We start from the raw sequence: 115,343 nt of genomic DNA, 5'->3' as shown, positions 1-115,343 counted from the left end.
TCGTTCGATTTTCAACGTATCAAGAAATTCTTCTCTTAAAGTTAAATCAGCGGCCAAACCTAAATAATCATTGGATGCGAGATTCAACATGGCTCGATCTTGAATCGTGATCCATCGTCCAGATTGCTCATTTGCAGTGAATTTACGGAAATTACCCTGTTGCTTAAGTAAGTCAAGCTGCTCGGCATAATGATCAAGCAAGGACATTGGCATTTACTCCTTGCATATTTTTTACCACTTCACTCATCTGTGCTAATAAATAATGGAGTTCATCATCGCTAATCACATACGGCGGCATCACGTAGACCAATTTTCCAAATGGTCGTACCCAAATCCCCCGTTCAACAAACTGTTGCTGTAAGGTTTTCATGTCGACATTGGTGGTTAACTCAACCACGCCAATCGCCCCTAAAACCCGTACATCAGCAACATGATCGAGCTGTGCTAAATCCGTTAACTGTTCAGCCAGAATCTGTTCAATTCGTTGAATATTGGCTTGCCAATCCTGTTCCACCAGCAGTTGTGTACTTCTTAATGCAACCGCACAGGCCAGTGGATTCGCCATAAAGGTTGGGCCATGCATAAACACGCCTGCTTCACCACGACTAATGCTTTCAGCCACTTGCTTGGTGGTTAAGGTCGCAGACAATGTCATATAACCACCTGTTAAGCCCTTACCAATACACATGATATCGGGTTCGACCTGCGCGTGTTCCCATGCAAACATTTTGCCTGTACGTCCAAAACCCGTGGCAATCTCATCAAAGATCAGCAATAAATTGTATTCCTCACACAATGCTTTGGCTTGACGTAAATATTCAGGATGATAAAAACGCATCCCACCTGCACCCTGAACAATTGGCTCGATAATCAATGCAGCAATACTGTGATGATGCTGTTCAATCTGCTGTTTGAGTTGCTGAATATCTTGCGGATTCCATTCGCCATCAAAACGGCTTTGTGGCGCGGGTACAAAAATTCGATTCGGTAAACTTGTACCAAAAATTTGATGCATCCCCGTGACTGGGTCACAGACAGACATCGCATTCCAGGTATCGCCATGATAGCCAGAACGGGTGGTAATAAAATTGGTTTTTTCTGGTTTGTTTAATGCAGCCCAATATTGAACTGCCATTTTTAACGCTACTTCTACGGCAACCGAACCTGAGTCTGCGTAGAAAATCTTATCTAAATTCGGCGGCGTGATTTTTAATAATAATTTGCCTAATTCAATTGCAGGTTCATGGGTCAGACCGCCAAACATGATATGCGCCATGTTCTGCAATTGATCTGTAACCGCTTGGTTGAGTTCAGGATGGTTATAGCCATGAATCGCACACCACCATGACGACATGCCATCAACCAAAGCTCGACCATCTTCCAGTTCGATGGTTGCGCCATAAGCACGTTTGACTTTAAAGGTTGGCAGTGGATTTAACATCGAAGTATAGGGATGCCATATATGTTCTAAATCAAATGGGTCTGTCATCCTTTACCTCTGTAAATTCAATATTTAATGATGTGCTGTACAGTGTCATTCCGAGTACTCATCCAATTTCAGGATAAGCCTTCAGCTGGACCTACTTTTCTTTCGGGAAAAGTAGGCAAAACCATTCGTCATCCACAAAACCTGTTCACTTCTTGATCCCATCCAAGTATATCTACTCATCCATATTCATCACTTTTACGATAACCACGCAGGTTGTGGATGACCTTACCGAGTATCAATTTTTTGGAAAATTCATACAGAAGAACTTGTGAACATCTTAAACGTGTCAAAATCTAAAATATATTGCGAGAACTTTCAATTCAAGCAAGATTAAACCGTCTGTTGAATAAAATCTTCAATTATTTGCACAGTCTGCTCAACCATAAAACATGGAAAACCATGTGAAGCTCCATCGATCGAAACAACAGATAGATTCTTTGCAGCTAAATCTTCAGTTTTTTGCACAATTTGGTAAGGAACTAAAGCATCATACTCAGCAAAGACATGCAACTGCCTACCCTGATAATTTTTATACAACTCAACCAAGTTTAATTGCTCCAGCAACTGTAACCCATCTCTAAGCAATGCAATCGGTTGTGGACGAATCAATTTCTGCATAGCTACGAAATCTTTCTTTGCCGAACTTGCACCCTGACACACCAATAAACCAAACCGTTTTAGCGTGGTAATTGCATCCTGTTCAAATGATTGTTTAAACTGGATAAAGGTTTCAACAGGCATCGCAGTTGTCCAATCTGCTTTAACCACAAAACATGGATTCGACGCTAAAGTGATTAAAACTTTCGGTTCAGCATATTGTTGTTGAATTTGATCGACCAGTAAGGTTGCCAGTTGTCCACCAAGCGACCATCCAATAATCACATCAAACTTCACTGCAAGTTCGACATGCTGTTGCAATATCTCATCATCCAGCGCATTAAAGATATTAAGCCGCTCAACGCTATGTCCCTTTTGTTCTAAAGCCTCATGTAAAGGTTTTAATAATTCGGCACCACCGCCCCATCCTGTGATAAGTAGAATCTTATAGGTCACGTGCTTGCTCATTTCCAAAAACATCAACGCAGTATACCCTGATTAACACTCCTCATTATTTTCCAAATCTACCAAAAGATGCGCTGGAATCACTTGCTCCCAATGTTGCTTGAACTGTCGATGAACTTGATCAATATCCAAGCAACTATTTCTCGCCACCTGCTGAGCATGAGCAATATCTTTGGCACGCATATAGGCGAGCAAATAATGATCGCCATTCAATTCAAGTTGAAACCAAGATTCAACGGTTACCCCTTCTGCTTGAAGTGTTTGAATGGCTTCTACTTTGCGTTGTTGAATTTCTCGCTGCCAAGCCTCGACCTCAGCCTGCCTATTTGCTTTTAATTTAATCAGAACTGCACCAACATCCATTGATTTTCCTTTTCTTTTTCTAAATCGCTATTCAATTGAAATATATAAAGCAGAGCAAAACCCTGTAAAGAATTTTCTACCCCATCCAATCTCTAAATTTGCTAAAGTAGCTGCTATTACACTTTGAGATCAACATGATGAATACGATAAAGTCCAAAGTTCTCGTTTTATGTAGTTCACTTTTTTTACTCAGCTCACCAACACTTAGTAGCGCACAAAGTACCTTATTTTCAAAGCAAGATACCGCTCAAAAAGAATGGGTTGGGCAATCTGCACCAGACTTTAAACTGCAAGATCAAACTGGCAAATGGCATACCTTAAATCAATATAAAGGCAAATGGGTGGTACTTTATTTCTATCCTAAAGACAACACTGCAGGCTGTACCCAAGAAGCTAATCAATTTAAATCACTGTATCCACAATTTACCAAATCAAATGCTGTGGTACTGGGTGTCAGTCTGGATGATGTTGCATCACATCAAAAATTCTCAGAAAAACTTGGCCTACCGTTCCCAATTCTTGCAGATGATCAGGGTGAACTAGCCACTAAATTTGGCATCGTACGAAACTTGGGTATTACTAAAATTGCCAAACGTGAGAGTTTTTTGATTAATCCTCAAGGCGCGGTGATGTATCACTACACCAGCGTGAATACTCAAACTCATGCCGATCAAGTGTTGAAAGATTTAAAAACCTTACAAAGCAAATAATCGCTTTGAAGATTCTGAGTCAAGTTATCGAGTGATCATCTGCCTAGCTGTTTGAAGTCTAGGCATTTTTATACATGTTTAATAATCAATGCCATTGGAATCATCAATCGGGTTCTGATCCAGTGTAAACACGGTACGTTGATACGGAATACCTTCCAGATCATAGACCTGATAAACACAATCAAATAACAGCTGTAGGTCTTCACTGCGATCCATTGCCCGTGCAGTCAGAAAAATTGGGCTGACGGCGCCATTGTCTAAAATCGGAATATAGTTCAAATGAGGAAAGCGAATGGTATCGGCACTGGCAGGAATCACACACAAGCCTTCACCTGCGGCTACCAACCCTAAGGCCAGTTGAATTTCCCGTACTTCATGCATATTTTTTGGCACGAGGCTATGCTCGGCAAAGATATTCAAAAGCTGCGTCGAAAAATTAGGCTTCGGCGAAGTGGGATACATAAACATCTTTTCATCAATTAGATCTGCCAGATAAACCCCTTCCGTCCGCTGTGCAATGGGATGACTGGTATGCGCCGCCACAACCAATCGCTCCTTCCGCAATAAAATCCGTCTGACCGCAGGATCACTAATCCTCAAGCGTCCAAAGCCCACATCAATGCGTCCTTCCTTTAAAGCTTGCAGTTGTTCTGTGGTGCTCATTTCAACCAGTTGAATATTGAGATGTGGCTGCTGTTGTCTGAATAAATAGATGATCCGTGGCAAAAGACCATAAAGCAGCGACCCGACAAAACCGATGGTGACACTGCGTTCAATCAGCCCAATCCGTTTTGCCATACTTTTAATTTCTTCAGCATTAGACAAAAGTTTAATCGCGTGCTGATAAAAGAAATGTCCCGCAGGTGTGGTTTGTAGAGGTCGACTACCCCGCTCAAACAGTTGAATACCCAACTCACTTTCCAAGTTTTGAATCTGTCGACTCAAAGGGGGTTGAGCAATAAATAGTTTTTCTGCGGCCTTGGTGAAGCTCTGTTCTTCAACAACTGCAACAAAATACCGTAAATGACGTAATTCCATGAGGTTTCCATACCTTTAAGATATATAAAAATATAAATTCGGTCTTAGACAGAGTTTACTCATTCTTTTAAGGTATAGACAAGAGATAAACCGATGAAGTTATGAATCGCTTCCGCTAGATTCCAGCTGCCCACATTCATCCTTATCGGTTCAAGCCACAACACTCGCCACATTCAACTTATTAGGATATCGAGACGCTTTTAGCGCAACTCGATGACTTCCACAGTTTTGGAAAGTCGGAGAACGGACATGCCACGTATTCCTGTAATCAATACCAGCCATCTTGACCGCATTGATGAATTACTGGTCGATAATATCGACACGGGTGAATTTAAACTGCATCGCTCAGTATTTACCGATCAAGCCCTATTTGATCTCGAAATGAAATACATTTTCGAAGGCAATTGGGTGTATCTTGCGCACGAAAGCCAAATCCCCAATAACAACGATTTCTACACCACACATATTGGTCGTCAACCAGTCATCATCGCGCGCAACCGTAACGGCGAGCTGAATGCCATGATCAATGCTTGTTCACATCGTGGTGCCCAACTTTGTCGTCATAAACGCGGTAACAAAGCCACTTACACTTGCCCTTTCCATGGTTGGACCTTTAACAACTCAGGCAAACTCCTCAAAGTTAAAGACCCAAGTGAAGCAGGTTATTCAGATTGCTTTAACCAAGACGGTTCGCATGATCTGAAAAAAGTCGCACGGTTTGAGAACTACAAAGGTTTCTTGTTTGGCAGCCTCAATCCAGATGTACCGTCGCTTGAAGAATTTTTGGGTGAAACCAGCAAAATTATCGACATGATTGTTGATCAATCCGAGCATGGTTTAGAAGTTCTGCGCGGCACCTCCTCTTATACCTATGAAGGGAACTGGAAACTCACGGCTGAAAATGGGGCTGATGGTTATCACGTTTCAGCGGTGCACTGGAACTATGCCGCAACCACACAACATCGCAAAGAAACACAAGCTGCCGATAATATTCGTGCCATGAGCGCTGGGTCTTGGGGCAAGCAAGGTGGTGGTTCTTATGGTTTTGAAAATGGTCATATGTTGCTATGGACACAATGGGCCAATCCAGAAGATCGTCCAAACTTCCCGAAAGCAGATGAATATACCGAGAAATATGGTGCAGCCATGTCGAAATGGATGATCGAACGTTCGCGCAATCTCTGTCTCTATCCAAACGTCTATTTAATGGATCAGTTCGGTTCACAAATTCGGGTGTTACGTCCTATCTCAGTCGATCGCACTGAAGTCACGATTTACTGTATTGCACCGAAAGGGGAAGCCCCAGAGGCACGTGCGCGTCGTATTCGTCAATACGAAGACTTCTTCAATGCCTCTGGTATGGCGACACCCGATGACCTAGAAGAATTCCGTGCTTGTCAGGCTGGTTATGCAGGTATCGCGCTGGAATGGAATGACATGTGCCGTGGTTCAAAACACTGGATTTATGGCCCTGATGATGCAGCCAATGAAATTGGGCTTAAACCGATGTTAAGCGGAATTAAAACCGAAGATGAAGGCCTCTATCTGGCACAACATCAGTACTGGTTGCATACCATGAAACACGCCATTGTCGCTGAGAAGCAAATTGCTGCTCAAGGAGAAAACGCATGAGTATTCAAGATAAAAGCAGCTTGGAAAATATTGCCCAATTCCTCTATCGCGAAGCACGCTTTTTAGATGATGAACAATGGGATGATTGGCTGAGTTGCTATGCGCCTGAAGCCAGTTTTTGGATGCCAGCGTGGGATGACAATGATCAGCTCACCGAAGATCCACAGTCTGAAATTTCCCTGATTTATTATCCAGATCGCCAAGGTTTAGAAGATCGTGTGTTCCGAATCAAAACCGAACGCTCTTCTGCCACCATGCCTGATACCCGTACTTGCCACAATATTGCCAATATTGAAGTGATTGAACGCGACGGCGATAAACTCACGGTTCGCTTCAACTGGAATACCTTGAGCTTCCGCTACAAAACCACCTATAGCTACTTTGGCATGTCACGTTATGTGATTGATTGTTCGGGTGATGAACCGAAAATCCTGAGCAAATATGTGGTGCTTAAAAATGACTATATTAATCAAGTGATTGATATCTACCACCTGTAAAAAATAGGTCACCTCAGCCAAATGGACTGTTGGTTGGGGCCCCAAATTTAAATTATTTTGTAGGATACGTCTCATGTCAAACCACAATGTAGCACTTCAATTTGAAGATGGTGTGACACGTTTTATCAGTGTTACTCAAGGCGAAACCCTGTCTGATGCAGCTTATCGTCAAAAAATTAATATCCCGTTGGACTGTCGTGATGGTGCCTGTGGTACTTGCCGTGCATTCTGCGAATCTGGCAGTTATGACATGCCAGAAGAAAGCTATATCGAAGATGCCCTTACCCCAGAAGAAGCAGAGCAAGGTTATATTTTGGCGTGCCAATGTCGTCCAAGCTCAGATGCTGTATTCCAAATTCAGGCGTCATCAGATGTCTGTAAAACCGAAATTCATTCTTTCCAAGGCACATTGGCTCGGGTCGAAAATCTTTCTGACTCAACCATCACTTTTGATATTCAACTGGATGAAGGTCAACCCGATATTCATTTCCTTGCAGGGCAGTATGTCAATGTCGCTATTCCTGAAACAGGCGAAACCCGTTCATATTCATTTAGCTCAAAGCCGGGCAACCGCCTCACTGGCTTTGTTGTGCGTAATGTTCCAAATGGCAAAATGAGCGATTTCTTAAGCAAGGCTGCGCAGGCAGGCGACAAGATGAGCTTTACCGGACCATTCGGCAGTTTCTATCTGCGTAATGTCACTCGTCCTGTGCTGATGCTGGCAGGTGGAACAGGCATTGCTCCTTTTATGTCCATGCTGCAGGTACTGGAAGAAAAAGGTTCAACCCAACCTGTACGTTTAGTGTTTGGCGTGACCAACGATTTTGATCTGGTGGCTTTGGAAAAATTAGCCGAATTACAGGCGAAATTCCCTTGGTTTGAATATCGAACAGTCGTTGCACATCCTGACAGTCAGCATGCACGTAAAGGCTATGTCACAGGACATATCGAATCTGAATGGCTAAACAGTGGCGATGTTGATGTTTATCTGTGTGGCCCCGTACCGATGGTCGAAGCCGTTCGTGGCTGGTTAGATGCTGAACAGATCAAACCAGCCAATTTCCTGTTCGAAAAGTTCTCTGCGAATTAATAGCTACAGGAAAACCAAGCCATGTCTCAAACTCAAAGATTTAAGCATAAAGTGGTAATTGTCACAGGCAGTGCTCAGGGCATTGGTCGTGGTGTTGCACTACGACTGGCGGCAGAAGGTGCGCAACTGGTTCTGGCTGATCTTTCCGATTATGTGCAAGAGGTACTAGCCGAAGTCAAAGCCTTAGGGGCTGATGCCATGACCATTCAAGCCGATCTGGAAAGCTTTGCAGGTGCGCAAAGTATGGTTGCCAAAACCATTGAACAGTTTGGCCGAGTTGATGTGCTGATCAACAATGTCGGTGGTGCAATCTGGATGAAACCTTTTCAGGAATTTTCTGAACAGGAAATTATCAAGGAAGTGAATCGCTCTTTGTTTCCAACTTTATGGTGCTGTCGAGCCGTCTTGCCTGCAATGATTCAACAACAGGCAGGCGTGATCGTCAATGTTTCATCGATTGCGACTCGCGGAATTAACCGTATTCCCTACTCTGCAGCCAAAGGTGGCGTTAATGCACTGACGGCATCGCTGGCCTTTGAACATGCCAAAGATGGAATTCGCGTCAATGCCATTGCCACAGGCGGAACCGAAGCCCCACCACGTAAAGTGCCGCGTAATAGCAACCCACTCAGTCAAAATGAAAAAGACTGGATGCAACAAGTGGTGGATCAAACCATAGATCGCACCTTCATGGGACGTTATGGCAGTATTGAGGAACAGGTCAAAGCGATTGTCTTTATTGCATCCGATGATGCCTCCTATATCACAGGCAGCGTCATCCCAGTTGGAGGTGGAGATCAGGGTTAGCCCTGATCTTTTGCATTTCAGATAAAGTACAGGATGTGCATGGAGGCCATCACCCAATGACAACTTTATTCAAAACATTAAAACAAGATTGGTCAATTTCGGCCACGATTGCGGGTTTTCTTGCGGTGCTGATTTCCTATTCAGGGCCACTGATTATTTTCTTTCAGGCGGCACAACGTGCCCATGTCTCAACAGAGATGATGGTGTCATGGATTTGGGGCATTTCAATAGGTGCGGCAGTTGCAGGGATTTATCTCTCCATTAAATATAAAACCCCCGTCATTACCGCGTGGTCTGCCCCAGGAACGGCGTTATTGGTCACGCTATTTCCTGATATTTCGCTAAATGAAGCAGTCGCCGCTTATATCACTTCTGCGATTGTGATTTTTCTGATCGGGATTACAGGCTGTTTTGACAAACTACTGAAATGGATTCCTCAAGATGTTGCCGCAGGTATGATGGCAGGCATCTTGTTCCAATTTGGCATTAATCTGTTTACAGCCACAGATAGCATGCCACTGATTGTGTTTAGCATGTTGATTGTGTTTCTGATCGCTAAACGGCTGATGCCTCGCTACACCATGATTTGGGTATTGGCTGCTGGAATTTTTTTGAGCTTGGTTCTGGGTAAAATGAATCCTGTTGAAATCAGTTTTAACCTTGCCATTCCACAATGGATCAGCCCTGAATGGACATGGGGTTCGACCTTGAATCTGGCACTGCCCTTGATTTTGGTGAGTCTAACAGGTCAATTTTTACCGGGTATGGCGATTATGAAACTGAGTGGCTATGACACGCCTGCCAAACCAATTATTGCTGCAACCAGTATTGCCTCTTTAGCCGTGGCTTGTGTTGGCGGTATTACCATTGTACTCGCTTCCATTACAGCAGCATTATGTATGGGTAAAGATGCGCATGAACTGAAAGAAAAACGCTATATCGCAGGGATTGCCAATGGAATTTTCTATATTCTCGGTGGGCTGTTTGCGGGCAGTATTGTGATGCTGTTTAGCTTACTGCCGAAAGAATTGGTTGCTGCGTTAGCAGGCTTGGCTTTGTTGGGTGCAATTTCCACCAATATTGCCGTTGCTATGAAAAATGACCAACAGCGCGATGCCGCACTGATTACCTTTCTTGCCACAGCTTCAGGGATGCATTTTTTAGGATTAAGCTCAGTGTTTTGGGGCATTTGTATTGGGGTGATTGCTCATTTCATTCTCACCCAGCGTAAGCCAACACAATCTGCATAAGAAAAAAGAGAACAACTCCCTCGACTCTCCGCCTTACTCTCGAATAACAGACTGCTTTGCCCACTAAAGCTAAGCAATCAAAATTCAGTAAGGCAATTTTAAAAATCTCACTTTAAAGTCTCCCCCTCATTCAACTTAATTAAATGCTCATCATTATTTTTATTATTTTAACCAATAGGTAAAATAAAATAATCTGACTTATTTTAATCACGCTATAAGTTTATTTAGTGATTTTTCAATTGCAAAAATGAGATTTAAACATCATAAAATAGTTAAAATTCTCACCATTTAATATTTCACCCATATTTAAAAATAAATTAAAACAAAAACAATAAATTCATAAATTTCAATATATTAATCAAATAAAGTCACAATACCTTAAAGACATAAAGATATATCAATTAGGTTTTTGACTCTCACCCAATAACAAAATAGCTTAATAAAAAATAACTCGGTACTTCACAAATTGGAGGTGAAGCAATGGATACACATAAGGTCAATATTAATGACATTATTGATAAAGCCCGTTTTACGGCATTCCACTGGAAAGTATTAATCTGGTGTCTCATCATTATTATTTTTGACGGTTATGATCTGGTGATTTACGGGGTAGCTCTACCCTTGTTGATGCAGCAATGGTCACTGACTGCAGTGCAAGCGGGATTGCTTGCCAGCGCAGCTTTGTTCGGGATGATGTTTGGTGCCATGATTTTTGGCACGCTTTCAGACAAACTGGGGCGTAAAAAAACCATTATGATCTGTGTCACTTTATTTAGTGGCTTTACCTTCTTGGGTGCTTTTGCGAAAAGCCCCACTGAATTTGCCATTTTACGATTTATCGCAGGGCTTGGCATTGGTGGTGTAATGCCGAATGTCGTGGCTCTGATGACTGAATATGCGCCGAAAAAAATCCGCAGTACCTTAGTCGCACTGATGTTTAGTGGCTATGCCATAGGCGGGATGAGTTCTGCCTTACTGGGTGCATGGTTAGTCAAAGATATGGGTTGGCAGATCATGTTTTTAATTGCGGGCATTCCGCTGTTACTGTTGCCTGTGATCTGGAAATTTCTGCCTGAATCACTGGCTTTCTTAGTGAAATCGAATCATCACGATCAAGCCAAAATGATTGTCAGTAAAATCGCACCCGAAACTGAATTAAGCAATCATTCTGAACTGGTTCTAAATGAAACTACCACGACTGATGCGCCCGTTCGCGCCCTATTCCAACAAGGTCGTAGTTTCAGCACCTTTATGTTTTGGGTAGCCTTCTTTATGTGTCTGTTGATGGTCTATGCATTAGGTAGTTGGTTACCAAAACTGATGTTACAGGCGGGTTATTCTTTAGGTGCCAGTATGCTGTTCCTGTTTGCACTGAATATTGGAGGTATGGTTGGCGCGATTGGCGGTGGTGCATTAGCGGATAAATTCCACTTAAAACCCGTGATTACCAGCATGTTTGTGATCGGCGCGGCTGCCCTGATCTTACTTGGTTTTAATAGCCCACAATTTATTTTATACAGCCTGATTGCAATCGCAGGCGCAGCTACGATTGGCTCACAGATTCTGCTCTATACCTTTGTGGCGCAATTCTACCCAACCGCAGTACGTTCAACTGGGATGGGATGGGCTTCGGGTATTGGCCGAATCGGTGCCATCATCGGCCCTGTCCTAACTGGTGCTCTGCTGACCTTTGAATTGCCTCATCAAATGAATTTTCTCGCCATCGCGATTCCCGGCATTATTGCGGCTCTCGCCATCTTCTTGGTGAATTTAAAAGTCTCGGTAGCGGCTCAACCTGCGACGAGCTTTAACCCACAATCTTCACTGACTCAGCAATAAAACCATGTGCGCCGAGGACTGGCGCACTGACTTCGGATATGGACTATGAAATTATTACAGCGCTTTTCCCCTACGCGTTTAACGGTTGCAACCCTATTGGCAATGGGTAGCTGGTCTAGCTCGGTTGCTTTGGCTGCGGAGACAGCTCAGCCAACTCAAGATCAATGGAAATTCACACTTAAAAATGCCTATATTAATCGTGACTATGACAATCCAAGCCTGAAAGATACCGGTAGCTGGTCACAGGCAGCGTCTTTATTCTACAAATCAAATATGCAGGATACTCCCCTACAAATCGCAGACAAAGCAATCACCATCGGGGCGGATGCTTCGGTGCAATATGCAGTACGTTTAAGCAAAGACAAGCATGTGGCGGATACGGTGTTGCCCTTTGATCCCCAAACCCAATCACAAGCATCTGACTATTTAAAATATGGCGCGACCCTCAAACTGGGTTACGACAAAACACTGCTCAGTGTCGGTGAACTCTGGCTGGATCTTCCTGTGACGGCGGTGGATGCCAGTCGCCAGTTGTTGGCATCATATTGGGGGACTAATTTAAAGTCACAGCTTTCTGATCAGCTCTATGCCGAAATAGGCCGAGTGACCAAAGTGTCACCGCGTAATGAAGAAGATTTTAAGAAATTTTCTTTTACTGCCAATGGCAAAACTGAATATTCTGATGGTTTGAATTATCTGGATCTGCGTTATCAACTCACGCCATCGCTGAAGGCCGAATACTACTTTGGTAATTTAGAAGACCTCTACAATAAACACTACCTTGGGCTAGACCATACATGGAAACAAGCCAACTTCACGCTGAATTCTAAGTTTAAATATTTCAATGCCAAAAATGACGGTAGCAACTTTGATATTGATGCGCAAAATATTGGAATCTTGGAAATGCTGAAAGTGAATAATCAGTCTTTTGGTTTGGGCTATCAACAGATTATCGGAGAGTCTGCCTATCCGTTACCTGATGGTTTCCTGCCTGAAACCTATTTTATCAACTGGAATGCCACAGGCTTCTTCAAAAAAAATGAAAAGTCTTATCACCTGATCTATGGCTATGATTTTAAGGACTATGTGCCTGGGCTAAATGCGATGGTGAAATATGTCTATGGTCATGATTTTAAGGCAGCCAATGGTGACAAAAATCATGAAACCGAGTCCAATATTATTGTGAACTATACTTTTCAGCAGCCTTATCTCAAAGGTTTTGCACTACAGTACATTCGCATTGACTATGATGTGAAACATGGCAATGACTTTGGCGAAGATCGTTTATTCGTGAACTATAGTAAAAAATTCTAAGTCTTAGTCTGACAGTAGAGTAAACAATTTATCCCCCCTAAAATAAAAAGAGAACTCCATTTGAAGTTCTCTTTTTATGCATCACAATTTCAATCTAATCGATTAAATTTGTGATTGAATATAGTTCTGCAAACCAATCAATTCAATTAAACGTAATTGCTTTTCTAACCAATAGGTATGATCTTCTTCTGTGTCAGAAAGTTGCTGACGCAACATATCACGGCTGATAAAGTCGCCTTTTTCTTCACACAGTTTGATACCTGTCGCAAGTTTTTCACGTACATGATATTCAAGTGCCAAATCCGCTTTTAAGCAACTAACAACATCGTTGCCGACATTAATATCTTCACGATTCATGTTCGGTTGAGCACCTAAGAACAACACACGACGAATGATTGAATCCGCATGAGATGCTTCTTCTTGCATTTCATGGTCAATACGCTCGTAGATTTTGCTCAGGCCCCAATCTTCGTACATTCTTGAATGAATTAAATATTGATCACGAGCAGCCAATTCACCGCCAATGAGCATATTTAAATAGTCGATGACTTCGGGATTGCCACGCATAATACTTACTCCTATCGAATGACAATATTATGGCCAAGTTACAATAGAATTGCAAAAATAAAAGTGTGTAAGTTTATGATTTTTATAAAATTAAAATGAGAAACATACGCATTTACAGTTCTAATTAGCCCAATTTATCTAAATAAAATAAGCCCTTGCATATCATTTATCACTTTAAAAAGAGATAATTCCATTGAAAATCATTTGTTTGATTTTTTGTAACGATTAGCAATGCTTCTTATTTCGCCGATGTTTTGATCAAAAAAGCATAAAAAATGACTGCTCAGCTGTTGTTTGTTTAAGCAAAATTCGGTAAATAACAGCAATCACAAAAACATAATGTGGAAACCACAATGGATAAAAGCAAACCAATTTTGGTCACTGGCGCGACGGGTTATATTGCAGGCTGGATTATTGAACGTCTGTTGAATCAAGGCTATACGGTTCATGCTACAGTGCGTGACCCATCAAAGAAAAATAAGATTCAGCATTTATATAATCTGGCAGATCAATCTTCTGGGAAGATTGAATTTTTTAAAGCAGATTTGCTTGAACCGCGTTCATTTGATGATGCAATGCAAGATTGTGAAATCGTGATTCATACCGCATCTCCATTTGTGGTGACCAATTATAAAGATGCAGTCAAAGACATTATTGAGCCTGCGGTGAAAGGCACAGAAAACGTATTAGACAGTGTCAATCGCACTGAATCGGTCAAACGTGTGGTGCTGACATCAAGCATTGCTTCAACCTATGGCGATGCAGTTGAGATTCAAAATACCGCCAATAATGAATTTGATGAGAGCCATTGGAACAATACCAGTAGTGAAACCCATCAGCCCTACCCTTATTCAAAAGTTGCTGCTGAGCGCAAAGCATGGGAAATGGCTGAACAACAAAGTCGTTGGGATTTAGTCTGTATTAATCCCGCCTTAGTGATGGGGCCTTCCCTCACCGATGCGAGCCAGTCAGGTAGTATTGAAGTATTACAACAGTTTGGTAATGGCACCACCTTATTTGGTGTACCGCCGATGTGGAATGGTATTGTCGATGTACGTGATGTTGCGGATGCACATGTGGCGGCAGCACTGAATCCAAAAGCACAAGGCCGTTATATTATTTGTGGTGGCACACTCAGCTTATTGGATATGGGCAAAGCACTCACACAAAAGTTTGGTTATAAATTCCCATTGCCACACTTTACTGTGCCAAAGACCGCTTTTGCTTTTGTGGCGCCAATCCTCGGTCATTCACGTGAGTTTGTAAAATTAAATATGGGTTATCCAATCTATTTTAATGCGCAACGTAGCGTCAAAGAACTCGGCATTGAATATCGCGATGTGCGTGAGAGTGTCTGTGAGCATTTCCAGCAATTGCTGGATGATGGCATTGTGAAAAAATATATTTAATATCAGAAAAAGGCGGCATAAATGCCGCCTTTTTTATCAGTTCGTGTTGACTCAAAATTTAGATAGAGAATCAGACTTCATACTGCTGCAAAAACTCTAAAAACTCTTGCTCATTCAACACTCGAATTTCAAGTTTTTGCGCTTTATCCAGCTTACTACCTGCTTTCTCACCAGCAACCACACATTTGGTTTTACTAGACACACTACCACTGACACGCGCACCCAAGGCTTGAAGTTTCTGCGTTGCTTCGTCACGCCCCATACTTTCCAATGTACCTGTGACCACCCAACTCTCACCATTCAAAGGCTGACGCGTTGGTGCAGTCGGTGCATCCCAATGAATGCCTGCTGCCATCAAACGATCCAACACTTCGATGTTATGCGGTGCTTGGAAAAAGTCGGCAATCCATTCTGCAGTAATATCACCGACATCAGGGGTTTTCTTGAGGGCTTCAATATCCGCAGCTTTCAACGCTTCAAGCGTCTGGAAGGTATTGGCCAACATACGTGCTGTGGTTTCACCAACACCACGAATCCCCAAGGCATAGATAAAACGCGCCAAAGTGGTTTTCTTGCTCGCTTCAATCGCATCAATCAAGTTCTGAACTGATTTCTCACCCATTTTTTCGATGGTCAATAAGGTGTCACGATGCTCGTGTAAATGATAAATATCAGCCACATCTTTGAGCAAGTCGAGATGCAAAAGTGACTCGACCCAACGATCACCCAAGCCCTCAATATCCAGCGCTTTACGTGAAACAAAGTGACGAATGGCTTCGATCCGTTGTGCTGCACAATACAGGCCACCTGAACAACGTGCTAAGGCCTCACCTTCTGGCATCACCACGGGTGAATCACAAACTGGACAATTGGTCGGAAGATGAACCATCTCCGCATCGGCAGGTCGGAACTCAGCCCAAACTTTCTCAACTTTTGGAATCACATCACCGGTACGGTAGACACTCACAGTATCGCCAACACGCACATCTAAACGATGGATTTCACCAATATTATGCAAGGTCACATTTGATACGGTTACCCCACCAACAAAGACGGGTGCTAAACGCGCGACAGGTGTTAGTGTGCCTGTACGCCCCACTTGCCAATCAATATTTTCAACTTTGGTGAGTGCAGCCTGAGCTGGGAATTTATAGGCCGTTGCCCAACGCGGTTCACGACTCAGAAAGCCGAGCTGTTGTTGCTGTTTAAGGCTGTCCACCTTAATCACCATACCGTCAATTTCAACCTTGAGGTCTGGGCGTTCTTGCTGAATCTGTTCATAACGTTGTTGTACTTCTTCAATCGAAGCACACAGAAATTGACGTTCTGCAATTTCAAAACCAAATCGGGTTAACCAGTGCAAACTGTCATGCATGGTTTCAAGACCATGATTCGGTACACACTGCGCAATTCCATAAGCATAGAACGCCAATGGACGTGAAGCTGCAATATTTGGATCAAGCTGACGCAAGCTTCCTGCTGCAGCGTTACGCGGATTGGCAAAGGTCTTGTCACCTTTGGCTTCCTGATCAGCATTGAGCTTTTCAAAGCCTTGCTTTGGCATCAATACTTCACCACGAACCTCCAGAAACTCTGGAATCGCTTGATGTTGACTGGATAATACTTTCGGCAAATTCCGAATGGTTTTAACATTCTGGGTAATATCCTCGCCTGTCTCACCGTCACCACGAGTGACACCACGAACCAAGACACCATTTTCATACCACAGTGAAATCGCTAAACCATCGAGTTTCAGTTCAACGTCATACTGGACTTTTTGATTCGGTAAACGTTCATCAATACGGCGCGCAAAGGCAAACAGATCTTCCTGATTAAAGACATTGCCCAATGACAGCATTGGCACCGCATGAGTCACACTTTCAAATTTTGACAGCGCTTGACCACCGACTTTATTGGTCGGTGTATCCGCCTGAATACATTCTGGATGTTGTTGTTCTAAGGCTTTCAGTTGATGAAATAAATGGTCATATTCACTATCAGAAATGGAGGGTTGATCCATCACATAGTAAGCATGATTGTGTTTTGCAATCAGTTGAATCAACTGACGCATTTGCTCAATGACTGAGTTGTGTTCCATTTAAATTTCACCATATAAAAGGGCGGAAAAACCGCCCTATAACTTTTCACTGAATTTATTATAAAAGATTCATTAAGCTGTTGCTTGATTTGGACGATAATCAATCACGTGATGACGCCAATGTTCTTTTAACTGCGGCGTAAATTCCAGATTATTTTCATCATAGACCTTACCATCGACTTCACGCGCAATTAAACCCGCAATACTGGTCATCATGTCATAACCCGTAACCGCCTTGCTGTTTGGTAATGCCAAGAAGAATGCAAGACCTTGCACCTGCTCACCAGATAAGGTTTCCAGATCAAAACCAGCTGGGCCATTATCCGTCATACGCAATACTGAGAACATCAAGGCACTTGGTTCATCGGTATTTTCATAACGATGGAAACATGACATTTCACCGAAACGTAAACCGTATTTCAATAATACTTTAAGTGCTTTATCACCTGACAAGGCACGGCGTGGATTCGGATAAACATTCAGGGCAATGATTTGCTCTGCAGTTGCTAAAGCACTTTCATCATCATAGCGTTGCTGTTCATGTAAATGCACATCCAGAATATTACTTTCGCCATCAAACTCTTCAATCGCGACGGTTTCAATATTTGGATTTAAGCTCAGCTCAGCTTCCGCTTTGCTTTCCTCTGCTTTCTCTGTAGCTTCTACATTTTCAGAGACGATTGCTGTTTCTGCTTCGGCTGCTACTGTCTCATCTTTTCGAGCCGCTTCCAGCTCTGCTACAGCTTCAACAGCCTCATCTGCTTTAGCAGTTTCTACTTCCGTCGTTTTGGTTTCAACACTAGTTGCATCAACGGCTTGCTCTGCCACATGCTCCGATACAATTGCTTCAGTATTTAAACTTGGCTCAACACGCTCAGTTGTGGTCACTACTTCATTTTGTAAAAGCTGGTCACGTACGTGACGTGGGATCACAGGTTGCTGACTTTCAGGATTAATATGTAACTCTGCTTCTAATGACGGCTCAACTGGTTTTGGTTTTCTTAAAATCATGATTAAACCAACGAGCATAATCGCAACGGCGGCAACAATGCCTATTATTGTATTCATTTCCATACTAAGACTCCGCAACTAACCCGTATTCTTTTGCCTGTTCTAAATCGACAGTCACTAATTTTGATGTACCTGGCTCTGGCATGGTGACTCCAAGTAAATCAGTTGCCATTGTCATCGCCAATTTATTATGTGTAATGTAAATGAATTGCACTTGTTCAGAAAGCTCTTTTACCAAATTACAATACCGTTGTACATTGGCATCATCAAGTGGCGCATCAACTTCGTCCAGTACGCAGAACGGTGCAGGGTTCAATCTAAAGATTGCAAACACCAAAGCCAAAGCGGTTAAGGTCTTTTCACCACCTGAAAGCAAGGCCAAGGAACTGTTACGCTTGCCGGGTGGACGCGCCATCAGTTTGACCCCAGACTGCCAATCATCTTCAAGGCTTAGAGTCGCTTCACCACCACCAAACACCTTTGGAAATAGCAGTTGTAACTCTTGATTGACCTGATCAAAAGTCGTCATAAACAGTTTACGGGTTTCCTGATCAATGCTTTTCATCGCATCTTTGAGCTGATCAACCGTAATTTGTAGATCCTGCATCTGATGACTCAACTCATCAAAACGTTGCGACACTTCCTCATATTCCAATGAAGCCGCCAAATTGACTGCACCGATTTTCTCGAATTGCTGCTGGGCTTTTTCCAGTTTCTGCTGATGATCTTTAATTTCAATTGACAGATCAGATAAAGCTTCCGCATTAAGTTCTTTCAACTGTTCCAGATAATGTTCACGATCTGATTTCGCCGCCTGCCAAGCCAAGCGCTTTTGTTCCAGCTGCTCGCGCACCTGCTCATCTTTTTGTTGGGCTAGATGGCGTTGTTCCGTCAGTTGCTGCTGTTTCTCTTGCACTTGATTGAGTTCAAGTTGCCATTCATTCCAGGTTTTTTGCAGCTTTTCGGTTTGCTGGAATTGCTGTTGGAATTGCGATTCCAAGTTTGGTAGCTCAAGCTGAATCGGATCAACAAACTTCTTGGCCTGCTCGATTTGTTCAATGATTTGACGATATTGCGTTTTCAGGAACGAGATATCTTTCTCTAACAATTCAATTTGTTGATTGGCTTGCGAGGTTTGACGACGTAAAGCTTCACGTTGCTGCTGTTGCTGACTCAACTGCTGTTGTTGCTCATCCAACTGTTCATTCAAGTTTTCAACCTGAAATTGCAAAGTTTTATAATTCGGCAATACAGCTTCTAATTTGATTGCTAATGCATGCAGATCAATTTCTAGATCATCACGCTGCATGGCATCTTCTTCAAGCTGCGCATCAAGTTGTTTCAGTTGATCTGCCAATTGCTGTTGCTGCAACACAAAGGCCTGTGCCGTACTTTGCAGTTTGGCAATTTGCACATCCAGCTGTTGTAACTCTTTTTGCTTTTGTTTCAAACTCTGCTGTTGTTGCTGCAAAGTCTGCTGCTTCTGTTGCAACGTTTGCTGCTGTTGAGAAAACTGATGTTCCAAATCAAGCAACTGCGGTTGTTGCTGTGCCAGTTGCTGTTCAATTTCTTCTAAACGGACTCGATGACTGAGCATGCCCTGCGCAGTTTGACTGTCTTCATCATAGTGCAGCGCAATCACCCAATCGGCGCCGACATGATAACCATCAAGCGTTAAAATGGATTGTGTATGCTGGAGATCCGCTTGACGTTCCAACGCAATCGCTAAATTCTCTGCAACGGCTACATTGGCCCAGAGTGAAGATTGTGGGGCTTCGATCCAATCTGATAGATATTTTAAATCTCCCCTAACCCCTCTTTGAGAAAGAGGGAAACTCCTCCCTTTATCAAAGGGATGAGGAACGGTTGTAGTTCCGCAAGAGGGATTCTTTAACTGTCGAGCCACACCTTCCTGAAATGACTGTTCACCATCCAGTAAATGCGCTTGCAGCCACTTGGCCAAGAACTTCTCAATAATGTTTGCATGCGCTTTAGCTTGAGTGCTTAAACGTAGGCTTTGCATCAATCGAACTGCATTTTGATCATGCTTCAGACTTTGCTTTGCGACGAGCTGAGTTAAGTTCTTTTGTTCAGACAATAAAACCTGAATCTCGGTTTTCAGACTCTGCACATCAGCCTTCTGCAACTGTTGTTGATCTTGCTGGGTCTGAACATCCTGCTGTAATTGCTCAATCGCGGTTTCTAACGCAATTATTTCCTGTTGCAGTTGCTGCTGTAATTGTTCTAACTGCGCCTGTTCATCATCCTGAACCTGAGCACGAATCTGAGTGCTTTGCGTTTGCAAGGTCTGCTTTTGCTGCTCAATCCGCAGAACATTCTTACCCAACTGCTCAATTTGCGCTGCCATCTGCAACTTTTTCTGTTGTTGCTGATCGACTTGGGCTTTCAGTTGTTCAAATTGCTGTTGTGCTTGCTTGTGCTGTGCCTGAACATCAGTAAAATTTTGCTCAGCCGTTTGTGTCTGCTGCTCTAAGGCAAGCAAGCTTTCATTTTGCTCATCAAATTGAGTGCTTAAGGTTTCAACCTGTAATTCAGAGAGTTGCAGACGATCTTTGGTTTGTACTTTCTGCTGTTCAAGTTGCAGCAAGCTGGTACTGTTTTGCTGGAATAAACTCTGTTTTTGTTCCAAGGTCATTTTTAATTCAGACAGTTTTTTCTCGGCCTGTTGCCATTCATGCTGCAAGGGTGAAGACTGCTGAATTAAGCGTTGGAATAAAGCACTGGTGGCTTCAAGATCGTGTTCAATTGTTTGAGATTCTGAACGAACTAACTTAAAGTTTTCACCCAATGCCGTCATTTCAACGGTATATTCTTGTTGTAGCTTTTGACTTTGATTGGCTTGGAACGAAAGAATTTCAATTTTTAAAGTTCGAATCTGCCCTTCTAAGGTCTTATATTGAATTGCGGCTTCAGACTGGCGCTTTAAGCTTCTCAGTTGGGATTTTAGTTCAGCAGCAATATCGTCTAAACGCGCCAGATTTTGCTCAGTATGCTCTAAGTGCTGCAAGGTTTCACGACGACGCGCCTGATACCGAGACACTCCTGCCGCTTCTTCAATAAACACGCGCATTTCTTCAGGCTTGGCATCGACCAGACGGTTAATCATGCCCTGCTCAATCACCGCATAAGAGCGCGGCCCTAAACCTGTACCCAAGAAAATATCAGTGATATCACGACGACGGCAACGTGTGCCATTTAAGAAATATTCAGATTTACCTTCACGGGTGACTTGGCGACGGACAGCCAGCTCGCTATAAGCATTATAAGCACCACCTAATTTGCCATAGGTATTGTCAAAACGAAGTTCAACACTGGCAACCCCGACAGGTTTGCGTTTGGCTGTTCCGGTAAAAATGACATCCTGCATACTGCCACCGCGCAATTGACGTGCGTTGGACTCGCCCATAACCCAGCGAATTGCATCGATGACATTTGATTTACCACAACCGTTCGGCCCAACCACTGCAGTACGGTTGGCCTTAAAATGTAATGTTGTACTATCGGCGAAAGATTTAAAGCCTGAAAGTTTTAAACTGCTTAAACGCATACTGCCCTAACTAGCGGCGTGAGCGTCTAGCCCAAGCCAATTCAATCTGTTTCATACGTGTCAGAGATTCCAACACAAGGTTGCGCAAGTGTCGACAAAAATCTTCCATAAATAAAGCAGCTTGTTGTGATTTTCGGATCAAAATAGCATCAATCACTAACTTAAACAGGGTAAACGATTCTTGTAGCTCTCGACGTGAAGTATTTAAGGTCAAAAAATAGCTACGGCGTAACGATGGCAGTAGTTCTTTATAGAATTGCATCAAATAGGGATTCGCCACCATTTCATGCTGGTCTGCCAGATATTTAAAGATTGCATCGTAAAATTTTTCGATATCGCCCGCACGAACAAACTCGACCAGTTGATCCAATAACGCTTGCAGTTGCTCCGCCTCATTGACTCGCCAGGTTTCGCTAATCCGCTGCACAATATGCCCGAGTACCATCACATTGGTATCAAATAGAGCTTTGACCTGTTGCGCTGACATTTCAGAGACGATCGCGCCACGACGTGGAAAAATTTCAATTAAATAAGTCCGCTCCAGTAACAACAGTGCTTCGCGAACCGAGCCTCGACTGACATCTAATTCTTTGGCAATGCGCAACTCTTGAATGCGTTCGCCTTCAACCAGCTCACCACTAATAATTTGTTCACTAATATACTTTGCAATCTGTTCAGAAAGACTATCAGCCTCTTCGAGATTCATGAGCCCCTCGCTATCTTTGTTATACGCATTGATTCAATGCTGTTTGCGCTTTTTTGTTTTAACTGATCTCGCCCCATAAATTCTATATCATTGTCTGACAATTTTATTGCTTTTTAAGCCAATTGCGCTAAAAAATCGCAATATAATTCTCAATATGTACTAAACACTCAGTTTTTCTATATTGAATATCAAATATTTATGCTTGCGCCTGATATTTAACCACACATCTGAAAAGACATTCTCTTATCGCTTTTTAATTGATACATGTCACAAAAAATAATATTTTCATTAATGGTATCGCATTTTAAATCTCCTACTGAATTGCTCAGTACATACATAGATGAGTCATAACATGGGTGTTCATCAAGCCGTCAATATTGCCATTTTTGGACTCAGTCTCAGAGCCTTGAATGAGTTAAAACAACAAGTTCAAACGGCTGTGCCGCAGCATGTCCAAATCAATTGGAGCAATATTGCCGAGCCACAACTTGATATTCTCATGATTCACCAAGTATTTTTTGACTCACCCAATATCAAGAGCCTACTGCAAAACAATAAAATCAATGTGCTGAAAATTGCCAATGATGCTGATAAAAATAGCGCCATCGAAGATGACACCCTATTTCTGCCCTTGAACCATCTTCATTCCTTGCATCACTGGCTGAGCCTTCATCTGGATGAACGCTTAAATCAAGCATCAGAAAATATCGAAACTGAAGATGTGCCAATCTTTCATCGCAAACAAATTAAAGACGTGTTGCAAGAAATTCAAAATCCTAAGAATGGCAAGATTCAGCTGTTTGATAACCAAGGACTACTCGCCATTGCCGACCCACGCAATCAATGGCTGTGGCAACATCCTGAATTTCATTCCTTTCAAACCGACCCAAGCCTGAACTATACCTATGCCACACAGAATAATTTGCATTGGATTGCAGATGCAGCTCAGCAAGACTTACAACAATGGCTTTGGCATTTACTTTGGACCTCTATGGATTTTGAGGAACTCTGTCCAACCTTTGCCTCAAGTTTTTATCTGCAATTCTGGCCACAACCCAAAAACAAACATGATCGCCAAGATATCTTGCGGATGGCAGCCTGTTTTGCACAAGGTGCACAGATCAGCATAGTTGCCCAACAACTTAACCTCCCCGAACAGAAAGTCAGACACTTTGTTGCAGCATGCTTGGGTGCACAGTGTGGAACGCTAATTAAAGATCAACAGGCAAAATATCGCCCGCAAACTCAGCAAAGTGAAACAGAACAGCATTTTATGAAAAAACTATTTGGTCGCTTACGCCATCGTTTAGGCTTTTAATCGAGGATACTTCTATGATTCTACATCAATATAAAATTGTCTTCGGTGGCACCATGGGTTCAGGTAAATCCACGGCGATCAAAGCGTTGTCTGAAATTGAGGTACTCAGTACCGAAGCATTGAACACCGATACCGAGTCCCATGACAAATTACTGACCACTGTTGGCATTGATTATGGTGAGCTAACGTTGGACGATGGTGTTAAGGTTGGTTTATATGGTACGCCTGGGCAAGACCGCTTTGATTTTATTTGGGCAGTGATCTGTAAGGGCGCAATCGGAACAATCGTCATGATTGACCATGCTGCTGAAAATCCTTTACTGGATTTAGAGCAATATCTTCAAGCATTTCAGCCCTTTGGTCATAATATTGTGATTGCAATTACCCATATTGACCGTATGCCAGAACGCACCTTATCCATGTATCGTGATTGGCTGGCAGCCAGAGAACTGAATTATCCGCTATTCTTTATCGATGCACGCCAGCAAGATGATGTACTTCTTCTGGTCGAAACCTTGATTGCCACCATTGAAGTACATTATGGCCTTACTCAATAAAAAAATTAGATCAGATCAGGCCTTTATAAATAAAATAGCTGCCAACCACCACCAATAGACCTGCAAAACATTTTTTCAGCATGGCTGGCGACAAACGATGTGCAACTTTGGCGCCAAATTTTGCGGTGATAAAACTCATCACACTAATACCCAAGAAAGCATAGATATGCACATAACCAATCGTGTTCGGCACTTCAATCTGCTCTTTGGCACCAAACCACATAAAGCCAATTGCTCCCGCAACTGCGATGGGTAAGCCACAGGCTGCGGAGGTCGCCACTGCCTTTTGCATCACCACACCATGTCGATTGAGATAAGGTACGGTGAGGCTACCCCCACCAATGCCAAAAATCGCGGATGCCACCCCAATGCCACCACCCGCGGCAAGTTGTAAAGGCGCTGACGGTAAATGACGATTTGGATCAACCACTGCATTTGCACCTCTAAACATCTTGTAAGCCATCCAGACGGCGAAGACACCAATCACCAACTGTAAATGCTGTCCTGACATCAGATCAGCCACACCCGCCCCCAGAAACGAACCGAGCACCAAGCCTGGTGCTAAATTGCGGAACACAGGCCATAACACTGCCCCTTTTTTATGATGTGCCATCACCGAACTGATCGAGGTCACAATAATGGTTGCCAATGAAGTTCCAACTGCAATATGCATAATCACATTCGGGTCATAATTCATTTGGGTAAAGACAATATATAAAATTGGCACAATAATTAAGCCACCACCCACACCGAATAGCCCCGCAGCAAATCCAGCAATTGCGCCAATCAGCAAATATATGATTAACTCCATAAACACATGACCACTCTACTTGTAAAAATGATGGATGATTTCGCAACCCGCCAGCTTCAGCAATTATTGAACGCAAAAAATCAATATCCAGAAGTGGTGCTACTCAAAACAACCACAACCTCGACCAATGATGATATGCGTGAAATTGCGCAAAAAGGCATAACGACAGGATTGGTCTGCAGTGCACTACAAACACAAGGTCGAGGTCAACACCAACGACAATGGGCCTCTCCTGAAGGCAATATTTATTTAAGCACACTGATTCAAAGCAAAACTGCACTGGATGGTCGCCTTGCCCTTGAAGTTGCTCTGAATATTTTACAGATGCCAAGCTTGCATGGCTTAACATTACAAGTCAAATGGCCAAATGATTTATATAGCCCACAAGGAAAATGGGGCGGAATTCTGGTTGAACCGCTTTCCCCTCATCAAGCAATTGTCGGTGTCGGCATTAACCTAAACACGCCCCCTGTGGAAAATGCAGATCAACCGATTAGCTCTTTGGAGATGCTCGGTTTAGCCAACATTGATCGTTTAACCCTGATTGCTGAACTGTATACCGCAATCCAGCAGGCAGCACAGTGGTTTGAACACGGTAGTTATAATTTAGCTGAACGTTTTAATCATCATGCGATTTGGCTGAATCAACAAGTTGAATTTGAATATACCCAAGGTAAAGTTCAGGGACTTTTTCAAGGAATTTCCAATGATGGTGCGGTACTGATCAAAACGGATCAAACCCAACAATTCTATCAAGGTCGTTTACGTCTCGCTTCGATTTGAGGAAATGATTATTCTATGAAAAGTTTATGGCTGGATATCGGCAATACCCGCTTAAAATATTGGATCACTGCACATGATCAAGTCATTGAACATGCGGCCGAATTACACCTGCAATCCCCTGCAGATTTATTGCTCGGCTTGATTCAGCACTTCCGCCATCAAAATTTAAGTCGTGTCGGGATTTCTTCGGTTCTGGATTCGGAAAATAACCAACGTATTCACATAATTCTAGATATTTTGGATATTCCGATTATTTTTGCCAAAGTCCATGCTGAATATGCAGGTTTAAAGTGTGGCTATGATGTTCCAAGTCAACTGGGGATTGACCGCTGGTTACAAGTCTTGGCCATGGCAAAGCCAGATGCAAACTTTTGTGTGATTGGCTGTGGCACTGCCCTGACCATTGATCTAGTCGAAGGATTGCAACATCTGGGTGGTTATATTCTACCCAACTTGTATCTGCAACGAGACTCGCTGATTCAAAATACCAAAGGCATTAAGATTCCTGACTCTGCCTTTGATAATTTAAAACCTGGACATAATACGGTGGATGCGGTGCATCATGGTATTTTGCTGGGCTTGATCAGTACCATTGATCAAATTATGCAGCAATCCCCTAAAAAGCTGATTTTGACTGGCGGTGATGCTACTTTATTCGCCAAGTTCCTCAGCCATTATCAGCCCCAAGTTGAATCCGATTTATTGCTCAAGGGCTTACGTCACTATGTTCAACTAAACTCAGCTTTGAGCAAAGTTTGAAGTACCTGTAGTAATTGTGGAAACTCACTAAAACCATCTTCTGCCCGAAAATGCCCAGCTTGAGCCACCTCAATCAGTTGGGCATTGAGTAAATTAGAAAATTTAAAAGTCAGTGGTACAGGCACAATGGGATCATTACTGGAAAAGAAAACCAAACGTCTTTGAATATTGGCACGCAATACACCACTCTCAAAAGTTGAATGTTCAATAAAGGTATTGAACTCAGAATCTCGTGAAATCGGATCATTAAAAGCTGCGATAAACACCCCTGCTTTCAAGGTAGTTTGCTTCAGTTTCTTTGCTAGAAATCGAGCTACCGCAACACAGGACAAACCATGTGCCACCACAATACTCTGCTCATTTAGCGCTTTTAACTGTGCATCCAAACAGGTTTGCCAAATCTCCGCTTCAGGGTGACTCGCATCAGCCAGAAAAATCCGCTCAACCGCAACTGCTTCACTTTTCAATTGCTGTTCTAGCCAGTGATACCAATGTTGTTCTGGATCTGCATGCTCACAATGTATAATAAACACCTTATTTTTTGAATTATGTGACATATTCAACACTACTTTTCAATGTAAAACATAGACTTATTTTTAATTTTCTTCCTTTTAAAGCAGCTTGAATGTTGATGTTTTGTATTAAATTTATACAGCACGCTCGCATTAAAAAAGGCGCATCAAGCGCCTTTTTAGGATGTATAGAGCTTACTTTTTCTGGTCATTACTGCCAAACAAAGGCCCCATATTACCGCCACCACCACCAAATTGTTTTTGCATATTGCCTAATGATTTCAGCATTTTGCTCATACCCGATGGATTGGCAAATTTCTTCATCATCTTCGCCATTTGCGCTTGTTGCTTGATCAACTTATTGACCTCAGCCACATCCATACCACAACCGGCTGCAATACGTTTTTTACGGCTTGGATTCATCAAATCAGGATTACGACGCTCTTTGATCGTCATCGACTGAATGATGGCTTCCATACGCTTAACTTGTTTTTCAGGGTTGGCTTTTTCAATCGCATCCTGAATACCCGCATTGCTCATACCAGGCAACTTGTCCAAGAAGCCCATCATGCCGCCCATTTTGCTCATTTGCTCAAATTGCATCAGCATATCTTCAAAGTTGAAGGTTCCGCCTTTCTGCAATTTCTTCGCCATTTTTTCGGCTTTTTCTTTGTCGATTTTGCGTTCAACTTCTTCGACCAAAGAAAGGACGTCACCCATGCCCAAGATACGTTGTGCAACACGATCTGGATGGAATGGCTCAAGTGCATCTAGCTTTTCACCAATCCCTAAGAATTTAATTGGCTTGCCTGTGATGGCACGAACAGAAAGTGCCGCACCACCGCGTGCATCACCATCCGTTTTAGTCAGGATCACACCAGTTAAAGCTAAAGCATCATTAAAGGCTTTCGCTGTATTGGCCGCATCCTGACCTGTCATCGCATCGACAACAAATAAGGTCTCAGTTGGTTTAACCGCAGCATGTAATTCTTTGATCTCGTCCATCATGTCTTCATCGACATGCAGACGGCCTGCAGTATCGACAATCAAAACATCAGCGAATTGGATTTTCGCTTGTTCAATGGCACGATTCACAATATCAATTGGCTTTTCAGTTGCTTCTGAAGCAATAAAACCCACACCAACTTCATTGGATACAGTTTCTAACTGCTTGATCGCTGCTGGACGATACACGTCAGCAGAAACAGTCATGACTTTTTTCTTTTGGCGTTCTTTTAGGAAGCGCGCTAATTTTGCAGCCGTTGTGGTTTTACCCGCACCTTGCAAACCTGCAAGCAGAACAACAACAGGTGGTTTTGCACTTAAATCTAGTGTTTCATTGGCCTCACCCATCATCTTGGTGAGTTCATCATAGACAATCTTTACAAATGCCTGACCAGGGGAAAGCTGAGTCATCACCTCTTGACCGAGCGCTTCTTCCTTAACCTTCGCGATAAATTCACGAGTTACAGGTAACGCCACATCGGCTTCAAGAAGTGCCATACGTACTTCACGTAAGGTATCTTTAATATTGTCTTCGGTCAGCTGCCCTGAGCCAGTAACATTTCTTAAACTCTGTGTGAGTCGTTCTGTTAAGGTATCAAACATTGCGAAATCCGCTTAAAATGGCTAGTTGCAAAAAAATCTTTCTTAAAATAGAAAATTTATGCGTAAGATGCTATAGGATACTGTAGTTCGAAGCGAATTTATATCTTATATGGTGAATATTATTCATCCTCCTGCAAAAGGTTTGACATGATCAGTCTCCCCTTGGTTTACACAATTTTGGCACTCATCGCCTATACCAGTTCATTTTGGTATTTGTTTATTCGATTGATGTCAAAACGTAGTCCAAATCTTTGGTGTTATGGTCTTATGGTTGGACTAGGGTTAGTACTGCATAGTACTGTGCTCTACCAAGACATGATGACACCGATTGGGGTGAATTATGATGTCTTTAACCTGATGTCATTTACTTCAGGACTGATGTTAGCGCTGAGTTTGATTTTGAGCCTGATCCGCCCAATTCTGCCACTCAACCTGATCGGTACACCTGTTGCCGCTTTTGGTTTAATCTTAGGTTTTGCCTTTAGCCAACCGAATCAAATTATTGAACAACATAGCTTAGGCTTAGATTTACATATTATTCTGTCATTATCGGCCTATGCAGTTTTGCTCATGGCAACCATTCATGCTGTGTTGCTCTGGTTCCAAGATCGGGAACTAAAAAAGAAGCAAAAACGACGGATTTGGGTGAACTTACTGCCGCCATTTCAAGTGATGGAGTCCCTGTTATTTGACTTGATTATCACAGGTTTTGGTCTACTGACAGCAGCCTTGTTATTTGGTTTCTTCACCATTGATAATTTCTTTGCTCAGCATCTGGCACATAAAACCGCCTTTAGTATTATTTCATGGTTCTTATACGGCGCCTTGCTCATCGGGCATTACAAATTTGGCTGGCGTGGCCGTAAAGCCATTCGTTTTACCATTACTGGTTTTGTCCTGCTCGCCATTGGTTTTATGGGCAGTAAATTTGTTTTAGAAATGATTTTAGGACGCTAGTTCTTACATTTTAATAAAAACTAGACAGCCTATCTGAAAATGCGTATAACGCTGTTTTCGCTTATCTAGGTAAAAAATCGTGAAACTTGTACTCGCTCCAATGGAAGGTCTGACTGATCCGATCATGCGTGACGTGCTCACTCATGTTGGCAGTTTTGATTGGTGCGTGACTGAGTTTATCCGTATTACCGATAGCATCCTGCCAGATCATATCTACGATAGTTTTTGCCCTGAATTAAAAAATGGAGGCAAAACTGCAGCAGGTACACCTGTACATGTACAGTTTCTTGGTAACAACCCCGATATGCTCGCTGCCAATGCCGCCAAAGTCGTGGAACTGGGCGCACCCGCTATTGATCTGAATTTTGGTTGTCCAGCCAAAACAGTGAATCGCCATCGTGGTGGTTCTGTTCTACTGGATGAGCCTGAAACCGTACATCAATTGGTCAAAGCTGTTCGTGATGCAGTGCCTGGACACATTCCTGTTTCAGCCAAAATGCGTTTGGGCTATCTGGATGAAAATCATACTTTGGATAATGCACATGCGATTGAAGATGCAGGTGCAAGTTGGCTCACGGTTCATGCACGGACTAAGGCTGATGGCTATACCCCACCAGCCTACTGGGAAAAAATTCAGCCCATTACAGAAGCATTAAACATCAATGTGATTGCCAACGGCGAGATCTGGAACAATGCTGATGCGAAAGCCTGTTTAGCGCAATCACATTGCCAAGATCTCATGATCGGACGTGGTGCTGTGACGACCCCTGATTTAACCTTGTGTGTACGTCAAGATATGGATCAAGCATTGCTGTCTTGGCCAGATTTGGTGGAATTACAACTTCGCTTCTTAAGTGGTCAATATAAGACTGAAATTGGCATGGTAGGACGCTACAAGCAGTGGCTAGGGATGATGACCAAAGCCTATCCTGAAGCACAAGCCCTGTGGGGGCAAGTGAAAAAAATCAAGCAATTAGACGAGATTATCCAATTTTTAAAACAAAGCTAAAGTTAGAGTTATCCCTATGTAATAAAAAAGCGGCCTAAGCCGCTTTAAAATTTATTTTATGATCTAAGCGATGTAACTACATCCCGCTCACTTTCATTTGTAGATTTGTTACAGAGGCACCTGTTACACCAATATTACCAATAGAAGCATTGGGTAAATTATTAAAAGTACCTGCTTGTTGAGCACCACTTGTACCTAACAGAACATTATTTAACTGTAAATCGAACTTATTACTTGTTCCTGTATTTCCAAAAATCACGCCACCTTTATCCGTTGTCCCTGTTGGACCATAAATTCCAGCATAGAATCCTTTTAAACCAAAAGGATTACCATTATTTCCAGTCAATTTAAAGTTAAAACTCGCCCCAACAGGCGCCGTAGTCGAATTTCCAGACGTTGCATAGTCCGAGACTAGCATAATATTACAGCCAGTACCTGTGCCACAAATTGACTCGATTGCGCCATCAAACATCACCATATGGCCTTGTGGAGCCGCACCCATTTGAATATTTATACTTGGCTTATTCGATGCAAAAACAATATCAATGCCGCCAACACGAAGTAATTCTTTTACATCACTTTTAAGTAGTGTACCTGAACTAAAAATAGAATTGCGCGTATAGGTACTTCCACTCGAATTAGAAAGCGAACCTGATCCAACGGTATAAATAGAAAAGGGAGAAATTCGAATCCCTGTTACATTGTTATTCAAACCCAATGCAATATTGGCAAAAGCGCCACCTGTGGCAGCGGTTCCTGCATCAGTATCAACAAGTGCCTTAAAGCCTAATGTCGTTTCAGTGGTACCATTTAAAGCAGTTACCTTAACAGGCATTGCTGTCGCTTGTCCCGCCACACCTGCAATGACCAAACCTGCTCGATTGGTATAAGATGGTGAAGTATAACCGCCATATGATAAGCCATCATTATCAATGATCGCCAACTGATTGAATTGAACATTCGCCTGAACACCAATGGTTAAGCCATTCTGTCCAGTCATGGCAGAAAGACTTTGGTCATCCATCGGTTGCATTGCCATAGTCAATGGACTTAATAACAATAACGACAAACATCCTAATTTTTTGTTTTTATTCATTGTCCTCATCCATAGACAAATGTTTAAAATATATACAAAACTTAGTCTAACATAAATTCTATAAATCACAATATTAAATCATGCTAACTTAACTTTTGCTTCATCTTATGTAAATGTTGGGCTAATTTTCTCTTTTGATCTATAGATAAAGCATACAACTCAGCTGCCGTTGATTCAGGTTTTATAACTCCTGTTCCAACTCCAACAGCAAACCAATTTGGTACACCAAACATAAGTGTTCCACTTAAACTATATTCAGCAAAATCTATCAATCGAGGTGTTCGATGTTTCCAACACTCTTTTAATTCTTTATATTCAGGTGAGATTGGCACATTTTTCATCTCTTTCCAAAAAGGTGTATCCTCTCTTGGGGTATCATAATGCATACGAATGAAATCCCCAATCCCACGCCAATATTGTCCATTCTGCTTATTAAAATAATTTATATTTTGTTCAGAAATAACCCCATGATTGTGTAGGATAAAGTTTGATAATGTTTCTAACTGTGTGACCATTTGTCCAATAGAGGTCGCCTCTAGAGGCTCTACAAAACCAGAAGCTAGGCCAAGAGCCACAACATTTTTGACCCATACCTTTTGAAAATATCCTGCCTCAAATTTAATTACACGTATTGGATCAATTTTTTCCCCTAGCCATTTTTCAACTTCATCATGAGCTTGATCATCTGACAAAAATTGGTCATTAAATACATAGCCAGCTCCTATTCTTTCCTGTAATGGAATTTGCCAAACCCAGCCAGAACTTAAAGCAGTTGCTCGTGTTACTAACTCTATTTCTTTTTTATGTGATAAATGAAAAGGCAGTGCTCTATTCATAATTAATGTATCTGCAAAGGATATCCAATCAGTCTTAAACTTCCCCCCAATTAAAAGTCTAGAAAATCCTGAAGCATCTATTACAAAATCGCAATCAATTTTTCTATTTTGACACTGAATTGAAGTTACAGAACCCTTTTCAGCATCTAAACAAAAATCCTCTACCTTATCTTCAACATGAATAATACTTCTTTGTAATGCAATTTCTTTAAGATATTGCCCAACTTTAAAAGTATCAAAATGTAAAGAAGCTGTGAAATTATGATTCCCCGAAATTAATAAATCAATGACTTTGTTAAAAGGTACTTTATTCTCACATAATTCCAATGCTTCCATATAGCTATTAATATTTAAGCCATTATTTAACAATAGAGATAAAAAGGGATAATATCCATTTTCATCCCACATTTCTGGTGTATCGATATTTGGAAAAAGATGGTAATAGTAGTCTTCTTTCTTTCCAGTATTCCATTGTTCATATCGAAACCCAAGCTTTAAAGTTGAACCCGTATTATCAATAAAATCTTTAATGTTTATTTCAAGTTTAGCTAAAATATCTAGAAGATTAACAACTCCCCCCTCCCCAACTCCAACAATAGGAATCTCTGGTGCTGAAATTACTACAACCTCTACAGATTGATTAAAAATTTGGCGTAATCTTAAAGCTGAAAACCAACCAGTTGTTCCCCCACCAACAATACAAACTCGTTGTATGCCACGTAAATTTAACATTTTAATTTAATTCCCCCTGAAATAAAAAAGGCGGATTAAACCGCCTTTTTTGATTCTATTAAAATCAACACATTTTTAATGTACCGTAACAATTCGCTACTACATTTTGGACAGTTCCTAATGGGACATCTTGTAAATTTGCATAAGCAGTTCTACCAGCCAAGTTAATATCAGGAATCGTTTTCTGTAATCCTCCATTAACTAGCGCTTCAATCCCTTCTCGGCTATTCACACTCGTTTTATTTTCCTCCCGGCTTAACCATGCACTAATTGAGTTCGCAATTTGAGGATAAACTGAACTGATATCAACAGTTTTTCCTGCCGGAGCTTGCAAATACCCTAGATCGAGGGGATTTTGAAATGACATCCACCATCCTGGTTGAGCAATATCCTGCTCCTCAGCACCAGGCCACTTAAGTGCTTGTCTCTGCAAACCTAAATAAAATCCCCCTCCATTAATTGGGAGATTATGTAGATATCCTAAGTTTTCTTCAAAATTAATATTTGCACTTAAATTTTTAATTTTTGTTTCCATTTGGATATAAATTTCAGAGACATTAATAATGCCTAATACAGATACCGGTCGATCCAACTTCAATTGAATTTTACCAGAATCTTTATTTATAACAATATCATCAATACTGGTTGTGTTTACGTTCCGAATTGTCGCAGATTTCATACGTTGACCTGTAATTATTGCATCTGGCACATTAAATTTCGCTTTTAATGATGGAATACTTAGGCCTGTTGTATTCGCATGACCTGGTAAGCTTGTAAAACCATTATAAGGCTCTTCACCACAACCTCCAGTACAAAGAGCTCCTAGAATATCAGCGTAAACCATTCCTCTTAATACTTGATCACCCGCTTTACCAAATATTGTTGGTGTAGTCATTACTTCACCTGAAGTTGCTTTTGTTTTAACATAGCCACTTAATGAGTTAATACCATTAGGAATTTTATTACCACTGCTATCAACTAGATCGTTATCACCAATCGTTAATAAGCCCAATGCATCTTCTGCACTCAAACGTAAACCAACCACCTCCCTTGTAGACGCTTGCCCTGGATTTTTAATCGCAAACTCAATGAATGGGTTCGTTAATTTCGCGGATGAACTTGCTCGTTCTTCTCGAGTCATAGGCAGTAAAGCTCCATTACTATCTAATTTCACGCCGCTTAAACCAACATCCTGTAAATCAATATCACATCCATCTGCTCCATTCGTACCGCCACACCCCAATTGTAAGCGCTTGATATTTGCATTTAATTCCAGCGTTGCTTCCATCCCTAAACGATAAAAACCAATATTAGATGCCCCTCCATTTCTTAATCTTTCAGCATTTGCTGCATCAGCTGGAGCAATATAGGATAAACTCATCAGAGCTTGGCCTTGTGTCGCTGCCAGCTCTTCGTCATTTAGAGGTCGTAACTTAGAGTCAATAGCATGAACATTTAGGCTCCCCAACATCAATAAGGCACCTGTTAAAAATTTTAAATGAAACATTTCACACCTCATCCCTAAGTTAGTTAGTAAAATTACCATTTCGAGGCACAATACTTAGACTACTGTTTAGTCTTCCACCTGTAATCGCAAGTTCACCTAAACGTTTACTTGAACCTGAAGAAGGAGGATAAAAGTTTATATCTCTGGCTCTAAACACATCTGCTGCATTTTTATCAGGGTTAAAGTTAATTGCCGTATTAAAGCTAACAACACCCTCTCCAGAACTATGACGACCAATAACAATTGAGTTATTAAATGCCATTTTACCCATTAAATTATCCAACCCAATCGTTGAACCATCAACAGGATCACTAATTTGAATTGTGTTATTTTGATTCTTATCTAAAGATAAATCACCGACAATATTCAAACTACTTCCAGTACCATCTGCTCGATATTCGCCATTTGGAATCAATGAAAAATCCATACTACCGCCAATACGAAGCTTTACTCCTAATAGAACATCGTTTGAAAGTGAAAAATTATTAAGCGGCACTTTATTATTTGCAGCTACAGCGCTACAACCAGAATTTGAAACATTTTGTACACAACGGCTATATGTCGTTCCCGGTAAGTAACCTGCCGCAACTTGAGCTGCTGCTACAATTAGCATATCTTTAAGGCTAACATTCAAACTGCCCTTTTCAACACCAATACTTCCAGTTCCCTTAATCAACATATCAATATTACGCAACCCCATGTAGTAATCAGTAGGTTGACCGTTCACCTTTTTCCCATCGATTACCATAATTGAAGTTGTTTTCGCTCCATCATCACTAACCCCTTGAGTACTCATTGCCAAAGAAAAACCTAAACGTGGTGTTTTTTGTCCAACAGCCCCAATAACAACCTTATTTGAAGGTGACTTATTATATCCTTTATAATCAGTTGTATAAGCGTATGCCGTAGACGCATCAACATTTGTACCGAAGAGTGCAATATTTGCATTAAGATTGTAAATAGGTAATGCTAAACCCCATTCATTTAATGTTGTGCCATTTTGCCCATCATGCTCAACAATATTTGGAACACTATTGCCAAAAGCATCATTTGTTCTGGCGCTATTTGTGAAACGACCTCGTCTTGAAATCGCCTGAAACTCTGAACCACGAATTGCGACTAAGAGGCTATAGGGGTTTTGATTTATCTGAATACCATCAGGTGTATTCGTATAAATATATTGAATATAGTCATTATTATTAGTTAAAAAATTTCCGTTACCAAAACGGCTAGTTTGAAACGACTTATTTGCTGGGAGTAAAAGCGTTTTGGTATCAGCAAGATTAATATAAACATTACCGCTATCAAATGAACCTCTATTTGTAGCTACAAGGCCAGTTAAATTACCAAACTCAAAACCATACGTATTTAAACCAGCATTACCAATTTCTAAAGTTGTTGCCTTACCATCAGAACCCAACATCAAATCATTATCTTGGGTAAACTCAGCCGCCATACGGAAAGCTATACCCGTTTTCCCCATAATATTTTCTCCAGCGGCGGATGTAATGGGGTTGTTGGCAGCTAAACTTAAATTTGTACTTGAGTTATTAACTTTCCCGACAATATTACTATTATCTGCATTACCATAATTCAACCCAGTGTAATCAGGATTATTCTTACCATCGGCATTTAAACCACGCAATTGCAAATATCCATTGACCATTCTCCCACTTGCACCCACTCGAATCAAACCAGTAGCATTTGTTGGGCTATTTGTCGTATTTAGAGTGTACGGTGAATTTTTATCCACATTTTTATTAAGCATAAATTCAAGATTTAGGCCTGCATTAGTTGTTGTTGTTCCATTAGGAGTTGTGGAGGTTGCATCTCCATAACTTCCATTATTTTTTAAGTTTGCAGATGCGGAATCAGGTGTACGTCTAAAATCTACATATCCATGTGTTGAATCTGGAGCCATATTTATTGTTGCTTTACTTACACCATCTGCATTCGTTTGTAATTTAAAACCACCCGATGCATCAATAAACATCACACCTTTGCCTAAAAAATTAAAGTTAAAGTTTTTTAAAATTAATTGATTCAGCTCACCACTTACATCTTTCTGCCCTAAATATATATTGGCATTTTTTAAGCCTAAATCAAGAACCGCCTGTTTGTCTTTACTAAAAAGCCCATCGCGTGTTTTAAAAGCAATATCAATCACAGAACTTGTCTGCATTGCTACACTTCCAATAGGTACACCACAACGCTGACTACTTTCTGTATCACAAATATTGAAATTATCTATAGTAATCAATGAAGGGTTAGTTGATAACATTAAATCTAAACCAGTTTTACCTGTATCAGCCCCAATACCGCTACCAACATTAATTTTATAATCCGTACCAGGGGTTCTATTTGCTATAGCCAAATTAGAAACATTAGCATTAGTCGCTTTAATTTTAAAACCTTCGGCAGTTGCTCTTAATGTTTTTGTATATGCCTTATCTGTACTCCCTCTTCCCGCATCATCCTCCCAGTAAAATTTATCTACATTAATTTCATCATAAGAGGTTGCAATATGGACACCATCCTGACCATTTACACTCCGTAGAGCATTATCATCTAAACTCTGTAGAGCATGAGCAGAATTAATCAAAAATATGCTTGCAGTAAGAGTATTTAGTACAAACAATGTCAAATTGTGATTTTGATTATTTTTTTTCATCACTTCAGTCCTTTGAAATTCATTCCAACTTAACAACGTGGGTGGCTTCCATCACATGCAAACATAACGACATTCCCTTGTATTGCAAGATTGCCATTCATCATTAATCCAGTGAATCCTGTTTCACGACCAAGACCGGCATTTGTTGGGTGTTTACCATCGAATGTGTTACCTGTATATGTATAACTACCTACCCCAGCCGCTGTGGAAACTAGATAACCTGGAATATTATTTGCACCTTCATCTGCTACACTATCTTTTTCAATCGCAAGTGACTGGTAACCAAAATTACGGATAAGTATTGGGTAATTGCTACTATAACTAAGTTGAATTGCTGGCTTTATTTGTACTTGTCCCGCATCATTATTATAAACTAGATCAACTCCATCCAAACCTAATTTCTGAATGTTTACAGTTCCTTGGATTCCTTTAAAAACTAACCATAGTTTGTTTCCACTAATATCATCAGCTCTCCAAACACCCGAACCTGTTGTGGTTTCCTTCAAATAACGTTTATTTAACGATAAACCTAAACGACAAAAACGTAAATCCGTACATAATGCTGTATCAAAATCACCATTCATACCTGTCTGATTGAGTTGCAAATTTAATGACAGATCTGCTCCGGCTTGTCCTCGAACCTCAGCCATAGCTTGACTATCTAACACTTGTAAACCGGCATGAGTCATTAGACTTGATAACAAAGACACACCTAATAAAAATGTTTTTTTCATTACTTCTGCCTCTTTACTATAAGCCTGTTGTTGTCATTTTGAGATGCTGAATTAACAACCCATCTATTGCAGCTGAGCCAAAATTATTTGACGGGGCTGTTGCTTTTACAGGAGCTATTGTTGGAATTCCACCATTAGGATTAAGTATTGGATCTCTAGGGCTCGTAATATTAATATTATTAGAATATGTCGTTCTATCTACATTTTTCCAAGCATCAAAAGCCTGCCAGTTTTGATTAAAATATCTCCAACTATAGCCTTGACAAGAACCTAGCCAGTTTGTTCCACCACTACAATATCGTTCATATCCTGTTGTCCAATTACGATTTTGTTGTTGGACTTGTTTATACTGTTGATCATTAACTACAGTTCCTGACTGCAAAGCACCAAAAGAAATACCAACTGCTTCTGCACCACTATAAGCCGTTAGCTCATTTTTTGCTGAGTTGTAAACTGTTGAACCAATTGTAATACTACTATGCGTTGCAGTTGATCCTTGATAATTATTTGAAAGTGCAGTTACTGTTCCTGAAGGATGCTCTCCACAATAATGAACATTACATGTAGAACCATAATAACCACCATTAAATTGCCAAGCAGAAGGATCAGAAGCCGTTACAGGTCGTGAGTAATTTGTGTAGATTTTTTTATAAATACTCTCTTTATTTGGAATACGTGCAATTTCTAATGATACATTGCGACCATCATCAGCCACTCCTAAAACTAGAGGTTGATACAAAGATCCCAATACAAGGTTGGTATTAAGATTATAGATATAAATAGCTCCATCATTCACAGATGGATCTCTAAATATAGGCGCTGTTCCACCATTAATAGCTGGTGTTGTTAAGATATTACTATCTGTTGTTTCTTGCGTGCCTATACGTAATATTTTACCCGTCGTCGGAGCTCCCCACGTTGTAGTCGTGCGACTTGTTCGGGTTAATACTTGTTCATTTTGAATACAATCGCCACGTGAAAAAGTTGATAAATTTCTTGCATCAGGACTTGTACCACTAACACCACACCCACCTGAAGATGCAAAAGCAGGGGCAGCACCAATTGTTGCTAATGCAGTTGGAACTGTATAAGTATTTGTAGCAACAGGACTTGCTTCCACCCATACAGCATTTGCTGTTGCTGTTGCACGTAATGTATCACTTGGTCCACTATTTAATCGTAGTAATCCATTTAAACCTAAAGTTTCATTGTAGAACTTACTCATTCCACCTGTGCTATTTGAACCACCTAATGTTTGAAATATTTGGATGCGGCTACCATTAATTCCAAAACCATCCCATACAGCATTCAATCGAAGTCGATTTGCTCGTGTATTTGTATTATCCGTTGTACCATTCAACTCACCAAGGTTAAATTGATTACCTGTTGCTGCCATATTTTCTGCAACATTTGGATTACGAACAAAAGCATCAGCCCATAACCCTAATTTTAAGTTATATGCATCTGCTCCATCTATAGCATTAGTTGGTAACACTTTATTGAAAAGAGGTGCTTCCAGAGCCAAATACGTTACTGCCCCTGTATCCGTATTTCTAACAGGTGTTGTTCCAGATACATCATCTGGTGTAAAAGTTGGCACTCCGCTTTCCGTAGCGACTTTTAATATCCAAGGGTTAGTTGCCGTTCCCCAACTTGCAATCCCAGAAGTGTTATTAAAACGGTTATTAGCATTTCCATTAGCTTTAGATAAAGCCAAACCGTATAAAAACAAGTCTGCCTTGCCTACAGCTCTATCTAGCGAACTAACAATACCATCTTTATTTGTATCAAGTGACTTTTGAGTCAAAGGCCCTACCGGAATATATCGAATATACCCAGTATCAGTAAAATTTAAAGGAGTACTTCCATTCGCTAATGGATTCTCTGCTCCATTAAAACGAAAAGAAAAATCCCGAGGCAAAAAAGCAATCCCTTCACCAGTGGTTTCACTTAAAACATCATCGGAAATTTCTTGTAGTGCGAAAATAGATTGACTTACGCATAAGCTAATGAAACTTGCTAAAACAGTTCTTTTGAACAAAACCGTAGAAGTTAATCTAGTCATCTTGACCTTCCTATTACCTGATGCTCCGCATCATCATTCTTTTTCTAACATCCTTTTTTGAGTGATGCCCTACAAACTATAGGAAAACCGTATTTACGCTTCACTCAAATGCAGACAATCTGCCTACATAATCTCATTCTTCATTATGCTGATAATTTACACAAAAGCAAAATAATTTAGGTAAACGGCGTATTTTCCGATGAGTGAAAGAAAAGATGAACGCTCTTTAAATTTTCTATACTAATGATTTTTATCTGCTTATTAATTTCCCATAAAGTAAAATTTCAGGATCTGTCAAATCCAGATCATTGTTGCAAAATGTAATTACCAGATTGAACTCTAGTTAGGCTACGATTGACACTACTGTACGCAAAACCCTGCTCAACACTTCTCAGATAAAATCAGGTGCTAAATTCGCAACTAAAATCTCCACCCAATGCCAAACTGCAATCGAGGTTGCTGATCCTTGTCGCTTTTCGCAGCTGAAGTATTTCGCCATGCAAGTGTCGCATTATAGTCAAAGTCTTGATAGCCACCGCCAAAACCAATCCCTGTACTTGCCAAATTGCGGGTATTTTTATCGTTGAGATATGGATTTTTATTTTGCTGTATTCGTCCAACATCTTGGAATAAATAAGTATTTAGCCATGGTGCTAGTTGATAATAAAAATTAATCGATGCCCCCCAACCTTGATCTCCAAGTCCTTCTGCTGCTGGATAAGCACGCATTTGGTTCAAGGAAAATTTCTCGGCGGAATCGAGGTTCTTAGATGCAAGTTGTCCATATAACTCACTGGTCAACCATGAAGATGCTGTTAATCTTTGCTGTCTGGAAAGCTTAAGTTCATATTTATTGAAACTGCCTTGGGTCTTTGCAGATAAGCGATCGATATTCAAAGCCGATGGGCTTTGTATGTTCAGATTGCCAATCGTCGTGATCAACTCAAATTGATTAATACCACCTTTGACATCTCCAATTCCCCAATCATCCATTCGGCTAAAATTGAGTGAGATCCGACTCGCCTCTATCTGTTTGGATGTCTCTGTATTTGTGGCCGCAATTTCATCAAATAACTTTCTTTTTTCAGCCAGCAGCTTCAAATTAAGATTCGTCTTTTGACTTCGGATCAATGGATAAGTGAGATTTACATTATAGTTTTCAGAGGTCCCTGTCGCATCCAATTGCTTAAATTGTTCACCCAATTCATATTCAGTTCTACTATAACCACCGCCCAGCCATAGACCCGTTCCTGTTACAGGAAATCGGACATTTACACTTCCTGAAACCAAATCTTGATTACTTCCGAGTAATTGAGCAGATAGCTTCTCTCCATATCCCAATAAACTATTACTTTCGATATAGCTTAAAAGTCGATATTTTCCTGTATAGCTACTTCCAGAGTTATCAATCCCAATTCGTCCGAGCCAAGTTGGCTGTCCAAGAATATCCAAAACAAGGTCTGTTTGCCCAATCTGTTCGCCAGCCTGTAGGTTTGCCTGAATTTGCCCAACACCGGCTAGATCTGAGATAAGTAGCAAGGTCTGATTACTTTGCTGTTGTTGTAACGCCTGATGATGAGGAATTTGATCGGTAAAGCGCTTAATGGTTATATCTTTAATTTTAGACTGGTTATTTAAAAGAACTTGACCAAGTTGTCCTTCGAGTACTCTGATCACCAATATTCCATTTTCTAGTTTTTGTTTCGGTAGATAGGCTTTCGCCAGAAAGTAACCCTGCTTTTTATAGTATTGGGTGATTTTTTCTGCGCCAAGCTGTAAATCAGCAAGTAGATTATTTTTATTTTCCAGTGATTTGACTAAATCATGTAAAACTGCTGTAGCAATTTGTTGATTCCCTTCTATCTGGACTTTTGTGACCCCAATAGGGGTTTGATCCTGACTGTAATTTTGCTGCGATGAATCAGCGCCAAAGTACTGTTGGTCTGTTTTTGGTGTTTCTTTGAATTGTTCAGGACCTAATTGCTTGGTAATAGTGCCACTATCAGGAATCACAACGTCTGCATGAACAATAGTAGAAGCAACGACTAGAATACTAGCTCCTCTCATTACCTGTAGAAGTATTCTCTTGTACATCCCTACTTGTTTATATAAATAAAATTTCATTATTTCTCTAAATTTAATCAATATCTTATTATTTAAGACCAGAGGCTTAAGTCTCTGATCTTATATCTTAATAATCTCTTTTAATCTTAATGATTATAACGGAGCCATGGGGTCGCATTATCTTCATCAATCACCCATGTCGAGCTTGAATTTGGGTCAGAAGCATCGGCAATATCCCAACCTGAAAAGGTCAGAATTTTTTGCAGCTCAGCGGTGGTTTTTCCTGTACCACCCGCGCTGGTATATTGACCTGAGGTTTCATTATTCCAGTAGCTATTAATGACTATACCATTAGCATAAGGGTCATCTCCAATGAGCCCCCCGACATGATTTACCCCAGTTACAGCGCCATTTGAATAACTATTTTCAACCGTTCCAATATTATATCCAATGAGCCCTCCGACAGAAGTCTTTCCTTCCACAGTGCTGGTTGAATAAGAATTTGTCACAATACCATCGTTATTGTGACCTATTAGACCACCTACGTTGGTATTACCTTTCACTCGCCCAGTCGCATAACTGGCATTGATAATATTATCTGGCGCATTTCCCCCAACAAGACCACCTATATGTTGGCTTTCAACAGCATCACTTGCAATCACATCACCTGTCGCATAGCTATTATTGATATATAAACGTGGTGTTTGATCAGAACCTCTATAAACAGTTGCACCAACCAATCCCCCTAAACCAAACAGGCCGCTAACTTTACCTGTAGCATAGCTTTGGTCAATATGATGTGAGCTGTTTTCCTGAGCACCTAAGAATCCAATTAATCCACCTGCACCCGCAAATCCAAGTTCTGGATGCCAATTTCCATTTACATATGCACCAGATAAAATATTCCCCGTAGCGTGACTATTATAAATACCTTGCCCACTACCCACTAAGCCTCCTGCTCCCATACCTCCTGTACCATTAGGATCAAGACTTTGTTCTTGCTCTACAGTCATTGTAAAATCAGGTAAAGAAATATTGCCTGCAGCATAACTATCATAAATAGGGAATACACTTCCTCCTGCTAATCCGCCAGCACCAAGAATGCCTTTCACATCCGCCTCAGAATAACTTTGGCTAATTTTACCTAAATTAGTATTAATATTTTGCCCACCTGCAGCTCCAATTAGCCCCCCAACATAAAATAAACCATCAACTTTACCGGTACTATGGGCATTTTTAATGTTGCCACTTAAATGTAGTCCTGTGAGAGCCCCCATATAAGCATGTCCTTTGATTGACACATTGGTAAGGCCAACATCTCTTAACTCACTGCCATAAGTAATGCTAAACAATCCTTGAGGAATCGCAACCTGATCATTGATTGGCCCCCAATTGGGTCGAGGTTGATTAATGGTTAAAGCGTCAATTTTGTGCCCTAGTCCATGAAAGTTTCCTTGGAAAATTGGAGCTTCTGGAGGAATGCCTCCTTCAGGTATTTGTTGAATACCTCCATCGACTTTTACTGGTAATTGTCCAATCGCATCAAAGCCTTTCCCGTTATTCCAATTCACCGTATCTGATGCATCAATATTGCTACCCAAGGCATAATTCCCGGTCAGGTTATTGTTCATCCCTTGTAGCGTATTGATATTGGCATCACCTTCTTCACCTAGATCATTAATCACAATGTAGGAACTTCCATTAATCAACAACGTCGGTGATGAACCGCTGATATTAATCTTGGCACCATTATTTAAGTTGTAATCCGAACCAGCTCCATAATTCATGGCGAGTTTGGCTTTATCTCCACTTAAATCCAAATCACTATTAAAGTTAATATCTTTAGTTGCGGTTAGTGTCAGCGCAGTATTGGCATTCCAACTGCTTTCGTCATTGATATTAATATTGCCTTGGCCTTCTGCTGTACCCATCGCATTCAAAGTGACATTGCCTTTGTTTAAAGCATCACCCAAAGTGGTACTGCTGACACTGCCACCAAAGAAATCGACATCGACATTTTTGGCTTTCAGTTCCCAGCCACTGGTGGTCGGCGGTAAGCTGCTCGTACTATTTCGCTGAGTGGTAATGTTGGTGCCTGAACTGACATGAACCTCTGCCGCAGAAGTTTTAATCTGCCCACCATTGCCTCCGTTCGGAGCTGATGCATCTAAGGTACCGCTGACATTCACGGTACCACTGCTTAAATCACTGCCAAGCTCAATCACGCCACGGACATTATTCACCGTTTGTGCTTGGATCACCCCAACACTATTCACCACCGCATTACTTAATTCATCAATCCCTTTTGCAGTAAGGATCACTTTACCGCCATCGGCCTGAATCATTCCACCTGAGTTAATCAAGGCCTGTGCTTTACCTTGATTAATGGTATACCCCAACAAACTACCATTATTTAGATTCAGGGTAATATCACCGCCTGCTGCCAATAATACATTGCCTTGCGGTGCTTTGATCGTACCTGTCTGTTTTACTGTTGGCGCAATTAAGGCAACCGTACCGCCTGTAGGTACAGTAATTTTGCCGCGGTTCTCAACGGTTTTGTTATTGGTAGGGTTGTTAAAATTAAATAGATTGTTATTAAAATCAGCATTACTCAGGTTTAAAGTCGATGCCACTAAACCCGCGGTATTCACCTGTGAGGTACTGCCAAATAACACCCCATTCGGGTTAATAATAAACACTTGTCCATTGGCATTTAACTGACCATTTAAGTTGGATGCACTTGTACCTGTGACGCGGTTTAAGGTAATCGAGCTGCTATTCGGTTGCACGAAATTCACAATTTCATTGCTATTGGTGGAAAAGCTACTCCAGTCAATTGCAGCTTTTGCGGTGGACTGGTTAATCGTGGTGGTGGTACCTGCGGTTGAAATGCTCGCTGTTCCAGAGCTAACCACGCCACCTGTTGGTCCTGCAAATACAATACTTGCACTCAGTACATTCATCGCAAAGAATGCTGCTAGTTTTGCTGTATGAGCAACTGAGCTTTTAGATTTGATTTTTGTTGTTGATTGCGTTGCAACAACGCCACCTTTGGCCTTCTCACTCACGGCTTGCCAGCAAAGATGTGTCGCATTCCATACCACTTGATAGATCTTATTCACAATTATCCCCACCTGTTCTTAATATTTTAAAAAATTGCGATTTATTTTTAGCATATCTTTTTTATTATTTGATTAATTTGTATATTTTCCTGACCAATGGTTAAAACATCATCAAGCAATCGCATAAATCACAGGTGAGTGCTTATCCTGAATTTAAAGAGAACGAGACGTAGAACATTTTATTTAGATGGATAAATCTAATTGATTAAAAATAAGGAAATACTAAAAATTTAAGGATTATTATTCGTTAAAAACGATACGATTTATGATGATGTGATAAGCATTATATTTAACTTTTACTGAGAGGGTATTAACCATTGACCCGATGATCAATGGTTAAAAATTTTAACGATTAATAATTAGGTCTTCGGTAAAGTCACACCTGTTTGACCTTGGTATTTACCACCACGATCTTTATATGATGTTTCACACACTTCATCGCTTTCAAAGAACAACATTTGTGCAACACCTTCACCTGCATAAATACGCGCTGGCAAATTGGTTGTATTTGAGAACTCTAGGGTAACATGACCTTCCCACTCAGGTTCTAACGGCGTTACGTTTACAATGATTCCGCAACGCGCATAAGTCGATTTACCCAAACAAACCGTAAGAACATTTCGTGGAATACGGAAGTATTCGATGGTACGCGCTAAAGCAAATGAGTTTGGTGGAATAATGCACACATCAGATTCGATATCGATAAAGCTTTTATCATCGAAGTTCTTTGGGTCAACAATCGCTGAATGAACGTTGGTAAACACCTTAAATTCGCGCGCACAACGGACATCGTAGCCATAGCTCGATACCCCATAAGAAATCAACTTTTCTCCGTTTTCATCAAAACGAACTTGATTCTCTGCATAAGGTTCAATCATGCCGTGTTTTTCGCTCATTTCACGAATCCAACGATCAGATTTTATTGCCATGACTTTTTATCCATAGACGAAGTTAATAATTGGCGAGTACTTTAACGTAAAATGGTATCAATGAAAACAACAGCACTATCCTGTTATGTGGATAACGCTGTCAAAGTTATAAATTGATTAATGCTGAGTAGCTAATTGGGATGGCAAAAGCCATAAGTACGACAGATGCAGTACGCTGTAATTTTGATTGAGACAACCATGCAACTTTATTCGTTGCTAACATGGCACCAACTGAAATCCAGAATAATGCAATTGGCAAAATCAAACCGACAAAAGTACTCATATGTGCCATATAAATCTCTTGGCTTTTCCATGCTGCAACAGGAAAAATCGCTGAAGCAAATAACAGTGCTTTAGGATTCAACAAGGTCGCACATAGCAATTCTCTAGGTCGAATCGTGGGTTGATTTAAAGCCACTTCTTGGTTCGCAGTGCGCCATAATTTAATCGCAAGAAAGACGATATAACCCGCACTTAATAATTTCAAAAAGATAGGCAATGCAGGTAAAGTTGTAGAGACTTTACCAATCAGCATGCCCCATGCACTAATTGCGATGATATAACCAATTGCTTCTGCTGGAATCAAGAGTAAAGATTTGCGTAATCCAACTTGAATACCCGAAGATGCCAATAAGGTATTGGTAGGACCAGGCGTCAACAGAATGGTAATGACTAAACCAATAAAGAACCATGAAATCATTGAATGACCTCACTAGGAGATCGTTTCAGATTAATCCAATTCATAAGCCATAGCAAAAAATTAACTGTAAACAGTTATGACCAAATACAAGTTAAACAACTGTTTTATATTTATTTTATAAATTTCAAGCCTACTCTACTCAACAGTCACTGCATAAAAAGCGTCTATTTAAAATACAATAAATGTAACCTATCCATTTTGGGCTGATTTTTAGTGCAATAATGTCTGATGTAATTTTAAGTTTTCACTAAGTAAATCGTGTTATTTTCTATACAATTTCCTGTTTATCTGTCCTATTGGGTCTATTTCCGCATTTATGCCTAAGCAATTCTTTCACAAGTGGCTGCCTTCATCAGAGAAAGTCGCGAGCTTAAAGCTGATGAAAATTTTTGGCGATCGCGCCTTAAATCCATTGCTTTGGTATGTGAATCGTCGCTCGATTGCAAAAGCCATGTTTATTGGCACCTTCTGGGGGATTTTACCCGTCCCCTTTCATAGTCTGTTTATTATTCTGACGGTATTATTTTTTGAAGTAAATTTACCAATTGGCCTCTGTATGGCTTGGCTCACCAATCCTTTTACCGTGGTGCCAATTCTGTATTTAGGCTTTTGGTTTGGGACAAAAATTTATCACGTCAATATGATAAACAAAGAGATGCTACTTGGTGTTCTGCATCAAATTCTAAACTGGATTAAGAACTTTGGACATGGTCATATTGATTTTAGTTTGGCCAAAATTTTAGTTTCAGGTCTAATCATTGAAGCTGTTTTATTTGCCATTTTATTTTATCTAGCGACTCACCTGATGTGGCGCTGGATCGTGATTCGCAGCTGGCGCAAACGAGAAAAACAACAGAGAGAAGAAACCATTTAAATGATTTCTTCTCGATCATATTCATTATTTAGCGTCTGCTTTCGCCTTCATATATTGCTCCGCGACCTCAAGTGCATAGTCCTGACACGCTTCGCCTGTTGCAGGGTCATAGGCGCCATTATTGGTAATATTATTCGATAAGATACGTACCCCAAGGAATGGTACTTTGAACTGTTGCGCAATTTGAGCCACCGATGCGGCTTCCATTTCTTCTACAGAGGTTCCGTATTTGGTATGAAAAAAGTTGATACGATCAAGTTCATTATTCCAGGTATCTGCTGAACCGATGGTGCCTTCGACCACTTGTCCTTTGCTGTAATGCACTTTAGCTTTATAAGCGGCGATCAGTAACTCCTTATCCCCTTCGAATTTACGAATCGCAATCGGTTCTGGATCAGACTCATCTTCTGGTAATACATCAAATGCTTCATTCCACTCCAGTGAATTAGAACCACCGCCAATCGGTTTATTTGGCGTTTTAAATGCACCAATATTGGTGGTGTATTTGCCTAATACAATATCAAACACCTTGAGGTCTGGATCATGTCCACCTGAGGTGCCCTGATTGATAATCGCAATCGGTTGATAATGCTGAATTGCAATGGCTGTCGCTGCGGCCGAGTTGCTCATCCCCATCCGGGTTTTAGAGATCACCATTGGATAACCTTTATAGGTGCCTTTCCAGAATTTCCAGCCACCAATGGTTTCTACACTGACATTTTCTAGTTTTGATGCCATTCGCTCTGATTCAACAGGTAATGCACCTTGGATCACAATCGGCTGTAATTTTGGTTTTTCCTGTACTTGGTTATTACTATTTGAAGAATTATCTCCATTACAGCCACTTAAAACTAAAGCTGCACAAACACTGACAATACCCATCAGGCTTTTAAATTGCATCATCGATCTATACTCAAAAATCAAAACAAGTGATAAGCAAGCAACATACCATTTTTTATTTTTTTAATTTATTTTTAAAGCGTAAAAATAAAAACTTATTTTAATCAAATAGTAAAAACCCAGCAGGATATGCTGGGTTTTTGAGCATTTTAGAAGATACGCTTATCGTCTTTCTGACGTTTGGGTAACTTCTCCATTTGTTGCAACACGGCTTGGGCAATATTGAGATAACTGTCTGCGGCTGCATCCTTTGCGATCACACTTGGTGTGCCTTGATCTGCATGTTCACGAATTTTGGCATCTAAAGGTAAATGACCAAGCAAAGGAATATGATATTGCTCAGATAACTGATCACCACCGCCTGTACCAAAAATTTGCTCTTCATGACCACAATTTGAACAGATATGCGTCGACATATTCTCAATCACACCGAGTACTGGAATATTCACTTTATTAAATAATTCAATACCCTTGGTTGCATCCATCAACGCAACATTTTGCGGCGTGGTGACAATCACTGCACCCGTCACAGGAATACGTTGTGCCAGAGTCAGTTGGATATCGCCTGTACCGGGTGGCATATCAATCACCAGTACATCTAGATCAGGCCATAAAGTCTGATTGAATAACTGCATCAACGCACCAGTTGCTTTCGGACCACGCCATGCCACAGGTGTATTGTGTGCACCAATTAAATGCCCAATCGACAGTACCGCCATGCCGTAAGCATCTAAAGGTACAAAGTGTTCATTTTCAATCTGTGGGGTTCTGCCCGCATTGCCCAACATGGTTGGGATACTTGGTCCGTAAATATCGGCATCCAACACACCAACTTTTAGACCAAGTTGTTGCAATGCAAGTGCAAGGTTGACCGTAGTCGTTGATTTACCTACACCACCCTTACCCGAAGAAACCAGAATCACATTTTGGATACGTGGATGAGCAGCCACATCACGTTGTTGTGGTGCAGCTTTTTGAATCGGGGGATTATTCGGATCGGCTTCTACTTTAGGTGATGCATCCATCACAGGAGGTAAATTGCTGTTTTCTGCTTTTGGCTTCGATGAGCAACTATGACCTGCTTCACCATGCGCCGCATGTTTTTGTTGAATAATATGTAAGTTTAATTCTTGGATCCCACACTTTTCCAAAGCTTCAGCCAGTTCATCATGGATCTGCTGTAAATGATCTTTTTCTTGCGGGTAAGTATTAATCGTGAGTTGTAAAATACGGCCTTGTACATTCACTTGGCTGATACGCTCTTTGAGCGCATTGTCTGAATGTGGCAGGACATAATTTTGTAGAACTGTTTGAATCTCGTCTTCCTTCACTTCTTGCGCTGGTGAAAAAACAGATTTTAAGGAAGAAAGCCACGACATTTTGTTTACTCCAAAAACAGATCAACATTTCACTGAGTTTGGCTAGTTTAGCAGTATTGAAGAATTGACGCTCATATCAAAGCAGATAATTGCTCATTTTTTATAGCAACTTTTCTGCTTTAAATTTCAATCTTCAGCAACTGATACTTTTCACAGGAACAGGATATATTACTAAGCTGATCAGATCGACGATGAGAATATGGGATGACGCTTTCATCATATGCAGAGTCACATGATGTTTATGCTTAACTTGGGAGTATTCAATGACACGATATTATTTGGCGATATGTAGTTTTTTTGCTTGCTTCCCGCTATTCGCCCAAGAATCGATGAATCGTGCTGTTTATCAATTGCCACCACAAACAGAAATCGTGGTAAATAAGCAAAAAGAGCTATCCCCATCGTCTGAAATTAAGGTATCAATTAGAATCAGCCCAGAAAAAAATGGGTTAAAGATTCAATTATTCAAAGCAAGCAACTCAGAGCGACTTAATCGGCATGCTTTAGCGCTTGCACAACAGATAAAACCAGAGGATTTACCCACTCAAGAGACTTCGGCAGAACAACGTGATCACAATAGTAAACGCCTATTCTCAAACTATGAGCAAATCTATTATTTTATTTCCATGCAAGATCAAGCTGTTATACAACGTATTCGACGGGTTGCTTCACCGTCGTCCTTAACTGAAATGGCCTGTTTGCTTTTACAAAAAAGTGTTCCATTAGAAGGTGAATCTTTCAGATTGAATGTCAAACTCTACATCGATAAAGAAGGCAAAATACATCACCAAGAAACTCAGCCACCCTTAGAAACAGCATTAATGAATCAACTTTTCCCTGATCAAAAACGTACTCAGCCCTTTTATAAGATTTTCGATCTAGAACGCCAACAATACATTGATATGCCCATTAATCAGCCGGTACGATTTATTTGTACGACATGATCGAAACCCATTTAAAAAATATTCAAATAAAAATCCTCAAACATAGTTTGCCTATGTTTGAGGAAGATCTACAGTCGATCACAAGGTTAGCAAGCTTAACCTTTGAATTTATTGATCGTATCCGTTGCGGCTTTCTTTAAATCATCCAGCTTATGACTTGCTTGAGCTTTTAGATCATCAAACTTTGCAGCAGCTTCATCTTTTAGCTCAGAGGCTTTGGCTTTGGCATCATCCAGTTTATGACCAGCTTCTTCTTTAAAGTGATCAAACTTATCTTGAACCGCATGTTGGGTATCTTCAAGTTTGGCTTTAATATCATCCACTTTAGATGAAACTGCCTCTCTACCTTCTGCATTTTGCTCAGAGACATCTTTCTTTAAATCATCAAGGGCTTTTTCGCCTTTTAACTTAAGCTCCTCGGCGGAGTGTTTTAAGTCATCCACTGCTTTTTCACCTTGTAGCTGAGCTTCTTTTGCTTTGTATTTTAAGTCATTACCCAATTCTGCTGCTTGGTCTTTTAATTCATCAAGTTTTTCGTTTGTCATGATATTTCCTCACTATAGGTAAAAAACATATTGTTTGGATCAATCTTAGTTATACCGTGTTTGAAGTTTTTTTTTGCCCATTGCTGCAAATTGAAACAAATGGGATACAGGAAGATTCAATTGATTGCGGATTGATAAAGCTTTTAATTTTTAGATATAAAAATCATATAAATGAATAACATCCCATTTATTCAACAAAATCAGATCGTAGAATCTCATACAGCACATGCCAGCTTAAGGGATGCTCTGAGGCTAAAGCGGGATGCTGAAACTCCGATACTTTTTTCATATTTAATTTTCGCATCACAGCTTGTGACTTGGCATTTTCTAACGTGGTAAATGCAACGACTTTCTCCAGTTTCAATTGATCAAAAGCAAATGCAAGTGCCGCTTGGGCAGCTTCTGGTGCATAACCTTGTCCCCAATAGGCTTGATCGAGTCGCCATCCAATTTCCACACACGGCGAAAATGAAAATTGTGTCGGTTGATCATGTAAACCGGTAAAACCAATAAATTGCTGATTGTGCTTTAGCTCAACCGCCCAAAAGCCCCAGCCTTTTGCATCGATAATTGATTTCATTCGATCAATCAGTGCATCGCTTTCTGCTCGAGTCAGGAGTTTAGGGAAATATTCCATTACCTGTGGATTGGTGCCCATTGCGGCAAAGGATGCATAGTCCTCTGCTTGCCATTGTCTTAAGCGTAATCGTGCAGTTTCGATCATTTTTGCAACCAATAAATTTGTATTAAAAACTATTAACAATATAAGGAGATAGTTCGGATATACTTCCGCAATATCTCAATCATAGACCTCGTTGTCAGAATTACCTAATATGAATGAAAATGAACTCTTAGAAATTCAGCAGGAACTTCAAGCCCAAGAAAAACGTTTGAAGTACATACTTTCAAGTAAAAGAAGAATCCAAAACATGATTCTTTCGTTTGAAAAAGATCTTGCTGAACAGTTAATTCCAGTGATTCATCAGCAAAGTGATGATAAAGCACCTGTTGAAAGCAGTCTAGCGCTTACGATCTGCTGGAAATTTTCTAAAGCTGAATTTCCTAAAACCGAACATTGGTGCAGTGAACTGAGTATTACTGAGCTTGAGTTCAAAGATGAATTTACGGTGGCACTAAAAGCACAAGCATGGTTAGGAACTTTGGGCAGTGATGAACTTTGGCAGACGCCAATGTTTGCTGAAATTACCCTTGATCCGAAAACGGACGGCTTAAAGAGCTATCACATTCATTTCCTATCTAAAGGAAAGATTATCTCTTTAAGAAAAAATTCAAAGCACAGTGTCACAGTAAAACAAATGCAAAGTATGTAATCCTTCGGGATGCATACTCTCCTGCTCTAGATCCTCTCAAATTGATTTAAATCGCCATACTTCTTTTTGCATATCAACACATAATAACTATTGGCGCTGATACAACCCAATGCAAGCACAGGCAAAACCGCAACAAAAATGAAAAGACTCATGGCTAATGTTTCAAAATCAAAGCCATTCACTTGATCTTCTAGTAAAATCAGCAGCACTAAGCACATCCACCCCGTAAAAAAGACCAAACTGACTTTTAAAAACTGCGCCAAATCAAAAATTTTGCTGGGTAATTTCAATATTGATAAAACAATAACGTAGAAGATAAAAGCAAGCACGATCAGAAATGGAGTGAGATATAGCATCACTTGCATCGCATTGCTGACCACATGCAATAAATGGTTTTGTTGAAAGTTTAAGAACAAACAATAGGGAATCACAAAACTAAAAACCGATGCCACACTTGCGCAAAAAGATGCACAAAGCAAATGCCAAGATCTCATGGTTGGTTCCTTTATTTATTGAGCATGCAGCCATTATCAGTAAAGGAAATGTGTTTTGATTGAAGTGCAAGTGAAGCTTGCATGAAGTCATGAAAATAGACCCATAACACAGCTTGAAAAGATTTCACCGAATCCCTTGTGCAAGTCGGGGCCAAGTCATGTAAAATCATCTGCCTTGCAAATACGAATGAGAGAACAATATCCGTGCGTAAAATTTTAGTCACCAATGCCCTACCTTATGCCAATGGTCCTATCCATATGGGTCACTTACTCGGTTATATCCAAGCAGATATTTGGGTTCGTGCGATGCGTGCAATGGGCCATGATGTGACTTATGTATGTGCGGATGATGCTCACGGTACAGCAATCATGCTACGTGCTGAAGCCAACGGGATTAGCCCAGAACAACAAATTGCCAATGTTCAGAAAGAACATATCCGTGACTTTGATGGTTTTGGCGTACATTTCGATCACTATGATTCAACCAATAGTGACGAGAACAAAGCACGTTCAGAAGAAATCTATATTAAAAACCGTGAAGCCGGCAATATTGCCATTCGCCCTGTTAGCCAGTTATTCGACCCTGAAAAAGGCATGTTCCTGTCTGACCGTTTCATTAAAGGCACGTGCCCGAAATGTAAAGCGGAAGATCAATACGGCGACGCTTGTGAAGTGTGCGGTACAACCTACAACGCCACTGAATTAGAAAACCCGCGTTCAACTTTAAGTGGTGCGACTCCTGTTGAGAAATCATCGGATCACTATTTCTTTAAACTTCCGAATTTCTCAGAATACTTACAGAAATGGACCCGTGACCAAGGCCGTTTGCCTGTTTCGATTGCTAACAAACTAGACGAATGGTTTGAAGCAGGTTTATCGGATTGGGATATTTCGCGTGATGCGCCTTATTTCGGTTTTGAAATTCCAGATGCGCCAAATAAATATTTCTATGTTTGGGTGGATGCACCGATTGGTTATATGTCGAGCTTTGAAAACTACATCAAAACTAAACGTCCCGATTTAAGTTTCGATGATTTCTGGAAAAAAGACAGCGATAAAGAAGTCTATCACTTCATTGGTAAAGACATCGTTTACTTCCATGCACTGTTCTGGCCTGCAATGCTTGAAGGTGCTAACTACCGTACCCCATCAGGTTTATTCGTGAATGGCTTCTTGACGGTGAATGGTCAGAAGATGTCGAAATCTCGTGGAACCTTCATTAAAGCTGAAACCTATTTAGAGCATTTGAATCCTGAATATCTACGTTACTACTTTGCGTCTAAACTGTCTGACAAAGTTGAAGATTCAGATTTGAACCTAGATGACTTCGTTCAAAAAGTGAATTCTGACCTTGTTGGTAAAGTGGTGAATATTGCCAGCCGTTGTGCAAAATTTATTAACACCAACTTCAATAATACTTTGTCAAATACATGTGCAGAGTCTGAACTGGTTCAAAGCTTTATTGATGCAGGTGATTCAATCGCACAAGCTTATGAAGCACGTGAATTCTCGGCAGCAATCCGTGAAATTATGGCGTTGGCTGACCGTGCGAATCAGTATATCGATGAGAAAAAACCGTGGGCACTTGCCAAGCAAGAAGGTCAGGAACAACAAGTTCATGATGTGTGTTCGGTGGGTATTAACCTGTTCCGTCAACTTGCGATTTACTTAGCTCCAGTCTTACCAACACTTGCTGCACAGGTTCAAGCCTTCTTACAACTTGAAAGTTTTGACTTTGCATCACGTCAGCAAATTTTGCTTGCACATGAAATTGCTCAATTCCAACCTTTAATGCAACGTGTTGATGCCAAAGCGGTTGCGGCAATGGTGGATGCCTCTAAAGATTCTTTAGCTGCTGCGGCAGAAGCACCAAAAGCAGAGAAGAAAAAAGAAAAGAAAGCCGAGAAGAAGCCTGAGCCAAAAGTAGGTGAAGCTGAAATTATCGGTATTGAAGACTTTATGAAGGTTGACCTTCGTGTTGCTCAAGTACTTGAGGCAGCAACCGTTGAAGGTTCTGATAAATTGCTGCAATTGACTTTAGATGTCGGTGAAGCTGAAGCACGTAATGTGTTTAGTGGTATTCGTGAGTTTTATCAGCCAGAAGATCTAAAAGACAAATTGGTGGTGATGGTGGCAAACCTTGCGCCACGTAAAATGCGCTTTGGTATTTCTAACGGTATGGTACTTGCCGCAGGTAATGGCGAAGGTGTTTGGGTGATTTCACCTGAATCTGGCGCAAAACCAGGCGATAAAGTGTCTTAATATATAAAACTGATGTAAGGGTTTCTTCGGAAGCCCTTTTTTTATTTCTATAATTCAACCAAAATATTAAATGAACGATAAATACATCAGGTAAAACATGTTCCAAAAAATAATAGCTTTTCTTTTTTTAAGCATTTTTTGTTTGCATAGTGCGGTTGCTCAAGCACCGGATTATCAATTTAGCCCTCAAGTACAACAAGCCAAAGATCAAGTTCAACTAATATTCAATACTTTATTCCAATCGGATGATGAGAATCAAAATATAAAAGTTGATCCTACATTAAAACAGCTACTTTCAGAGAATAAGGAGGTGAAGGCAAAAGAATATATCGATCAACAGCAAAACTTATTTTTAAAGCAAATGAATCGCTATATCAAACAAGGAGACCCAACTGCATCTGTTGCACTTTTAGAATTTGCTCTATTCTCACAAGATTCAGCGTTAAAAGAACAAATCGACCTTAAGCCAATTCAAAAGCTTTCCAATCAAAAGGATGCTTATGCAAGTTATTTGCTGGCGCAATACTATTCAACTACTGAGCAATACATCCCCTTACTCGAAAAAGCAGGGCAGCAAGGTTCTGTTGCTGCACAAATGACACTTGCAGATGAATATGGTTTTCGACTGCCGGTTGAACAGCAAGATGCCAAAAAAGCTGCGTTTTGGGCAAATAAGGCCAAACAAAATTTAGGTGAAGCGGCCTATACCGAGCAGAAATGTGCATTGGCAAATTGTGATCTTGAAGAATTTGAAATGGTAGACTTTTCCAAGCTAACCCAGCATTAAAGCCATACGCTAAGACGAGAACCTCTCATAAAATCCGCTTACAAAAGTGGATTTTTTTCTGCGCTCAAATACCCAATTTTATTTGAATTCATGGTAAAAAAGTTTTTCTCTAATAAATTTAATGATTCTATGAAAAAAACAGCCCTCCTCCTTTCCGTCTCATTCTTGAGCAGCTTCCCTTTACTTAGCCATGCAGAAACAAGCAAGATCCTGCCAATCATTGAACAACAAAAACAGGTTGCGGGCTACTACCAACACCAAGTCGGTGATGTACAAATTACCGCCCTGCTCGATGGAACTAACTTTATGTCACCAAGCTTGTTTAAAGATATTTCACCGCAACAAGTCCAGCAAATCTTAAAGAAGTACTATGCTGATCAAGATAAAGGCGTACAGACCTCCATCAATGCTTTCCTCGTCAATACTGGAAAATCATTGGTACTCGTCGATAGCGGTGCAGCCAGTTGTTTTGGTGCCCATTTAGGCTCAATTCTAAAAAACCTCGAGGCTTCAGGCTACAAACCGGAACAGGTCGATACCATTTTACTCACGCATTTACATCCTGATCATGTTTGCGGCATCAGCAAAGATGGCGTAGCCAATTTCCCCAACGCAACCGTGTACGTTTCCAGTGACGAAGCCAATTATTGGCTTGATCCAAAACAGGCTGCCAAGCTTCCTAAAGATAAACAAGCGGGTTATGAAGGAACCGTAAAGCACATTAAACAAGCGATTGCCCCATACCAAGCCAAACAGCGCTTTAAGACCTATAAACTCGGTGATGAAATTCAGGGCTTTAAAGTCATTAACACGGCGGGACATACGCCTGGTCACTTTAGCTATGAATTAAAAACCAAAGGTGAAAGCGTGGTGTTTATTGGAGATATCGTGCATTCACATACTGTGCAATTCGATCAACCCAAAACTGCGATTGAATACGATATTGACCCGAAAAAAGCCGTCGCTACACGCTTAAAGCAGTTTGCTGATTTCGCCAAAAATGGACAAACCATTGCTGCTCCCCATTTACCATTCCCAGGGATTGGACATATTTATTCTGCTGATGGAAAGAGCTATCAATGGATTCCTGTGCATTTTAAAGATTAAGCGAGATGCGTTGATTCTAGGCAATAAAAAAGCGACCTTCTCGGTCGCTTTTTTCTGCTGCATCATTTCATGCCAAAGATCAGCTTTAATCCGAGCAAGGTCATCACACCACCCGCAATCCGATCAAATATCGATTTTGATTTTAAATAAACTTTACGTGGGCCTTCGGCTGACAATGCTACTGCAACCAGCGAATACCAACCTGCATCAATAAAGAAGCACAGCATTGGCAACACCACATAGTAATAACTTGGAATGTCTTTCGGTAATAAGGCGGTAAAAATACTGGCAAGGATAATCGCAATCTTCGGATTACTGAGTTGAGTAATCAGCCCTAAGCGAAAGGCTTGTGCATAGCTCATGCGATTCACAGTGCCATTGACTGCTTCCATTGGTTCTTTGGCATGTTTGATAATTTTATACGCCAGCCAAAGTAAGTACAGACCACCAAATATTTTTAGTGCGATATAAGCAGAAGGTACGGCTAATAGAATCGCTTGCAAGCCCATGACCGCAAGCAAACCAAATAAGGCTGCACCCGTGCCTGTTCCCAAGGCGGTAAACAGTCCATGCTTACGAGAAATCGCAATTGAGTTTTTAGCCACATAAATAAAGGTAGGACCGGGGCTGATTGCACCCAACATTAAAGCCAAAGCAATTGAGCCTAAAATCAATAACGATTCCAAGTGAAACCTCTAGATTAGAATAATTTTCAAATATTAATTTTACTGAAAAAGTATCGCCAGAAGATATAAAAATTTTGACTAATCTCAGCAATTTTTGTGCGCTTTAAGCAACAGAAGTTGATGAGAAAGCCTCAAGCTAGAGCAAAGACTCAATTTACAATGAATATCAAACACTTAAAAATAGCATATTCATCTCCGTCATGGATCGAGTATCCGATTTTTCTATAAAACTAATTTTATGATCAAAATTTGTCATCCATTTTAGTGTAACTTTCATTTATTTTTAGCGACTTAAAACCCATAATAAATTTATGGAATTAAATTCATTTTCATCAATAACGATAACCGAGGCACATTAGATGCAAACTAAAAAATTGAAAAATTTAGACCCTTCACAATCACATCTGTGGATTATTGGCGGTGGTATTGCTGGTATGGCGGCGGCAGCCTTTGCCATTCGTGATGCCAAAGTCCCTGCCCAAAACATTCATATTTTAGAAGAGCTTGAGGTCTCAGGCGGTTCAATGGATGGTGGACACAACCCACTCAATCCAAACCATGCATGGGTAACTCGTGGTGGAAGAATGTTGACCGATGAAACCTACCTCTGCACATGGGATCTATTTTCCAGCATCCCCTCACTGGAAGATCCCAACATTTCTGTCCGCGAAGAATGCCGTGAATTTAATGAAAAAATTAAAACCCATGCCCAAGCTCGCTTAATCGATGCCAACCATGTCATTGCAGAAGCCGAAAAGCTTGGCTTATCCACCTTGAATCGCGCACAGATGCTACGCCTGCTGGCACTCAAAGAAGAACGGATTGGCAGCCGTCGTATTGATGAATTTTTTGATGATGCATTTTTCCAAAGCAATTTCTGGCGGATGTGGCGCACCACCTTTGCCTTTCAGAAATGGCATAGTGCAGCGGAATTACGCCGCTATTTCTTACGCTTTATTCAGGAATTACCCCGTATTCATACCTTGGCTGGGGTTAAGCGTACTAAATACAATCAATATGATTCGATGATTTATCCCTTACAACGTTGGTTAGTCGAACAAGGCGTGGATGTGCGCTTTGGTACTTATGTCACCGATGCTGATTTTATTGAAGATGAGCAAAGTAAACAACGTAAGGCAAGCAAGCTTTATCTCAATCTCTCAGAAGGGACTGAACAGATTATCTTAGGTGAACATGATCTCGCCTTATTTACCTTAGGCTCGATTACAGCCGATTCACGTTATGGTGGTCAAAATGATGTGCCAGCCTTAATTCGTGATCGACAGGACCATGGCTGGCGCTTATGGGAAACCCTTGCACAAAAAGCACCTGATTTTGGCCGCCCAATGACCTTTAATGGCAATATCGACGAACATAAATGGAAGTCTTTTACCCTGACCCTGCATGATGATGTGCTGCTCAAACGTATCATCGAATACACAGGCAATGAGCCAGGAACGGGTGCACTGATGACTTGGTTTGAATCAGGCTGGCATTTATCCATCGTCGTGCCTGCGCAGCCACATTTTGCTGACCTACCTAAAGGCAAATTTACCCTATGGGGCTATGGCTTTGAAATTGACCACATCGGTGACTACATCAAAAAACCAATGAGTGAAGCCACTGGGCAAGAAATTGTGATTGAGTTAATTCGCCAACTCGGATTCGACGATATTCTGGATCATGTACTGGCGCATAGTGACATTAGCACCGTGATGATGCCCTATGCTTCTGCCCTGTTTGCCTGTCGTAAAGCGGGCGACCGTCCCTTACTGATTCCAGAGAATGCCGTTAATTTTGCTTTCTTGGGTCAATTTGTGGAACTGGAAGATGATGTGGTGTTTACCGTGGAATATTCCATCCGTGGCGCCATGCTTGCTATTTATCAACTCTTAGGGGTAGACCGTGAAGTTCCTGAAATCTACAACGGTCTGCTCGACCCTAAAGTCGGTTTAAAAGCATTAGAAACCGTATTTCATTAAATCCTTCTGAAATACTAAAATGAAGTAGATCTTGATGATCTACTTCATCCACTTGATCAGTCCTTAGCCATGAGCAAAATTCAGTCTAATTTGCTAAGTAGTACGCTTATTCTTGAAGCAGCAGCTTGCCATTTTCTTTCAGTAATTTTCCATCATAGCTATAAATCATTTTCTTCTGAGCAACTTTGCGTTCTTGCTCCTCACTTTCTGGTGCCCCCATAAAGTCAGGCATGCTCACGATAATTTGATTGGGTTTTGCTGAAACTTTGATGAGATCCGAACATGAGCCAAAAACAGGCGAAACCGTCACTTTCTGGTTTGGACTGATTTTCACAAAATTCAGTTGGATCGGACAACCACTGCCGCCAATGTCTTGCACCAAAACCACATCATCCATGTGTAATTTATAAATGCCTTCAATCGACAGACCGTTATTGCCCTCAATTTTTGGCAGTACCATCTTATGATTAAAATATAGCGTTTCTTGCCCAGTCTCAGGGCTGACTTTAATTTGAACTTGCCCATAACGTGTTTTCTTGACGCTTTCCGCAGCAAAAGCAGTCTGTGTCGCGACCAATACCGTAGCAGCAAGCACCAATTTCAACATCTTATTTTGTATCATCATTTTGATTTTACTCATCACCTTGTTTAATGATTTTAGGTTTTAAACTACATGGATTTTCGACTTTGATCTCCTGAAAATATTTCTCTCCGTCTTCTTCCGCATCATAGCCAAAATTAAACGAGCCATCGCTCTCGTCAAAGAAGGTAGAATAGCCAATCTGCTCCATCTCGCTAAACTTTGGATCTTTTTTACTGATACTTAAATAAGGCTTGAGTTCAGGCAGGCGGTAAAACACCACTTTGTCATGTTCTTTATCCAATTGCTGTTTGGTCACGAAGCACTTTTGATTGGGTGACATTTTTAATAATTCAAAGAATTCCTACTGCTTATTATTTTGATCATACACCGTGAGGATATGTGCACTGCCTGTTGCACCAAGCTTAAAACCGATCAGTTTTGGGGTGAATTGATAGGCCCTTGCCGTCTTATTCCATTGCGATATTAAGACTTTGTCTTGACCTTTATAAGTTTTAATATAGTCACAGGCATCGGTTTTCACATTGCAATTTCGTTTAATAATTTTGACCTCACCCGCTTGAGCCAAAACTTCGGTTTTAGCCCATAGCGCGCTACTGCAACAGAGCAAACTGATTGCTAAAATTAATCTACTTGTCATTTTATAATATACCCAATTGATTTAAGCCGTGGTCTAAGTGCCACAAAATAGACAGCTTATTCTGCTTAGAATAGATTGGGAATTCAATGTTTTATTGCTAACCTCATCCACATGACGTTGAAAGCACCATATACAACACTTCACTGCTGAATGAACCATCTGCTTGGATACGATAATATTGCTGGGTTTGATCAGATGCCTTTTTCTGTAAATGACGAATGGTCTGAATCGCATATTCAGGGGTTTGCATCCGCGCTGTCCAGCTCTTGAACTCTAAATCTAAATATTGCTTTTCAACTGTCTCGACCCTAAAACCTGCAGATTCAGCAAAGCGCATCCATTCCTGCAAACTATAATTGCGTACATGACTTGGGTCTCGAATGGTTTCAATGCTCTGAAAGAAGGTATCCATCACAGGATTTGAGTGCCCTAAAATATCGACAATAATCACCTTGCCTTGTGGCGCCAATACACGGCGAATTTCCGCCATCGCCTGCGCGACGTTGTGCCAATGATGTGCTGAATAGCGGGTAATCACACAATCAAAGCGTTGATCGGCAAAGGGTAAACTCTCGGCAGCCCCTTGCTGAGCGATCACATTATTCAAGCCCTTTTGCTTGGCCTGTTGCGCCACCAACTCCACCATCGACGGCGTTAAATCATAAGCAGTTACTTCACCAGTAAATGGTGCGATCTGATAGCTGACATGGCCACCGCCACAGCCTAAGTCCAACACGGTCTTCAATTGATGTGACTGGATCAAATGCTGCATTTTTGCAAACTCAACACCTTGCGCATGCACTGTGCTGTTTAAATAGGCTTGGGATTTATCTTGATATTGCTGTTGATTAACTTGATGCTGGGTATTCATCTTCTTATCCTTGCACTGTGGGTTTAGCTTCAAAAATAACCAACCTTAATCAAAAATAAAAATGATCAATTTTAAATTAATTTATAAAAATAAGTTATTAATTAAAGACCAATCAAGCTGGCTGCGACATTAATCGCCACCGCCAAGATCACGGTATTAAAAATAAAAGCCAAGACACAATGAAAAATATTCAGATGTCGGAGCGCTGAGCTGGTAATTGAGACATCAGCCGTTTGTGCAGAGGTACCAATGATATAACTGAAATAGATAAAATCGAGATAATCAGGTTGATCGGTTTTAGGAAAATCCAAACCTGCTTCTTGATGACGACTTTTGGCAAGGTAGTAATCATGTGCATAGTGAATCGCAAATAAAGTATGCAGTAATAACCACGTTGAAAAAATCGTCCCGATGGTCAGTAAAATCAGAGCACTTTTTAAAATCGGCTGATCTTTAGGCACATGCCCCAATTGCACCACAATCGAAATAAAGCAGATTACAATGGCAACCAGCACCACGGTCAAGATCATCCACTTACCTTCATCCTGTTGCTTGGCGCGTTGTAAAATATGGGTGGCGTCCAAGTGCCACATCATTTTCAAGGTCAGAAATAAATACAGCCAAATCGCAATATTCCAACCCAGTTGTAAGCAGGTTGCCCAATGCCACTGGGTAAGCAGATGCAAAGCCCCATAAATCATAAGTCCCAAAGAAAAAGTCGCAGACAAATATGGCCGATACTTTATTCCTTTTAGCAAGCGCGGGATAAATCCTTGCATTTTCCACCTATTTGTATTTTTTATACATGCGTAATTTACCCTTATTTTTTAACACTGTATGGCCTGAGAAAACTCACTCAGAACGTCAATTTAACCGAAATTAAACAAAATAAAGTTTCTCAGCATATTTACTTCGGACAAAAATGTCCGTTTAATTCACCCTATCTCCCAAGAAATTTGAATCATGGCAAAACGTCAGCAATTGGCAGCGCATAATCGTGATGAACTTCTAAATGCGGCTGAAGAAATCTTTCGCAAGCAAGGGGTTCATGTGCCTTTACAAGCCATTATTGATCATGCTGGCGTGGGACGTGCAACCTTTTACCGTAATTTTGCAGATCGTAAAGCCTTGATGACAGCATTACTGGAACGTGCCATAGAACGTTTGGAACAACGTACGCTTGCCTTACAAGACTTTGATGATGGCTTTATTCGTCTGATCGAGGGGCATATCGAACAATTGCCCCATCTGGTGGTGCTGATTGATTACTGGCGCATTATTGATCGGCAAGACCCAATCATGCTAAACATTTATGAGCGGCGTGATAAAGCACTGCAACCCTTGATTGATCGCGCCATAAAACACAAATTGTGTCGTCCAGATTTAACGCCACACGATTTTGCCATGATTACAGCGATTTTGGGCTCTTCATTTCAAGGACATCACGCCTCTGATCAAGTGCGCTTAGCCAAACGAGCAATAGAATTATTATTAAACGGCATTAAAGTTTAGTTCGAGGAATAATATGGATAAAAGCCCTCGCTATCTAGAGACTCCTCCAGATTGGTCTGCCGATGAGCGCCCAACCTTACCGGGCTCGCCTGCTGCAATTGCACATGCCCGACCAAAACGTTTTGCCTATTTTTTTATTGGTCTGTTTATATGTATTGCAGCCAGTTTAAGTAACGGGTTTATCGTTGCCAATTTACCGATTTTCCAAGGTGAATATGGTCTCACCCCATCGCAAGCAGCATGGCTACCTGCAGCCTATGTGATGGCCAATGTCAGCTCTAACCTGATTCTGTTTAAAGCCCGCCAACAATATGGTTTGCGCTTATTTTCAGAAATTGGCCTGTTGGCTTTTATTGGTGTACTGGTATTACATATCTTTGTTCAAACCTATGAAGTTGCCTTATTTGTGCGCTTTATTGCAGGTTTGGCAGCTGCGCCTTTAAGCTCGCTAGGGATGTATTACACCATGCAAGCCTTTGGTAAGGCGGATATGGCCAAAGGGATTTATCTGGCCTTCGGCTTTCAGCAACTTGGCCTGCCTTTGGCATGGATCATCTCGCCTTTTCTGCTCAGTGCCAATCAGTGGGATGTGATTTATACCTTTGAATTGGGTTTGGCAATTTGTTGTTTTGCCATGGTGGTGGCGTTAAAACTGCCACGCAGCCTACGCTTAGAGGTATTCGAGAAGCAGGACTTCTTTACCTTTGCCTTGCTTGCACCCGGTTTTGCCTGTCTGTGTATCGTACTCACCCAAGGGCCGATTTTATGGTGGTTCAATAGTCCTTGGTTGGCCTACACCTTAATCGTCGGTTTTTGTTTGATTGTGTTGGGACTGACTTATGAACACTATCGCAGCAATCCATTGATTATGACCCGTTGGTTAGCCGCAGGTGATCTACTCAGTTTTGTGGTCAGTGCCTTCGCCCTACGCTTACTCATGTCAGAACAAAGCTATGCTGCGGTCAATTTCCTTAAGACTATGGGCATGGGACCTGACCAGTTTGTACCACTGTATGTGGTGATCTTCTGCGGCACCATTGCAGGTTCGGTATTTAGTGCTCTGACCTTCCATCGTGAACGACTGATTCTGAATTTGTTCCTTGCTGAAATCCTGATTTTGATTGCTTGTGCGCTGGACTATCACCTGACCAGTGATGTGCGTCCTGCCAACTTTTACCGCAGTCAATTTCTCGTCAGCTTTGCAGGTGGTGTGTTTATCGGCCCACTGCTGCTGATGGGCTTTATGCGTACCCTGCAACGTGGCCCGCAATATGTGGTGACCTTCATTGTACTGTTTTCAGCCACACAGAATTTTGGTGGTTTGGTCGGCTCCTCCTTTTTCAACACCTATCAGCAGCGCCATACCTATGATTATAAAGTCGAAATCAATAGCAATCTTGACCCGACAAATCCAATTGTGGCACAGCGTTTACAAGCCTACCAACATAGTGCCATGGTCAGTAGCAATGACCCTGTTTTGCAAAATAACCAAGCCTTGCAAAACCTGAATAAGGTGGTCACCCGTGAGGCTCAGGTACGTGCCTATAACGATGTAATCGTATTAAACGGTATTTTTGCAGTGGTGTTATTGCTGTGGGGGCTATTTAAATATGCACGGGATAAATACAAAACCCGAAAAAATCTGCAAGCAGCCAGTTAGTCCTTTTTGATTGAGAAAAGCTTATGTCCGAACAAGAGAAACCTGAAAATAATAATGCTCAAACCACTGAGCAAAATGAGACAACTCAAGCAGCCAAGGTGCCTGAGACTGTCGCCCAAATGCCGCCTCCACCACCACCGCCGACCAGTAAACTCATTAAAACCAAACGCTCTACCCTGTGGTGGATGCTGCTGGTGTTATTGGTCGGAATCACCATTATTTTATGGGCATGGCGCATTGGCCCCTTCCATACAGCAGTTGAACAAACTGACAATAGCTATGTGAAAGGTAAAACCACCATCCTGTCTTCACAGATCAATGGCTATATTAAAGATGTCTTGGTCAAAGACTTTGATCAAGTTAAACAAGGTCAGGTTTTGATGCATATTGATGCCACCACCTATGACCAAAAAGTGACGCAAGCAGCATCTGGTGTAGAGCAAGCAGAAAACAGTCTTGCCAATCAAACCCAAGCCATTGCGCAACGTCAGGCCGATGTTGTGGCCGCACAAGCCAAACTGGATCAAGTCAAGGCACAGTATGATTTATCTGTGGCTCAGCTAAAACGCTACCAACAATTGGGCGATAGCGGTGCGGCGTCTAAATCTGAACAAGATAAAGCCGCGGCAGATGCGCAGAATAATCACGCCTTACTAAAACAAGCCGAAGCCAATATCTTGGTGGCACAAGAAGCTTTAAAAACGGCGCAAGTGGCACAGTCTGGCTTAAAAGCACAAGTTAATAGTGCACAAGCACAACTCGACCAAGCCAATACCACCAAAGACTACAGCACCATTGTTGCACCACTGGATGGACAATTGGGTGAGGTCAATCCACGGGTGGGCCAATATGTCGCTGCGGGGACACAATTGCTTTATCTGATTCCGACACAAACGTGGGTGATTGCCAACTTTAAAGAAACCCAAATTGCCAATATGAAAATTGGGCAAAAAGCGTATTTCACCGTCGATGCGATGAATCATCAGAAATTTACAGGACATGTTGAACAGATTTCCCCTGCCGCAGGTTCAGAATTTAGTGTACTCAAACCCGACAATGCCACAGGTAACTTTACCAAGGTGGTACAACGTATTTCAGTCCGTATCGCCATAGATCCAAATCAAAAAGGCATCGAAAACTTACGTCCTGGGATGTCGGTAATTACCTCTGTGGATACCGACTCCTAATACAAAACTGACATTCTCAATCAAATCCATTTACAATGTGATCAAATCCATTTCTCTTGTTCGAAAATGTTTGATCACATTGCTTTTCCCACACCCTATCAAACATTAGCACTTCCTAGTTCGGTTCAACTGACCATTAAGCGTCTGGACCTGATTCATCCTCACATTTCAGGCAATAAATTTTATAAGCTGAAATACAACCTGCTTGCAGCACAACAACAAGGTTTGACTCAAGTTCTGACTTTTGGTGGTGCTTTCTCCAATCATATTGCTGCTACAGCCTATGCTGCACAGCGTTTTGGCTTGCAAAGCATTGGCATAATTCGTGGTGAAGAACTTGCAACTCAAAACTTAAACCCTACCCTACAGACAGCGCAAGATTTTGGTATGCAATTGCATTTTGTCAGTCGGGCTGAGTATCGACTGCGCCATGAAGCGGAATATTTACAACAACTACAACAGCAATATCCTCAGGCCTTTATTGTTCCAGAAGGTGGCAGCAATGCACTTGCACTGCAAGGAACACAGGAAATTTTAAGCAAAGATGATCGAGAAAATTATGATGTGATTTGTTGTGCAGTTGGAACAGGTGGCACCATTGCTGGACTGATTGAAAGCAGCTCTGCACAACAACAGGTTCTAGGTTTTTCAGCATTGAAAGGCGACTTCCTAAAACAGAATATTCAACAGTGGACCAACAAAAGTAATTGGTCTTTAACCGATGCCTACTGCTGTGGTGGTTATGCAAAAACCACAGCTGAGTTGCTGCAATTTATGCAACACTTCGAACAACAATATGCAATTCCTTTGGAACAGGTCTATACCGCCAAGATGATGCTGGGGCTATTCGATTTAATTCAGCAGCAGTATTTTCCTGAAAATAGCCGTATTTTGGCGATTCATACGGGTGGATTACAAGGGCGCTTAAAATAAAAAAGCCACTCGCAAGTGACTTTTTATTTGATCGAATCAAGTGCTTAAAACCAGCCATCACCAATCGGCTTATTGTCCATAAACACCACTAAGCCTTTGACAATGCGATAAATAAACCAGATTGATGCTGCAAATAGAATCGGAATACCAATGAGTACAAAAGACAAGATAAATCCAATAATTGCAGCAATGAGAGTGATCCAAAAGGTTTTGATTTGCCATTCAAAATGACTGGCCAACCATGTTCCTTTTACCTCGTCACGCTTCATATAATTCATAATAATGGCAGCAATACTTGTTAATCCCACAAAAATACTGGCCGCATAAAGCCCATACGCAATTAAGGTATATTGTCTGAGTTGATCTTGCTGATGAGGCGGAGTGCCTTCTAAAAAAGTCTTATCATTCATTATTGTTATCCCCTTTATTGAGTCCAATTTTATAACATGCTTTGATTTTAAAAGTATCTTTTTTAATCAAACAATCAACATACTCAAACTGCTCTAAATCTTCTATAATTGCCCGCTTTTCCTCCCTTGAGTATTTTCCCCATGGTTCATCAAGTTGATGTTGTTGTTTTAGGTGCAGGTGCATCAGGCTTGATGTTGGCTGCAGAAGCAGGCAAACGTGGGCGCTCGGTTGTGGTGTTGGAAAAAGCCAATAAAGTCGGCAAAAAGATTTTGATGTCAGGTGGTGGTAAATGTAACTTTACCAATCTGGAGGTCGAAGCTGCCAATTATTTGTCTGAAAACCCACATTTCGTCATCTCAGCCTTAACGCGATACACCAATTGGGACTTTATTGCTTTGGTCTGCGAATACGGCATCGAGTACGAAGAACGCAAACACGGGCAATTATTTACCCTCAAAGGATCTAAAGAGATTCTGGAACTTTTACTTTCAGAATGTGACAAAGCCAAACGTGTTCAGATTCAAACCCACTGTGAAGTACAGCAAGTGAAGGCTCAGGCAGATTCCAGTTTTATGATTGAAACCAGTCAAGGGACTTATCACTGTGAATCCTTAGTTGTGGCAACGGGCGGATTATCCATTCCAACCCTCGGTGGCTCAGGTTTTGGTTATGAACTTGCGCAACAGTTCGGACATCATGTTTATCCAACCCGTGCGGGTCTGGTTCCGTTCACCTTCTCCGATCAGTTTAAAGAAGTCACCACCCGCTTGAGTGGCAATGCATTAGACGCAACCTTGATCAATGATCGTCATCAATTTACCGAAGCTTTGCTGTTTACCCATCGTGGTCTTAGTGGTCCAAGCTCACTGCAACTTTCGAACTACTGGCATGTTGGGGAAAGCTTTAAAATTGATTTCTTCCCAAGCCAAGACTTTGCACAATTCTTTAAAGATAAGAAAAAGTCACAGCCTAAAGTTCTACTACGCACCTTAATCAGTGAATTTACCGCCAAAAGTATCGTACTTGAATTACAGCAACTGATTTGGACAGAACAAAGTGAAACACCAATTGGCAATCTCAGTGATGTACAACTCGAACATATAGCAGCGCAATTGCATGCATTTACGGTAAAACCATCAGGTACTGAAGGTTATCGAACGGCCGAAGTCACACTCGGTGGGGTGGATACCAGTGAAGTATCTTCCAAAACCATGGAAAGTAAAAAACAGAAAGGTTTATATTTTATTGGTGAAGTGCTGGATGTTACAGGACACTTAGGTGGCTATAACTTCCAATGGGCATGGTCTTCTGCACAGGCAGCGGCTCAATTTGTCTGATATGACCATATGAATTACAGCACTTCAGGCTACGTTCAATAAAATCTGTTTCAGTTTTGGTGGTCTGAAGAGTTTGCCGCTTCTGAAGTTGCGATTTGTTGTGTATTTTCAATGGGTCTCTCTTTAGAAGAGTTTGACTTAGCAACAACAAATTTATAAGCACTCGCCAAGAACCCTACAGTAATGCCTGCAATAATAATCGGTGCGAATACTCGATTTGGCCTCTTCATGTTCATTCTCCTATAGACTTTTTATTTAGAGACTATTGATACTTTAGCTATAAATGAATTGCTTTTGAGGTCAAATTTGTTATTTAAACCCTCTAACTTTACTCAAAATATCCAATCGCAATCCAAAACAAAAGCCAATAGCGCCGATACAAACAAAACGACCACCCTGCTTAGAGTGGTCGAATTGATTAAAAAAATCAAAGATTATTTTTTCTATTCATCCGAATACGGCGGAATTGGTGGTGGATTCGCCGGAGTATCTGATGACGTTGGCGTCGGACTCACAGGATTTACTGGAGTCGTTGGTGCTGTTGGTGTTGGACTCACAGGAACTACTGGCTTAACCTCATCCTTATGTAATGGATTTGGTTTATTGCCTTCAGTTTTTGCTTTATCTAAAAGATCCGTCAGTAAGCGTTCTGCAGGTTGACGTCCTCCTAGACCAAAGGCCAATGCAAATGCGACTGCAACTGAACCAAGTGTTAAACCAAATGCCAAATTCACAATCGAGTCAGCAATGCCCATGGCTTTTAAACCCATTGCAATCACTAAGCCCATAATTAAGATACGGACTAAATTGCCTAACCAGCGTGAACTGTTGTATTCACCACGTTGTACGATGTTGGCGACCACATTAGCTAACCAGAAGCCGATCACTAGAATCACAGCACCAAGTAGGATACTTGCGCCAAACTGGATAAACATCGCGATCAGTACACTGACCTGTTCTAATCCAAGTCGATTGGCTGCCTCTGAAACCGCAAATAACATGGTAAAGAAAACAATTAAACAACCGATCACGTCAGAAACACGGGTTTGTCCCAAGAAGCGTTGTAAATCCAGCTTCATCGGGATTTCATCCACCCCAGCCCCAGAAATCAGTTCAGCCACTAAACGTCCAACAAAACGGGAGACAATATAAGCCACAATTAAAATCAAACCAGCTGCAATGATTTGTGGAATTGCATACATGATTTGATTGAGCATGGCGGTTGCAGGTTGAGAAATTGCTTGGATACCCAAGGCTTCAAAAGCCACAATTAAAGTGGTAATAATAATGATGGCAAATACAAATGAACCTAAGAATTTAGAAACATTTGAGTTCTTAAATAAGCCAACTTTTTCAGCTTGCGCCTGTAAACCCAGACTATTACTTAAGCCTTCAACAATGCCTCTTACAATTTTCGCTAACACATAGCCCACGAAAATGATCACAGCCGTAATAAACAGGTTCGGCAGATAAGCAATCGCTTCATTCACCATGTTTTGTACTGGAATTAAAAGCCCTGTTAAACCCAGAATTGATAAGACAATAGGCAAGAACAGTAATAACACTAACCAATAGAAAATTTCACCAATATTGCTACTGAGTGAACTGACACCAACTTCGCCACTCAGCTTCTCATCGAATTCAGTTTTAGAAAGTACATTGGTTAGCCCCGCACGAACCAGACGTGCGATAATCCAGCCAATAAAGCCCACGGCGACTGCTGCCAGCAAGTTAGGTATATAGGCCAATACGCGACCAACCATATTGCTAAATGGATCACTGACCCCACTGATATTTAAAACATTGAGTGCGCCAACTACAGCGAGAATCATCACAAACCAGAACACCAGTTTAGAGACCAGATTTTCAATATTTGGAGTACGGCCTGTTGCAGAAGACAATTTATGATTGGTATCAAGCTTTTGCAGTAATTTTTTAACACCTGCTGCAATCACTAAAGCAACAATCCACCCTACAAGTAGGATGACAACTGCAGCAAAAATAGGATGAAACTGATCCCAATAATACATTGCATCAAATCCTCCACGATTGGAGGGGTCACTAAAAAAATCATTCATGTTGTTATCCTTATATTGTGTTTTTAAATCTTGATACACATCCACTTAAGAACGTTCTGCAATGAAGAACATGATTTATGGATGCTTCCACCTTAGTTTTTGTCTATTTTCCAATCAATCAATGGCATCACTAATACAACAAAAAAGTCTCACAATATTGCAAAAAAGCTCATTGATTCACACCAATGAGCTTTATTATGAATTGGTTTTGGTCTAAAGATATGCTTGCTTAAGCATTCAGAATGGCCGACTGCATATGTGACATGATCACTTGAGCAGTTGGATTGGCTGAATGATCAGCAACCATATAAACAAGTAATGCAATCAGGAAGATTCCGACCATAATCAAAATATAAACGGGTAATCTTCTCTTTTTGGTAATTTCTTCTTTGCTGGCCACATGAGGCTGTGGCTTACTAAAATCATGCATGATAGCAGCCCTCATCCTTTTACTTTTCAAGTTTTATATTAGCAATACCCAGTGTTGCATTGTGTGAAAAAGCTTCGGACTATCGTTGCACTGGTTGCAGAACTCCACTTTCTTTTATTTATTTTTTGTTTAAAATATAGTCGGTTTTAGAATGCGTTAAAATAAGCTATAATACGCGCCTCCTTTCTCAGCCGTTCTGCTTTATGTCCTATAGCCAACAAAGCGTTTCTCTTGAATTAGACACTGATGTGACCCATCAATGTTTTTTACATCACACACGCGATGAACATTTGATTGGAATTATTGAGTTCAATAAGCCGAGCTATATTCTGAAATGGGGCGATTTAGAATACTTTCGTCGTCGTACAGAAGAGTTTTCGGTGATGCCATTGCCAGATTGTATCAATGCGATGATTGTCGATATTCGCAATGTACAACCCTTTTTGGATAATGAAGTTCCGATTCTACCTTGGCGCTTACTCGAAGAAGATTGTCCTGTCCGTCTGGTCGTCCCGCAAGATCGCCTAGAGCATTATATTGGCTTGTTTGAACCGACTTGGTTAACCACGGATGTCGATACCGCCATTCAAGAAATTCGTGAATTTATGGATATGTTTGTACATTAAGACATATCCATTCAGCACTCTTCTACCAATAATTCTCTACAGCAATATTGCCTTCGCCACGACGATTCATAATTAAACCGCGTTGCTTCAGGGCTTCTTTAGTATCTTCCACCATTTGTGGATTGCCACATAACATCACATGACTACTGTCTCGGTTAAAAGAGAGCCCTGCTGCTTTTTCTAATTCACCATTGCCAATTAAAACAGGCAAACGATCATGCAGGGCGGCATTCGGATCACGGGTAATGATTGGAATGAACTTAAAGCCCGTATGCCCTTCGCCAAATAAGGCTGCAATCTCTTGGATACGCTCGACATAAGCCAACTCAGATTCAGTACGTACGCTATACACCAGATTGATCTGCTGATATTTATTCCATGTTTCAAAGTCTTGTAACATCGATAAAAACGGCGCAAGCCCCGTGCCTGTTCCCAATAACCATAAATCCTGTGGTAACGGTTGTTGATAACGTGCCAGCGTTAAATAGCCATAGGAAATTTTTTCCAGATACAACTCATCATCGACTTTGAGGTGTTGTAGATTCGAGGTAAAAGCACCATCAGGCACAACAATTGAAAAGAATTCTAATGTTTCATCAAAAGGTGAAGAGACAACTGAATAAGCACGAACAACCAGTTCCCCTTCAACCATTAAACCAATACGTGCGAACTGACCTGCGGTAAATTTAAAATGAGCTGGTCGAGTCATGGTGAAGCTAAAAAGATTATGAGTCCAACGGTGTACAGATAAAACCTTTTCTACGCTAAATTTTTCAATTGACATGATGAGAACGTGGCATGAAACAGTGCGCTCATGTTAGCATGATCGAATAATTGATGGATACTCAAAACATTAAGGCTATTTAACATGCGCATGACATTACGCCAGTTGGCTGTTTTCGTGGCGGTCGCTCAAGAAGGAACGGTAACCAAAGCGAGTGATGCTGTCCGACTTACACAAAGTGCGGCAAGTATGGCTTTAGCAGATTTAGAAGATGGTCTAGGTGCACCACTCTTTGATCGTTTGGGTAAACGATTGCAGCTCAATGATTTGGGACGTTTTTTACTCCCACAAGCTTTAGAAATTTTAGGTCGCTGTGACTCTTTTGAACAAGCGGCTAAGGGTGAATTACAAAGCATTGATCTACGTTTAGGTGCAACGCTTACAATTAGTGATTATTTAATGCCAGATTTGATGGCTGAATTTTTACAACGTCATCCACAAGCACATCTGCAACTGCAAGTGGGCAATACCCGTCAAATGATTGAAGCAGTCAATCAATTCCAATTGGATCTGGCCTTGATCGAAGGGTCTTGTCATTTACCTCAACTGCAATGTATCCATTGGCGTGATGATGAGCTAGCCGTATGTTGTGCGCCAGATCATCCCTTAGCACAGTTGAATCGCCCCGTGAGTCCAACTGATTTCCTAGATGTGGAGTGGATTCTACGTGAGGAAGGCTCAGGTACACGTGAAGTATTTGATAATGCCATTTTGCAAGATTTACCCGATGCCAATATTCGTTTAACACTGGGTCATAATGAAGCGATCTTAAAAATTGTCGCGGGTGGTTTAGGCATGTCTTGTGTTTCTAGATTAGCGATTGAACCGCTACAAGAGAAAGGTCAGCTGGTGATCTTGGATACTCCATTCTGGCAATTAACCCGACCGCTCTATATGCTCGTGCATCGTCAAAAGTACCAAGGGCCTGGACTGAAAGCCTTTTTACAATTTTGCGAACATCAGGTGTAATTCACTCCAATAAAAAACGCTTCCAATAGGAAGCGTTTTTTATTTTTATTTAGAAATCGAAACTCACACCCAATTTATAGGTACGACCTGCACCAATAATGGCATAGTCATTATTAAATACACCGGCCCAATGTTTTTTGTCCGCAACATTATCAATATTTGCTCTAAATGTTGTATCCACACCACCAATTTTTGCTTTGTACTTAGCACCTAAATCAAAAATAGTGTAATCAGGTAATTCCAAAGTATTTGTGTTATTTAAATACTGTTTACTCACATAGGTCGCACGTGTATTTATACTCAAGCCATCAATTTGTGGAATCTTATAATCTAAGGCCAAACCAGCAGTGAAATCAGGTATACCATAAATTGTTTTTCCCTCAAGAGCAGGGGTTCCAGACTTAATATACTCAGCATCGATATAAGCCAGATTTCCAAGCAAGCTTAAATCCTCAGTAATATTACCTGAGAATGACCACTCGATCCCACGTGAACGAGTTTCAGCATCATCTTTAACGATTGATGTAGCACTGTCTAAATAAGCTTCTGGTTTTTCAATTTGATACAGCGCTAAAGTATTTAACCAAGAACCCATTTGATGCTTCGCACCAATTTCATATTGCTTAGTCTGGTACGGTGCTAAAGTTTCACCTTTATTTTTCGCAGTTGGATAAGTAATATCAGAAACGGTTACACCTTCAGATAAACCTTCAACATAACTCGCGTAAAAAGAAAGATTTTCAGCAAAAGGCTTAATAACAATACCTATACTTGGTGAAACCTTATCTGCTGAGTAACTAGTTTTTCTGAATAAGTTTTTGGTATCAATATCTTGATAGCGCGCTCCTAAAATTAACTGTAACCGATCATCCAACATCGAAACTTGGTCAGTCAATGTATAGCTCACATACTTGTTGTCCCCGTAAGGTACTATTTTAGGATAGCTGGTTGGCATTGCTCCAGTGTTTAATGGATCATATAAATTAGTATCAAAGGCCGACACTGTTGCCGCACCGTGCTGCCAATATTTACGCGTTAAATAATCTGCTCGAATACCAACAGTATGTTTGATACTTCCTGTTTCAAATTTCGCTTCAAGACCCGTGTTTGCCGCAACATTGTGTTCCTGAGTCCCTACTCGATAATATTGAGATTTTGCAGCACCTGTTTCAGCATTTTGCACAATCATTCGTGTACCAAAAAGATGGCCTGAATATTCTTTTTCAGTATATCCAACCCCTGCAAACACTTTTAAATCTGGAGCGAACTTGTATTCACCAGATAGTCCCGCATATTGGCTACTCTGCTTTCCTTCAATTTTTGGAAAATAGTTATTATTACCATCAGGAGCTGCAATCACTTGCTTAATTGTTCCCATTGAGACCATTGCTGGTGAACCACCTTCACGATCATCTCGCATCGCATAGGCATCAAAATTTAACTTTAATTTGTCTGTCGTATAGTCAAGTGCGAGTACGCCAGTTGCATTGCTATCATCCATTCCATCAATAAGATGTTCCCCTGTACCATATGAACCACTCGCTCTGATACCAAATTCATTATTTGCGCCTAAGCGACGGGATACATCAAAACCTGATTTATAGTATCCCCCATCTTCATAACTCGCTGAAACTTGAGTCAAATCTTGATTGGCACGTTTAGTCTGAGCCATGACAACGCCACCAACACTACCTGCTGGCGCCATCCCAGCAACTAAAGCATTTGGGCCTTTTAACAAAGTGACTGACTCAAGAATATCTGTAGGAATACGCCCAGTCGGCGCCATTCCAAACAGGCCATTTAGGTTATAGTCTTCAAATCCAACGCTAAAACCACGAATCTGAACATTTTCATTTAAATGTCCAGCATTGGTTGTTTCACGAATACTTGGATCATTTCTTAATACTTCTGAAACAGTGGCAGCTTGCTGATCTTGAATCAACTTATCCGAATAAGTCGTAACAGAAAACGGGGTATCAATAGTAGATTTATTGCCTAAGCTACCCAAATTTGAATTTTTCTTGAGCTTACCAGCAGCATAACTCTCTTGTTGATCAGCTTTTACCGTAATCGTTGGTAAAACGGTATTGTCTTCAGCAACAGCAAACATCGGCAAAGCGATAAGAGATAAAAATAATATATTCTTTTTCAAGTGATCAAACCCCGATAAAAATTTGACCACAGTATATAAGATAAATTAACAAATGATAATAAAAATCATTAATAAAATGATAACCATTTATTTAATGAATATAAAAATCTCATCATGAGAATTCACATAATTTATTTTTAACTTAATAACCGATGAAATGCTTTGCCTCTCGGACTTAGTTCAACAGCTGATTAGCTACAATAGGCCAATCGAGAAGCAATACTGATAGAAAGAAAAAGAGGCTAACCGCCTCTTCTCTTTTGAGCTTTAAAAACAAGTTCAAATCAAACCAGAAAAATTAGCGTCTGAAGTTAGATAACAACTCTGATGTGATTGAATTATTGTGCGTCGCTATTTTAGTTTTTCTAGTTTTCGCTGGATTTGGATCAACAAGCTCAATTTTTGTGGCTTTGTACTTCCCGTCATTTTCAACGACCACAAATTTCACTTTTTCATTTCTTTTCGGCTCGCCACCAGCGGGATACTCTGAAATATGAAAAAACACATCCCCTTCAGAGGTCCCAATAAAGCCAAAGCCTTTGTCTGGATTATATTGTTTAATTTTTCCCTGATAGAACTCTTGCTTCATGACATTTATCCTACTTTGCAAATCTGATCATCACAGTATATAAAAATAAAAAAGAGACTTTCAATCTATCCCCAAAACAGTATCAGGATGAGATCAAGTCTCTTTTTATGAATGTTTCAAAAATCAGTCTTTTTGAACACTACCAAAAATTTTGTCACCTGCATCACCAAGACCAGGAACAATATAACCTTCTTCATTCAGACCTTGGTCAATCGACGCGGTATAGATCAACACATCTGGATGTGCCGCTTCTACTTTCGCAACACCTTCTGGCGCGGCAACCAAGACCATGACACGAATATCTTTACAGCCACTTGCTTTCAATACATCAATTGCAGCAATTAAAGAATTACCTGTCGCAAGCATTGGATCAATAATCATGGCTAAGCGATTGGCAACATCAGGCACCAACTTTTTATAGTATGTGCGCACTTCTAAAGTTGCTTCATCACGCTCTAAACCTAAAACACTCACTTTCGCGCTTGGAATCAGGCTAAGAACGCCCTCAAGCATACCAATACCAGCACGCAAGATTGGAACAATTGTGATTTTCTTCCCTGCGATACGCTGAGTTGAGACTTTCCCTGCCCACCCATCAATTTCATGATCAACAACAGGAAGATCCTTTGTTGCTTCATAAGTCAGTAACATCGTGACTTCTTGCGCTAATTCACGGAAGTTCTTGGTACTAATATCTGAACGACGTAATAAACCAAGTTTATGGCGAATGAGCGGATGACGGATTTCTTGAATCGACACGAATGAGTACCTAGGTAATATTAATCTCACTCCATTATAAAGTGTTTTTTACTCATCAATAAAAAAGCCTCCAACTTTGGAGGCTTTTTTGTACAAATCCGACGATTACTGTTGTTGAGACAACATAAAGTGCAACGGAGAAAGGATCTCTGCCTTCAATGCCAAGTTAATCATTGGATCCGGATAAACACCCATCACCAATACTAATAACGCAGCAGCAAGGACCATAAGACCACCGACTTTACTTCCCCAATGAGCATCCGCATCAATACGAGGTACATCTGGTGGAGTCATATACATCACCACCATCACACGTAAGTAGTAATACAAACCGATACCACTACCCACCACAATCATTGCCGCCAAGAACCAGTGTTGCGTTGTCACCGCAGCCATCACCACCAAGAACTTACCAATGAAGCCTGCTGTTAATGGAATACCTGCTAAAGACAACATCATTACAGTTAATGTTGCAGTCAAGATCGGACGGCGCCAGAACAAACCACGGTAGTCTGCAAGGCTTTGTGCTTCATCGACGTTGTTATATGGGCTCGACATTAATGCAACCGCACCAAATGCACCGATTGTGGTCAATACATAGGTAATTACATAAACCGTCACACTACCAAGACTTGCGTAAGTCATGCTGATTAAAGCAATTAACAAATAACCGAAGTGTGCAATCGATGAATAACCCAAGATACGTTTCAAGTTGACTTGACGAACTGCAAGTAAGTTACCCACCACGATCGACAATACCGCAATGATGGTAATCACCGTCACTAATGATTCAACCAAGATTGCACCAGAAGTCAGTAAGTAACGTACAAATAGACCAATCGTTGCAACTTTCGCAGCCGTTGCCAAGAAGGTTGCCATAGGTGCCGGTGCACCTGCATACACATCTGGCGTCCATTTATGGAATGGCGCAAGTGAAAGTTTGAATGCAACAGCAAAGATAATTAAACCTAAGCCCAATAACACCATTGGTTGTTTGATTGCAGTAAACAATGCCTGAACAGAGTCATAGAATGACAATGAACCTGTATACGCATAGATATAAGCCATACCCATGAGCAACATTGCAGAAGCAGTCGCTGAAAGCACAAGGTATTTAATCCCCGCTTCCAAAGACTGACTACGTTGATAGGTATACGCCAACATGCCGTATACAGGAATCGACATCAACTCTAGGCTGATGAAGAATGCTGCATAGTGTGAGCTTGAAACCAACAACATTGCACCTGTCACTGAGCACAGTAACAAGATATACAACTCTTCGCGGTTGTCCTTATAAGTCTCAATATAAGCATGAGATAAAGTACAGCACGCTAAAGCAGCAATTAGAATCAGGAATTGATAGAGCATGGTAAATGGATCAACCATGAACATACCCATCACGTTTACTGGTGCAAAGTGCCCACTAAACATGGTGTATCCAATATAAATTGCAGCAAGGTTTAAACCCACAACCGAAGTTGTTGCAATCAGATTGTGATTACGCTTAATCGCAGTTAATAACATCACGACGATTGCGGTCAAAGCCACAATCATCACGGGAGCAAGTGGCATTAGCTCAGAAAAAGAAATTGTGAAGTTCATGATTTATTGCATCTCCACATGTTCAAGTTGAGTTGCAGCCTGTTGAACAGTTTCGACAACTTCTTGTACTGGCATATAACTATTTACTAACCATTGCATGCTTGAATGAGACATATCCAAGAATGTTTGCGGGTAAATACCTAACCAAACTAAACCGATCGCACAGATCATCAAAATAGTGACTTCACGTGCAGATAGATCTTTAAGCGGACTAGTATAGTGCTGTTTTTGCTCTGGGTTTGGTTCACCAAATAATGCTTTGTGAATCAGAATCAGACCATAAAGACCAGCAAATACCAAGCTCACTGCTGCAATGATCGTGAACGCTGGATAAGCTTTGAATGAACCCATCAAGATCAGGAATTCACCAATAAAGTTACCTAGACCTGGTACACCAACCAATGCTGCAACAAAGAACATCAAGAAGAATGGCAAATATTGCAGCTGGCCACGAAGACCACCCATCAAGCGTAAATCACGTGTATGTAAACGCTCGTACACTTGACCCGACATAATGAACAATGCAGCAGATGACAAACCATGTGCCAACATCATGATCATGAGGCCTTGGAATGTCAGGATATTACCTGCATAAATTGCAAGTAAGATGAAACCCATGTGCGAAATAGACGTGTACGCAAGTAAGCGTTTCATATCTGTTTGTTGGTACGCTAAGAATGCACCGTAGAAAATACCAATCAGACCCAAAATAATGGCGATATCAGCAAATTGTGCTGATGCAGCCGGGAAGAATGGAATTACGAAACGAAGCAAACCGTACGCAGCTGTTTTAATCAAAATACCCGCTAAATCCACAGAACCCGCTGTTGGTGCTTGAGCATGCGCATCAGGCAACCAGCCGTGTAATGGGAATACTGGTAATTTCACCGCAAAACCGATGAAGAAACACAGCATGAATGCATAAGCAACTTCAGGTGGTAAGTGGTTCGCAACAGCCAATAGATAGTTGTAATCGAAACCGATCATACCTGTCATCATGTATCCATAGACCACAAGGCCCAAGATACCGATCAACATGATCAAACCAGCGATTTGAGTATATAAGAAGAATTTGGTTGCAGCATAAACACGCGAACGACCATTCGACCCTGAGTGTCCCCATAACGCAATCAAGAAGTAGATTGGTACGAGCATCATCTCCCAGAAGAAGAAGAACAAGAATAAGTCAATCGCCAAGAATACACCGATGACCCCACCCAAACTCCAAAGTAAGTTTAAATGGAAGAAACCAACGTTCTTTTGAATCTCACCCCATGAACAGCCAACTGCAAGTACACCCAGTAATGCAGTCAACAACACCATAAGTAGAGATAAACCATCCACCGCTAAGTGAATGCTAATGCCTAAAGTCTGAATCCATGGAAGATGGAATTCAGCCGCCCAAGTCGGGACTTTACCGCCCAACTCGTAGCTAAATGTACCACTTTGCCACAGTGCAATGCCCAAACCGAAGGTAATCAACATACCAATCAAGGCAATCCAGCGCGGTAAATGTTGGTCGTATTTATCGACTAACCAACAAATAAAACCAGCAATGAAAGGAACTAAAATCAGTGCGGGTAAAATTAAATTGTTTTCCATTTTATTTCCCCACAACCTGAATCACGATCAAGATCATCAATAACACCACTACACCGAGTGACATGCTTGAAGCGTATTCACGTAATGAACCTGTTTGACGCGAACTTGTAAAGCTATTACCACCCTTCACAATTGCAGGGAGTACTAACCATAAACCGTCAACTGGATCACGACCTAAAATTTTCGCAATCAATAAATAAGGTTTTACAAATACGATGTCATACAAAGCATCGAAACCAAATGCTGTACGGCAAATGTGCGCTAAACCTGAACCCAAAGATGTTTGAGCAAAAGCTTTTACTGCACCGTATGCAAAAGCAAACAAGAAGATACCCACAGCTAAACCAGCGAGGGCAACACCACTTGCTAAATGTTCAGCATGTGCAACAGCAGCTTCTAAGCTCTCAGGAACAACAAAACTTGGAATGCTTGCAGCAGTCAATAATTTTGCAACTGGCGCTTGTAGGAAGTAGCCGATACCTGTTGATAACGCAGCAAGAATTGCAAGCGGACCCCAGTAAGTGACGCCATGAATCGCATGTGCATGGGTTTTCTCTTCGCCGAAGAATACCACCCAGATTAAACGGAAAGTATAGATAGACGTTAAGAATGCACCCGCAACACCAACCCAGTACAACGTATTGTAAAGTGGAAGATTTGCAATTGTAGACTGTGCATATACTGCACCCAAGATCGCATCTTTAGAGAAGAAGCCAACAGTCACGATTGGAAGTGCTGCCAATGCGCCACCACCGATTACGAAACACCAGAATACGAATGGAATCTTATGACGTAATCCACCCATTTTGAAAATGTTTTGTTCGTGATGACATGCAAGAATTACGGCACCTGAAGAAAGGAACAATAATGCTTTGAAGAATGCGTGAGCCAACATGTGGAATAAACCAGCTTGGTATGCTTCAGCACCCACTGCCATAAACATATAACCCAACTGACTCATGGTTGAGTAAGCCAAGATACGTTTGATATCGGTTTGCACCAATGCGGCAAAGCCAGCCACCAGCAAAGTCACAGCACCTGTAATCGAGATGAACTGCATTACTTCTGGTGCCATTTCAATCACAGAGAACATACGGCAGCATAAGTACACACCTGCTGTAACCATTGTTGCAGCATGGATCAATGCAGACACTGGTGTAGGACCAGCCATCGCATCAGCTAACCAAGTTTGTAATGGAATTTGCGCTGATTTACCCGCTGCACCCAAGAACAACATCAATGCTGTCCAGATCGACAATGATGAGCTTTGTGTCATGACAGTCGCTGCATTTTCAACAATGTACTGAATATTCAAAGTACCAAATTGTTGATAGAGCAAGAACAATGCGATGAGTAAGAATACGTCACCCACACGTGTTACGGTGAATGCCTTGATTGCCGCCCAGCCATTTGCAGGGTTTGAGTAATAGAAACCAATCAATAAGTAAGAGCACAGACCTACGCCTTCCCAACCTAAGAACAATAACGCCAAGTTATCGCCCAATACCAACAACAACATGCTGGCAACGAATAGGTTGAAATAAGAGAAGAAACGCGCATAACCTTCTTCACCACGCATATACCATGATGCGAAGATGTGAATCAGGAAGCCAACACCTGTGACCATACCTGTCATCAATAATGACAAGCCGTCTAAATGTAAGCTGATGCCTGGCTCAAAACCGCCAACACTGAACCAAGTCCATAAGTGTTGAACAAAAACGGTTTGACCACTGCTGGTAAATGCAAGACCGGCAATTAAAGCAAATAACGCAGATAAACCAACTGAACCAACACCAATAATGGCAGCTACATTTTCAGAAAGTTTGTCACGCCCTGCCGCTAAAAGGATAAAACCAATGAGCGGAAATAAAACGGTTAAATATAATGTACTCATCCGCGCATCTCACTAGCAGCATCCACATCCAAGTGATGGAAGCGATGATAAAACTGAAGGACGATCGCAAGACCAATACATGCCTCTGCTGCAGCAAGCGTCAGGATCAAAATGAACATGATCTGTCCATCTGGCTGAGCCCAAACACTACCTGCCAAGACGAATGCCAACGCAGCAGCATTCATCATCACCTCAAGGCTCATTAGCATAAATAAAAGGTTGCGTCGCACCATTACACCGTAAAAACCCAGTGCAAAAAGGATGGTTGCAACGATCAAACCATGTTCTAAAGGGATGTGTCCCATTATTCTTTATCCTCTTCTGCACCTGGTTCACGTTTGCCTAAGTGGAATGCTGCAACAAGTGCTGCAAGCAATAACATCGCGGCAACTTCTACCAATAATAGATAGTGAGTAAATAGTGCTTGACCGACTGCTTTAGGCCCAACAACTTCTGTACCCATTGGCGCAGAAATCGTGGTGTATTCACCACCGAGCATCCACACCAAGATTAAGCCTAATAAAAAGCTCATCAGTGCAGGAAAAGCCCAAGCATCTGAAGTCAACCATTTGCTTTCTTGTTCAATGGTATCTTGTCCAAGGTTCAACATCATGACAACGAAGACGAACAAGACCATGATCGCACCTGCATAAACGATGATCTCAAGGGCAGCCGCAAACGGCGCACCCACGATCATGAAAATGCCAGCAACCGCAAGAAGAGAAACGATCAAGCTAAGTAATGCATGCACAGGATTGGTGTTGGTCACAACACGTACTGTCGAAACAATGGCCACAAGTGCCATCAAATAAAATGGCCACATCATGGTAATAAGCTCCGTACATCTACTGGTGCACTTTCTTTTTGTGCTTGACCTTTTTCTTTACCGCTCACAGCCATACCAGTGACACGATAGAAATTGTAGTCAGGATATTTACCAGGTCCAGAAATGAGTAAGTTTTCTTTCTCATACACCAAGTCTTGACGTACATACTCACCAAGTTCGAAATCTGGTGTCATCTGAATCGCTGTGGTTGGACATGCTTCTTCACACATACCGCAGAAAATGCAGCGTGAGAAGTTAATACGGAAAAATTCTGGATACCAACGTCCATCTTCTTTTTCCGCTTTTTGCAATGAAATACAGCCCACTGGACATGCAACCGCACACAGGTTACATGCCACACAACGCTCTTCACCATCTGGATCACGCGTTAATACGATACGACCGCGATAGCGTGGAGGCGCAATTTGTTCACCCGGTACTTCTGGATATAAGATCGTGTCACGTTTACGTGTTACATGGCTGAACACCATCCATAACGAACGTACAATCGATCCAAAGCCAGCTAGAATTTTATACATTTTGTACTCCCTGCTGTCCTAGGCCTGATTCATCAGAATCACAGCACCAGTCACTAACAAGTTGACCAACGCCAATGGCAAACAAACTTTCCAACCAAAGTTCATCACTTGGTCATAACGTGGACGCATTAACGAGCCACGCGCCAAGACAAACATCATTACAAAGAATGCTGTTTTAATCACGAACCAGAATAATGGTGGAACAAATGGAATTTCTAAGTTAAATGGTGCAAGCCATCCGCCGAAGAATAAAGTCACGATCAAAGCCGAGATCAAAACAACGTTGACGTATTCCGCAACGAAGAACATCCCCCACTTCATACCACCATATTCAACATGGTAACCTTCAGCCAATTCTTGTTCAGCTTCTGGTTGGTCAAATGGGTGACGGTGCGTAACCGCAACACCCGCAACCACAAAGATCAAGAAACCTAAGAACTGAGGAATGATGAACCACATATCACGTTGTGCTTCAACAATCTCACGAAGGTTGAATGAACCTGCAATCGCAACCACACCCATCAACGAGATACCCAAGAACACTTCATAAGAAATGGTTTGAGCAGCAGAACGAAGACCACCGAGTAATGAGTATTTGTTGTTAGACGCCCAACCACCAAATAACACTGCATAAACTGCAATACCTGCCATTGCCATAAAGAACAATAGGCCGATACTCATATCCGCAACGCCCAGTGTAGGACTTACTGGAATCACCATGAATGAAAGTACCGCAGTTGCCATCGCAACTGCTGGTGCTAAACGGAAAGTCAGCTTATCAGCAAACTTTGGTGTCCAGTCTTCTTTGAACATGATCTTAAGCATGTCGGCAACGATCTGGAACATACCACCTGGACCGACACGGTTTGGACCATAACGGTCTTGCCATAATGCCAAGAGACGACGCTCAATAAATGACATCAAAGCAGCAACCAAAACCACCACCAGCAAGATCACAATCGCCTGAATCACTGAATAAGCGATTGGCCAGTTCTCAGCCCAAAGTGGCGTTTGACGTATAATTTCTTGATTCATGAATTACACTCCTACCGCCACAGAAACAGGCTCTGCCAATGAAACAGTTGGTGCTAAACCAATTGGGTAACCAATATAACCTGTTGGTAAATATTCGATCACTTGTACTGGCAAGCTAATACTCGTTTCACCCGCTTTCACTGTAATACGTTGACCATCTTGAACATTTAAGCGTGTCGCATCTTGCTCACCCACAGCAAACATTGCTTCAGGAATACGAGATTCCATCGCAGGTGTTTTAATGGTGAATTCGCCAGAACCAAAAATATGGTGCATCGGCACAAGGCGGAAGCTTTCAGGATTCACAACAACAGCAGAAGGTGCAACATAGCTACGCGCAGGACGTTTTGCTAAACGATCGAATAAACGAACACCCGAATCACCACCTTTTAAGTGACCACCCACTTCATCTTGGTATTTGTTCCAAGCTTGTGGTGAGTTCCAACCCGCAGACCATGCGAAAGGTACCAATGAAGATGCAGTCTGATTCCCTACATAACCTTCCATCGAGAACGTTAATGCAGAGTCGATATCCGTCGGTTGCTTAGGTTCGTGAACCGATAACGGTGCACGCATTGCGGTACGACCTGAGTAACGACGTGGTTCACGTGCAATTTTCAAACCGTGGATACGATAGCCAGCATCTGGTGCAACGTCTTCAATTGCAGCAAGCACAGGAACATTCTTCACGATGTCATCAATCACATCATCAAGCAATGTCCAGTCCACTGCTTTGCCTTTGAGACCTGTCTCAATGGCATGTAACCAGCGCCATGATTCTTTGATCGCATATTCAGGTTTGTAGTAGCTTGGGTCATACACTTGATAGAAACGTTGTGCACGGCCTTCTTGGCTCACGACAGTACCGTCACCTTCAGCAAAGCTTGCTGCTGAAAGTACGATATCTGCAAGTTTCAAGGTTTCAGTTTCGCTATGATCGAGCACGATCACAGTCTCAGCCTTGTCAAATGCAGCTTTCACTTGAGCCACTGGTAAACGACGAGTTAAGTCATTTTCAATCACAACCACTGCATCATAATCTTGTGCAAATGCTTGTTCTAAGCTTAAGCCACCAAACAGCGCCAAGCCCATTGAGTTCACTTCAGGAACAGTCAATGACAAGCCTGCATGTTCACCTAAGTTTTGTGCAACTTGAGCTGCAGCTTCCATGATTGCAGGATCTTGTAAGCTGGTACCAGAGATAATCAATGGTTTTTTCGCCGCTTTCAAAGTATCTGCAATGGTTTGCGCAAATGCTTTGGCATCATCCGCTAAACCAGAGAGTGCTTCACCTTTAACAGCAGCAGCAACCGCGAAACCTAAACGTGCGATATCATTTGGAGATGCAACCACTTCACCTGTTGCAACATCGGCTAAACGCGTTTGTGTTGCAGCAAGGATATAGATTGGTGATTTTGCATCTTGACCGATACGTTGTACAGGTTCTGCTAACCAGTCTGGTGTACGTGTCGCAGCAGCCATTTCTTTGGCTTTGTTTTTCGCAGCTTGGCGAACAGACAATGCCATACGTGGCGCAGTTTGAGTTAAGTCTTCACCCAAGATCAACACCGCATCATAGCTTTCAATTTCACGCATGTTCGGGTTATAGATACCCTGTGTTTGCATGATTGATGCAGCTAACTCAACCAAGTTTTGATCTTTTTGAGACATACCTGTTGAGTAATTGTCTTGTCCGACCAATTCACGCAGTGCGTAGTTTGATTCCAAGCTTGCGCGTGGTGAACCAATACCTAACACTTTCTTGCCTTGAAGTTGAGTAATCACTTGATCAAGTGCCTGATCAACACTCACAGTCGCAACAGTTTCACCATTGCGGAACTGCGGTTGACGTGGACGATCTTCACGATTCACATAACCTGTACCGAAACGACCTTTGTCACAAAGGAAGTATTGGTTGACTGAACCATTGAAACGGTTTTCAACACGACGGATTTCGCCATAGCGTTCGCCCGGAGAAATGTTACAACCTGAAGAACAGCCATGACATACGCTTGGCGCATACTGCATGTCCCACTTACGGTTATAGCGTGCTGAATGGGTCTTATCCGTGAATACACCCGTTGGGCAGACTTCAGTCAAGTTACCAGAGAATTCAGACTCTAAAGTGCCTGATTCTGGACGACCAAAGTAAACACGTGAAGCATTGGCATATACACCAAAGTCCGTACCGCCCGCATAATCTTTGTAGTAACGCACACAACGATAACATGCGATACAACGGTTCATCTCATGCGCAATAAACGAACCCAACTCTTGGTTGTGATGCGTACGTTTGGTAAAGCGATAGCGACGACGGTCATGTTGCGTCATGACGGTCATATCTTGTAAATGACAGTGACCACCTTCTTCACAGACTGGACAGTCGTGCGGGTGGTTGGTCATTAAGAATTCAACAATCGACGCACGGAAATCCGTCGCTTCTTTGTCTTCAATCGAAATATAGGTATTGTCGGCAGCAGGTGTCATACATGACATCACCAAGCGTCCACGTGTGTCCTCAGGATTTGCGTACTGAGTCACCGCACATTGACGACAAGAACCAACAGAACCTAAGGATGGGTGCCAACAAAAATACGGGATGTCGATGCCAAGGCTTAAACATGCTTGTAGCAAGTTTTCAGTGCCGTTGACTTCATACGATTTTCCATCGACATGAATTGTAGCCATAGTCGAATTCCTTAAGCTTGTTCTACGTCTAGAGCAGGAGCATGGGTTTTAACCTTTGCTTCAAACTCGCCACGGAAATATTTAAGTGCGCCCATAAGCGGCTCCATCGCACCTGGTGCGTGAGCACAGAAAGTTTTACCAATCCACAATTTACGAGTAAGTTCTTGTAGGTGATCGATATCTTCTTTCTTACCTTCGCCTGCTTCCAGTGCTTTAAGCGCTTTAACTGCCCAAGGTAAACCATCACGGCATGGTGTACAGAAACCACATGATTCACGTGCAAAGAATTCTTCTAAATTACGTGTAGCAGAAACCATACATTGAGTTTCATCCACAACCATCAACAAACAGGTACCTAAACGTGAACCCGCTTTCATGATCGTTTCAGAATCCATTGGCAAATCAATGTGCTCAGCTGCTAAAAAGTCAGTCGAAGCACCACCTGGTAACCATGCTTTCAAAGTAAGACCATCACGCATACCACCCGCATGTTCTTCAATCACTTCACGCGCTGTTGTACCAAATGGAAGTTCCCAAAGACCAGGGAATTTAACTTTGCCTGATGCACCATAGATCTTGGTACCCGGATCTTTCGACTTACCCGCAGAAAGATTGATGTACCACTCAGGACCACGAAGCATAATCGCTGGCAAGTTGTTATAGGTCTCAACGTTGTTGACAATCGTTGGACGGCCCCATGCCCCTGCAACTTGCGGGAATGGTGGCTTAGTACGCGGATTGGCACGACGACCTTCAAGCGAGTTGATCAATGCAGTTTCTTCACCACAGATATAACGACCTGCGCCAGTGTGAACATGCATATCAAAGTTCCAGCCTGTTCCAAGGATGTTGTCACCCAAGTAACCTTTGGCACGGATTTGCTCTAATGCTTCATTTAAGTATTGAGCTGCTTCAACATATTCACCACGGATGAAGATATAACCTTGAGTTGCTTCTAAGGTATAACCTGCAATCAGCATGCCTTCGATCAATTGATGAGGAAGTTTTTCCATCAACAAACGGTCTTTAAAGGTACCTGGTTCCATTTCATCGGCATTACAGATCAAATAGCGTGGACCACCATCATTTGGCGCCATCAATGACCATTTAATTCCCGCTGGGAAACCTGCACCACCACGACCTTTGACCGTTGCAGCTTTAATGACTTCAAGCACGTCTTTTGGTGGCATGCTCAATGCTTTTTTAAAGCCAGCATAACCTTCAAGTGCTTCATACTCATCTGCTGCACGCACAAACTCTTGTTTGCTCAAACGCCAAGTCAATGGATGCGTTTCTGGATTACCGTCGCCATAAATTGGTTTTGGTTCAGTATTCATACATACTTCTCCAATAACTGTTTAACTGATGACACGTCCACAAGACCATGCGTATCTTCATCAATCATTAAAGTTGGACCTTTATCGCAGTTGCCTAAACAGCAAATTGGGAGCAAGGTAAAACGGCCATCTGCTGTGGTTTGTCCGTACTGGATACCCAACTCGCGCTGGAATGCTTCTGCCAAAGTTTCTGCACCCATCAAGAAGCATGCAATTGAGTCACACAATAAAATCACATGGCGACCAACCGGTTGACGGTAGATACGGTTATAGAAAGTTGCAACACCTTCAAGATCCGCCACACTCATCGTCAACAACTGTGCAATCGCATTCATTTGTGCATCATCTACCCAACCATTACGGCGCTGTACACACTTCAAAGCATCCAAAGAGGCTGCACGTGGGTACGGGTAATGACCAATGTGATGTTCAATGTCATGAATTTCGTCAGCAGTCAAAATCCCTTCAACATTCACACGTGGTTTTTTATCAGTCAAAATCATCATAATCGTTTACCCCTAGCGATCCACGTCAGCCATAACCACGTCAATGGTCGCCAAATAAATGATCAAGTCAGAAACCAAACTGCCGTTAATCACTGAAGGCATTTGCTGTAAGTGAGTGAATGTCGGTGTACGAATACGGGTACGGTAACTCATCGTTGACTTGTCTGAAGTCAAATAATAAGTACTCGCGCCTTTCACGACTTCCGTCATAAATGATGACTCACCCGCAGGCATTACTGGACCCCAAGATACGCTCAAGAAGTGCGTAATCAAGGTTTCAATATCTTGTAATGTCTTATCTTTCGGTGGTGGAACAGCCAATGGATGATCCGCTTTATAAGGACCAGATGGCATGTTATCCAAGCACTGTTGAATGATTTTCAACGACTCAGTAATTTCACGGAAGTGAACCAAGACACGTGCATATGCATCGCCTTCATATTCCACTGGAATATCAAAGTCGAAGTTTTCATAACCACTGTATGGACGATATTTACGAACGTCAAAATCAATACCCGTCGCACGTAAACCAGTACCTGTTACACCCCAAGCCAACGCAGATTTAGCATCGTATTGCGCAACGTTACGCGTACGACCAATAAATACTGAGTTTTTAAGTGCAGCAGTGTAGTACTCATTCAAACGTTTCGGCATCCACTCTAGCAACTCTTTAACAAGTTTTTGCCAGTTATTTGGAAGGTCGTGTGCTGTACCACCAATACGGAACCATGCTGGGTGCATACGGTAACCCGTAATCGCTTCAACGATGTCATAGACTTTTTGACGGTCTGCGAACATATAGAATACAGGAGTCATACCACCCGCATCCTGAATCGCTGTACCACAAAACAACAAGTGGTTATTGATACGGAATAATTCGTTCAACATCACACGAATGACTTGTGCACGCTCAGGTACTTTAATACCAGCAAGCTGCTCAACAGCCATCACGTATGGCATGTTTTGCGCACAACCACCGAGGTAGTCGACACGATCGGTATAAGGAATGAATGAATGCCATGTTTGACGTTCAGCCATCTTTTCCACACCACGGTGGTGATAACCGATATCAGGCACACAGTCTTTCACTTCTTCACCGTCCAACTGTAATACCACACGGAAAGCACCGTGTGCAGATGGATGGTTAGGACCCAAGTTCAGGAACATGAAGTCTTCGTCGTCATTACCGCGTTTTAGACCCCAGTCTTCTGGTACAAAGCGTAAGTGTTCTTGTTCGAAATCTTGCTTTGCTTGGTCTTGCATATACGGCGTATATTCTGTCGCACGCGCTGAATATTCTTTACGTAATGGGTGACCTTCCCAATAGGTTGGTAACAAGATACGACGGAGCATTGGATGCCCTGCGAAATCGATACCGAACATATCGTAAGCTTCACGCTCGTACCAGTTGGCATTTGGCCAAATGTTGGTTGCAGTTGGAATGCTTAAATCATTTTCATTCAACGCAACTTTAATACGAATATCACTATTACGCTCAAGCGATAACAAGTGATAGAACACAGTGAAGTCAGATGCTGGTAAACCATCACGGTGAACACGTAAACGCTCATCTACCGCTGATAAGTCAAACAACATCACATAAGGACGTTCCACTTTACGGAGGAACATAAGGACTTCTTGCACGCGTGCGCGCTCAACCCAGACTGTTGGAAACTCTTCAAAAGTCGTCTGCACATAGAAGTTCTCACCAAATTTGGTTTTGAGCTCTTCTACGATTGCAAATGCAGGGCGGGAATCAACTGGTGTTGATTCTGGCATAGCAATGTCAGTTTCAGCCATTGGCTTGGCTTCCTATTTAATACAAATTCTGGCAATTTTTCCGATGACCATACCCATCACGGGACATGTCAAAAACTCATCGAGAAAATTATTTAATATCATCCATAGAGCGTAAGTTTTTCACCGCAATACGTTCAGCATTTTTACGGTCACGTTCTGGCATCATCTTTGGCTTATACACAGGCTGAAGATCATCACCAATAACCGCTGAAAGTGGACGGCGCTCTAGTTGAATTTGGTCTTGAAGTAACATCAATGCTTGAATCAATGCTTCTGGACGAGGCGGGCAACCTGGGATGTACACATCAACAGGAATAATTTTATCGACACCTTGAACTACAGAGTAGATGTCATACATACCGCCAGAGTTCGCACAAGCACCCATTGAGATCACCCATTTAGGCTCAAGCATTTGTTCATACAAACGTTGAATTACAGGTGCCATTTTGACAAAGCAGGTCCCTGCAACAATCATCAAATCTGCTTGACGTGGTGAAGCACGAATAACCTCAGCACCAAAACGGGATAAGTCATGTACACCCGTTAAAGTCGTTGCATATTCAACGTAGCAGCATGAAGTACCAAAGTTAAAAGGCCACAAAGAGTTTTTACGCCCCCAGTTCACCGCTGTATGCAACACATCTTCAAGACGCGTCATCATCACGCTTTTATTAACTTCTTCCTCAAGTGGATCAGTTACGATTTGACGATCTTGTAATGGATATTGATCGGCATCTGGATTCGCACGGGTTAAAGTATATTTCATCCCGACTTACTCCTTTTTAAGTAATGATGTAGTCGGTGTTTTAGATTTAACACGACCTGAAGACTGTGCTGGAATATGACCAGTAGGATCGACAACTAACTCTTCAATATTATTGAATCGCGTAATGTCAGCAATGTTCATATTTGGCGAACCTATTTTGGTTTTAATCCCAGCTGCTTTACGACGATCTGAAGGTGCCCAGTTAAGTGCGCCTGTAGAAAGCTCATAAATCAAACCGATTAATAAAACTAAAATAAAGACAGCAGCCGTTGCAAAACCAACCCAACCGACTTCACGAACTGAAGTTGCCCAAGCGTAGAGATAGAGGGCTTCCAGATCGAAAACCACAAAGAAAATTGCAACTAAATAGAACTTGGCTGACAAGCGGATACGAGCACCGCCCGCACCAACTACACCTGATTCAAACTGCTCTTGCTTTGCACGTCCCCATGCTTTACCCCCTAGGAGTAAGGGAACAGTGAGCATAAAAACGCAAAGAAATGTAACGCCGATCACGAAGGCAATTATTGCCCATTCGTATGGAGTAATGGCACTCATGCGGGGATAACTCCTGGCAGGCCTATTTTTAACAAAGAATGTATGTATTGGCCTTCAAATACACCAAACACAAAATTAATCCCGCCAATTGTACCTGATTTCTAATTTCTCATGCTAGTTGAAGCGCTTTAGTCTTTCGGATGATTTTGTCCTTAAATTTACCGATATATCCAAGATCATGGTTAATTCACCCCTAAAAATCGAATTATCTAATCAAGAAGACTATATTGATCATTTTTTTCTTTTTCTACATCGTGAAAAAATCTAAATTTTGAGTGGTCCGCCCCAATATATTGCAGCACGAACTAAATCATTGCATTGATACAAATTTATGATGAAAATTTAAACAGAAGTTAGGGCCTGTTGACATTTCAGCCATGCATTGCGTTATCGGCTAAAACGACAGAAACAAGGCATGAAATGCAGGCAATGGTGATCCCCTTGCCAAGTTTCATAACGCAGTTTATGGAGGTTTTAGCCATAACCTAAGCAAGAGCAAAGCATTGCTTTGACGCAGCGCAAGGACAGGGACTTTTTTTGCCGTTACGGCGTTAGGTCTCACACACTTAGAATAACTAAGTTTCGTAAAACCTGCCTTGTACCGTCTAAAAAATGTCCTCTGTCGCAAGCATCTGTGAAATCTCAACAGACCCTATATAATAGCGCGACCTTGCCTCCCCATAGAACCGCGTCAGCATGCCCCAAGCCTATGCAGCATTAAAACCACGCTCCCTTTTACAATTATTTCTACTTTTTAGTGGGGTAATTCTATTGTGCTGCCTACTCGGTATCGCAACCAGACACCTCACCTTTCTTGCCTCTTTTTGGCCTGCTAACTCGGTTCTGCTCGGTTTACTCATTCGTTTTCCGCAAACACGCCACCCGATCAGTTTTATTGGGGCAATCGTGGGTTACCTACTTGCCGATACCTCACAAGATACGCCTTTTTTACTCAATATTTGTCTAACCTCAGCAAATCTACTCTACGTCATCACGACATTGGCCCTATATGTCAAATTTAATGCATTTATCCGTTCAATGCATCATGGTTATTTTTATCTATTTCTATTTAGTTTTTGCTGTATCGGTGGTTTGGCTAGCTCATTATTTGCAGCCCTCACCCTACCTTTATTTAACACCAAATTTGCTTTAGGTTCATTTTGGATTGATTTTGGCTATTGGTTTACTGCGGAAATTCAAAATGCATTATTACTGCTCCCGGCAATCATTAGTGCTCCGCTTTGGAGTGAATTTAAACAGCAACTCCAAGAGTTTAAAACTCAAACGGTACAAGAAAGCTTACCGCTATTTGCAGTTATTTTCTCCATTGCAATTGGCTACTATGATGCAGGTCCCGGTTCCCTACTTTATCCAATTGCGGCACTGATCTGGTGTGCATTGAGCTATCGTCATTTTTCAGTGGCAATGATTACTTCGATCAGCTGCGCCTTTGTGATCTATCACGTCTCGCAGAACTACCTGCTACTTTATCCCCAGCAATTTTTAAATAATGCCATCTCAATCCGCCTTGGACTGATTATGATGACGATTGCCCCACTCACCGTGTCCAGTATCAATATGGTGAGATCCAAGCTAATCCAAGAATTGCAAGATACCATTGCGCATGATGAACTCACCTCCAGCCTGACCCGCCGCCAATTTCTACAATCGGTGCAACTGTTCCAGCAGCAAGCAACACAGGCTGGTCAAAGTACGGCCTTTCTTATGCTCGACATTGATCACTTTAAACAAGTGAATGACAGCTATGGACACCAGATGGGTGATCGTGCCTTGCAAAGCTGCGTGCACACCATTCAGAGCCTACTCAGCCCTCAAGACTTGCTCGGTCGTTTAGGCGGTGAAGAGTTCGCTATCTTTATGACCGACACCGATGCCGATGCAGCTTATCTCTGCGCTGAAAAAATCCGCCTACAGATCAGCCAAACCCCGATTGAACATGAACAACAGCAACGTTTCTTCATTCAAATCAGCATTGGAATTTGTATCTGCACACCTGAAAATCAGCACGCCATTGAGCAATTATTTAAGCAGGCCGACGATGCGCTGTATCAAGCCAAACGGCAGGGCCGAAACCAAGTTGTCATTTCGACATAATATGTTGCAATTCAGCTAAATACTTTAATTATCTTTATACACAGCAGCGCGAATAGATGAGTATTCTAGAATGAGAACAAAAGGAGAAAAATATGCATCTAGAATACACTCACGCTTCGGATTATTTCTTTTTTTCACAACTTCTGATGCGCCATATAGAAAGTTATGTTCGAAAACATCCAGATGCTGATAATGCAATTTTTGATTTAAGAGACATTTACGAAGTATTTAGAGAGGATTTTGCCGCCACAACAACCAATTTAGAAAGTATTCTCAATATTGCCGATGGCTATAAAGTCGAAACCTTAAATGGAGATCAAACCCTGATCAAAGGTTATAAAATCGATATCAAGAACAATGCGCTACTGATTGACTTCAATGCAGATGCATTGCAGAGCCTTCGCTCAGGCAAACCGTTGATTGAACCCGATCCATCTGTTCATGAATAAATAGTAATAATTCAAGGTCGCCAAAAGACCTGATTTAGCCAAAGTATTTTGCTTTGGCTTTTTTATTAATATCAATAAAAAAAGGAATGATAAATATCATTCCTTTTTCACTACTTATTTTTTAATGACTTGTTTATAACGCTTGGCAGGCCACGTCATGATAAAGCGTGCACCGCCCAAGTTTGGACTTTGATCGACTTGGATCGTACCACCAAACCAATAGGCAATCCGGCTGACAATTGACAGACCTAGACCATAACCACCTGAAGCACGGGTACGGCTGTCATCTAAACGGGCGAAGGCCTCAAAAATACGACTGCGCTCTTGTTCAGGAATCCCCGGCCCGTCATCTTCGACGCAGACATAGGCATTACCGTCAGCACGAACCCCACCACTAATGCGGACTTTATTATCGCAATAACGTACTGCATTACCGACCAGATTTTGCACCACTCGGTGTAGATAGCGGCGTTCTGCATCCACTTTCAAGGCTAATGGCGGTGCAATCAGTTCAATTTCTTTTTGCGTCTTCAATGCTTCCGTTTCCATTGCGACCTGATCCAATACTTCAACCAGTACAATGTCTTCGAAATCTAGAGATGGCGTACCTTGCTCCAATTTGGCATAGGTCATGATCTCATCAATCAAGGTATTGAGTGCTTCAATATCTTTATCAATCATGTCCACTTGCTGAATACGATAATTATAATCATCTTCTTCAGCCAGCATCTCCATACCAAAACGAATCCGTGCCACAGGTGTTCTGAGTTCATGCGACACCGCACGCATCAATTCACGCTGCGCTTCAATCAAACGCTGAATATGATCTGACATATTGTTATAACTGGATGCCAAATTTGCCATTTCGTCAGTACCTTCAATGGGTACACGCAATGACAAGTCACCCGACTTCATCTTATTCAAGGCATAACGGACCTGACGAATTTTACGCTCAAGCGGTAAAATCAGGCCATAAACACCCAAACTTAATAAGAACAAGCTGAATAAGGTGATCCCTGCTGACAGCTGGAACGGCATCCAATTAAACATTGGAACAGGCCCTAAAATCAGCACTTGCGCAGGATGGTTTGGCATTGGAGAAACAATCGAAATGGTGGTGCCACGCACAGTTGCACTGTCTTTATACAGCAACACACTTTGATCTTGGCGCAAACGACCAATCTGCTCCGAATCCAGATTAATGTCTTTAATATCCGCAATTTCAATTGGGTAATAGAAATGCTTTTTAATTTTGTCTAAATACTCACGCTCCTGCCCTGGATAGAAAATCAAATAATCCAGTACAAAAATCGGTAGCGCTTTCATTTGGCGTTCGCCAATTTTATCGACTTTAATATAGAGGAAATGCTTAGGGTCGTCTTTCAGGCCAATAATGATATAGCCAATCCCATTATTCGCATCATAACGAACCACTGATTTTTGCTCAGCAATACGTTTTTTCTCGGTACGCGATAGTTCTACCCGTTCAGCATCGACATAGTAGATCGGTAGTTCCAGCAAATCAGACGCATCGGAAATCCAATCTAACTTTTGTTGCTTTTCTGGCTGACGAGATACCCCTTCACTAATGACATAAGAAATGCCATCGGTAAGAGATTCACGATATTCTTGCGCCCGTTGATAGTTAATGATCTGCACCAGCAAATAACAAAATGCGGCAACCACAACAACCAAAACCACCAATCCAGCATAGATACGCAAGAATATGCTGTTTTTCAGTACTCGACTTACCATAGGGTAAATAATTCCAAGCTAGTTAAAATCTCTCCTGAACAGCCACGCTGTACAAGCCCCTCCTCTATCAAGGGAAAAGCCCCCTTTTAAAAGGAGGCTTTAGAGAGTTTAGATTCCGTTGGTTTCTTTAACGAATAAATAACCTTTACTACGCACTGTTTTGATACGTTTTGGATTTTCTGGGTCATCACCGATTTTTGGACGGATACGTGAAATACGTACATCGATCGAACGATCTTGACCATCGTATTCAATACCACGAAGACGCTCAAAGATATCTTCACGAGACAAGATACGACCTGCATTCGACGCCAACAACCATAACAAGTCATATTCAGCGCTGGTGAAGTCAACCAACTCACCATTTAACGTTACTGAACGACCACCGTTATCAATCACAAGGTCATCAAACTCGATACGTTGTGCAACTTCGTCTTCAACTGTTTTGTCAGTACGGCGTAATAAAGCACGGATGCGCGCTAATAACACACGTGGTTGAACAGGTTTCGCAACATAATCGTCTGCACCCATTTCCAAGCCAAGAACCTGATCCATATCTTCAGTACGTGCAGTGAGCATCAAAATTGGTTGATGGTAATGCGGACGTACTTCACGACAAACGGTCAGGCCATCTGCGCCCGGCAACATCACATCGAGAACCACTAAATCTGGTTGCTCGCTGATAATGCGACGAATTGCACGATTACCATCCGTTTCGACTCCAACTTCTAAACCGTTACGAATCAAATACTCTTGTGTTAAACGTGCTAAGCGTTCGTCATCTTCTACGATCAAAATCTTCGGTAACTTTTCTTCTTGGCTCATTTGTTTGCCCCTAAAATCTGAGTGAATCTATCTATGAAATCTGACAGATACATTGGTTTATGTTTTGCAATATACACACGTTTACATTGTAAACAAGTAGGCGTTCACCAAACTGATACACGCCTAACCCCTTTTGTTATATTTTTATTAAAATTATGAATTTTAATATATTTTTCAGCTCTCTATGCTTTTTCCGACAGGATGAATATTTAGTATAGATTTTGTGCCAATGTTAAACAATTTGTTTCTTTATTCACCCAAAACAATTTAAGTGTCTGTTTTTTGAGTTATCCACAGAGTTATCTATAAGCCTTTTTTAATGGCTTTGATATGCTATGTGACTGTGATTTCAGCAGTTAACACATGAAAAAAAAATTAGTAAAAAGTCAAGGATTGATCTACTGCAAAAAATCCCGTATCTTGTGTTGAAAATAAACTTTAACCACTAAGTATTGTGTTTATCCCTCAAACATCGTGGCATACTTTTTGCTCGATTCAAACGGTCCATGAACATAAAAATAGATGATAATGGAGCTATGCTGACATGAGCATCATCACTTCTACTCCTGGCCAACTTCAGGTCATTAAGCGCACCGGTGAGATTGCGACATTTAATGCCGAGAAAATTTCTGTTGCGATTGGGAAAGCATTTTTAGCTGTTGAAGGTCAACAAGGTACTGACTCAAGTCGTATCCATGACCGTATCACTCAACTGACTGAAATGGTAATGAACACATTCAATCGCCGTTTGCCTTCTGGCGGTACGATTCATATCGAAGAAATTCAAGACCAAGTTGAATTGGCATTGATGCGTACAGGCGAGCAAAAAGTTGCACGTGCCTACGTCATTTATCGTGACCAACGCGCAAGTGCTCGTCAGCAAACTGGTGCGAACCATCACCCTACCCTTCAAATTACAGATGCCAATGGTCAGCTCCAACCATTGGATTTGGATGCGCTTACAGCCACCATTGAAACTGCAAGTGAAGGTCTAGAAGGAATTGATGTTCAAGCCATTCTTGATGAAACGGTAAAGAACTTATATAACGGCGTAAAAGAAAGCGATATCGCGACCACCATGATGATGGCAACGCGTACCCGTATCGAACAAGAGCCAAACTATACTTATGTGACTGCGCGTTTACTTAGTAGCGAACTCGTTAGCACAGGTTTAGAGTTCCTCGGTCTACCGACAGACACCTTAGAAGGTGATGCTTTAGAAACCTTCTTGAAGAAAGGTATTGAGCTTGATCTTCTTTCTAAGGACTTGCTTGATTTTGACCTTGCAAAATTGGCTGCTGCGATCAAACCAGAACGCTCAAACCAGTTCACTTATTTAGGTCTACAAACTTTATTTGACCGTTACTTCATCCATTCAAATGGCGTGCGTTTTGAATTACCACAATTATTCTTTATGCGTGTATCAATGGGTCTTTCGCTCAATGAAGAAAATAGAGAAGACCGTGCAATCGAGTTCTATGACTTATTGTCTAGCTTCGACTACATGGCTTCTACACCGACGCTCTTTAACTCAGGTACATTGCGTCCGCAATTATCTAGCTGTTACTTAACCACGATTGGTGATGACCTGTATGACATTTATGGTGCAATGCGTGACAACGCGATGCTATCAAAATGGGCGGGTGGTTTAGGTAATGACTGGACACCTGTACGTGCATTGAACTCTTATATCAAAGGCACCAACGGTAAATCTCAAGGTGTGGTTCCATTCCTTAAAGTTGCCAACGATACAGCCGTTGCGGTAAACCAAGGTGGTAAGCGTAAAGGTGCAGTTTGTGCATACCTTGAAACTTGGCACTTGGATGTTGAAGAATTCCTAGAGCTACGTAAAAACACAGGTGATGACCGTCGTCGTACCCACGACATGAACACAGCGAACTGGGTGCCTGACTTGTTCATGCAACGTGTGTTTGAAGATGCTGAATGGACCTTGTTCACACCGTCTGAAACACCAGACCTGCATGATTTAACTGGCGCAGAATTCGCTGAGCGTTATGCACACTACGAAGCTGTAGCAAAAGAACAAAACATGCTACACAAGAAAGTACGTGCTAAAGATTTATGGCGCAAAATGCTTTCGATGTTGTTCGAAACAGGTCACCCATGGATCACATTCAAAGACGTATGTAACTTACGTTCACCACAACAACACGTGGGCGTGGTTCACTCTTCGAACTTGTGTACAGAAATCACTTTAAACACAAACCAAGATGAAATCGCGGTGTGTAACTTAGGTTCGATCAACCTTGTACAACACGTTCAAGGTGGCGTATTAGATCGTGAAAAGCTTGCGCGTACAGTGAAAACTGCGGTGCGTATGCTCGATAACGTCATCGACATTAACTACTATGCTGTACCACAAGCGAAAACATCGAACTTGAAACACCGCCCTGTGGGTATGGGTATCATGGGCTTCCAAGATGCATTGTATGAAATGAATCTTGCTTATGGTTCAGATGCAGCCGTTGATTTCGCTGATGAATCGATGGAAGTGATCAGCTACTACGCAATTGAAACATCAAGCAACCTTGCGCTTGAACGTGGTGCTTACTCAACATTCAAAGGTTCATTGTGGGATCAAGGTATCTTGCCAATCGACTCTTTAGAAATCGTTGCGAAATCGCGTCCAGAGCGTATGTTCGAAGTGGATCGCACTCAACGTTTAGACTGGGACACTTTACGTGCCAAAGTTCAAAAAGACGGTATGCGTAACTCAAATGTGATGGCGATTGCACCGACTGCAACCATCTCTAACATTTGTGGCGTGTCTCAATCAATTGAGCCAACTTTCCAGAACTTGTATGTGAAATCTAACCTTTCTGGTGAGTTCACCGTGATCAACCCTTACCTTGTTCGTGCATTAAAAGAACGTGGTCTTTGGGATACCGTAATGGTGAATGATCTGAAACACTTCGAAGGTTCAGTTCAAAAGATTGCGCGTATTCCTGAAGAATTAAAAGCAATCTTCGCGACTGCATTTGAAGTGGATACTCGCTGGATCGTAGATGCTGCGTCACGTCGTCAAAAATGGATCGACCAAGCACAGTCATTGAACCTTTACATCGCTGGCGCGAATGGTAAGAAACTTGACATCACGTATAAGATGGCATGGTTACGTGGTCTTAAAACTACATATTACCTCCGAGCTTTAGGTGCGACTTCTGCAGAGAAATCAACCATTAATACTGGGGCACTGAATGCAGTTAAACCAGCATCGGTTGAAGCGCCTGTGGTTGCGGCAGCAGCGGTTGTAGCAGAAAAAGCTGAAGTTCAAACTGAAGATGATGGTTTCTCAACAGCAGCGCCAGTGCCATTGGCCTGTTCAATTGACAATCCAGACTGCGAAGCTTGTCAGTAATTTCACACCTCTCTGCATAAACTCCCTCTCCTTTGGAGGGAGTTCGAGAAAGGTTTCTATTGAGGCATAGATCATGTTCCATCTCAGTCATAATTATCAATTTGGTGTGATAGTCCTGATCTGTGCCTTTCTAGTGTTTTATATTCCAATGGTTTACGCATTTTTTAAAATACGTAAACAACAGCGTAAGCAAAATAAGTTTTAGGGATTATCGGTGTCCATTGGTCACTTTTTAAAATTTCAGTCAATAAAACTTAATTTTGCTTACACAAATTGAGCGTATAGTAGGACATCTCCTTGCTTGAGATGTCTAAATAAAAGATATAAAGCAACGAAGAGAGAATGAATATGTCTATCCTTAGTTGGGACGATTTTGAAGATGATTCGCAAAAACCGACTACACCTGAACACAAGTCTGCGCCCATCGACACGCAAAAAACGGTTAATACGCAAGTGGTATCTGATTCAGAGCAATCATCGCCGCGCGTGGCTGCTGCACAACCCGCTGGAACCAGTACCGTGCGATCAACAAATCCAACCGATTCGTTGGCACGAGCATCTGCTGCCTTAGAACACTTAGATGCTGCACCTGGCTTGGAAGAGCTTGAGATGGGTGCACAGCGTGTTCAGGTTGATGATAAAGCAATGATCAACTGTCGCGCTGACTTAAACCAGCTTGTTCCGTTTAAATACGAGTGGGCTTGGCAGAAGTATCTTGACGGGTGTGCAAACCACTGGATGCCGCAAGAAGTGAACATGAACCATGATATCGCGCTTTGGAAGTCTGAAAATGGCTTAACTGAAGATGAGCGTACCATCATCATGCGTTCTTTGGGTTTCTTCTCGACTGCGGACTCATTGGTTGCAAACAACTTGGTATTGGCGATCTACCGTCACATTACCAACCCTGAATGCCGTCAGTACATCTTGCGTCAAGCATTTGAAGAAGCGATTCACACGCATGCTTATCAATACTGTATCGAATCTTTGGGTATGGACGAAGGCGAAGTCTTCAACATGTATCGCGAGATTCCATCTGTTGCACGTAAAGCATCGTGGGGCTTGAAGTACACTCAATCTTTAAGTGATCCAACTTTCAACACTGGTACACCTGAAAACGACCAACGTTTATTGCGTAACTTGATTGCGTTCTACTGCGTTCTTGAAGGGATCTTCTTCTACTGTGGCTTTACTCAAATCTTGAGTATGGGTCGTCGTAACAAGATGAACGGTGTTGCTGAGCAGTTCCAGTACATCTTGCGTGATGAGTCTATGCACTTGAACTTCGGTATCGACATGATCAACCAAATCAAGATCGAGAACCCACATTTGTGGACGGCTGACTTCCAAGAAGAAGTGATTCAAATGATTCTTGAAGGCACGATGCTTGAGATCGAATATGCGCGTGACACGATGCCACGTGGTGTATTGGGTATGAATGCAAGCATGATGGAAGAATACTTGAAGTTCATCTGTAACCGTCGTTTAGCGCAACTTGGTTTACCTGAGCAATTTGCTGGTGTAACCAACCCGTTTGGCTGGATGTCTGAGATGATGGACTTGCGTAAAGAGAAGAACTTCTTTGAAACGCGTGTAACGGATTACCAAACTGGTGGTGCGTTAAGCTGGTAAGTTGAACGTCACGCGTCACGCGACACATGAGTTGTCATTCAAATAAAAAAAGAACCGTTCTAATGAATGGTTCTTTTTTTTATTCTTTAAAAGTTATGCTTATTACTATTTCATTAAATGAGCTGTATTAGCTTACCCACTTATCATCATTCATCGCTAAAGTTTTAACCAGCTCGAAGACTGTTGAAACCTTTTCTTTAAATTGAATCTCGTCATAACTTATTGGTAAGTCTTTATCTAAGACCTTCTCAATTTCATCTTTTACTACGGCTTGAGTTTGAACATCCTTCCACCAATCTTGAACTAAAATTTTCGGAGTCGTATTCAAAAGAGCCGTAATTAAGTCTTTTGCTGCTAACTTCACTTGTTGCTGCTCACTTTTGGTTAACCTATCCTTTAAGAGAAGGTCATAGATTTCCAACTCATCTTCTGTCAGTCCTTCTTTGATATGGCGTTGATCTTCATCTTTCAAGCCTTTTGTAAACTTCTGAAGTTCGTCAAATAATTGCTCTGTCGCTGTTGCACCTGAATTATAACGATCTATCATCTGCTGATAACGTTCGGCAAAGTTAATACGACCGCCATTTTGCTTCAACATTTGAATGATCTTTTTCTCAAGAAAAGCTCGCATATCTGCAATGGCAATATTCTTGTGCTTAGTTTCTTTGAACTGTTCTTTCAGCTTGTCAAAATCAACTGTACTTAAATCCCATTTTTGACCATGAATTAAACTATAATTTTCTTTAAAGTCTTTAACTGTCTTCGCAGTATCTTCATTAACAACTACACTTCTATCCAATAAATCTGATACTGAGGTACCTGATTTTTCTAAATCTTGAGGCTCAATCATTGCTTCAATGAAGCCATGTAAAAATTGGATAACCGAAACAATTGGTCGAGGTTGCACCAAAATATTTGGTTTACATGCTTCATATAAAGCCGCAACTGTATTGAAATGAACATTAAAAGTCTTACGATATTCGTCTTTTTCTAATAATTGATCAGCATATTGTTCAAACAAAGCATTTTCTTTAAACGTGCCGCCACTCTCATGACGAGTTTCCAATATTTGATTCAAATCAATATTCTTAGATTCACAATATTCTAGCGTCTTTATAATTGCTTCATCTAGCATTTGAAAAAGTACAGTTTTATCTTGTACGGGAGCATCTGTTTCCCCATCTTCACCAGTACCTTGACCGTAATCTTTTAAAGCCGTTTTTAGATTTCTAAATACATTATAGTAATCAATAACTTCGCCATTTCTTTTTTCTACCAGCTCACCCTCTGTATTCTGAATACGATATGAAGTCACACGGTTTGCACGAGCAATCGTTTGCATCAACGTATGACCTTTCATAGGCTTATCTAGATAAAGCGTTGAAACAGTGGGTGCATCAAAGCCTGTGAGCCACATTGCACACACAAAGACAAGTTGTAATGGATGTTCAGGGTCTTTAAAGTTGTCCTCAATATCAGCACCATTTGCATCAAGTTTATTTAAACGATCAATATGTGGCTGGATATCCAGATCTTGTTTATCAAAGCGCTCTTTTTCTGAACTTGGATCACTGATAACTACCGCCATTTGTACAGCACTCATATACTTTTGACGCTGTTTTAAACGATGTTTTTCAATATCATTTTTAGAATTATGAATACGAGTTTGTAAATTCTTTTGTTCTTCTTTCCAAAGTTTTGAAACCTTGTCGTACATTCGTACTGCTGTGAATTGATCCACAGCAACCATCATTCCTTTACCTAAATATCCACGACGTGGGAAATGGTACACAATATCTTCAGCAATACGATCTAGACGATCATCTCGTTTGATAACTTCCAATTCAGTTGAAAACTTACGCTCAAGTTTTTCTTTCTGAGCATCATTGAGCTCTTCATCTTCTAAAATTTCAGCGAGTTCCTCATTGAGATCATCATTTTGTAATAATACCTCTGGCACTCGCTTTTCATAGAAAAGTGGCAATGTTGCTTTATCTTCTATTGCTTGCTGAAATGTATATTCAGAAACATATTCTCCAAACCACTGTTTTGTTTTTTTCTGCTTAAGAATAGGTGTTCCTGTAAACGCAAGAAAATGTGCACCATCTAAGCCTTTTCGCATATTCTCAGCAAGTGATTCATATTGAGTACGGTGTGCCTCATCAACTATCACGGTGACTTCACGCTTAGTAGGATCAAACAACTGAGGATATTCTTGGCCTTTGTGGTATCTAAACTTTTGAATCAAGGTAAAGACTATCTTAGTATTTTGGCTTAATAATGTACGAAGATGGGTACTATTTTTAGGCTTTGCCGCTTCTGCTTCAGAGACGGCTTGTGTATGGATAAAGTTCTTATAAATCTGATCATCTAAGTCTTCACGATCAGTAATCACCACAAAACTAAAATTACCTGTGACTTTACGATAAATCTTCCTGACATAGAAAATCATAGAGAAGCTTTTACCAGAACCTTGTGTGTGCCAAAACACACCTAGGCGACCTTTCAATTCATCACGCTTTAAGAAGTTTTGGAAAGCATGATTTACCCCTAGAAACTGATGGTTTTGAGCGATAATTTTATATTTTTCCTTTTGGAATAAGATAAAGTTTTCGACATAGTCTAAAAGACGTTCTGGACGGCATAAACCACGTAGTAAATATTCGATACTTGTACCTTGCTCTTCAATTTCTTCTTTATTTACTTTTTCTTTTTCTTGTTCCACACGTAACCAGTTAAAGAAATGCTCCCATTCAGCAGTAAAACTCCCTAGTTTTGTATCTGTCGCATTTGAAAGCACACAAAAAGCATTGGTTAAGAAAAGCTGAGGAATATCATTTTTATAGTTTTTTAAATTATCGTCAAAAGCATTCTTAAGCTTTACATTAGAGTTTTTCAGTTCAATAAATACCAATGGCAAACCATTTACATAGAGAATGAGATCAGGACGGCGATAAGCGCAATATGGCGTACGTCCTGTCGATTGAATCCATAACTGAGAAACCACCAAAAACTCATTATTTTCAGGGTTTTCAAAATCAATCAGTTTTAAAGACTCATTTTCATGCTTCTCACCGTTTTTATCTTCATAGGTGATAGAAGCACCATCCCGAATAGCAGTATAGAGTTCCATATTAGCTTTAATAGCAGACATAGAACCACGACGATCCATCAGTTTAGATACAGCAGTTTCTATCACTTCTAGAGGGACTTGGGGATTGAATTGCACACATTTGGCAATGATACGATCTTTGAAGATAACATCTTTTTTGTCAGTACGACCCGAACGATCATTTAAGTCACTTGAATCTGTGGTATAGCAGTTTAAGTGCTGATAACCAAACTCGGTATTCAAAAGTGCTATCGTTGCTTGTTCAATATCATCTTCACTTATAAAATTACGTGTTACTTTTGCCACAAATTACCCCCTCTATCCCTCTAAATAACTCTATTTTTTAATAACTTACGATTCTTGCATTGATGGTGGAAACTGAATATCCAAGTTTTCTACCGATAGTTTTCCTGAAATTAAGCGAGGCAATAACTGATCTCTGTTATTAACCAATAAGCTATTTTTAGTTTTTAATATCTCAATCAGTTTCATCTTATCTATAATTAAATTTGTATACTTCTCTTGAAGAGTTAAAGGAGCAACTAAAACCTTCTTATTGGTCAGCTCGCCCCAATGTCTTTTATATTCTGTAGTTTCTACTTGATCTTTAATTAAAGAAAATAAATATAATAATAAAATATTATGCTTACTTTTGAATGGGATAACATTTTCTGCCAAAGAAAAATTCTTAAACATGATCTGCATCTTGCATGAATGATCCCCAAAAATAATCATAGGACTTTCAAAAGATGCTATATGTTCTGCTTCTCCTTCATGAAAACCTAGCATAGTTTTTTGAGACTGATCAATAACAGGAATGTCTGCCTCTAAACATAATTCATATTCTTTGTAAACACGACCAAATTTCTTTCTATCAACCAAATTCGAAATTTTTTCAATTTTCCAATCTTTAGGAATGCCTTTTTCAAACTCTGTATTTTCCCAATTAGGAAAACGAAACCGTACAAACCATTCTTTATATAGCTCTTCCGCCATATTTTCTAAAATTTGGATACGTTTTTTATTGTTTTCGATGAGGTCATCGTAAGCTGAAAGAATAGCAACAATTTGTCTTTGTACTGAAATCGAAGGACATGGGAATAAAATTCGACGAACAATATCTTGATTTAGTGAAGCCATTGTTGCACCAAAGGCACACAAAGCATGCATCCAATCTTGGTGAGGTTGTGTCTTAAAATAGTACGATAAAAATCTAGAATCTACATTTTCAGTATTTAAACGAAGTCTCAAACAATCAGACCCTTGAACCCAACCAACTTGCTCGTCTTGGATATATGAATGTCTCTCTACTGCCCCTTTTCTTCCAAAAACAATATCATCTTTACATAGAATATGATTTTTCAGTTGCTCAGCTTTAAAGTCCGTTATAAATTCTAAATTGTCAGCTCTAATGTCACCAAATCCAATATTTCTAACATTGATTACTGGGGTTCCAGATTCTACATACTCACTAGCTTTTAGTTGAGTACCAAAAGGACCAGTTTGTAATGATGCTTCTTTAGAATCAATTAAGCTTCCAATTGATATAAAATTGAAATTCATATCAATCTCCTAAAAGCATCGTTAGGTTATTACTAATTAAATGACTCAATTTGATGGATTCATTTGTTAATCTAGTTAATTCTAATTTTAAATCGAGTATAGCTTCGGCAACTTCAGCACGAGTGAGTTTGACTAAGTCGTTATGCGCTTTTTCTTTTTCACGAATGGCTTTGTCTAAAACTTTTGCTTCATCCACAATCGCTTTAAAGAATGGTGTAAAGCTTGCTCTTAACTTCTTTTGCTTCCCATTCAAATCAGCAACTAAATCTTTAGTTACTGCCTGAGGGAAAGCTGTTATATAAGCATCAAAGCTCTCTTTTAAAGGTTTTAAGGCATGCCAATGTTCATTAAGTTCATCAACACTTTGAACAATCACTGCATCATCTTTTAACGCATTTTTGAGTTTTTTAAAGCTTGGCTCTACATGAGGAACTGTGGCTTCAAGTTTAGCCATCCCTTGTCTAGGCAATACATCTTTAAAATCATCTTGGCCTTGATGATCTTCAATTTCCTGCATCGCTTCTTTAATTTTTTTTGCTAAGTTCTCGCTATCAGGAAGTTCAAGCAAATAGTTATAACGAGCATTATCAGGTAAGTAAAAACCACAATGTTTAATGGCAATTTCAGCAATCGACTTTTCACGACGAGAGCCTCTAAGTTCATTAAATTCTTTTAGAATTGCATCTTCAGCAGCAGCGTATTTATTGTCAGCAAACTTTAAGAAGATCAAACCCAATACTGGAGTTGAATATTCGTTAGGCTTTAAGTCAGTGTTTGCACGTAAGCTATCTGCTGCTGACCAAAGCTGATCTTCTAACTGTTTTAACTCAATAAGGTTCATATCACTTCCAACAACATTTTTTTAATTAAGAATGAGGAGATTCTTGATTCCCCAAACAATTCAATCCCAAAAAAACTCTTTACCATTTGCTTCATAGATAAAGAAAAATTGCGCTTAGTGCGCTATTCTACAGAACGACTTAGCATCGAAGAAGCTAATAAATTAGTTTTCTTTTCTCAAATATATTTTGAGAAATACAAGAATCCATTTTTATAATCTAAAATACTCTTGGGACTTCTAAACAAGGTAAATATGGCTTAAATTAGCCCATGAAAAATGATCTTGCTGAAAGTTTTATAAGTTTAATTAAACTTTTGAATTAACTCATAACTTTTAGGCTAAAATTAATATTGTAAAAACCAAAAAATGAATAAATAAACGGAGAAATTATGATTAATCGTGGTCCAGAATGGGCTCGATGAGACTTACATGTGCATACCAAAGGCAAAGCTAAGAATGATCAATTTGGAAATATTAGTTTTGACCTACCCAAATAACATGCAAACTCAATCTGAACAAGCCCCCACCAACCATCCTTCCAACAACTTCCCTTTATCCACCTTATTCCCACTCAACAACCGCACCATTGCCCCATCCACCACAAACAAGAACATCTGTGCATCTGCTTTTGCAGCATTCATCTCCATTCTGACCAACAACATATAAATTTCACGAATCAACCAGTTTCGGTATTCCACCACCATCTCATATGCCTTTGGATAACGTGCTTTAATTTCAAAAACTGCCCGAAACAATAAATGGTACATCCCTTCTAAATCGGCATGCAGAAAGAAAATCCGTTTCAGCTTTTCACGCCCCGATAAATTTTTATTGGCATACAGAATTGAACGGACTTCTTTCTTCAGTGCCGTTCTCTGCAAACTCAACGTCATTTCAACCAAATGCTCTTTGGAGTGAAAGTATTTATAAAAGGTGCCTTTGGCAATTTTAGACTCATCAATAATCAGGTCGACCCCAACATGATGAAAGCCATCTTGGTTAAACAGTGTTTGCGAGGTATCCAAGACTTTTAAAGCACGATAAGTCAAAGCAAAAGGTGGCATATCATTTCCATGATTGAATAATTTTTGTTGTTGCTCAACCCGATCAAGCGGCCATTTATGCTGCAATAAGCAAAAAAAGGCATGCAAAGACCCGATAAGACGGCCTGAGCGTATCTCAAGTTTTATTGTTGATATGATTTTTTAGTCGTGACAAAGCACTGTCTGAATTACGAAGCGCATTCAAACCCTGTCAAAGACTAATGAAGAAGAATAAAAATACAGTGCATGGCCAACTCCTAAATCCTTCGGAATTCTGCCAAGACATAAAGATTATGGTGGCAGGGTGAAAGAGGGTTAGCAGACTGAACCTAAGAATCAGCACGCCCGAAGGCGTCCCCCTTTCGCCCTACCGCTACAAAAGGGGGACGAACGAGTCTACATCAAAAAAACAAGGTTTTTCAATGCACTTAGGAAACGGTCTGCTAAAACCGGCTGGCGATGTAGGCCAGCGCTTAAAGAATAATCGGTGAGTTTAAGGGTGTCAATCTTACACTTTGGGCCAAAGCAATTTTATTATTATTTTTCAATAAATTATATTGTTTATTATTTTTAAATTATGATGTAAATGTATTTTAATAATGAGCCAATCGGCTTAAAGCATCCTACTTTAAGCGACTTCAGTTTGCCCCACTTGGTGATAAGCACGATTAAAATAAACCAAGCTTTGATCATGTCCACTTTGTTGAACCGCCACAATACGACAAATAAAAATCGTATGCGTTCCCACTTCCTGAATTTGATCAATCTCGCAATCAAAATTCACCAAGGCATCATCCAAAACAGGCGCACCTGTTTCCAGTTCTGACCAAGCACCGTGTTTAAAACGTTCTTCGGGACTCAATTTAGACGAAAAGGCTTTAGAAATATGTTGATGATCTGCACTTAACACATTCACGCTTAAGATTTTATTGTCGACGAAATGTACATGTGAACTCGATGCCCGATTCATACACACCAATAAAGTCGGAGGCGTATCAGTGACGCTACATACAGCAGATGCAGTAAAGCCATAACGACCAGACATGCCAGTGGTGGTAATCACACTAACTGCACTGGTGAGTAAAGACATTGCATCTCTAAAATCTGTTGCTTCAACCATCACTTTATACCTCAATTAAACCCGATCTATTTTAAATGTGCTCAGGGCTACAATGTGCAGCCCTTAAGCCATCTAGGGGTCGTTAAATTAAGCGAGTTCTTTACGAACAATTTCTGCACCTGCACTTAATGCATTCAGCTTGCCACGTGCAACATCACGTGCCAAAGGTGCCATACCACAGTTAGTTGATGGATACAGCTTATCGGCATCGACAAACTGAAGTGCTTTACGTAAGGTATCGGCAACTTCTTCTGGCGTTTCAACCGTGTTGCTCGCCACGTCAATCGCACCAACCATCACTTTTTTACCGCGAATCAATTCAATCAGATCCATCGGCACACGCGAGTTATGACATTCGAGCGAGATGATATCAAGTTTTGATTGTTGTAGCTTTGGAAAAGCCTCTTCATATTGGCGCCATTCAGAACCAAGGGTCTTTTTCCAGTCCGTATTGGCTTTAATGCCGTAACCATAGCAAATGTGCACCGCAGTTTCACACTTCAAACCTTCAAGCGCACGCTCTAAAGTCGCCACACCCCAGTCATTTACTTCATCAAAGAACACATTAAAAGCAGGTTCATCAAACTGGATAATATCCACGCCCGCCGCTTCTAACTCTTTGGCTTCTTCATTCAGGATTTTGGCAAATTCCCATGCCAATTTTTCACGGCTTTTATAATGCGCATCATACAACGTATCAATCATGGTCATTGGCCCTGGCAACGCCCATTTGATTGGTTGATTGGTTTGCTGACGTAAGAACTTGGCATCTTCAACAAAAACAGGCTTTTGACGCGATACAGCACCGACCACAGTTGGTACACTGGCATCATAACGATTACGGATGCGCACCGTCTCACGTTTCTCAAAATCAACACCGGTAAGATGCTCAATAAATGTCGTCACAAAGTGCTGACGGGTTTGCTCGCCATCACTGACAATATCAATGCCTGCTACTTGCTGCTCATGCAAAGACAAACGTAAAGCATCCTGTTTACCTTCAATCAGACCCTGCTCTTGCAATTTCCATGGTGACCAAAGCTTTTCAGGCTCTGCCAACCAAGACGGTTTCGGTAAGCTACCCGCAGTCGACGTAGGTAATAATCTTTTCATCATCAATAACCTTATATTTTCAATAAATTAGTGCGCGTAACTTTTTTGCGAGTTGTTTTGTGCTGCATAACTGGCAGACCACTGTTCAAGCGTCTCGCGGTATGGTTTGATGAATTGTTCTTCAACAAATTTGCCTTGTTCAATCGCCAAACGACTACGTTCTTCTCGATCATATACAATGCGAGTCAGTGAATAATCTTGGTTGCTCAAACTTGGTTGATACGATTTGCCTGCCACTGAATTAGCATTGTAAATTTCAGGACGGTAAATCTTCTGGAAGCTTTCCATGGTACTGATAGTGCTGATCAACTCCAGATTGCTGTAATCCGCCAACAAATCCCCAGAGAAATAGAAGGCCAACGGCGCAACACTATTTGGCGGCATGAAATAACGCACCTTTAAGCCCATTTTTTGGAAATACTCATCCGTTAATGAATATTCATCTTGCAAATATTCCGTCCCCAATACTGGATGCTGATTTTCAGTACGTTGATAGACCTTGCTGCTGGAAACACTGAGGCAAATCACAGGTGGCTTTTTAAAGTTTGCCTTGTAAGTCTCTGACTCAATAAAGCTCTTAAACAAGTTGCCATGTAAGTCGCCGAAGTTCTCTGGTGTGCTAAATCCAGACTGATTTTTATTATGGTCAAGCAATAGCACACTGAAATCATAGTCACGTACATAAGAAGAGAAATTATTGCCCACAATACCTTCAATACGCTCATTGGTTTTTTGATCAACAATATTGGTTTTCAAGATTTCAATTAAAGGAAGTGGATTGGCATTGCTTGCCGCATCCACCTTCATTTCAACCGAAATGATTTCCAGCTCAACTTTATAACGATCAGCAAAAGGATTATCCCAATGCGCCAAAGCATTAAAGCGATTGTCGATCATCTTTAAGGTGTTGTGCAGATTCTGTTGGCGACTCTCGCCTCTTGCCAAATTCGCAAAGTTGGTTGTGATACGTGTATTTTCTGATGGGGTGTAGTTCTCATCAAAATCAATACGCTTAATCGTAAATGCAAACTCTTTACTCATTTTAATCTGCCACCCTAATTTCCGAGATAAATCTAAATTTCTTTATAGAGTGATTTATACCGCAATCATTAGCTGAATAAAAATGATTTAATCTAACCTCAAAATGAATGAAATTCATGTTAAGAAATTCACTAAGGTGAAAATCGCTCAACAAGGTCTGTGCAATCAGGCGGACAGTAGAGCTCAGCCCGATCACCTTAGGAAAAATTTGCTGCTTTCCGTTGAAGTGAAATCATTAAATAAAGTCACAAAGAAAGTTTTATGATCAGTTTTATTTGTCACAACATAACCGATGAGCTATAAAAAACCGCTTTTTCTCGCGGTTTAAAACAGAACTCAACCTACACACTTGGTTAAGATGCTGGAATTAATGCAAATTTTTCCGATATTGGATAAATCCTGCATTCACGGCCATGCTATCGTAAAGCATTCGTGCTTGGTAATTGGTTTCATGAGTTAGCCAATAAACACGTGAGCATTCTCTTTCAGCCGCCTTTTGGTAAACAGCTTCTATCAACTTACGACCTAAACCTTTTATCCGTGAATGTTGATCAACAAATAAATCCTGTAAATAACAGTAATCACCTGTAGTCCACGTACTTCGATGAAAAATAAAATGCACAAAGCCAATCAAAGTATCTTGATCCCCCACCACTAGACAGTACATATCTTCATTTGGATCAAGTAATCGAGAAAATGTTTTTTCCGTCACCTTATGATCAATCTCGACCTTATAGAAAGCCTGATAGCCTTGCCATAACAACAACCAGTTTTGATAATCTTGCTGCTCCAGCGCTCTGAGCTTCATGCCAGCGCCTCCATATTAGGATGGTGTCTAAACATCATAGTTTTGTCTTTTATAAAGCCGAGTGCCAATTTAAACTTTTCATCTAGACCAATTTTTTGATAATTCAATCCGCTCATTTGGTCAAAATGTGACTCATCTCTCTAAACCATAAGTCTAAGATTTACTAGAACTTTCTACAACTTTCACACAATAAATCATCAAAGTCGGCTTGATTTGTACATTTTGAAACATTAGTTCAACCAAAATACCGTCTAAATTAAAGTAAAATTCATGAACTAACTTCTTCAACATCAGTGTTAAGGCGATCCCTTGCCGTACTGATGTGCCTTTATTGCGCCTGTATCATCATTTAAATTCTTTCTCTCTATATCGCTTGTCATATAGAGCGTCATTTAATTTTTAAGGTAAATTGAATGAAAAAATTTTGGAAATATTTATTAGTACTACTCGTAGTATTAATTATTATTGCAATTGCCTTTCTTTTTAGACCAGTTGCGTCTAAGGCAATTAAAACCACCAGTAACGAACCAACTGTCGATGTTGTACTCATCGGCGGCGGGATCATGAGTGCCACTTTAGGTACTTACCTCAACGAATTACAACCCGACTGGAATATCCGCATGTATGAACGTCTTGATGCTGTTGCACAAGAAAGTTCAAACGGTTTCAACAACGCGGGTACAGGCCACTCAGGCTTTATGGAAATGAACTATACCGAAGAAAAAGACGGTAAAATGGACATTTCTAAAGCTGTAAACGTGGCAGGTCAGTTTGAAATTGCCAAACAGTTCTGGGCATACCAAGTGAAGCAAGGTGTACTCGAAACACCAAATACCTTCATTAACCCAGTACCCCACATTGCTTTCGTATGGGGCGATAACGTGAATTTCATGGAAAAGCGTTATGCAGCCATGGTTCAAAACCCGTTATTCGCTGGCATGAAATTGAGTGAAGACAAAGCTGAAATTCAACAATGGGCACCATTGGTGATGGACGGTCGTGATCCTCAACAAAAAGTGGCTGCAACTCGTATGGACGTTGGTTCTGACGTGAACTACGGTGCAATCACCAAGCAGTTGATTGGCAACCTTGAAAAGAGTCCAAACTTCAAACTCAGCACTTCAACTGAAGTGACGGGTATCAGCAAAAACGATGACAACACTTGGTCTGTGGCTTTCAAAGATTTGAAATCTGGCAAAGTTGATCATGTGAAAACACGCTTTGTGTTTATTGGTGCAGGCGGTGCTGCAATTAAATTATTGCAAATGACTGGCTTACCAGAAGCGCAACAATATGCTGGCTTCCCTGTAGGTGGTGAGTTCCTTGTAACTGACAACC

Annotated in this window: 100 protein-coding genes (2 of these 100 cut by a window edge); 35 read left to right on the top strand and 65 right to left on the bottom strand. The window is 41.1% G+C overall.

Features of this window, described 5'->3' with window-relative positions; genetic code table 11:
• The 4 genes from MN869_RS11495 to MN869_RS11480 form a co-directional block, all read right to left on the bottom strand.
• Window positions 1–207: the beginning of an 8-amino-7-oxononanoate synthase gene (locus tag MN869_RS11495; protein WP_033134418.1), read on the bottom strand. Its footprint begins 948 nt before the window's first position; 207 of the gene's 1,155 nt are visible here — the first part of the coding sequence; the start codon lies at window positions 205–207; the stop codon falls past the left edge of the window.
• Window positions 194–1,489, bottom strand: a complete 1,296-nt coding sequence (gene bioA / locus MN869_RS11490; protein WP_033134417.1) for an adenosylmethionine--8-amino-7-oxononanoate transaminase — start codon at window positions 1,487–1,489, stop codon at window positions 194–196. Before bioA ends, MN869_RS11495 begins: the two co-directional genes overlap by 14 nt.
• A 330-nt stretch (window positions 1,490–1,819) precedes the next feature.
• On the bottom strand, window positions 1,820–2,542 hold the full coding sequence (locus tag MN869_RS11485) for a hydrolase (RefSeq protein WP_033134421.1): 723 nt from the start codon (window positions 2,540–2,542) through the stop codon (window positions 1,820–1,822).
• A gap of 42 nt (window positions 2,543–2,584) precedes the next feature.
• Window positions 2,585–2,914 carry a DUF6176 family protein gene (locus MN869_RS11480; RefSeq protein WP_033134416.1) on the bottom strand — a complete coding sequence of 110 codons (330 nt, stop codon included), beginning with the start codon at window positions 2,912–2,914 and terminating at the stop codon, window positions 2,585–2,587.
• Window positions 2,915–3,048: 134 nt separating this feature from the next.
• Between MN869_RS11480 and MN869_RS11475 the strand changes: the two genes are divergently transcribed.
• The gene (locus tag MN869_RS11475) at window positions 3,049–3,624 is read left to right on the top strand and encodes a peroxiredoxin (RefSeq protein WP_005312598.1); all 576 of its coding nucleotides are present in this window, start codon (window positions 3,049–3,051) and stop codon (window positions 3,622–3,624) included.
• Window positions 3,625–3,702: 78 nt separating this feature from the next.
• On the opposite strand, the gene MN869_RS11470 is transcribed toward MN869_RS11475, so the two are convergent.
• The gene (locus tag MN869_RS11470; RefSeq protein ID WP_005205529.1) at window positions 3,703–4,662 is read right to left on the bottom strand and encodes a LysR family transcriptional regulator; all 960 of its coding nucleotides are present in this window, start codon (window positions 4,660–4,662) and stop codon (window positions 3,703–3,705) included.
• A gap of 249 nt (window positions 4,663–4,911) precedes the next feature.
• On the opposite strand from MN869_RS11470, the gene benA reads away from it, so the two are divergent.
• The 7 genes from benA (at window position 4,912) to MN869_RS11435 (ending at window position 13,091) form a co-directional block, all read left to right on the top strand.
• Window positions 4,912–6,294, top strand: a complete 1,383-nt coding sequence (gene benA / locus MN869_RS11465) for a benzoate 1,2-dioxygenase large subunit (RefSeq protein WP_005191113.1) — start codon at window positions 4,912–4,914, stop codon at window positions 6,292–6,294.
• Window positions 6,291–6,791, top strand: a complete 501-nt coding sequence (gene benB / locus MN869_RS11460) for a benzoate 1,2-dioxygenase small subunit (protein ID WP_033134415.1) — start codon at window positions 6,291–6,293, stop codon at window positions 6,789–6,791. The genes benA and benB overlap by 4 nt, the downstream gene beginning before the upstream one ends.
• 73 nt (window positions 6,792–6,864) lie before the next feature.
• Window positions 6,865–7,881, top strand: coding sequence for a benzoate 1,2-dioxygenase electron transfer component BenC (gene benC / locus MN869_RS11455; RefSeq protein WP_033134414.1), 1,017 nt, complete (start codon window positions 6,865–6,867; stop codon window positions 7,879–7,881).
• A gap of 21 nt (window positions 7,882–7,902) precedes the next feature.
• Window positions 7,903–8,688 (top strand): benzoate diol dehydrogenase BenD, encoded by a 786-nt coding sequence (gene benD, locus MN869_RS11450; RefSeq protein WP_033134413.1) that lies wholly within the window; start codon window positions 7,903–7,905, stop codon window positions 8,686–8,688.
• A gap of 56 nt (window positions 8,689–8,744) precedes the next feature.
• Window positions 8,745–9,938, top strand: a complete 1,194-nt coding sequence (gene benE / locus MN869_RS11445) for a benzoate/H(+) symporter BenE (RefSeq protein WP_033134412.1) — start codon at window positions 8,745–8,747, stop codon at window positions 9,936–9,938.
• A 480-nt stretch (window positions 9,939–10,418) separates the two neighbouring features.
• The gene (locus MN869_RS11440; RefSeq protein WP_033134411.1) at window positions 10,419–11,777 is read left to right on the top strand and encodes an aromatic acid/H+ symport family MFS transporter; all 1,359 of its coding nucleotides are present in this window, start codon (window positions 10,419–10,421) and stop codon (window positions 11,775–11,777) included.
• 45 nt (window positions 11,778–11,822) lie between these two features.
• Window positions 11,823–13,091 (top strand): OprD family outer membrane porin, encoded by a 1,269-nt coding sequence (locus tag MN869_RS11435; protein WP_033134410.1) that lies wholly within the window; start codon window positions 11,823–11,825, stop codon window positions 13,089–13,091.
• 102 nt (window positions 13,092–13,193) lie between these two features.
• Here the strand turns inward: MN869_RS11435 and bfr are convergent, their stop codons facing one another.
• Window positions 13,194–13,658, bottom strand: a complete 465-nt coding sequence (bfr, locus tag MN869_RS11430; RefSeq protein WP_033134409.1) for a bacterioferritin — start codon at window positions 13,656–13,658, stop codon at window positions 13,194–13,196.
• Between the two features lie 353 nt (window positions 13,659–14,011).
• Between bfr and MN869_RS11425 the strand changes: the two genes are divergently transcribed.
• Window positions 14,012–15,067: an aldehyde reductase gene (locus MN869_RS11425; RefSeq protein ID WP_033134408.1), complete on the top strand. Its 1,056-nt coding sequence runs from the start codon at window positions 14,012–14,014 to the stop codon at window positions 15,065–15,067.
• Window positions 15,068–15,137: 70 nt separating this feature from the next.
• Here MN869_RS11425 and ligA read toward each other — a convergent pair whose 3' ends face one another.
• From ligA to MN869_RS11405, 4 genes are all read right to left on the bottom strand, one after another.
• Entirely contained in the window at window positions 15,138–17,165 is a 2,028-nt protein-coding gene (ligA, locus tag MN869_RS11420) for an NAD-dependent DNA ligase LigA (protein ID WP_005312571.1), read from the bottom strand.
• 72 nt (window positions 17,166–17,237) lie between these two features.
• Window positions 17,238–18,239, bottom strand: coding sequence for a cell division protein ZipA C-terminal FtsZ-binding domain-containing protein (locus MN869_RS11415; protein WP_033134407.1), 1,002 nt, complete (start codon window positions 18,237–18,239; stop codon window positions 17,238–17,240).
• A 1-nt stretch (window position 18,240) separates the two neighbouring features.
• Complete coding sequence (gene smc / locus MN869_RS11410) at window positions 18,241–21,744, bottom strand: chromosome segregation protein SMC (protein WP_033134406.1); 3,504 nt, start codon at window positions 21,742–21,744, stop codon at window positions 18,241–18,243.
• Window positions 21,745–21,754: 10 nt separating this feature from the next.
• Entirely contained in the window at window positions 21,755–22,450 is a 696-nt protein-coding gene (locus MN869_RS11405; protein WP_004804879.1) for a GntR family transcriptional regulator, read from the bottom strand.
• A 352-nt stretch (window positions 22,451–22,802) separates the two neighbouring features.
• On the opposite strand from MN869_RS11405, the gene MN869_RS11400 reads away from it, so the two are divergent.
• Together MN869_RS11400 and MN869_RS11395 are read left to right on the top strand one after the other, a co-directional pair.
• Complete coding sequence (locus MN869_RS11400) at window positions 22,803–23,768, top strand: hypothetical protein (RefSeq protein ID WP_033134405.1); 966 nt, start codon at window positions 22,803–22,805, stop codon at window positions 23,766–23,768.
• A gap of 14 nt (window positions 23,769–23,782) precedes the next feature.
• Window positions 23,783–24,325: an ATP/GTP-binding protein gene (locus MN869_RS11395; protein WP_033134404.1), complete on the top strand. Its 543-nt coding sequence runs from the start codon at window positions 23,783–23,785 to the stop codon at window positions 24,323–24,325.
• Window positions 24,326–24,335: 10 nt separating this feature from the next.
• Here MN869_RS11395 and MN869_RS11390 read toward each other — a convergent pair whose 3' ends face one another.
• Entirely contained in the window at window positions 24,336–25,136 is an 801-nt protein-coding gene (locus MN869_RS11390) for a sulfite exporter TauE/SafE family protein (RefSeq protein ID WP_004804875.1), read from the bottom strand.
• 6 nt (window positions 25,137–25,142) lie between these two features.
• On the opposite strand from MN869_RS11390, the gene MN869_RS11385 reads away from it, so the two are divergent.
• Window positions 25,143–25,919, top strand: a complete 777-nt coding sequence (locus MN869_RS11385; protein WP_033134403.1) for a biotin--[acetyl-CoA-carboxylase] ligase — start codon at window positions 25,143–25,145, stop codon at window positions 25,917–25,919.
• 15 nt (window positions 25,920–25,934) lie between these two features.
• A complete protein-coding gene (locus MN869_RS11380; protein ID WP_033134402.1) occupies window positions 25,935–26,678 on the top strand; it encodes a pantothenate kinase in 744 nt (247 codons plus the stop codon).
• Here the strand turns inward: MN869_RS11380 and MN869_RS11375 are convergent.
• Complete coding sequence (locus MN869_RS11375; protein ID WP_033134401.1) at window positions 26,648–27,235, bottom strand: alpha/beta hydrolase; 588 nt, start codon at window positions 27,233–27,235, stop codon at window positions 26,648–26,650. The genes MN869_RS11380 and MN869_RS11375 overlap by 31 nt on opposite strands.
• 150 nt (window positions 27,236–27,385) lie before the next feature.
• Complete coding sequence (gene ffh, locus MN869_RS11370) at window positions 27,386–28,798, bottom strand: signal recognition particle protein (protein ID WP_005205566.1); 1,413 nt, start codon at window positions 28,796–28,798, stop codon at window positions 27,386–27,388.
• Between the two features lie 147 nt (window positions 28,799–28,945).
• Here ffh and ccsA point away from each other — a divergent pair, with 147 nt between their 5' ends.
• Entirely contained in the window at window positions 28,946–29,755 is an 810-nt protein-coding gene (gene ccsA / locus MN869_RS11365; protein WP_005205568.1) for a cytochrome c biogenesis protein CcsA, read from the top strand.
• Window positions 29,756–29,834: 79 nt separating this feature from the next.
• Window positions 29,835–30,764 carry a tRNA-dihydrouridine synthase gene (locus MN869_RS11360; protein ID WP_033134400.1) on the top strand — a complete coding sequence of 310 codons (930 nt, stop codon included), beginning with the start codon at window positions 29,835–29,837 and terminating at the stop codon, window positions 30,762–30,764.
• A gap of 76 nt (window positions 30,765–30,840) precedes the next feature.
• Here the strand turns inward: MN869_RS11360 and MN869_RS11355 are convergent, their stop codons facing one another.
• From MN869_RS11355 to MN869_RS11310, 10 genes are all read right to left on the bottom strand, one after another.
• Window positions 30,841–31,860 (bottom strand): DUF6160 family protein, encoded by a 1,020-nt coding sequence (locus tag MN869_RS11355; protein WP_033134399.1) that lies wholly within the window; start codon window positions 31,858–31,860, stop codon window positions 30,841–30,843.
• An 83-nt stretch (window positions 31,861–31,943) separates the two neighbouring features.
• On the bottom strand, window positions 31,944–33,428 hold the full coding sequence (locus tag MN869_RS11350; RefSeq protein WP_004804857.1) for a tryptophan 7-halogenase: 1,485 nt from the start codon (window positions 33,426–33,428) through the stop codon (window positions 31,944–31,946).
• Between the two features lie 64 nt (window positions 33,429–33,492).
• A complete protein-coding gene (locus tag MN869_RS11345; protein WP_033134398.1) occupies window positions 33,493–34,935 on the bottom strand; it encodes a hypothetical protein in 1,443 nt (480 codons plus the stop codon).
• A gap of 19 nt (window positions 34,936–34,954) precedes the next feature.
• On the bottom strand, window positions 34,955–37,606 hold the full coding sequence (locus tag MN869_RS11340) for a DUF6160 family protein (RefSeq protein WP_033134420.1): 2,652 nt from the start codon (window positions 37,604–37,606) through the stop codon (window positions 34,955–34,957).
• Between the two features lie 29 nt (window positions 37,607–37,635).
• The gene (locus MN869_RS11335; RefSeq protein WP_033134397.1) at window positions 37,636–38,340 is read right to left on the bottom strand and encodes a DUF6160 family protein; all 705 of its coding nucleotides are present in this window, start codon (window positions 38,338–38,340) and stop codon (window positions 37,636–37,638) included.
• Window positions 38,341–38,356: 16 nt separating this feature from the next.
• Window positions 38,357–40,405: a hypothetical protein gene (locus MN869_RS11330; protein WP_033134396.1), complete on the bottom strand. Its 2,049-nt coding sequence runs from the start codon at window positions 40,403–40,405 to the stop codon at window positions 38,357–38,359.
• A 420-nt stretch (window positions 40,406–40,825) separates the two neighbouring features.
• Entirely contained in the window at window positions 40,826–42,529 is a 1,704-nt protein-coding gene (locus tag MN869_RS11325; protein ID WP_033134395.1) for a ShlB/FhaC/HecB family hemolysin secretion/activation protein, read from the bottom strand.
• Window positions 42,530–42,615: 86 nt separating this feature from the next.
• Window positions 42,616–45,594, bottom strand: coding sequence for a filamentous hemagglutinin N-terminal domain-containing protein (locus MN869_RS11320; RefSeq protein WP_241345196.1), 2,979 nt, complete (start codon window positions 45,592–45,594; stop codon window positions 42,616–42,618).
• A 359-nt stretch (window positions 45,595–45,953) separates the two neighbouring features.
• Window positions 45,954–46,523 (bottom strand): dCTP deaminase, encoded by a 570-nt coding sequence (dcd, locus tag MN869_RS11315; RefSeq protein WP_003653416.1) that lies wholly within the window; start codon window positions 46,521–46,523, stop codon window positions 45,954–45,956.
• 106 nt (window positions 46,524–46,629) lie between these two features.
• Window positions 46,630–47,223, bottom strand: a complete 594-nt coding sequence (locus MN869_RS11310) for a LysE family transporter (RefSeq protein WP_004804846.1) — start codon at window positions 47,221–47,223, stop codon at window positions 46,630–46,632.
• 316 nt (window positions 47,224–47,539) lie between these two features.
• Between MN869_RS11310 and MN869_RS11305 the strand changes: the two genes are divergently transcribed.
• Window positions 47,540–48,097 carry a DUF2062 domain-containing protein gene (locus tag MN869_RS11305; protein WP_032858878.1) on the top strand — a complete coding sequence of 186 codons (558 nt, stop codon included), beginning with the start codon at window positions 47,540–47,542 and terminating at the stop codon, window positions 48,095–48,097.
• 24 nt (window positions 48,098–48,121) lie between these two features.
• Here MN869_RS11305 and MN869_RS11300 read toward each other — a convergent pair whose 3' ends face one another.
• Together MN869_RS11300 and apbC are read right to left on the bottom strand one after the other, a co-directional pair.
• A complete protein-coding gene (locus MN869_RS11300; RefSeq protein WP_081406946.1) occupies window positions 48,122–49,000 on the bottom strand; it encodes a 5'-methylthioadenosine/S-adenosylhomocysteine nucleosidase in 879 nt (292 codons plus the stop codon).
• A gap of 146 nt (window positions 49,001–49,146) precedes the next feature.
• Entirely contained in the window at window positions 49,147–50,376 is a 1,230-nt protein-coding gene (apbC, locus tag MN869_RS11295; RefSeq protein WP_033133503.1) for an iron-sulfur cluster carrier protein ApbC, read from the bottom strand.
• Window positions 50,377–50,639: 263 nt separating this feature from the next.
• Between apbC and MN869_RS11290 the strand changes: the two genes are divergently transcribed.
• Window positions 50,640–51,320 (top strand): hypothetical protein, encoded by a 681-nt coding sequence (locus tag MN869_RS11290; RefSeq protein WP_033133502.1) that lies wholly within the window; start codon window positions 50,640–50,642, stop codon window positions 51,318–51,320.
• 95 nt (window positions 51,321–51,415) lie between these two features.
• Here the strand turns inward: MN869_RS11290 and MN869_RS11285 are convergent, their stop codons facing one another.
• Together MN869_RS11285 and MN869_RS11280 are read right to left on the bottom strand one after the other, a co-directional pair.
• Window positions 51,416–51,865, bottom strand: coding sequence for a hypothetical protein (locus MN869_RS11285; protein WP_033133501.1), 450 nt, complete (start codon window positions 51,863–51,865; stop codon window positions 51,416–51,418).
• Between the two features lie 187 nt (window positions 51,866–52,052).
• Window positions 52,053–52,589, bottom strand: coding sequence for a GNAT family N-acetyltransferase (locus MN869_RS11280; RefSeq protein ID WP_033133500.1), 537 nt, complete (start codon window positions 52,587–52,589; stop codon window positions 52,053–52,055).
• 109 nt (window positions 52,590–52,698) lie between these two features.
• Between MN869_RS11280 and MN869_RS11275 the strand changes: the two genes are divergently transcribed.
• A complete protein-coding gene (locus MN869_RS11275) occupies window positions 52,699–53,196 on the top strand; it encodes a hypothetical protein (protein ID WP_005191215.1) in 498 nt (165 codons plus the stop codon).
• Between the two features lie 26 nt (window positions 53,197–53,222).
• Here MN869_RS11275 and MN869_RS11270 read toward each other — a convergent pair whose 3' ends face one another.
• On the bottom strand, window positions 53,223–53,690 hold the full coding sequence (locus MN869_RS11270) for a hypothetical protein (RefSeq protein WP_005205604.1): 468 nt from the start codon (window positions 53,688–53,690) through the stop codon (window positions 53,223–53,225).
• Window positions 53,691–53,894: 204 nt separating this feature from the next.
• Between MN869_RS11270 and metG the strand changes: the two genes are divergently transcribed.
• From metG to MN869_RS11255, 3 genes are all read left to right on the top strand, one after another.
• The gene (gene metG / locus MN869_RS11265; RefSeq protein ID WP_033133499.1) at window positions 53,895–55,952 is read left to right on the top strand and encodes a methionine--tRNA ligase; all 2,058 of its coding nucleotides are present in this window, start codon (window positions 53,895–53,897) and stop codon (window positions 55,950–55,952) included.
• A gap of 142 nt (window positions 55,953–56,094) precedes the next feature.
• Window positions 56,095–56,739 (top strand): sel1 repeat family protein, encoded by a 645-nt coding sequence (locus MN869_RS11260; RefSeq protein WP_227505284.1) that lies wholly within the window; start codon window positions 56,095–56,097, stop codon window positions 56,737–56,739.
• A 129-nt stretch (window positions 56,740–56,868) separates the two neighbouring features.
• Window positions 56,869–57,846 carry an MBL fold metallo-hydrolase gene (locus MN869_RS11255; RefSeq protein WP_033133497.1) on the top strand — a complete coding sequence of 326 codons (978 nt, stop codon included), beginning with the start codon at window positions 56,869–56,871 and terminating at the stop codon, window positions 57,844–57,846.
• Between the two features lie 62 nt (window positions 57,847–57,908).
• Here the strand turns inward: MN869_RS11255 and MN869_RS11250 are convergent, their stop codons facing one another.
• A complete protein-coding gene (locus tag MN869_RS11250) occupies window positions 57,909–58,532 on the bottom strand; it encodes a LysE family translocator (protein ID WP_023270720.1) in 624 nt (207 codons plus the stop codon).
• 359 nt (window positions 58,533–58,891) lie between these two features.
• Between MN869_RS11250 and MN869_RS11245 the strand changes: the two genes are divergently transcribed.
• Entirely contained in the window at window positions 58,892–60,514 is a 1,623-nt protein-coding gene (locus tag MN869_RS11245; protein ID WP_033133496.1) for an oleate hydratase, read from the top strand.
• A 106-nt stretch (window positions 60,515–60,620) separates the two neighbouring features.
• On the opposite strand, the gene MN869_RS11240 is transcribed toward MN869_RS11245, so the two are convergent.
• The 5 genes from MN869_RS11240 to MN869_RS11220 form a co-directional block, all read right to left on the bottom strand.
• Window positions 60,621–61,139, bottom strand: a complete 519-nt coding sequence (locus tag MN869_RS11240) for a hypothetical protein (RefSeq protein WP_005312506.1) — start codon at window positions 61,137–61,139, stop codon at window positions 60,621–60,623.
• 7 nt (window positions 61,140–61,146) lie between these two features.
• Complete coding sequence (locus tag MN869_RS11235; protein WP_243307508.1) at window positions 61,147–61,437, bottom strand: hypothetical protein; 291 nt, start codon at window positions 61,435–61,437, stop codon at window positions 61,147–61,149.
• A gap of 21 nt (window positions 61,438–61,458) precedes the next feature.
• Window positions 61,459–61,755 carry a hypothetical protein gene (locus tag MN869_RS11230; RefSeq protein ID WP_243307506.1) on the bottom strand — a complete coding sequence of 99 codons (297 nt, stop codon included), beginning with the start codon at window positions 61,753–61,755 and terminating at the stop codon, window positions 61,459–61,461.
• A gap of 103 nt (window positions 61,756–61,858) precedes the next feature.
• Window positions 61,859–62,626, bottom strand: coding sequence for a class I SAM-dependent methyltransferase (locus tag MN869_RS11225; RefSeq protein WP_033133495.1), 768 nt, complete (start codon window positions 62,624–62,626; stop codon window positions 61,859–61,861).
• A 101-nt stretch (window positions 62,627–62,727) separates the two neighbouring features.
• Window positions 62,728–63,405, bottom strand: a complete 678-nt coding sequence (locus MN869_RS11220) for a DUF1345 domain-containing protein (RefSeq protein WP_005312491.1) — start codon at window positions 63,403–63,405, stop codon at window positions 62,728–62,730.
• A 184-nt stretch (window positions 63,406–63,589) separates the two neighbouring features.
• Here MN869_RS11220 and MN869_RS11215 point away from each other — a divergent pair, with 184 nt between their 5' ends.
• The 4 genes from MN869_RS11215 (at window position 63,590) to MN869_RS11200 (ending at window position 67,918) form a co-directional block, all read left to right on the top strand.
• On the top strand, window positions 63,590–64,138 hold the full coding sequence (locus MN869_RS11215; RefSeq protein WP_005205624.1) for a TetR/AcrR family transcriptional regulator: 549 nt from the start codon (window positions 63,590–63,592) through the stop codon (window positions 64,136–64,138).
• Window positions 64,139–64,151: 13 nt separating this feature from the next.
• Window positions 64,152–65,798 carry an MFS transporter gene (locus MN869_RS11210; protein ID WP_004804807.1) on the top strand — a complete coding sequence of 549 codons (1,647 nt, stop codon included), beginning with the start codon at window positions 64,152–64,154 and terminating at the stop codon, window positions 65,796–65,798.
• Window positions 65,799–65,917: 119 nt separating this feature from the next.
• On the top strand, window positions 65,918–66,985 hold the full coding sequence (locus MN869_RS11205) for an HlyD family secretion protein (RefSeq protein WP_225761715.1): 1,068 nt from the start codon (window positions 65,918–65,920) through the stop codon (window positions 66,983–66,985).
• Window positions 66,986–67,051: 66 nt separating this feature from the next.
• Window positions 67,052–67,918 (top strand): pyridoxal-phosphate dependent enzyme, encoded by an 867-nt coding sequence (locus tag MN869_RS11200; protein ID WP_033133494.1) that lies wholly within the window; start codon window positions 67,052–67,054, stop codon window positions 67,916–67,918.
• Window positions 67,919–67,962: 44 nt separating this feature from the next.
• Here MN869_RS11200 and MN869_RS11195 read toward each other — a convergent pair whose 3' ends face one another.
• Window positions 67,963–68,328, bottom strand: coding sequence for a hypothetical protein (locus tag MN869_RS11195; protein WP_004804804.1), 366 nt, complete (start codon window positions 68,326–68,328; stop codon window positions 67,963–67,965).
• Between the two features lie 141 nt (window positions 68,329–68,469).
• Between MN869_RS11195 and MN869_RS11190 the strand changes: the two genes are divergently transcribed.
• The gene (locus tag MN869_RS11190; RefSeq protein WP_033133493.1) at window positions 68,470–69,666 is read left to right on the top strand and encodes an NAD(P)/FAD-dependent oxidoreductase; all 1,197 of its coding nucleotides are present in this window, start codon (window positions 68,470–68,472) and stop codon (window positions 69,664–69,666) included.
• A 50-nt stretch (window positions 69,667–69,716) separates the two neighbouring features.
• On the opposite strand, the gene MN869_RS11185 is transcribed toward MN869_RS11190, so the two are convergent.
• The 3 genes from MN869_RS11185 to MN869_RS11175 all read right to left on the bottom strand — a co-directional run bounded on the left by MN869_RS11185 (window position 69,717) and on the right by MN869_RS11175 (window position 72,174).
• On the bottom strand, window positions 69,717–69,896 hold the full coding sequence (locus MN869_RS11185) for a hypothetical protein (RefSeq protein ID WP_004804800.1): 180 nt from the start codon (window positions 69,894–69,896) through the stop codon (window positions 69,717–69,719).
• 213 nt (window positions 69,897–70,109) lie between these two features.
• The gene (locus tag MN869_RS11180; protein ID WP_033133492.1) at window positions 70,110–71,744 is read right to left on the bottom strand and encodes a mechanosensitive ion channel; all 1,635 of its coding nucleotides are present in this window, start codon (window positions 71,742–71,744) and stop codon (window positions 70,110–70,112) included.
• A gap of 229 nt (window positions 71,745–71,973) precedes the next feature.
• Window positions 71,974–72,174 carry a hypothetical protein gene (locus MN869_RS11175; protein ID WP_004804796.1) on the bottom strand — a complete coding sequence of 67 codons (201 nt, stop codon included), beginning with the start codon at window positions 72,172–72,174 and terminating at the stop codon, window positions 71,974–71,976.
• Window positions 72,175–72,377: 203 nt separating this feature from the next.
• On the opposite strand from MN869_RS11175, the gene MN869_RS11170 reads away from it, so the two are divergent.
• Window positions 72,378–72,800: a hypothetical protein gene (locus MN869_RS11170; protein ID WP_004804795.1), complete on the top strand. Its 423-nt coding sequence runs from the start codon at window positions 72,378–72,380 to the stop codon at window positions 72,798–72,800.
• Between the two features lie 22 nt (window positions 72,801–72,822).
• Here MN869_RS11170 and MN869_RS11165 read toward each other — a convergent pair whose 3' ends face one another.
• On the bottom strand, window positions 72,823–73,584 hold the full coding sequence (locus MN869_RS11165) for a ferredoxin--NADP reductase (protein WP_005205637.1): 762 nt from the start codon (window positions 73,582–73,584) through the stop codon (window positions 72,823–72,825).
• A gap of 84 nt (window positions 73,585–73,668) precedes the next feature.
• Between MN869_RS11165 and gigC the strand changes: the two genes are divergently transcribed.
• Window positions 73,669–74,553, top strand: a complete 885-nt coding sequence (gene gigC / locus MN869_RS11160) for a LysR family transcriptional regulator GigC (protein WP_004804792.1) — start codon at window positions 73,669–73,671, stop codon at window positions 74,551–74,553.
• Window positions 74,554–74,602: 49 nt separating this feature from the next.
• On the opposite strand, the gene MN869_RS11155 is transcribed toward gigC, so the two are convergent.
• The 16 genes from MN869_RS11155 to ndhC all read right to left on the bottom strand — a co-directional run bounded on the left by MN869_RS11155 (window position 74,603) and on the right by ndhC (window position 93,209).
• Window positions 74,603–76,663: a TonB-dependent receptor gene (locus MN869_RS11155; RefSeq protein ID WP_081406945.1), complete on the bottom strand. Its 2,061-nt coding sequence runs from the start codon at window positions 76,661–76,663 to the stop codon at window positions 74,603–74,605.
• Window positions 76,664–77,003: 340 nt separating this feature from the next.
• Window positions 77,004–77,294 (bottom strand): cold shock domain-containing protein, encoded by a 291-nt coding sequence (locus MN869_RS11150; RefSeq protein ID WP_004804787.1) that lies wholly within the window; start codon window positions 77,292–77,294, stop codon window positions 77,004–77,006.
• Between the two features lie 123 nt (window positions 77,295–77,417).
• A complete protein-coding gene (gene upp, locus MN869_RS11145) occupies window positions 77,418–78,053 on the bottom strand; it encodes a uracil phosphoribosyltransferase (protein ID WP_017402053.1) in 636 nt (211 codons plus the stop codon).
• A gap of 105 nt (window positions 78,054–78,158) precedes the next feature.
• A complete protein-coding gene (gene nuoN, locus MN869_RS11140) occupies window positions 78,159–79,655 on the bottom strand; it encodes an NADH-quinone oxidoreductase subunit NuoN (protein ID WP_004804782.1) in 1,497 nt (498 codons plus the stop codon).
• Window positions 79,656–79,658: 3 nt separating this feature from the next.
• Window positions 79,659–81,257 (bottom strand): NADH-quinone oxidoreductase subunit M, encoded by a 1,599-nt coding sequence (nuoM, locus tag MN869_RS11135; protein ID WP_005191270.1) that lies wholly within the window; start codon window positions 81,255–81,257, stop codon window positions 79,659–79,661.
• Between the two features lies 1 nt (window position 81,258).
• A complete protein-coding gene (nuoL, locus tag MN869_RS11130) occupies window positions 81,259–83,154 on the bottom strand; it encodes an NADH-quinone oxidoreductase subunit L (protein WP_005205642.1) in 1,896 nt (631 codons plus the stop codon).
• Complete coding sequence (gene nuoK / locus MN869_RS11125) at window positions 83,151–83,459, bottom strand: NADH-quinone oxidoreductase subunit NuoK (RefSeq protein ID WP_004655436.1); 309 nt, start codon at window positions 83,457–83,459, stop codon at window positions 83,151–83,153. Before nuoK ends, nuoL begins: the two co-directional genes overlap by 4 nt.
• A complete protein-coding gene (nuoJ, locus tag MN869_RS11120) occupies window positions 83,459–83,977 on the bottom strand; it encodes an NADH-quinone oxidoreductase subunit J (RefSeq protein ID WP_171061079.1) in 519 nt (172 codons plus the stop codon). Before nuoJ ends, nuoK begins: the two co-directional genes overlap by 1 nt.
• Window positions 83,977–84,519, bottom strand: coding sequence for an NADH-quinone oxidoreductase subunit NuoI (nuoI, locus tag MN869_RS11115; protein ID WP_004655439.1), 543 nt, complete (start codon window positions 84,517–84,519; stop codon window positions 83,977–83,979). Before nuoI ends, nuoJ begins: the two co-directional genes overlap by 1 nt.
• A gap of 18 nt (window positions 84,520–84,537) precedes the next feature.
• Window positions 84,538–85,554: an NADH-quinone oxidoreductase subunit NuoH gene (gene nuoH, locus MN869_RS11110; protein ID WP_004804775.1), complete on the bottom strand. Its 1,017-nt coding sequence runs from the start codon at window positions 85,552–85,554 to the stop codon at window positions 84,538–84,540.
• A gap of 3 nt (window positions 85,555–85,557) precedes the next feature.
• Window positions 85,558–88,242 (bottom strand): NADH-quinone oxidoreductase subunit NuoG, encoded by a 2,685-nt coding sequence (nuoG, locus tag MN869_RS11105; protein ID WP_033133491.1) that lies wholly within the window; start codon window positions 88,240–88,242, stop codon window positions 85,558–85,560.
• A gap of 11 nt (window positions 88,243–88,253) precedes the next feature.
• Window positions 88,254–89,579 carry an NADH-quinone oxidoreductase subunit NuoF gene (gene nuoF / locus MN869_RS11100; RefSeq protein ID WP_004804772.1) on the bottom strand — a complete coding sequence of 442 codons (1,326 nt, stop codon included), beginning with the start codon at window positions 89,577–89,579 and terminating at the stop codon, window positions 88,254–88,256.
• Window positions 89,576–90,085, bottom strand: a complete 510-nt coding sequence (nuoE, locus tag MN869_RS11095) for an NADH-quinone oxidoreductase subunit NuoE (RefSeq protein ID WP_004804770.1) — start codon at window positions 90,083–90,085, stop codon at window positions 89,576–89,578. Before nuoE ends, nuoF begins: the two co-directional genes overlap by 4 nt.
• A 12-nt stretch (window positions 90,086–90,097) precedes the next feature.
• A complete protein-coding gene (nuoC, locus tag MN869_RS11090) occupies window positions 90,098–91,885 on the bottom strand; it encodes an NADH-quinone oxidoreductase subunit C/D (protein ID WP_004804769.1) in 1,788 nt (595 codons plus the stop codon).
• Window positions 91,886–91,973: 88 nt separating this feature from the next.
• Window positions 91,974–92,651, bottom strand: coding sequence for an NADH-quinone oxidoreductase subunit B (locus MN869_RS11085; protein WP_004655450.1), 678 nt, complete (start codon window positions 92,649–92,651; stop codon window positions 91,974–91,976).
• A gap of 6 nt (window positions 92,652–92,657) precedes the next feature.
• Window positions 92,658–93,209: an NADH-quinone oxidoreductase subunit A gene (ndhC, locus tag MN869_RS11080; RefSeq protein WP_004804766.1), complete on the bottom strand. Its 552-nt coding sequence runs from the start codon at window positions 93,207–93,209 to the stop codon at window positions 92,658–92,660.
• A gap of 696 nt (window positions 93,210–93,905) precedes the next feature.
• On the opposite strand from ndhC, the gene MN869_RS11075 reads away from it, so the two are divergent.
• Together MN869_RS11075 and MN869_RS11070 are read left to right on the top strand one after the other, a co-directional pair.
• On the top strand, window positions 93,906–95,324 hold the full coding sequence (locus MN869_RS11075; RefSeq protein ID WP_033133490.1) for a sensor domain-containing diguanylate cyclase: 1,419 nt from the start codon (window positions 93,906–93,908) through the stop codon (window positions 95,322–95,324).
• A gap of 92 nt (window positions 95,325–95,416) precedes the next feature.
• Window positions 95,417–95,773, top strand: coding sequence for a hypothetical protein (locus MN869_RS11070; protein ID WP_004804760.1), 357 nt, complete (start codon window positions 95,417–95,419; stop codon window positions 95,771–95,773).
• Between the two features lie 114 nt (window positions 95,774–95,887).
• On the opposite strand, the gene bfmS is transcribed toward MN869_RS11070, so the two are convergent.
• Both bfmS and bfmR read right to left on the bottom strand, forming a co-directional pair.
• Window positions 95,888–97,528, bottom strand: a complete 1,641-nt coding sequence (gene bfmS / locus MN869_RS11065; RefSeq protein WP_004804758.1) for a sensor histidine kinase BfmS — start codon at window positions 97,526–97,528, stop codon at window positions 95,888–95,890.
• 108 nt (window positions 97,529–97,636) lie between these two features.
• Window positions 97,637–98,353 (bottom strand): response regulator transcription factor BfmR, encoded by a 717-nt coding sequence (bfmR, locus tag MN869_RS11060; RefSeq protein ID WP_004655457.1) that lies wholly within the window; start codon window positions 98,351–98,353, stop codon window positions 97,637–97,639.
• 544 nt (window positions 98,354–98,897) lie between these two features.
• Between bfmR and MN869_RS11055 the strand changes: the two genes are divergently transcribed.
• The 3 genes from MN869_RS11055 to MN869_RS11045 all read left to right on the top strand — a co-directional run bounded on the left by MN869_RS11055 (window position 98,898) and on the right by MN869_RS11045 (window position 103,364).
• Window positions 98,898–101,732 carry a ribonucleoside-diphosphate reductase subunit alpha gene (locus tag MN869_RS11055; protein WP_005205652.1) on the top strand — a complete coding sequence of 945 codons (2,835 nt, stop codon included), beginning with the start codon at window positions 98,898–98,900 and terminating at the stop codon, window positions 101,730–101,732.
• A 73-nt stretch (window positions 101,733–101,805) separates the two neighbouring features.
• A complete protein-coding gene (locus tag MN869_RS11050) occupies window positions 101,806–101,937 on the top strand; it encodes a hypothetical protein (RefSeq protein WP_004804753.1) in 132 nt (43 codons plus the stop codon).
• Window positions 101,938–102,080: 143 nt separating this feature from the next.
• A complete protein-coding gene (locus MN869_RS11045) occupies window positions 102,081–103,364 on the top strand; it encodes a ribonucleotide-diphosphate reductase subunit beta (RefSeq protein ID WP_033133489.1) in 1,284 nt (427 codons plus the stop codon).
• A gap of 127 nt (window positions 103,365–103,491) precedes the next feature.
• On the opposite strand, the gene MN869_RS20480 is transcribed toward MN869_RS11045, so the two are convergent.
• The 8 genes from MN869_RS20480 to MN869_RS11005 all read right to left on the bottom strand — a co-directional run bounded on the left by MN869_RS20480 (window position 103,492) and on the right by MN869_RS11005 (window position 114,005).
• Window positions 103,492–106,782 (bottom strand): type I restriction endonuclease subunit R, encoded by a 3,291-nt coding sequence (locus MN869_RS20480; protein ID WP_033133488.1) that lies wholly within the window; start codon window positions 106,780–106,782, stop codon window positions 103,492–103,494.
• A 45-nt stretch (window positions 106,783–106,827) separates the two neighbouring features.
• Window positions 106,828–108,039 (bottom strand): restriction endonuclease subunit S, encoded by a 1,212-nt coding sequence (locus MN869_RS11035; protein ID WP_033133487.1) that lies wholly within the window; start codon window positions 108,037–108,039, stop codon window positions 106,828–106,830.
• Window position 108,040: 1 nt separating this feature from the next.
• Window positions 108,041–108,880 (bottom strand): type I restriction-modification system subunit M N-terminal domain-containing protein, encoded by an 840-nt coding sequence (locus tag MN869_RS11030; protein WP_243307504.1) that lies wholly within the window; start codon window positions 108,878–108,880, stop codon window positions 108,041–108,043.
• A gap of 506 nt (window positions 108,881–109,386) precedes the next feature.
• Complete coding sequence (locus MN869_RS11025) at window positions 109,387–109,944, bottom strand: TetR/AcrR family transcriptional regulator (protein WP_033133507.1); 558 nt, start codon at window positions 109,942–109,944, stop codon at window positions 109,387–109,389.
• Window positions 109,945–110,551: 607 nt separating this feature from the next.
• Complete coding sequence (locus MN869_RS11020) at window positions 110,552–111,043, bottom strand: flavin reductase (RefSeq protein ID WP_005205662.1); 492 nt, start codon at window positions 111,041–111,043, stop codon at window positions 110,552–110,554.
• A gap of 87 nt (window positions 111,044–111,130) precedes the next feature.
• Window positions 111,131–112,156, bottom strand: coding sequence for a methionine synthase (locus MN869_RS11015; RefSeq protein WP_032864471.1), 1,026 nt, complete (start codon window positions 112,154–112,156; stop codon window positions 111,131–111,133).
• Window positions 112,157–112,183: 27 nt separating this feature from the next.
• Window positions 112,184–113,197: a DUF1852 domain-containing protein gene (locus tag MN869_RS11010; RefSeq protein ID WP_033133485.1), complete on the bottom strand. Its 1,014-nt coding sequence runs from the start codon at window positions 113,195–113,197 to the stop codon at window positions 112,184–112,186.
• Window positions 113,198–113,564: 367 nt separating this feature from the next.
• Complete coding sequence (locus MN869_RS11005; protein WP_033133484.1) at window positions 113,565–114,005, bottom strand: GNAT family N-acetyltransferase; 441 nt, start codon at window positions 114,003–114,005, stop codon at window positions 113,565–113,567.
• Window positions 114,006–114,418: 413 nt separating this feature from the next.
• Between MN869_RS11005 and mqo the strand changes: the two genes are divergently transcribed.
• On the top strand, window positions 114,419–115,343 hold the 5' portion of the coding sequence (gene mqo / locus MN869_RS11000) for a malate dehydrogenase (quinone) (RefSeq protein ID WP_004804731.1). 716 nt of this gene lie beyond the right edge of the window; 925 of the gene's 1,641 nt are visible here — the first part of the coding sequence; the start codon lies at window positions 114,419–114,421; its stop codon lies beyond the right edge, outside the window.

The sequence above is a fragment of the Acinetobacter sp. NIPH1876 genome, assembly GCF_022808535.1.
In the GTDB taxonomy this organism is placed as follows: Bacteria; Pseudomonadota; Gammaproteobacteria; order Pseudomonadales; family Moraxellaceae; genus Acinetobacter; species Acinetobacter higginsii.
The sequence above is the reverse complement of the archived record's forward strand: the minus strand, read 5'-3'. Positions and strand labels throughout refer to the sequence as shown.

Coding starts and splice junctions, on each gene's coding strand:
- MN869_RS11405 (WP_004804879.1), bottom strand. CDS start 22,450: ATGAATCTCGAAGAGGCTGATAGTCTTTCTGAACAGATTGCAAAGTAT.
- ffh (WP_005205566.1), bottom strand. CDS start 28,798: ATGTTTGATACCTTAACAGAACGACTCACACAGAGTTTAAGAAATGTT.
- MN869_RS11285 (WP_033133501.1), bottom strand. CDS start 51,865: ATGACAAACGAAAAACTTGATGAATTAAAAGACCAAGCAGCAGAATTG.
- MN869_RS11225 (WP_033133495.1), bottom strand. CDS start 62,626: ATGAATACCCAGCATCAAGTTAATCAACAGCAATATCAAGATAAATCC.
- MN869_RS11230 (WP_243307506.1), bottom strand. CDS start 61,755: ATGACAAGTAGATTAATTTTAGCAATCAGTTTGCTCTGTTGCAGTAGC.
- nuoK (WP_004655436.1), bottom strand. CDS start 83,459: ATGGGACACATCCCTTTAGAACATGGTTTGATCGTTGCAACCATCCTT.
- MN869_RS11165 (WP_005205637.1), bottom strand. CDS start 73,584: ATGTCAATTGAAAAATTTAGCGTAGAAAAGGTTTTATCTGTACACCGT.
- MN869_RS11075 (WP_033133490.1), top strand. CDS start 93,906: ATGCCCCAAGCCTATGCAGCATTAAAACCACGCTCCCTTTTACAATTA.
- MN869_RS11425 (WP_033134408.1), top strand. CDS start 14,012: ATGGATAAAAGCAAACCAATTTTGGTCACTGGCGCGACGGGTTATATT.
- MN869_RS11435 (WP_033134410.1), top strand. CDS start 11,823: ATGAAATTATTACAGCGCTTTTCCCCTACGCGTTTAACGGTTGCAACC.
- benC (WP_033134414.1), top strand. CDS start 6,865: ATGTCAAACCACAATGTAGCACTTCAATTTGAAGATGGTGTGACACGT.
- MN869_RS11305 (WP_032858878.1), top strand. CDS start 47,540: ATGCCTAAGCAATTCTTTCACAAGTGGCTGCCTTCATCAGAGAAAGTC.
- MN869_RS11385 (WP_033134403.1), top strand. CDS start 25,143: ATGACCACTCTACTTGTAAAAATGATGGATGATTTCGCAACCCGCCAG.
- MN869_RS11045 (WP_033133489.1), top strand. CDS start 102,081: ATGTCTATCCTTAGTTGGGACGATTTTGAAGATGATTCGCAAAAACCG.
- MN869_RS11390 (WP_004804875.1), bottom strand. CDS start 25,136: ATGGAGTTAATCATATATTTGCTGATTGGCGCAATTGCTGGATTTGCT.
- nuoC (WP_004804769.1), bottom strand. CDS start 91,885: ATGGCTGAAACTGACATTGCTATGCCAGAATCAACACCAGTTGATTCC.
- benD (WP_033134413.1), top strand. CDS start 7,903: ATGTCTCAAACTCAAAGATTTAAGCATAAAGTGGTAATTGTCACAGGC.
- ccsA (WP_005205568.1), top strand. CDS start 28,946: ATGATCAGTCTCCCCTTGGTTTACACAATTTTGGCACTCATCGCCTAT.
- nuoM (WP_005191270.1), bottom strand. CDS start 81,257: ATGGAAAACAATTTAATTTTACCCGCACTGATTTTAGTTCCTTTCATT.
- MN869_RS11190 (WP_033133493.1), top strand. CDS start 68,470: ATGGTTCATCAAGTTGATGTTGTTGTTTTAGGTGCAGGTGCATCAGGC.
- benA (WP_005191113.1), top strand. CDS start 4,912: ATGCCACGTATTCCTGTAATCAATACCAGCCATCTTGACCGCATTGAT.
- bfmR (WP_004655457.1), bottom strand. CDS start 98,353: ATGAGCCAAGAAGAAAAGTTACCGAAGATTTTGATCGTAGAAGATGAC.
- MN869_RS11180 (WP_033133492.1), bottom strand. CDS start 71,744: ATGAATGATTTTTTTAGTGACCCCTCCAATCGTGGAGGATTTGATGCA.
- ligA (WP_005312571.1), bottom strand. CDS start 17,165: ATGGAACACAACTCAGTCATTGAGCAAATGCGTCAGTTGATTCAACTG.
- MN869_RS11335 (WP_033134397.1), bottom strand. CDS start 38,340: ATGAAAAAAACATTTTTATTAGGTGTGTCTTTGTTATCAAGTCTAATG.
- MN869_RS11175 (WP_004804796.1), bottom strand. CDS start 72,174: ATGCATGATTTTAGTAAGCCACAGCCTCATGTGGCCAGCAAAGAAGAA.
- MN869_RS11300 (WP_081406946.1), bottom strand. CDS start 49,000: ATGATGCAATTTAAAAGCCTGATGGGTATTGTCAGTGTTTGTGCAGCT.
- MN869_RS11200 (WP_033133494.1), top strand. CDS start 67,052: ATGTTTGATCACATTGCTTTTCCCACACCCTATCAAACATTAGCACTT.
- MN869_RS11020 (WP_005205662.1), bottom strand. CDS start 111,043: ATGGTTGAAGCAACAGATTTTAGAGATGCAATGTCTTTACTCACCAGT.
- MN869_RS11220 (WP_005312491.1), bottom strand. CDS start 63,405: ATGCAAGGATTTATCCCGCGCTTGCTAAAAGGAATAAAGTATCGGCCA.
- benB (WP_033134415.1), top strand. CDS start 6,291: ATGAGTATTCAAGATAAAAGCAGCTTGGAAAATATTGCCCAATTCCTC.
- MN869_RS11005 (WP_033133484.1), bottom strand. CDS start 114,005: ATGAAGCTCAGAGCGCTGGAGCAGCAAGATTATCAAAACTGGTTGTTG.
- MN869_RS11400 (WP_033134405.1), top strand. CDS start 22,803: ATGGGTGTTCATCAAGCCGTCAATATTGCCATTTTTGGACTCAGTCTC.
- MN869_RS11195 (WP_004804804.1), bottom strand. CDS start 68,328: ATGAATGATAAGACTTTTTTAGAAGGCACTCCGCCTCATCAGCAAGAT.
- MN869_RS11150 (WP_004804787.1), bottom strand. CDS start 77,294: ATGAAGCAAGAGTTCTATCAGGGAAAAATTAAACAATATAATCCAGAC.
- MN869_RS11375 (WP_033134401.1), bottom strand. CDS start 27,235: ATGTCACATAATTCAAAAAATAAGGTGTTTATTATACATTGTGAGCAT.
- MN869_RS11395 (WP_033134404.1), top strand. CDS start 23,783: ATGATTCTACATCAATATAAAATTGTCTTCGGTGGCACCATGGGTTCA.
- MN869_RS11085 (WP_004655450.1), bottom strand. CDS start 92,651: ATGAAATATACTTTAACCCGTGCGAATCCAGATGCCGATCAATATCCA.
- nuoE (WP_004804770.1), bottom strand. CDS start 90,085: ATGATGATTTTGACTGATAAAAAACCACGTGTGAATGTTGAAGGGATT.
- MN869_RS11345 (WP_033134398.1), bottom strand. CDS start 34,935: ATGTTTCATTTAAAATTTTTAACAGGTGCCTTATTGATGTTGGGGAGC.
- MN869_RS11480 (WP_033134416.1), bottom strand. CDS start 2,914: ATGGATGTTGGTGCAGTTCTGATTAAATTAAAAGCAAATAGGCAGGCT.
- ndhC (WP_004804766.1), bottom strand. CDS start 93,209: ATGAGTGCCATTACTCCATACGAATGGGCAATAATTGCCTTCGTGATC.
- MN869_RS11310 (WP_004804846.1), bottom strand. CDS start 47,223: ATGATTTCATGGTTCTTTATTGGTTTAGTCATTACCATTCTGTTGACG.
- bfr (WP_033134409.1), bottom strand. CDS start 13,658: ATGCGTGGCAATCCCGAAGTCATCGACTATTTAAATATGCTCATTGGC.
- MN869_RS11325 (WP_033134395.1), bottom strand. CDS start 42,529: ATGAAATTTTATTTATATAAACAAGTAGGGATGTACAAGAGAATACTT.
- MN869_RS11205 (WP_225761715.1), top strand. CDS start 65,918: ATGCCGCCTCCACCACCACCGCCGACCAGTAAACTCATTAAAACCAAA.
- MN869_RS11440 (WP_033134411.1), top strand. CDS start 10,419: ATGGATACACATAAGGTCAATATTAATGACATTATTGATAAAGCCCGT.
- MN869_RS11035 (WP_033133487.1), bottom strand. CDS start 108,039: ATGAATTTCAATTTTATATCAATTGGAAGCTTAATTGATTCTAAAGAA.
- MN869_RS11280 (WP_033133500.1), bottom strand. CDS start 52,589: ATGATCGAAACTGCACGATTACGCTTAAGACAATGGCAAGCAGAGGAC.
- MN869_RS11055 (WP_005205652.1), top strand. CDS start 98,898: ATGAGCATCATCACTTCTACTCCTGGCCAACTTCAGGTCATTAAGCGC.
- dcd (WP_003653416.1), bottom strand. CDS start 46,523: ATGGCAATAAAATCTGATCGTTGGATTCGTGAAATGAGCGAAAAACAC.
- MN869_RS11170 (WP_004804795.1), top strand. CDS start 72,378: ATGTCCTATAGCCAACAAAGCGTTTCTCTTGAATTAGACACTGATGTG.
- MN869_RS11330 (WP_033134396.1), bottom strand. CDS start 40,405: ATGACTAGATTAACTTCTACGGTTTTGTTCAAAAGAACTGTTTTAGCA.
- MN869_RS11185 (WP_004804800.1), bottom strand. CDS start 69,896: ATGAAGAGGCCAAATCGAGTATTCGCACCGATTATTATTGCAGGCATT.
- MN869_RS11415 (WP_033134407.1), bottom strand. CDS start 18,239: ATGGAAATGAATACAATAATAGGCATTGTTGCCGCCGTTGCGATTATG.
- MN869_RS11015 (WP_032864471.1), bottom strand. CDS start 112,156: ATGAAAAGATTATTACCTACGTCGACTGCGGGTAGCTTACCGAAACCG.
- MN869_RS11010 (WP_033133485.1), bottom strand. CDS start 113,197: ATGAGTAAAGAGTTTGCATTTACGATTAAGCGTATTGATTTTGATGAG.
- nuoH (WP_004804775.1), bottom strand. CDS start 85,554: ATGAATCAAGAAATTATACGTCAAACGCCACTTTGGGCTGAGAACTGG.
- bioA (WP_033134417.1), bottom strand. CDS start 1,489: ATGACAGACCCATTTGATTTAGAACATATATGGCATCCCTATACTTCG.
- MN869_RS11290 (WP_033133502.1), top strand. CDS start 50,640: ATGACACGATATTATTTGGCGATATGTAGTTTTTTTGCTTGCTTCCCG.
- MN869_RS11470 (WP_005205529.1), bottom strand. CDS start 4,662: ATGGAATTACGTCATTTACGGTATTTTGTTGCAGTTGTTGAAGAACAG.
- MN869_RS11245 (WP_033133496.1), top strand. CDS start 58,892: ATGCAAACTAAAAAATTGAAAAATTTAGACCCTTCACAATCACATCTG.
- MN869_RS11275 (WP_005191215.1), top strand. CDS start 52,699: ATGAATGAAAATGAACTCTTAGAAATTCAGCAGGAACTTCAAGCCCAA.
- MN869_RS11070 (WP_004804760.1), top strand. CDS start 95,417: ATGCATCTAGAATACACTCACGCTTCGGATTATTTCTTTTTTTCACAA.
- apbC (WP_033133503.1), bottom strand. CDS start 50,376: ATGTCGTGGCTTTCTTCCTTAAAATCTGTTTTTTCACCAGCGCAAGAA.
- MN869_RS11380 (WP_033134402.1), top strand. CDS start 25,935: ATGAAAAGTTTATGGCTGGATATCGGCAATACCCGCTTAAAATATTGG.
- gigC (WP_004804792.1), top strand. CDS start 73,669: ATGCGCATGACATTACGCCAGTTGGCTGTTTTCGTGGCGGTCGCTCAA.
- nuoI (WP_004655439.1), bottom strand. CDS start 84,519: ATGTATAAAATTCTAGCTGGCTTTGGATCGATTGTACGTTCGTTATGG.
- nuoG (WP_033133491.1), bottom strand. CDS start 88,242: ATGGCTACAATTCATGTCGATGGAAAATCGTATGAAGTCAACGGCACT.
- nuoL (WP_005205642.1), bottom strand. CDS start 83,154: ATGAGTACATTATATTTAACCGTTTTATTTCCGCTCATTGGTTTTATC.
- smc (WP_033134406.1), bottom strand. CDS start 21,744: ATGCGTTTAAGCAGTTTAAAACTTTCAGGCTTTAAATCTTTCGCCGAT.
- MN869_RS11350 (WP_004804857.1), bottom strand. CDS start 33,428: ATGTTAAATTTACGTGGCATACAACGAGTTTGTATTGTTGGTGGGGGA.
- MN869_RS11255 (WP_033133497.1), top strand. CDS start 56,869: ATGAAAAAAACAGCCCTCCTCCTTTCCGTCTCATTCTTGAGCAGCTTC.
- nuoF (WP_004804772.1), bottom strand. CDS start 89,579: ATGAATACTGAACCAAAACCAATTTATGGCGACGGTAATCCAGAAACG.
- benE (WP_033134412.1), top strand. CDS start 8,745: ATGACAACTTTATTCAAAACATTAAAACAAGATTGGTCAATTTCGGCC.
- bfmS (WP_004804758.1), bottom strand. CDS start 97,528: ATGGTAAGTCGAGTACTGAAAAACAGCATATTCTTGCGTATCTATGCT.
- MN869_RS11235 (WP_243307508.1), bottom strand. CDS start 61,437: ATGTCACCCAATCAAAAGTGCTTCGTGACCAAACAGCAATTGGATAAA.
- MN869_RS11475 (WP_005312598.1), top strand. CDS start 3,049: ATGATGAATACGATAAAGTCCAAAGTTCTCGTTTTATGTAGTTCACTT.
- MN869_RS11270 (WP_005205604.1), bottom strand. CDS start 53,690: ATGAGATCTTGGCATTTGCTTTGTGCATCTTTTTGCGCAAGTGTGGCA.
- MN869_RS11340 (WP_033134420.1), bottom strand. CDS start 37,606: ATGAAAAAAAATAATCAAAATCACAATTTGACATTGTTTGTACTAAAT.
- MN869_RS11155 (WP_081406945.1), bottom strand. CDS start 76,663: ATGTTTGCTGTTGCTGAAGACAATACCGTTTTACCAACGATTACGGTA.
- MN869_RS11210 (WP_004804807.1), top strand. CDS start 64,152: ATGGATAAAAGCCCTCGCTATCTAGAGACTCCTCCAGATTGGTCTGCC.
- MN869_RS11215 (WP_005205624.1), top strand. CDS start 63,590: ATGGCAAAACGTCAGCAATTGGCAGCGCATAATCGTGATGAACTTCTA.
- nuoN (WP_004804782.1), bottom strand. CDS start 79,655: ATGAACTTCACAATTTCTTTTTCTGAGCTAATGCCACTTGCTCCCGTG.
- MN869_RS11030 (WP_243307504.1), bottom strand. CDS start 108,880: ATGAACCTTATTGAGTTAAAACAGTTAGAAGATCAGCTTTGGTCAGCA.
- MN869_RS11050 (WP_004804753.1), top strand. CDS start 101,806: ATGTTCCATCTCAGTCATAATTATCAATTTGGTGTGATAGTCCTGATC.
- nuoJ (WP_171061079.1), bottom strand. CDS start 83,977: ATGTGGCCATTTTATTTGATGGCACTTGTGGCCATTGTTTCGACAGTA.
- MN869_RS11355 (WP_033134399.1), bottom strand. CDS start 31,860: ATGAATAAAAACAAAAAATTAGGATGTTTGTCGTTATTGTTATTAAGT.
- MN869_RS11240 (WP_005312506.1), bottom strand. CDS start 61,139: ATGATGATACAAAATAAGATGTTGAAATTGGTGCTTGCTGCTACGGTA.
- MN869_RS11025 (WP_033133507.1), bottom strand. CDS start 109,944: ATGCCACCTTTTGCTTTGACTTATCGTGCTTTAAAAGTCTTGGATACC.